Annotated in this window: 91 protein-coding genes and 1 tRNA gene (1 of these 92 running past the window's edge); 36 read left to right on the top strand and 56 right to left on the bottom strand. The window is 65.0% G+C overall.

Annotation, left to right across the window (positions count from 1 at the left end; all coding sequences use genetic code 11):
* A protein-coding gene (locus tag VN706_08815; protein HXT15718.1) for a YIP1 family protein crosses the window boundary here: on the top strand, positions 1–579 show its 3' portion. The gene continues 168 nt to the left of window position 1, outside the view; 579 of the gene's 747 nt are visible here — the last part of the coding sequence; its start codon lies off the left edge, out of view; it ends in the stop codon at positions 577–579.
* A 2-nt stretch (positions 580–581) separates the two neighbouring features.
* Here VN706_08815 and VN706_08810 read toward each other — a convergent pair whose 3' ends face one another.
* The 5 genes from VN706_08810 to VN706_08790 all read right to left on the bottom strand — a co-directional run bounded on the left by VN706_08810 (position 582) and on the right by VN706_08790 (position 7,694).
* The gene (locus VN706_08810; GenBank protein ID HXT15717.1) at positions 582–1,922 is read right to left on the bottom strand and encodes a GGDEF domain-containing protein; all 1,341 of its coding nucleotides are present in this window, start codon (positions 1,920–1,922) and stop codon (positions 582–584) included.
* 214 nt (positions 1,923–2,136) lie between these two features.
* Positions 2,137–4,833 (bottom strand): ABC transporter permease, encoded by a 2,697-nt coding sequence (locus tag VN706_08805; GenBank protein HXT15716.1) that lies wholly within the window; start codon positions 4,831–4,833, stop codon positions 2,137–2,139.
* Positions 4,834–4,870: 37 nt separating this feature from the next.
* On the bottom strand, positions 4,871–5,218 hold the full coding sequence (locus VN706_08800; GenBank protein HXT15715.1) for a PadR family transcriptional regulator: 348 nt from the start codon (positions 5,216–5,218) through the stop codon (positions 4,871–4,873).
* A 106-nt stretch (positions 5,219–5,324) separates the two neighbouring features.
* Positions 5,325–5,843 (bottom strand): c-type cytochrome, encoded by a 519-nt coding sequence (locus VN706_08795; protein ID HXT15714.1) that lies wholly within the window; start codon positions 5,841–5,843, stop codon positions 5,325–5,327.
* A gap of 15 nt (positions 5,844–5,858) precedes the next feature.
* Positions 5,859–7,694: a methanol/ethanol family PQQ-dependent dehydrogenase gene (locus VN706_08790; protein ID HXT15713.1), complete on the bottom strand. Its 1,836-nt coding sequence runs from the start codon at positions 7,692–7,694 to the stop codon at positions 5,859–5,861.
* Positions 7,695–7,925: 231 nt separating this feature from the next.
* Here VN706_08790 and VN706_08785 point away from each other — a divergent pair, with 231 nt between their 5' ends.
* Positions 7,926–11,009 carry a protein kinase gene (locus tag VN706_08785; GenBank protein HXT15712.1) on the top strand — a complete coding sequence of 1,028 codons (3,084 nt, stop codon included), beginning with the start codon at positions 7,926–7,928 and terminating at the stop codon, positions 11,007–11,009.
* A gap of 18 nt (positions 11,010–11,027) precedes the next feature.
* Here VN706_08785 and VN706_08780 read toward each other — a convergent pair whose 3' ends face one another.
* Together VN706_08780 and VN706_08775 are read right to left on the bottom strand one after the other, a co-directional pair.
* Positions 11,028–12,167, bottom strand: coding sequence for a hypothetical protein (locus VN706_08780; GenBank protein ID HXT15711.1), 1,140 nt, complete (start codon positions 12,165–12,167; stop codon positions 11,028–11,030).
* A gap of 179 nt (positions 12,168–12,346) precedes the next feature.
* On the bottom strand, positions 12,347–13,438 hold the full coding sequence (locus VN706_08775) for a zinc-binding dehydrogenase (protein ID HXT15710.1): 1,092 nt from the start codon (positions 13,436–13,438) through the stop codon (positions 12,347–12,349).
* 236 nt (positions 13,439–13,674) lie between these two features.
* Between VN706_08775 and VN706_08770 the strand changes: the two genes are divergently transcribed.
* The 3 genes from VN706_08770 (at position 13,675) to VN706_08760 (ending at position 18,760) form a co-directional block, all read left to right on the top strand.
* Positions 13,675–17,097: a hypothetical protein gene (locus VN706_08770; GenBank protein HXT15709.1), complete on the top strand. Its 3,423-nt coding sequence runs from the start codon at positions 13,675–13,677 to the stop codon at positions 17,095–17,097.
* Between the two features lie 169 nt (positions 17,098–17,266).
* Positions 17,267–18,370, top strand: a complete 1,104-nt coding sequence (locus VN706_08765) for an alkaline phosphatase family protein (protein HXT15708.1) — start codon at positions 17,267–17,269, stop codon at positions 18,368–18,370.
* A gap of 21 nt (positions 18,371–18,391) precedes the next feature.
* Entirely contained in the window at positions 18,392–18,760 is a 369-nt protein-coding gene (locus VN706_08760; GenBank protein ID HXT15707.1) for a DMT family protein, read from the top strand.
* Here the strand turns inward: VN706_08760 and VN706_08755 are convergent.
* Both VN706_08755 and VN706_08750 read right to left on the bottom strand, forming a co-directional pair.
* Positions 18,716–19,954: a cation:dicarboxylase symporter family transporter gene (locus VN706_08755; GenBank protein ID HXT15706.1), complete on the bottom strand. Its 1,239-nt coding sequence runs from the start codon at positions 19,952–19,954 to the stop codon at positions 18,716–18,718. The two genes, VN706_08760 and VN706_08755, sit on opposite strands and share 45 nt — an antisense overlap.
* 58 nt (positions 19,955–20,012) lie before the next feature.
* Positions 20,013–21,014 (bottom strand): M14 family metallopeptidase, encoded by a 1,002-nt coding sequence (locus VN706_08750; GenBank protein HXT15705.1) that lies wholly within the window; start codon positions 21,012–21,014, stop codon positions 20,013–20,015.
* A gap of 74 nt (positions 21,015–21,088) precedes the next feature.
* On the opposite strand from VN706_08750, the gene VN706_08745 reads away from it, so the two are divergent.
* Complete coding sequence (locus VN706_08745) at positions 21,089–21,583, top strand: hypothetical protein (protein HXT15704.1); 495 nt, start codon at positions 21,089–21,091, stop codon at positions 21,581–21,583.
* A gap of 42 nt (positions 21,584–21,625) precedes the next feature.
* A complete protein-coding gene (locus VN706_08740) occupies positions 21,626–22,171 on the top strand; it encodes a hypothetical protein (protein ID HXT15703.1) in 546 nt (181 codons plus the stop codon).
* A 50-nt stretch (positions 22,172–22,221) separates the two neighbouring features.
* On the opposite strand, the gene VN706_08735 is transcribed toward VN706_08740, so the two are convergent.
* Positions 22,222–23,346 (bottom strand): alanine--glyoxylate aminotransferase family protein, encoded by a 1,125-nt coding sequence (locus VN706_08735; GenBank protein ID HXT15702.1) that lies wholly within the window; start codon positions 23,344–23,346, stop codon positions 22,222–22,224.
* A 28-nt stretch (positions 23,347–23,374) separates the two neighbouring features.
* On the bottom strand, positions 23,375–24,943 hold the full coding sequence (locus VN706_08730) for an amidohydrolase family protein (protein ID HXT15701.1): 1,569 nt from the start codon (positions 24,941–24,943) through the stop codon (positions 23,375–23,377).
* Positions 24,944–25,023: 80 nt separating this feature from the next.
* Between VN706_08730 and VN706_08725 the strand changes: the two genes are divergently transcribed.
* Both VN706_08725 and VN706_08720 read left to right on the top strand, forming a co-directional pair.
* Entirely contained in the window at positions 25,024–26,265 is a 1,242-nt protein-coding gene (locus VN706_08725) for an ABC transporter permease (protein ID HXT15700.1), read from the top strand.
* Positions 26,262–27,530 (top strand): ABC transporter permease, encoded by a 1,269-nt coding sequence (locus tag VN706_08720; protein HXT15699.1) that lies wholly within the window; start codon positions 26,262–26,264, stop codon positions 27,528–27,530. The genes VN706_08725 and VN706_08720 overlap by 4 nt, the downstream gene beginning before the upstream one ends.
* 8 nt (positions 27,531–27,538) lie before the next feature.
* Here the strand turns inward: VN706_08720 and VN706_08715 are convergent, their stop codons facing one another.
* From VN706_08715 to VN706_08620, 20 genes are all read right to left on the bottom strand, one after another.
* The gene (locus VN706_08715; protein ID HXT15698.1) at positions 27,539–29,059 is read right to left on the bottom strand and encodes an ATPase, T2SS/T4P/T4SS family; all 1,521 of its coding nucleotides are present in this window, start codon (positions 29,057–29,059) and stop codon (positions 27,539–27,541) included.
* Positions 29,050–30,894, bottom strand: coding sequence for a secretin N-terminal domain-containing protein (locus tag VN706_08710; protein ID HXT15697.1), 1,845 nt, complete (start codon positions 30,892–30,894; stop codon positions 29,050–29,052). Before VN706_08710 ends, VN706_08715 begins: the two co-directional genes overlap by 10 nt.
* A 1-nt stretch (position 30,895) precedes the next feature.
* Positions 30,896–31,414, bottom strand: a complete 519-nt coding sequence (locus VN706_08705) for a hypothetical protein (protein HXT15696.1) — start codon at positions 31,412–31,414, stop codon at positions 30,896–30,898.
* Entirely contained in the window at positions 31,411–32,067 is a 657-nt protein-coding gene (gene gspM, locus VN706_08700; protein ID HXT15695.1) for a type II secretion system protein GspM, read from the bottom strand. Before gspM ends, VN706_08705 begins: the two co-directional genes overlap by 4 nt.
* Positions 32,064–33,506 (bottom strand): PilN domain-containing protein, encoded by a 1,443-nt coding sequence (locus tag VN706_08695; protein ID HXT15694.1) that lies wholly within the window; start codon positions 33,504–33,506, stop codon positions 32,064–32,066. Before VN706_08695 ends, gspM begins: the two co-directional genes overlap by 4 nt.
* Positions 33,500–34,459: a type II secretion system protein GspK gene (locus VN706_08690; GenBank protein HXT15693.1), complete on the bottom strand. Its 960-nt coding sequence runs from the start codon at positions 34,457–34,459 to the stop codon at positions 33,500–33,502. The genes VN706_08695 and VN706_08690 overlap by 7 nt, the downstream gene beginning before the upstream one ends.
* A gap of 8 nt (positions 34,460–34,467) precedes the next feature.
* The gene (locus tag VN706_08685) at positions 34,468–35,148 is read right to left on the bottom strand and encodes a prepilin-type N-terminal cleavage/methylation domain-containing protein (GenBank protein ID HXT15692.1); all 681 of its coding nucleotides are present in this window, start codon (positions 35,146–35,148) and stop codon (positions 34,468–34,470) included.
* Entirely contained in the window at positions 35,145–35,555 is a 411-nt protein-coding gene (locus tag VN706_08680) for a prepilin-type N-terminal cleavage/methylation domain-containing protein (protein HXT15691.1), read from the bottom strand. Before VN706_08680 ends, VN706_08685 begins: the two co-directional genes overlap by 4 nt.
* Positions 35,539–35,994: a prepilin-type N-terminal cleavage/methylation domain-containing protein gene (locus VN706_08675; GenBank protein HXT15690.1), complete on the bottom strand. Its 456-nt coding sequence runs from the start codon at positions 35,992–35,994 to the stop codon at positions 35,539–35,541. The genes VN706_08680 and VN706_08675 overlap by 17 nt, the downstream gene beginning before the upstream one ends.
* Positions 35,991–37,196, bottom strand: coding sequence for a type II secretion system F family protein (locus VN706_08670; GenBank protein ID HXT15689.1), 1,206 nt, complete (start codon positions 37,194–37,196; stop codon positions 35,991–35,993). The genes VN706_08675 and VN706_08670 overlap by 4 nt, the downstream gene beginning before the upstream one ends.
* A 109-nt stretch (positions 37,197–37,305) precedes the next feature.
* Positions 37,306–37,722 carry a type II secretion system major pseudopilin GspG gene (gene gspG / locus VN706_08665; protein HXT15688.1) on the bottom strand — a complete coding sequence of 139 codons (417 nt, stop codon included), beginning with the start codon at positions 37,720–37,722 and terminating at the stop codon, positions 37,306–37,308.
* Between the two features lie 368 nt (positions 37,723–38,090).
* Positions 38,091–40,508 (bottom strand): leishmanolysin-related zinc metalloendopeptidase, encoded by a 2,418-nt coding sequence (locus VN706_08660; protein HXT15687.1) that lies wholly within the window; start codon positions 40,506–40,508, stop codon positions 38,091–38,093.
* 81 nt (positions 40,509–40,589) lie between these two features.
* Positions 40,590–41,159 carry an MOSC domain-containing protein gene (locus tag VN706_08655; GenBank protein HXT15686.1) on the bottom strand — a complete coding sequence of 190 codons (570 nt, stop codon included), beginning with the start codon at positions 41,157–41,159 and terminating at the stop codon, positions 40,590–40,592.
* The gene (locus VN706_08650; GenBank protein HXT15685.1) at positions 41,156–41,872 is read right to left on the bottom strand and encodes a DUF2071 domain-containing protein; all 717 of its coding nucleotides are present in this window, start codon (positions 41,870–41,872) and stop codon (positions 41,156–41,158) included. The genes VN706_08655 and VN706_08650 overlap by 4 nt, the downstream gene beginning before the upstream one ends.
* On the bottom strand, positions 41,869–42,069 hold the full coding sequence (locus VN706_08645) for a DUF3565 domain-containing protein (GenBank protein HXT15684.1): 201 nt from the start codon (positions 42,067–42,069) through the stop codon (positions 41,869–41,871). Before VN706_08645 ends, VN706_08650 begins: the two co-directional genes overlap by 4 nt.
* 25 nt (positions 42,070–42,094) lie before the next feature.
* Positions 42,095–42,622, bottom strand: coding sequence for a hypothetical protein (locus tag VN706_08640; GenBank protein ID HXT15683.1), 528 nt, complete (start codon positions 42,620–42,622; stop codon positions 42,095–42,097).
* A 33-nt stretch (positions 42,623–42,655) separates the two neighbouring features.
* Positions 42,656–45,841: an efflux RND transporter permease subunit gene (locus VN706_08635; protein ID HXT15682.1), complete on the bottom strand. Its 3,186-nt coding sequence runs from the start codon at positions 45,839–45,841 to the stop codon at positions 42,656–42,658.
* Entirely contained in the window at positions 45,838–46,926 is a 1,089-nt protein-coding gene (locus VN706_08630; GenBank protein ID HXT15681.1) for an efflux RND transporter periplasmic adaptor subunit, read from the bottom strand. The genes VN706_08635 and VN706_08630 overlap by 4 nt, the downstream gene beginning before the upstream one ends.
* Positions 46,927–47,042: 116 nt before the next feature.
* The gene (locus tag VN706_08625) at positions 47,043–48,473 is read right to left on the bottom strand and encodes a TolC family protein (protein HXT15680.1); all 1,431 of its coding nucleotides are present in this window, start codon (positions 48,471–48,473) and stop codon (positions 47,043–47,045) included.
* A gap of 29 nt (positions 48,474–48,502) precedes the next feature.
* Positions 48,503–49,780, bottom strand: coding sequence for an efflux RND transporter periplasmic adaptor subunit (locus tag VN706_08620; GenBank protein ID HXT15679.1), 1,278 nt, complete (start codon positions 49,778–49,780; stop codon positions 48,503–48,505).
* Between the two features lie 193 nt (positions 49,781–49,973).
* On the opposite strand from VN706_08620, the gene VN706_08615 reads away from it, so the two are divergent.
* The 3 genes from VN706_08615 to VN706_08605 all read left to right on the top strand — a co-directional run bounded on the left by VN706_08615 (position 49,974) and on the right by VN706_08605 (position 54,861).
* Positions 49,974–52,055, top strand: coding sequence for an FUSC family protein (locus VN706_08615; protein HXT15678.1), 2,082 nt, complete (start codon positions 49,974–49,976; stop codon positions 52,053–52,055).
* A 36-nt stretch (positions 52,056–52,091) separates the two neighbouring features.
* On the top strand, positions 52,092–52,910 hold the full coding sequence (locus VN706_08610; GenBank protein HXT15677.1) for a phosphatase PAP2 family protein: 819 nt from the start codon (positions 52,092–52,094) through the stop codon (positions 52,908–52,910).
* A gap of 100 nt (positions 52,911–53,010) precedes the next feature.
* Entirely contained in the window at positions 53,011–54,861 is a 1,851-nt protein-coding gene (locus tag VN706_08605; GenBank protein HXT15676.1) for a hypothetical protein, read from the top strand.
* On the opposite strand, the gene VN706_08600 is transcribed toward VN706_08605, so the two are convergent.
* Positions 54,858–55,010 carry a hypothetical protein gene (locus VN706_08600; GenBank protein ID HXT15675.1) on the bottom strand — a complete coding sequence of 51 codons (153 nt, stop codon included), beginning with the start codon at positions 55,008–55,010 and terminating at the stop codon, positions 54,858–54,860. The two genes, VN706_08605 and VN706_08600, sit on opposite strands and share 4 nt — an antisense overlap.
* 1,035 nt (positions 55,011–56,045) lie before the next feature.
* On the opposite strand from VN706_08600, the gene VN706_08595 reads away from it, so the two are divergent.
* The 3 genes from VN706_08595 (at position 56,046) to VN706_08585 (ending at position 57,427) form a co-directional block, all read left to right on the top strand.
* Entirely contained in the window at positions 56,046–56,510 is a 465-nt protein-coding gene (locus tag VN706_08595; GenBank protein HXT15674.1) for a hypothetical protein, read from the top strand.
* Positions 56,511–56,854: 344 nt separating this feature from the next.
* Positions 56,855–57,106 (top strand): type II toxin-antitoxin system Phd/YefM family antitoxin, encoded by a 252-nt coding sequence (locus VN706_08590; GenBank protein HXT15673.1) that lies wholly within the window; start codon positions 56,855–56,857, stop codon positions 57,104–57,106.
* Between the two features lie 39 nt (positions 57,107–57,145).
* A complete protein-coding gene (locus VN706_08585; protein HXT15672.1) occupies positions 57,146–57,427 on the top strand; it encodes a type II toxin-antitoxin system RelE/ParE family toxin in 282 nt (93 codons plus the stop codon).
* 184 nt (positions 57,428–57,611) lie between these two features.
* Here the strand turns inward: VN706_08585 and VN706_08580 are convergent.
* The 3 genes from VN706_08580 to VN706_08570 all read right to left on the bottom strand — a co-directional run bounded on the left by VN706_08580 (position 57,612) and on the right by VN706_08570 (position 58,945).
* A tRNA-Cys gene (locus tag VN706_08580) sits at positions 57,612–57,683 on the bottom strand.
* Positions 57,684–57,777: 94 nt separating this feature from the next.
* Positions 57,778–58,251 (bottom strand): hypothetical protein, encoded by a 474-nt coding sequence (locus VN706_08575; GenBank protein HXT15671.1) that lies wholly within the window; start codon positions 58,249–58,251, stop codon positions 57,778–57,780.
* 37 nt (positions 58,252–58,288) lie between these two features.
* Positions 58,289–58,945 (bottom strand): helix-turn-helix transcriptional regulator, encoded by a 657-nt coding sequence (locus tag VN706_08570; protein ID HXT15670.1) that lies wholly within the window; start codon positions 58,943–58,945, stop codon positions 58,289–58,291.
* Positions 58,946–59,147: 202 nt separating this feature from the next.
* Here VN706_08570 and VN706_08565 point away from each other — a divergent pair, with 202 nt between their 5' ends.
* From VN706_08565 to VN706_08555, 3 genes are all read left to right on the top strand, one after another.
* The gene (locus VN706_08565; protein ID HXT15669.1) at positions 59,148–59,879 is read left to right on the top strand and encodes a BTAD domain-containing putative transcriptional regulator; all 732 of its coding nucleotides are present in this window, start codon (positions 59,148–59,150) and stop codon (positions 59,877–59,879) included.
* A 4-nt stretch (positions 59,880–59,883) separates the two neighbouring features.
* Positions 59,884–60,729 carry a phosphatase PAP2 family protein gene (locus tag VN706_08560; GenBank protein ID HXT15668.1) on the top strand — a complete coding sequence of 282 codons (846 nt, stop codon included), beginning with the start codon at positions 59,884–59,886 and terminating at the stop codon, positions 60,727–60,729.
* Positions 60,730–60,792: 63 nt separating this feature from the next.
* Complete coding sequence (locus VN706_08555) at positions 60,793–61,056, top strand: DUF6496 domain-containing protein (protein ID HXT15667.1); 264 nt, start codon at positions 60,793–60,795, stop codon at positions 61,054–61,056.
* An 11-nt stretch (positions 61,057–61,067) separates the two neighbouring features.
* Here VN706_08555 and VN706_08550 read toward each other — a convergent pair whose 3' ends face one another.
* Entirely contained in the window at positions 61,068–61,805 is a 738-nt protein-coding gene (locus VN706_08550) for a hypothetical protein (GenBank protein HXT15666.1), read from the bottom strand.
* A gap of 136 nt (positions 61,806–61,941) precedes the next feature.
* Between VN706_08550 and VN706_08545 the strand changes: the two genes are divergently transcribed.
* Positions 61,942–62,136 carry a hypothetical protein gene (locus VN706_08545; protein ID HXT15665.1) on the top strand — a complete coding sequence of 65 codons (195 nt, stop codon included), beginning with the start codon at positions 61,942–61,944 and terminating at the stop codon, positions 62,134–62,136.
* Between the two features lie 27 nt (positions 62,137–62,163).
* On the opposite strand, the gene VN706_08540 is transcribed toward VN706_08545, so the two are convergent.
* Together VN706_08540 and VN706_08535 are read right to left on the bottom strand one after the other, a co-directional pair.
* Entirely contained in the window at positions 62,164–63,009 is an 846-nt protein-coding gene (locus tag VN706_08540) for an anti-sigma factor (protein HXT15664.1), read from the bottom strand.
* Complete coding sequence (locus tag VN706_08535) at positions 63,006–63,674, bottom strand: sigma-70 family RNA polymerase sigma factor (protein ID HXT15663.1); 669 nt, start codon at positions 63,672–63,674, stop codon at positions 63,006–63,008. Before VN706_08535 ends, VN706_08540 begins: the two co-directional genes overlap by 4 nt.
* Before the next feature lie 113 nt (positions 63,675–63,787).
* Here VN706_08535 and VN706_08530 point away from each other — a divergent pair, with 113 nt between their 5' ends.
* The 5 genes from VN706_08530 to VN706_08510 all read left to right on the top strand — a co-directional run bounded on the left by VN706_08530 (position 63,788) and on the right by VN706_08510 (position 69,140).
* On the top strand, positions 63,788–64,333 hold the full coding sequence (locus VN706_08530) for a DUF4142 domain-containing protein (protein HXT15662.1): 546 nt from the start codon (positions 63,788–63,790) through the stop codon (positions 64,331–64,333).
* A gap of 94 nt (positions 64,334–64,427) precedes the next feature.
* The gene (locus tag VN706_08525) at positions 64,428–65,675 is read left to right on the top strand and encodes an MFS transporter (protein HXT15661.1); all 1,248 of its coding nucleotides are present in this window, start codon (positions 64,428–64,430) and stop codon (positions 65,673–65,675) included.
* A gap of 229 nt (positions 65,676–65,904) precedes the next feature.
* Positions 65,905–68,130 carry a glutamine synthetase III gene (locus VN706_08520; GenBank protein ID HXT15660.1) on the top strand — a complete coding sequence of 742 codons (2,226 nt, stop codon included), beginning with the start codon at positions 65,905–65,907 and terminating at the stop codon, positions 68,128–68,130.
* Positions 68,131–68,132: 2 nt separating this feature from the next.
* Entirely contained in the window at positions 68,133–68,648 is a 516-nt protein-coding gene (locus VN706_08515; GenBank protein ID HXT15659.1) for a GNAT family N-acetyltransferase, read from the top strand.
* Between the two features lie 81 nt (positions 68,649–68,729).
* Positions 68,730–69,140 carry a hypothetical protein gene (locus VN706_08510; protein HXT15658.1) on the top strand — a complete coding sequence of 137 codons (411 nt, stop codon included), beginning with the start codon at positions 68,730–68,732 and terminating at the stop codon, positions 69,138–69,140.
* 260 nt (positions 69,141–69,400) lie between these two features.
* On the opposite strand, the gene VN706_08505 is transcribed toward VN706_08510, so the two are convergent.
* Positions 69,401–71,737 (bottom strand): prolyl oligopeptidase family serine peptidase, encoded by a 2,337-nt coding sequence (locus VN706_08505; protein ID HXT15657.1) that lies wholly within the window; start codon positions 71,735–71,737, stop codon positions 69,401–69,403.
* Between the two features lie 78 nt (positions 71,738–71,815).
* On the opposite strand from VN706_08505, the gene VN706_08500 reads away from it, so the two are divergent.
* Both VN706_08500 and VN706_08495 read left to right on the top strand, forming a co-directional pair.
* On the top strand, positions 71,816–72,820 hold the full coding sequence (locus VN706_08500; GenBank protein HXT15656.1) for a hypothetical protein: 1,005 nt from the start codon (positions 71,816–71,818) through the stop codon (positions 72,818–72,820).
* Between the two features lie 93 nt (positions 72,821–72,913).
* Positions 72,914–75,322, top strand: coding sequence for a DPP IV N-terminal domain-containing protein (locus VN706_08495; GenBank protein HXT15655.1), 2,409 nt, complete (start codon positions 72,914–72,916; stop codon positions 75,320–75,322).
* Between the two features lie 4 nt (positions 75,323–75,326).
* Here VN706_08495 and VN706_08490 read toward each other — a convergent pair whose 3' ends face one another.
* A complete protein-coding gene (locus tag VN706_08490; GenBank protein ID HXT15654.1) occupies positions 75,327–76,652 on the bottom strand; it encodes a carboxypeptidase regulatory-like domain-containing protein in 1,326 nt (441 codons plus the stop codon).
* Between the two features lie 142 nt (positions 76,653–76,794).
* Between VN706_08490 and VN706_08485 the strand changes: the two genes are divergently transcribed.
* Entirely contained in the window at positions 76,795–78,003 is a 1,209-nt protein-coding gene (locus VN706_08485; protein HXT15653.1) for a Xaa-Pro peptidase family protein, read from the top strand.
* A 2-nt stretch (positions 78,004–78,005) separates the two neighbouring features.
* On the opposite strand, the gene VN706_08480 is transcribed toward VN706_08485, so the two are convergent.
* Genes VN706_08480 through VN706_08470 form a run of 3 tightly spaced genes read right to left on the bottom strand, consistent with a single transcriptional unit; the run spans position 78,006 to position 79,456 of the window.
* Positions 78,006–78,647 carry a transglycosylase SLT domain-containing protein gene (locus VN706_08480; protein ID HXT15652.1) on the bottom strand — a complete coding sequence of 214 codons (642 nt, stop codon included), beginning with the start codon at positions 78,645–78,647 and terminating at the stop codon, positions 78,006–78,008.
* A 12-nt stretch (positions 78,648–78,659) separates the two neighbouring features.
* Positions 78,660–78,863, bottom strand: a complete 204-nt coding sequence (locus tag VN706_08475; GenBank protein HXT15651.1) for a DUF350 domain-containing protein — start codon at positions 78,861–78,863, stop codon at positions 78,660–78,662.
* Positions 78,864–78,904: 41 nt separating this feature from the next.
* Positions 78,905–79,456 carry a YaeQ family protein gene (locus tag VN706_08470; protein HXT15650.1) on the bottom strand — a complete coding sequence of 184 codons (552 nt, stop codon included), beginning with the start codon at positions 79,454–79,456 and terminating at the stop codon, positions 78,905–78,907.
* A 71-nt stretch (positions 79,457–79,527) separates the two neighbouring features.
* On the opposite strand from VN706_08470, the gene VN706_08465 reads away from it, so the two are divergent.
* Positions 79,528–80,139: a hypothetical protein gene (locus VN706_08465; protein HXT15649.1), complete on the top strand. Its 612-nt coding sequence runs from the start codon at positions 79,528–79,530 to the stop codon at positions 80,137–80,139.
* Positions 80,136–81,080: a non-homologous end-joining DNA ligase gene (gene ligD / locus VN706_08460; GenBank protein HXT15648.1), complete on the top strand. Its 945-nt coding sequence runs from the start codon at positions 80,136–80,138 to the stop codon at positions 81,078–81,080. The genes VN706_08465 and ligD overlap by 4 nt, the downstream gene beginning before the upstream one ends.
* Before the next feature lie 89 nt (positions 81,081–81,169).
* Here ligD and VN706_08455 read toward each other — a convergent pair whose 3' ends face one another.
* The gene (locus tag VN706_08455) at positions 81,170–84,664 is read right to left on the bottom strand and encodes a PDZ domain-containing protein (protein ID HXT15647.1); all 3,495 of its coding nucleotides are present in this window, start codon (positions 84,662–84,664) and stop codon (positions 81,170–81,172) included.
* 163 nt (positions 84,665–84,827) lie between these two features.
* Here VN706_08455 and VN706_08450 point away from each other — a divergent pair, with 163 nt between their 5' ends.
* From VN706_08450 to VN706_08435, 4 genes are read left to right on the top strand one after another with little or no spacing between them, the layout of a single operon-like run.
* Positions 84,828–85,682, top strand: a complete 855-nt coding sequence (locus VN706_08450; protein ID HXT15646.1) for a class I SAM-dependent methyltransferase — start codon at positions 84,828–84,830, stop codon at positions 85,680–85,682.
* Between the two features lie 2 nt (positions 85,683–85,684).
* Complete coding sequence (locus tag VN706_08445; protein HXT15645.1) at positions 85,685–86,287, top strand: DUF1697 domain-containing protein; 603 nt, start codon at positions 85,685–85,687, stop codon at positions 86,285–86,287.
* A 6-nt stretch (positions 86,288–86,293) separates the two neighbouring features.
* The gene (locus VN706_08440; protein HXT15644.1) at positions 86,294–87,721 is read left to right on the top strand and encodes a peptidase dimerization domain-containing protein; all 1,428 of its coding nucleotides are present in this window, start codon (positions 86,294–86,296) and stop codon (positions 87,719–87,721) included.
* Positions 87,722–87,745: 24 nt separating this feature from the next.
* On the top strand, positions 87,746–88,540 hold the full coding sequence (locus tag VN706_08435; GenBank protein HXT15643.1) for an APH(3') family aminoglycoside O-phosphotransferase: 795 nt from the start codon (positions 87,746–87,748) through the stop codon (positions 88,538–88,540).
* 153 nt (positions 88,541–88,693) lie between these two features.
* Here VN706_08435 and VN706_08430 read toward each other — a convergent pair whose 3' ends face one another.
* From VN706_08430 to VN706_08390, 9 genes are all read right to left on the bottom strand, one after another.
* Complete coding sequence (locus VN706_08430) at positions 88,694–90,034, bottom strand: hypothetical protein (GenBank protein ID HXT15642.1); 1,341 nt, start codon at positions 90,032–90,034, stop codon at positions 88,694–88,696.
* A gap of 82 nt (positions 90,035–90,116) precedes the next feature.
* The gene (locus VN706_08425) at positions 90,117–90,773 is read right to left on the bottom strand and encodes a hypothetical protein (GenBank protein ID HXT15641.1); all 657 of its coding nucleotides are present in this window, start codon (positions 90,771–90,773) and stop codon (positions 90,117–90,119) included.
* A 102-nt stretch (positions 90,774–90,875) separates the two neighbouring features.
* Positions 90,876–92,144, bottom strand: a complete 1,269-nt coding sequence (locus tag VN706_08420; GenBank protein ID HXT15640.1) for a nucleoside permease — start codon at positions 92,142–92,144, stop codon at positions 90,876–90,878.
* Complete coding sequence (locus VN706_08415; protein ID HXT15639.1) at positions 92,141–92,824, bottom strand: DUF1080 domain-containing protein; 684 nt, start codon at positions 92,822–92,824, stop codon at positions 92,141–92,143. The genes VN706_08420 and VN706_08415 overlap by 4 nt, the downstream gene beginning before the upstream one ends.
* Positions 92,812–94,374: a Gfo/Idh/MocA family oxidoreductase gene (locus VN706_08410; GenBank protein HXT15638.1), complete on the bottom strand. Its 1,563-nt coding sequence runs from the start codon at positions 94,372–94,374 to the stop codon at positions 92,812–92,814. The genes VN706_08415 and VN706_08410 overlap by 13 nt, the downstream gene beginning before the upstream one ends.
* A 100-nt stretch (positions 94,375–94,474) precedes the next feature.
* Complete coding sequence (locus tag VN706_08405; protein ID HXT15637.1) at positions 94,475–95,728, bottom strand: Gfo/Idh/MocA family oxidoreductase; 1,254 nt, start codon at positions 95,726–95,728, stop codon at positions 94,475–94,477.
* A gap of 41 nt (positions 95,729–95,769) precedes the next feature.
* Complete coding sequence (locus VN706_08400) at positions 95,770–96,462, bottom strand: gluconate 2-dehydrogenase subunit 3 family protein (GenBank protein HXT15636.1); 693 nt, start codon at positions 96,460–96,462, stop codon at positions 95,770–95,772.
* Positions 96,459–98,141 (bottom strand): GMC family oxidoreductase, encoded by a 1,683-nt coding sequence (locus tag VN706_08395; GenBank protein ID HXT15635.1) that lies wholly within the window; start codon positions 98,139–98,141, stop codon positions 96,459–96,461. The genes VN706_08400 and VN706_08395 overlap by 4 nt, the downstream gene beginning before the upstream one ends.
* Complete coding sequence (locus VN706_08390; protein HXT15634.1) at positions 98,141–98,995, bottom strand: sugar phosphate isomerase/epimerase; 855 nt, start codon at positions 98,993–98,995, stop codon at positions 98,141–98,143. Before VN706_08390 ends, VN706_08395 begins: the two co-directional genes overlap by 1 nt.
* An 83-nt stretch (positions 98,996–99,078) precedes the next feature.
* Here VN706_08390 and VN706_08385 point away from each other — a divergent pair, with 83 nt between their 5' ends.
* Positions 99,079–100,719, top strand: coding sequence for a beta-N-acetylhexosaminidase (locus VN706_08385; GenBank protein HXT15633.1), 1,641 nt, complete (start codon positions 99,079–99,081; stop codon positions 100,717–100,719).
* On the opposite strand, the gene VN706_08380 is transcribed toward VN706_08385, so the two are convergent.
* From VN706_08380 to VN706_08370, 3 genes are all read right to left on the bottom strand, one after another.
* Positions 100,716–102,158, bottom strand: a complete 1,443-nt coding sequence (locus VN706_08380) for an aminopeptidase P N-terminal domain-containing protein (GenBank protein ID HXT15632.1) — start codon at positions 102,156–102,158, stop codon at positions 100,716–100,718. The genes VN706_08385 and VN706_08380 overlap by 4 nt on opposite strands.
* A 126-nt stretch (positions 102,159–102,284) precedes the next feature.
* Positions 102,285–105,119: an insulinase family protein gene (locus tag VN706_08375; protein ID HXT15631.1), complete on the bottom strand. Its 2,835-nt coding sequence runs from the start codon at positions 105,117–105,119 to the stop codon at positions 102,285–102,287.
* Between the two features lie 133 nt (positions 105,120–105,252).
* Entirely contained in the window at positions 105,253–108,114 is a 2,862-nt protein-coding gene (locus VN706_08370; GenBank protein ID HXT15630.1) for an insulinase family protein, read from the bottom strand.
* Between the two features lie 176 nt (positions 108,115–108,290).
* On the opposite strand from VN706_08370, the gene VN706_08365 reads away from it, so the two are divergent.
* Both VN706_08365 and VN706_08360 read left to right on the top strand, forming a co-directional pair.
* The gene (locus VN706_08365; GenBank protein ID HXT15629.1) at positions 108,291–112,931 is read left to right on the top strand and encodes a DNA/RNA non-specific endonuclease; all 4,641 of its coding nucleotides are present in this window, start codon (positions 108,291–108,293) and stop codon (positions 112,929–112,931) included.
* Between the two features lie 144 nt (positions 112,932–113,075).
* Positions 113,076–115,313 (top strand): DPP IV N-terminal domain-containing protein, encoded by a 2,238-nt coding sequence (locus tag VN706_08360; GenBank protein HXT15628.1) that lies wholly within the window; start codon positions 113,076–113,078, stop codon positions 115,311–115,313.
* Positions 115,314–115,343: the final 30 nt, after the last annotated feature.

Raw genomic sequence — 115,343 nt, 5'->3', positions numbered from 1 at the left:
GTCATCACGTTCGCCACATATAGCACGCTGGAGCCGGCGATCACCGCCGACATGCAACGTGTGATGGCCAAGTCGATGGCGCAGAATCCGCAAATGACGCAGGAGATGGCGGACCGCACCATCTCCATGCAGGCGACGTTCGGCCGGTACATCGCGCCGCTGTTCCTCGGAATCCTCATCGCGATCGTCGGGCTCGCGGCGTGGCTGGTGAGCAAGATGTTCAGCGGGCGCGAAGGTGCGGGACAGGCGATCATGATCACGTCGTACGCCTACATGCCCCGTGTTCTCGGCGCGATCGCGACGGGGGTCATGGGGCTGCTGATGGACCCGGCCAAGCTGACCTCGATGACAGTATTCTCATTGGGACCGGCGCACTTTGCCGATTCGACGACGACGTCGCCCCTCGTGATGGCCGTGCTCCAGCGACTCGAGATCCCGCTCCTCTGGGAGACGGTGCTGCTCGCGATCGGCGTCGCTGTTCTTGGAAAGATCTCGCGCGGCAAGGCCACCGCGTTCGGGATTCTGATGTGGGTATTGGGCGGTCTCTGGCAGTTCCGGACCGCATTTCTACAGTCCTAGGCTCAGCGCATCGCCACGAAGCTCGTCCACGGCGGCGTTGCGTTGGAGCGAATGCCCGGCGCCCACATGATCACGCGATTGCGGCCGAGGCGCTTGGCAACGTAGAGCGCCTCGTCGCCGCGCGCGCGAAGTGCGGCACCGACGTGCGCATCCGTCACCTGCTCGCAGGCGATGCCGATGCTCACCGTGATCTTGAGCCGCCCGCGCACCGTGCGGAATGCGTGGTCGCGCACGGTCGTCATCACGCGCTCCGCCACGACGCCGGCCGTCTCGTTGTCCGCGCCGGGCAGCAACACCACGAACTCCTCGCCGCCGACGCGCGCGACGACGTCGCCCGCGCGCGAGGACTGCGACAGCAATTCCGCCAGCTCGCGAAGCACCGCGTCGCCGGCGAGATGGCCCGCGGTGTCATTGATCGCCTTGAAGTGATCGATGTCGATGGCGAGCAGCGCGATCTCGCCGCCGCGCCGCACGGCGACACGGATCGCCTGATGAATGGCGTGCTCCAATCCGCGGCGATTGAGACATCCGGTGAGCGTATCGCTCATCACGAGGTTCGCGAGCTCGGAACGCAGATGGTTGTACGAGCGGCCAAGCAGCGTGATGCCGTCGGGCTCGTGATCGGGCTCTTCGATGAACGTGCGTGAGAAGTCACCCCGCTGCGCGCCGGCGAAGAGGTCGACGAGCACGGTGAGTCGACGTGTCGCGCTGGCCTGAAGCGCCATGCCGTTCAGTGCCACGACGAGGTACAGCGCGAGCAGCCACCCTTCCTCGACCCATGCGACGTTCATCCCGCGCTCCCAGGCGCTGAAGACCAGCGCCGCGTAGCCGATCGTCGATGCCACCACGACCGTCACCGCGGAGGATCGTCCGAAGAACATCTGGGTGAATTGCAACGCGAGCAACGTGAGCAGCAGCGCGCGCGGGTAAAACGCCGGCGACGTGACGAATCCGATCGTCACGAAGATCGCCACGACGTCGATCAACGCGATGCCGACGAGCACTGGTCGCGACACCTGGTGGCGCCGCTCGACGTCGACGGTGATCAACGCGACCACGGCGATGTACGCGGGAACGACGACGAGAATCGGCCACACCGGACCGGCGACGATGTGCGTGACACGCAGCAGCACGCCGACCAGACCAATCGCGACCGCGATCATCAGCCGCCGCGACGACTGCCAGACGATGATCTCCGCGTTGTTCAGCATCCCGACGCGTCGCGCGTACGGCGAACGCCCGATCAGGGCGCCGAGCGACGCGAGTGCGGGATCGGTGAGCGATCGACGCGGCTCCGACGGTGAGTGCGGTTTGGCGGGCGAGGGACTCGGTGGGGGGACCAAACAACTCTCGCGGTGGGTCTGTTGAACCGCATGCAAGACGCGATCCGCCGACGGATACGCACGTCACGATGATGAGCAAACGAATATCACCGCGATCCAATCGGTTCCCGCACGCTCACGTTGTGATTTGAGCCTCGTACACTGCGGCGAATCGCGTCAGTAATCGTGACCGATACCGCAATTCGCATCGATCGTTGCACGTCGCAACGTTCAATCAGTCGGAGCGCAACGCGGTCAAAGGGTCCACTCGCGTCGCGCGACGAGCCGGAATGACGCCGGCGATCGCGCTTACAACTGCGAGCGTGAGCGCGACGGAGACGAAGATGACCGGGTCTCGCGGCGCCACTCCATACAACAACTTCGAAAGGAATCCGGTCAGCACCAGCGTCATCGCGGTGCCGATGGTGACCCCAATCACGGAGATCGCAAGTCCCTGTCGCATCACGAGCCGAACGACGCCCGACGTACGCGCGCCCAACGCGACGCGAATTCCGATTTCCCGCGTACGCTGCGCGACGGCGTATGACATCAACCCATAGAGCCCAACCGCGGCGAGCGACAGCGCGAGCGCGCCGAACACCGCGGCGAACACCGCACCCAAACGCGTGCCGAGCAGCGCGCGGCCGTTCGAGATGTGGTCGTCGAAGCTGCGGACGTCGAACACTGGAAGCTCCGGGTCCAGCGTGGCGAGCGTCGCGCGCACCGCGCTCGTGAGCGACGACGGGTCGACGTTCGTGTGCACGTTGAGCGTGAACTGCGGCCGATACCACTGCGCGTATGGCCGGAAGAAGAAGGGCTTGGGCGCTTCGCCGACGGAGAAGTACTGCACGTCGCCCGAGACACCAACCACCTCGAGCAACGGTCCATCCTTGCGGAAGCGAAACCGCTTTCCGACGGCCGATGCTCCGGGCCACACCCGCGCCGCGAAACGCTTCGTGACGACGGCCACCTTCGGCGCGCCCTCATCATCGTGCGCCGTGAAGCCTCGGCCCTCGAGGATCGGAAGGCTCATCGTCGCGAAGTATTCCGGCGACACGATGTTGTTGAAGCAACCAATTCCGTTCTCGGGGATCTTGGCGCCGCTTGTTTCCGGCTTCACATACTCGATGTCGTTGTTGTAGCCGAATGGCGTGTAGCGCGCGAGCGCGGCGGACCGCACGCCTGGCAGCTGCGCGACGCGGCGAAGCGCCTCGGCCTCGAACTGCTTGCCGCGCAGCGAATCATAGCCGCTTGGCGCCAGCGACACGGTCGCGAGCAGCACGTGGTCCGTGCGATAGCCGACGTTGATGCGCGAGGCGTTCGCCGTGCTGCGGGCGAACAGCGCGGCGCACACGACGATCGCGACGCAAACCGCGATCTGCGCGATGACGAGCACCGCGCGCAAACGCTGATGTCCGTGACCATCTGTGCCGCGTGCGCCGGATTTGAGCACGTCGGCGAGATTCGAGCGGCGCAACGAGAAAACCGGCGCGATCGACGCCGCGACGCCCGTCGCGAGGACCACGAGCATGGTGAACGCGAGCACGTGCGCGTCCAGCGCGACGGTCCAGTGGATTGGCACATCGGCGGCGACGCGAACGCCGACGAGCGCGCGCACGGCGATGCTCGCCAGCGCCACGGCGCCCGCGCCGCCGATGAGCGCGAGCATCACACATTCGATCAACACCCGCCGCGCCAGCCGCCACTGGCTTGCACCGAGCGCGGCACGCACGGCGTGCTCCTTGTAGTGCGCCGTCGCGCGCGCGAGCAGCAGTCCACTGACGTTGGCGCATGCGACGGCCAGCACCAGCATGACGAGCGTCATGAACGCCGCGGCGATCGCCGGCACGTTCGCCGAGACGGTGAAGTTGGGCCGGGTGTGCGTCTCTCGCTCCAACACGATGCCGACGTTGCGATTCACGTCGGGATACTCGCGTTCGAGCGTCTTGGCCTTCGCGCTCACGGCGCGCCGCGCTGTCTCGAGGGAGACGCCGGAGCGCAACGTACCGATGATGTCGAACGAGCTCGCCGCGCGGTCGTGCATCGACGCGCCGTACACCGGCCACGTCTGATTGATCGGCGTGAAGCCGTCGACCCGCAACAACGGGTCGACGCCGTGGAAATCGGGCGGCGTCACACCGATGATCGTGATCGGATGGTTGTTCAGCCGCACCGTGTCGCCGATGACCTGCGTGTCGCCGCCGAAATGCGCTTGCCAGAAATCATATGTCAAAACAATGACAGGATGCGCCAGTTCGCCCTGATCCTCGTCGGCCCGAAAGACGCGTCCGAGCAGCGGCTTCACGCCGAGCATCGCGAAGAAGTTCGCGGTCGTTTCCTCCGTCCAGATTCGCTCGGCGCCTCGCCCACCGGCGAGGTTCATGGTGTTGGTGCTGTAGGCGGAGAGTGCCGAGAAGATCGACGTGTCCGCGCGATAGTCGAGATAGTTGAGGTACGACATCTCGTGCGGTGCCGGGAGCGCCGCATCCGTTTGGCCGAGCAGCACGAGCGCGTTGCCGTTGGGCACTGGAATCGGCCGGAACAGGTACGCGTCGACGATGCTGAAGATCGCCGAGTTGAGTCCGATCCCCAAGGAGAGGGTGAGCGCGACGACGATGACGAAGCCCGGTACGCGCGCGAGCGAGCGCGCGGCGACGCGGATGTCCTGCCACAGGTCGGTGAACAGCTCGACGCGATACGCCTGTGAGCGGTGCCGCTCGTCCATGTCACGCAGCGTGGCGCGGGCACGCTCGACGTCGCCGAATTCGCGCAGGGCGCGCTCGCGTGCGTCGGTGGGAGTGGCCCCGCCGGCGATCAGCTCATCGGTGCGCGCGTCGACGTGAAAGGCGATCTCCGCCTCGACGTCGGCGGGAATGTTCGACTGCCAGAAACGGAGATAGCGGTGCCATTGCGGGAGGTCGGTGCGCGACATGGGATGGCCCTCGCCGTGTTGGGGCACGCAGAAGCGTTCAGGTGGGCTGGGTGGTCGCGTGAATGACTTTCGAGACAGCGACGGCGTAGCGGTCCCACGTCGAGGCGCGCGCGCGCAACTGTTGGCGGCCTTTGGTGGTGAGCGTGTAGTACTTGGCGCGGCGATTGTTTTCGGTCAGACCCCAGTCGGCTTCGATCAAGTCGCGATGCTCCATGCGGTGGAGCGCGGGGTAGAGCGCACTGTCCTCGATCTGCAGGACGTCGTCGGTGGTCTGGCGAATCCATTTCGCGACGCCGAAGCCGTGCATGGCGCCCCAGGAGAGCGCCTTGAGGATCATGACGTCGAGCGTGCCCTGCAGGAGTTCGAGGTCGGACGAAGCGGGCATGGCGGGTACCCTCAAGAAGTGAGGGTAGTATTGACCTCTTCCCCTCAGATGTCAAGGGGAATCGATCGCGGCGGCGCCGGCGGCGCCGGCGGTGCCGCAGGTGCCGTCAGTGCCCCGTGCGCGCGATCGTCTTGCCGGTGAAGTTCTCGGTCGCGACCTCGTGTCCCTTCGAGAGCGTTTGGACGTACGCGACGAGCCGCCAGATCTGGTCGTCGGCGATGCGCCCGCCCCACGCCGGCATACCGTCGGGCCGCCCTTCGTAAATCGACTGGTAGATGTCGCCCGCCGTCCCGCCGAAATGCCAGCGCCCGTCCTGCAAGCTCGGCCCCATCGCGCCGGAGCCGTCGGCGCCGTGGCAGTCGAGACAGTTGTACGAGATGAACAGCTTCGCGCCGTCCGCCGCGCGCGCGGCATTCCCTTCATATGGATTCTTTAATTGCGCCCAGCGTCCCGTGAATGGCAGGCCCGGCTTCATGTGGTCGGGATGCTCAACGAAGTAGGTGGCCTGATTCCCCGGCCCCGCCTGCGTCGGCGTCGGCGCCGCGGGCGCTTGTGTCGCGCTGGTGATGCGCGCCGCAACGAGCCCAAGCCCGATCACGCACGCCGGTACGTATAGAGTTCTCATATGCCGGTCACCGGCTCACAGTGAAAACACAAACAACATCCCGCCCCAACTCGTGTACCGCGCGAGATCCGGCAGCGTCGTCCCGCGCTCGCGCACATCGTAGGGCAAATTCGCCGCCACGTCGCCCGCGATGAGCAGCCCCATGTCGCCGCCGATCCCCGAGTAGATCGCCACGTACTGCTTGCCGTCCGGCCCGGTGTACGTGATCGGCGCGCCGACCACCCCCGAGCCCACCTTGAACTGATAGAGCACCTTGCCGTTCCGCGCATCCACCGCCTTGAACCAGCCGTCGAGCGTGCCGTAGAACACCACGTTGCCCGCCGTCGCCAGCACGCCGCTCCACACGGGATACGGCTCCTGAATGCCCCACACCTTCTTGCCCTGCACCGGATCCCACGCGATGAACTCGCCCTTGTAGCCGCCGGGGCCGCCGGTCTCCGGCGCGTTGCCGCCGATGTACGGCGTCCCCGCGATGTACGTGACTTCGCGCCCCTCGAAATCCATGCAGAGATTGTTCGTCGGCACGTAGAACAACCCCGTCGTTGGCGAGAACGCCGCGGGCTGCTGATTCTTGCCGCCCTCGAGCGACGGACAAATGTCCTTGACGTTTTTCCCCTGCGCCGTGGCCTTGTCCACGTTCACGATCGGCCGCCCCGTCTTGAGATCCACACCTGACGCCCAGTTCATCGGCACGAACGGCTTGGCGCTCAGCACCTCGCCCGTCGCGCGGTCGATCGTGTACGCAAAGCCGTTGCGGTCGAAGTGCTCCAGCACTTTCCGCGTTTGTCCGTTCAGCGGCAGGTCGACGAGAATGTTCTCATTGACGGCGTCGTAGTCCCAGATGTCGTGCGGCGTCGGCTGAAACGCCCAGAGCATCTCGCCGGTATCGGCGTCGCGCGCGATGATCGCCGCGGTCCACTTGTTGTCCCCCGGCCGCTGATTGCCGTTCCACGGGCCAGGGTTTGAAGTTCCGTGATATATGATATTTAACGCCGGATCGTACGAGAGCCAGCCCCACACGGCGCCGCCGCCCACCTTCCACGACTCACCCGGCCAGGACGACACGCCCAGGTTGGCCCCTCTGTCCCGCGGATAGAATGGCTTGAACCTGGCGCAGCACTTCATGTCGGCGTCCGGTCCCACGTTGTAGGCGCGCCACACTTCCTTGCCGCTCGCCAGATCGATGGCCGCGATCCAGCCCCGCACACCCATCTCACCGCCGCTCGAGCCGACGATCACTTTGCCCTTCACGACGATCGGCGCCATCGTGATCGTCTCGCCGCGGTCGAGGTCCGCCATCTTCACGCGCCAGAGCTCCGTGCCCGTCGCGGCATCCACGGCGACGGTGTGACCGTCGAGCAGGTTGTACACGATCTTTCCGTCGGCGTACGACGCGCCGCGATTCACCACGTCGCAGCACGCGACGCCTATCGCCGCCTGCGCATTCTCCGGCCGGTACTTCCACTTGAGCGGAAAGCCGGGCTGCGTCAGATCGATCGCGTACGCCACGTTCGGATACGGCGTGACCACGTACATCGTGTTCCCGACCACGAGCGGCTGCCCCTCGTGCCCGCGCAGCACGCCCGTCGAGAACGTCCACGACACGTGCAGCTTGGCGGCGTTCGCCGGCGTGATCTGTGAGAGATTGCTAAAGCGGCTGCTCGCGTAGTCGCGCGCCGGCAGGCTCCATTCGCCGTCCTTCACACCGTCCGGCGGGGCCACACCGATCTTGGCGCCGGCCACGAACACCGTGTCCCGGGTCCCGCCGTTCGAACCCGAGCTCGACGACGAACGACATCCCGCGACCGCCAGGACGGCGAGGGATCCTCCACAGATCGTTCTACTGCGCATGGACGCTCCGGGCGTGGTGTTCGATGCGGCGTAGCGGCGTAAACGTGCGCAAATGGCGTGCTTGTACGGTTGCGCCCGCCATTCTGGAACTGTCGCGAAACATCCATAGTATCTAGCGCGTCTGGTGTCCGGACTGTCTGTTATTCCCGAATCCCACCTCCAGACGCATCGGTGAGCGCCGTCGGACGTTCAACGCCAGCGCCCATCGCCCAACGCCCATCGCATCGCCGTATGCCTGATATCCGCGACGAGCTCCAGTCATCACTCGGATCCGCCTACACCCTCGAACGCGAGCTCGGCGGCGGCGGCATGTCGCGCGTCTTCGTCGCCGAAGAGACCGCGCTGGGGCGAAAAGTCGTCGTCAAGGTGTTGTCCCCCGAGCTCCTCGCCGGCATCAACATCGATCGATTCCACCGCGAGATCCAGCTCGCCGCACGACTTCAGCAGGCGCAGATCGTTCCGGTGCTCGCCGCCGGCGAATCGCAGGGCGTGCCGTACTACACAATGCCGTTCGTCGAAGGCGAGTCGCTCCGCGCCAAACTCGCGCGCGACGGCAAGCTCCCCGCGGCCGAAGTCGTCAACATTCTGCGCGACGTCACGCGCGCGCTCGCCTACGCGCACGAACACGGCGTCGTGCATCGCGACATCAAGCCCGACAACGTGCTGCTCTCCGGCGGCACGGCGGTCGTCACCGACTTCGGTATTGCCAAGGCGCTGAGCGCCGCGAAGGACGCGCGCTCGACCGACGCCGGCCTCACGCAACTCGGCACGTCGGTCGGCACGCCGACGTACATCTCGCCCGAGCAAGCCGCCGGCGATCCGGACGTCGACGCCCGCTCCGACATCTATTCGCTGGGCTGCATGGCGTACGAGCTGTTGTGCGGCCATGCGCCGTTCCCGGATCGGACGCCGCAGCGCACGCTCGTCGCGCATCTCACCGAAGCACCGAAGCCGATCGGCGAGCTCGTGCCCGATGTGCCGCCCGCGCTCGCGGCGCTCGTCATGCGGATGCTCGAGAAGGAGCCCGCCGCGCGGCCCCAATCCGCGCACGAGATCGGCGCGGCGCTCGACGCCGTGTCGACGGGATCGTTCGCCAGCGCCAGCGGCGGATTCGTCGCCGGCCTCAACGCGAAGTCAGGCATCGCGCTCTACGCCGGCGCCTTCGCGATCGTCGCCGTGCTCGCGAAGGCGGTCGAGATCGCGTTCGGACTTCCGAATTGGGTGTTCGTCGGCGCGATGATCGTGATGCTGCTTGGTCTGCCCGCGGTGATCCTCGCCGCGCTCGGACGCAGCCGATTCGTCACGTGGCCGCGCACGCTGCGCGCAGGGGGGGCCGCGCTCGGCGCGTTCACCGCCGCGGTTATCGCCATCATGATTTTGCGCGTCTTCGGCATTGGGCCGGCGGGATCGCTGCTTGCCGCGGGAACGCTGAAGGGTACGCCGCGCCTGCTCGTCATCGACTTCGACGCCGGCAAGGACTCGTCGCTGTCGCACGTCGTGACCGAAGCGGTGCGCACGAATCTCGGCCAATCGAAGGCAGTCTCGATCATGCCGCCCGCGGCGATCGCCGGCGCGCTCGTGCGCATGCAGCGTCCGCCCGCCACGCCCGTCGATCTCAAGCTCGCGCAGGACATCGCGCAGCGGGAAGGCGCGAAGGCCATCGTCTCCGGCGGCGTGACGCCGCTCGGCAACGGCTATGTCGTCTCGCTGCGATTGGTCTCCACCGACTCGGGTGCCGAGCTCGCGGCGTATCGCGCGACGGTGGATGGGCCGAGCCAGCTGCTCGACGCCATCGACGGACTGACGCGCAAGCTGCGCGGGCGCATCGGCGAATCGCTCAAGTCGGTGCGCGATGCGCCGGCGCTCGACCAGGTCACGACGACGTCGCTCGACGCGCTGCGCAAGTATGCGGAAGCGAACCGTGTGCTCGATTTCACCGGCGACCACACCAAGGCCGCGCAACTGCTGCGTGAATCGGTGGCGCTCGACACGACGTTCGCGATGGCGTATCGGAAGCTCGCGGTGACGCTCAGTCAGCTTGGCATGCCGAAGCCGTCGATCGACAGCGCGATCAATCGCGCCTACGCGAACCGCGGCCGGCTTCCCGAAAAGGAGCGGTACATCACGATCGCGACGTTCTACACGATGAGCGACAGCTTGAGTCGCCCCAAGGCGATCGACGCGTATCAGCACGCGCTGGCGATCGACAGCACGGACGCGATCGCGGTGAACAATCTCGCGGGCCTCTATACCAGCATGCGCCAGCTGTCGCGATCCGAGTCGCTCTATTCGGCGCTCAATCGTTCGCCGCGCGCGTCGCAGACGAGCATGAACTCCGAGCTGAACATCTACGCGCTCGAGGGCAAAATGCCGCAGGTCGATTCGATGTACAAGGAGATGGCGCGGCGTTTCCCGAATTCACAGAACGTGAAATTCCTGCCGCCCGCGTTCATGTACATGCGCGGCCAGGTCGACTCGAGCCAGGCATTCTGGCGGAACTACGTCAGCGACCCCGATCCGATCATCAAGCAAAGCGCGATCGCGAATCTCACGCAGTACACGCTGCTGAACGGACGCATCCACGACGCGTTGAAGCTCAACGACCAGGTGCGAAAATTGAACGTCGCGCGCGGTATTCCGGCCAACCCGCTCGGCGATTCGAGCCTCAGCGCCTACATCGACATCTGGTATCTGCAGGAATTCGACAAGGGCATTCGCGCGCTCGATGCCGCGCAGGTGACGACGCCGTTCAAAACGCTGCGCCTCGATCAGCGCCCGTACTTCGGATTTGCGCAGTACTACGCGTGGGCCGGCCGCCCCGACAAGGCGCGCGCGATGATCGCGCAGTTCGACGCCGACGTGCGCGATCCGCAAGTACGCGCGCGCTACGAGCCGGGACGCCACGCGACCATGGCCGAGATTCTGCTCGCCGAGAAGAAGCCGGTCGAGGCGATTCGCGAGATGTGGAAGTCGGACTCGATGCCGGACGGACCGATTGGCTCCTGCGAACATTGCATGGACGTGAGCCTCGGCCGCGCATTCGATCTGGCGAACATGCCGGATTCGGCGATCGCGCATTGGGAGCGCTACATCAACGAATCGTGGCTGCGCAGCGCGGGCGGCGATGCAACCTATCTTGCCGGCGTGCACAAGCGGCTCGGTGAGTTGTACGAGGCGAAGGGCGATCTCGCCAAGGCGGAATCGCATCTGTCGGCGTTCATCGACATGTGGAAGAACGCCGATCCCGAGCTGCAGCCGAAGGTGGCGGACGCGAAGCGGCGGCTGGCGGCGATTCAGGCGAGGCTGAAGGGGTAGCGCAACGGGTAGGCTCGACTACTCGTCCGCCTGCGCCAGCCGCGCGATGTACTGGCGCTTGAACTCCGTCAGCACGTCGTCGGCGAACAGCTCGTCGGCGATCGACGCGATCTCCTCGGCGTCCTTCCACGCGGTGTGCAGCGCATCGAGCTCGCCGAGCAGCGCGCGGCGCTCGATGTCTTCGTTGGCGGCCATCTCGAGCGCCAGGCGGTCGACCGCGGGCAGCCGAAAGAGCGGCGTTTCTTCATCGCTGCCCGTGCCGCCGCGTCCCCAGAACGATCGATTAGCAAGTTGTAATGCCAGGCGCTCGGAGAACGAGCCGCGCTGCGCGTGCGGCTCTTCTTCCGGCGCGTCGGGATAGCGGCCCCACGACGTACGCATCGCCAGCGAGGCGACGCGCGCGAAGTAGCCTTGCGGATCGCCGGCGTCGTCGAGCTTCGCGATCGCGTGCTGGACTTCGGCCTGGCTGGCGACGCCGAAGTTGAGCGTCGCGAGCATCTTGCCCGCGACGCGCAGCGCGGCCGATTCAGCGAGCGTCGCGACGCCGGTATCGTGCACGAGCTTGAGTTGCCACGGCGCGTCCTTCTCGGGGCGCACGAGCTGCGCTTCTCCGAGATGCGCATAGCGAACGACCACCGGGTTGCCGAATTCGTCGTTCGCGCGGAGCAGGACGCCCTGCTTGCGACGGAAGGTGCGCATGCGGAGCACGGCGTCATCGCTGAAGCCGATGCCGTGGGCGTACCCGACGAGCGCGCCGGCCGATGCGCGCGCGATGAGATGGGCGCCGCGCACGAAGAGACTGCGTGGTTGTTCGGGTTCAGGCTCGAATCGCGCGAGGCGCGTGCCGTAGCGCCACGAGGCGATTTCCGGCAACAGGGCCGGGCCGATGCGCACCAGCTCGAAGTTTCCGCGAAAGCGCGCCAGGCCGATGTTGTCGGTCGACAGTCGCAGCCTGGTCCCGCGGAACAGTCGCTCGCTGTCGTCGATGGCTTCCCAGCGCTCGTCGAGCGGCGTGAGGTTCCAGCGCCCGCACCGCGTGCAGATCACCCACAACCGCCCCTTCTTCGGATCGAACGCCAGCCGCCGGCCGACCGGGAAGGCCGACAGGAAGTGGTTGGCTCCGAGATCGGTGTGGCAGAAGAGGCAGGTGGTGTACACGCGATGGGCGTTGGGCGATGGGCGATGGGCGTTGTCTTTCCTTGAGCGTATGGTCTCACGCGTCGGATGGACAGTGCGGGTGATGTCAGAGGCTTGTAAGCGGCGTCAACCGCCCTTCGCCCATACGCCCATACGCCCATACGCCCATACGCCCATACGCCCATACGCCCATACGCCCGCTAGTTAGGTACAATCACCGCCTTGATCGCCGTCCGATTCTCCACCGCCGCCAGCGCCTCGTCCGCCTGGTCGAGCGTAAAACGCGCCGTCACCATCTCGCGCCACGGCTTCTTGTCGCCGTAGCGCGCCGTCAGCGCCACCGCGCGATGGAAATGATCGTAGCGCGAACCCCAGCAGCCCTTTACCTCGACGTGCTTGCGGTTCAGTTGCCAGTGCGGGTTGATGTCGATCGATCCGTTGTCGGTATACTGGCCGCACACCACCACGCGGCCGCCGTCGCGTACGAGATCGAGCGCCTGCTTCACCGCTTCCGGTGCGCCGCTCGCTTCGATCACCACGTCCGCCCCGCGGCCGCCCGTCACGCCGCGCACACCCTCGACGCGCGCGCTCGGCGGCAGGTCGAGGCCGAGCGTCGCCGTCGCGCCCATGCGTCGCGCGAAGTCGAGCCGCTGGCGCGGTGCACCGATGGCGATGATCTCGCCCGCGCCCGACAGCGACGCGAACGCGACGCACGACTGCCCCACCGGGCCGACGCCAAGCACCGCGACCGATTCGCCGAGCCGGACTTCGGCCATGTCGACGGCGTGAAGCGCGGTCACGAGGCCACAGCCGCCGCCGATGAACGTCTCCGCGTCGAGCTCCTTCGGCAGCTTGATCATCTTCACGCCCGGCTTCATCCAGATCGCCTCGGCCCATCCGCCGAGCAATCCTTCCTTGGCGCTGTAGCTGATGCCGTAGACTTTGCGATGCGGACACTTGGTCGGCTGCCGCGCGACCAGACAGTAATAGCAGTTGTTGCAGGTTTCGTGGACGTCGAGGAACGTGACCGTGTCGCCTTCCTTGATCGTGTTGCCCTCGATGTCCTTGAGCTTTCCGCCCGACGATTCGACGACGCCGACGGAGACGTGTCCCGGAATGATCGGGAATGGAACGTCCAACTTTCCGTGATAGAGATGCACGTCGGTGCCGCACACCTCGGAGAAGGTGGTGCGGAGGAGCGCCGCGCCCGGCTCGAGCGCCGGCGTCGGCAACTGGATCATGCGCAGCGGCTGGTTGGGGCCGGTCATGATGACGGCGTTGTGGGTTTTCATGGGCGTCGGGGCGTCGGGGCGTATGGGCGTCGGGGCGAAAGATCGAACGACCCGAACGACAATGTACGTGACAGCGATGGGTCACACACGGCCCGACGCCTCGACGCCTCGACGCCTCGACGCCTCGACGCCCCGACGCCCCGACGCCCCGACGCCCCGCCAGCACTCGCATCTCGCCCTTCGTAGAGGTAATGTCGTGTGCAGGCCTCTTTGTCCCCCACACAGCAGGATTTGCTATGCAACGATCCCGTTTGATCACCGCCGTCTATGCGGCCGCGAGCGCCCTGGCGCTCGCTTCCTCTGCGTCGGCGCAAATGCTGGATTCCTCAATCATTAGCGCCTTCCGATGGCGCGCCGTCGGCCCCTCGAACTTCATGGGCCGCGTCTCCGACGTGCAGGGCATTCCCGGACCGTCCAAGACGTTGTACGTCGCCGCGGCGGGCGGCGGCATCTGGAAGTCGATGAACAACGGCATCACCTGGAAGCCGATCTTCGACGACCAGGACGTCGCGGCGTTCGGCATGCTCGCCATCGCGCCGAGCGACACGAACATCATCTACGCCGGCACGGGCGAGCCCAACTCGCGCAACACCATCGAGCCAGGCGACGGCATCTACAAGTCGACGGACGGTGGCGCCCACTGGACGCACCTTTCACAACTCCGTCTGTCGCAGCACATCGGCCGCATCGTCGTCGATCCGCGCAACGCCAATACGGTATACGTCGCGGCGCTCGGTCCGGCGTGGAAGTCGGGTGGCGAACGCGGCCTGTACAAGTCCACGGACGGCGGTCAGACGTTCACGCTCATTCTGCCGGGAAAGAACGCGAGTACCGGCGCGATCGACGTGGCTATGGATCCGTCGAACCCCGATGTGCTTTTTGCGTCGATGTGGGAGCGGTATCGCACGCCGTTCTCGCTCAATTCGGGCGGCTCGGGCCAGGGGTCGGGCCTCTTCAAGTCGACCGACGGCGGACGCACGTGGAACGAGATCAAGGGCAACGGCTATCCCGAAGGCCCCAAGGGCCGCATCGGCATCGCGATCTCGCGCAGCAATCCGCAGGTGGTCTATGCGCTGACGGAAGCCGCGTCGATCGCGCCGGGCCCGATGCAATTCCAGCGCAACCCCGCGGCGAACGGCCTCTATCGTTCGGCCGACGGCGGCGCGCACTGGGAGCACATGAACAACATCGACACGCGGCCCTTCTACTACTCGCAGGTGCGCGTCGATCCGAAAAACGAGAACCGCATCTACTTCTCGTCCACGGAATTACAAGTCTCTAATGACGGCGGCAAGACGACGATGAACGCCGCCCAGCAGGTACACGTCGACGATCACGCCATCTGGATCGATCCGAACGATCCCGAGCGCTGGGTCATCGGCATGGACGGCGGCATCGCGATCACGTACGACCGCGGCGGCAACTTCTGGTATCCGCGCAACCTGCCCATCGGCCAGTTCTACGACGTGAGCTTCGACTACGCCGTGCCGTACAACATCTGCTCCGGCGCGCAGGACAACGGCGCGTGGTGCGGACCGAGCCGCCGCCGCAGCACCCCGAGCAACAACACGTACTGGCGCACGATCTCGGGCGGCGACGGTTTCTATACCGCGCAGGATCCGACGGATCCCGACATGGTGTGGGGCGAGTCGCAGAACGCCGGCATTCAACAGACGAATCTCCGCACCGGCGCGCGCGGACGCGTGAACAAGCCGACGTGGAACGAGCGGTACCGCATGTGGGCCGACTCGATCGCCATCCTGCTCGGCAACAACACGGTCGCGTCGGACCGCGCGACGCAGCAGCGCGTCGACGCGTTGCGCGCCAAGCAGCGTCAGGATTCGATCGATCTTCAGATTCGCTACAACTGGGAATCCCCGTACTTCCTGTCGCCGCACAACCCGCAGGTGTTCTACCTCGGCGGCAGCCGAGTGCTGAAGTCGACCAAGCGCGGTGAGGATCTGTATCCGATCTCAGGCGACCTCTCGGTGAAGACCGATCCGGCGCAGGAGCGCGCTCGCGTGGCGCGCCTCGACACGGTGGAGCACTACACCGGCGGCGTCACACTCGACATTACGGGCGCCGAAGCGTACGGCACGGTGGTCGCGCTGCAGGAGTCGCCGATCAAGCCGGGCCTGCTGCTCGCCGGCACCGATGACGGCAACATGTGGATCACGCACAACGACGGCGCGACGTGGGACAACCTCACGCCGAAGCTCGACGCCCTCGGCAAGCCGTGGGATGCGTACATCGTGCGCGTGGAGCCCAGCCACTTCGACACGCTCACGTTCTACGTGGCGGCGGAATCGCACCGCACGAACGACTTCAAGCCGTATCTGTGGGTGACGAACGACGGCGGCCGCACCTTCCAGTCGCTGGTGAACAATCTTCCGTCGTCGAGCCCGCAGGATTATCTGCACGTCATTCGCGAAGACCCGCACAACCGCGACTTGCTGTTCGTCGGCAGCTCGCGCACGGCGTATGTGTCGGTCGATCGCGGCAAGACGTGGAGCCGCTTCTCGTCGAACCTGCCGACGGTGCCGGTGTTCGATCTGCAGATTCATCCGCGCGACCACGAGATCATCGCCGCCACGCACGGCCGCAGCTTGTGGGTGGCCGACATCGCGGCGCTCGAGGAGATGACGCCCAAGGTCGTGGCGCAGAGCACGTATCTCTTCGCGCCGAAGACGGCGTATCAGTGGGGCGAAGGTCCGCAGCTCAACTTGCCGGGCAACGGCTACGGCCAGTCGGACATGACGTACATGAATCCGCCGTATGGCGCGGACATCGTCTATCGTCTCGGCAGCGGCGCGCCGAGCAATGTGACGCTCGTCGTGAGCGATGTGGCGGGTGATACGCTCGCGCGTCTCAACGGCCCGGGTGGCGCGGGTGTGCATCACGTCGATTGGAACTTCCAGGCGATCGCGCGTCGCGTCGCGACCGAATTGTCGCCGTCGCAACGTCGTGACAGTGTGTTGCTGCACGCGCGCGCGCCGCAGGTGCTCGATTCGTTGACGCGTGCCGGCTACGACACCGCGGCAATTCGTCAGGTGCGCGCCGCGGTGAACGCGATGTCGAATCCCCAGGCCGCGGCGAACGCGTTCGCTGGCCGCGGCGGCGGTGGTGGTGGACGTGGCGGCGCCGGTGGCCAGGCGTGCGACCACCCGACGACGCAGTGGGAAACCTTCTGCGCACGGCCGGCTGAAGTAGCGGCGGCTGGGCGGCGTGGTGGCGGTGGCGGACGCGGCGGCGCGGCGTTCTGCGCAGATACGCAGGGTGCGGGTCCGACGGGTGTGGCTGGTGCCGCGGCGCCTGTCGCGCGCGCGGCACGTGGCGGCCGGCGTGGTGCCAACGCCGCGCAGGGCGCGATGGGCGATCAGGCGCTGGATCCGGTCGATCGCATCTGGCAGCTGATCGGCTTGAACAATCCGTGCGCCGGAGGAGGCCGGGGCGGTGGTGGTGGCGGTTTTGGCGGCGCGGGCGGCTCGCTGGCGAACACCGGCGACTATCTCGTCACCATGGTCGTGAACGGCCAGACGTACAAGCAGACGTTCCGGGTCGAGCGGATCAGCGGCGATGCGGACGTCGGTTCCCCGTTCGGCGAGGACGACCACGACGGTGCGGGCCGGTACACGCCGAAAACGCCCAAGACGAAGTAACTGCGAAGTAACAGCGGTAACTGCGAAGTCTCGGACCGGCTGGTAGAATTGAACGGCGGCGCTTCGGCGCCGCCGTTCGCGTATCGGAGACCGAGGGCCCCTCCGTCGGGACGGGGGTCCTTCCCCTTCGCTTCGCCCGGGGTCAGGATGACACATCAAATCATTATCAATGTTTAATTACAAAATTCTTATCGCTGGACTCCTCGGATCATTGATCACGGGCACGGTGGCCGCCCAGGGCCGCCGCGGGCCGCCGCCGATCAAGCACGTCTTCGTGATCGTGCTCGAGAACACCGGCTACGACACCACGTTCAGAGACAGCTCGAACGCGCCGTACCTGGCCGACACTCTGCGCAAGCAGGGTGCGCTCCTGCGCCAGTATCACGGCACGGGGCACGTGAGCCTCGACAACTACATCGCCATGATCAGTGGGCTCGCGCCGACGCGTGAGACGCAGATCGACTGCCCGCGCTTCATCGACTTCGTGGACACCGCCTCGGCGAAAGACGGCCAGCCGGCGGGCTATGGCTGCGTGTATCCTGCACGTATCCAGACCGTGGCCGATCAGCTCGACGCGAAGGGCCTGACCTGGAAAGCGTACATGGAAGACATGGGCGCGACTCCCACGCGCGAGCCGGCGACCTGTGCGCATCCCGTCATCGGCTCGATTGACTCGACCTCGCGCGCGACCGCCCTCGACAATTACGCGACCAAGCATAACCCGTTCGTCTACTTCCACTCGATCATCGACACGCCGCGCTGCCAGCAGAACGTCGGTCCGCTCACCGGATTCGAGCAGGATCTGCAATCGGCCGCGACGACGGCGAACTTCAATTTCATTTCGCCGAGCTTGTGTCACGACGGACACGACCATCCGTGCCGCAATGGAGAGGCGGGCGGCCTCATCTCGGCGGACGAGTTTCTCCGCCACTGGGTGCCGATCATCACCGCGTCGCCGGCATTTCGCGCCGACGGTTTGCTGATCATCACGTTCGACGAAGCGTTGACGATCGACGCGACGGCGTGCTGCCACGAACAACCGGGGCCGAACGTTCTTCGTCCCGGAATCAATGGTCCAGGCGGAGGGCGCATCGGCGCCGTCCTTCTGTCGCGTTACATCAAGCCGGGCACAGTCTCAAAGGTGCCTTACAATCACTACTCGCTGCTGCGCAGCGTCGAAGACATCTTCGGCCTGCCGCACCTGGGCTACGCCTCGCAAAAAGGCTTGTCCGGCTTCGGATCGGACGTCTTCACCCGTCCGCGCGGCAAGTGAGCTCACTGCGCCGGAGAACGCGTGTCGCAGATTCGCACTTTCCTCTCTGTTCCGATCGTTCGCGTGGTCCTCTTGCTCACCGGATCGAACGTCTTCATGACGTTCGCGTGGTACGCGCACCTCAAGAACCTTCACAATCGCCCGTTGATCGTCGCGATTCTCGTGAGCTGGGGCATCGCGTTTCTGGAGTATTGTCTGCAGGTGCCGGCGAATCGTGCCGGGTATGGTGCGCTGTCGCTCGGCCAGCTCAAGATCATTCAGGAAGTCATCACGCTCGCGGTGTTCGTTCCCTTTGCGCTGCTGTACATGAAGCAGCCCATCAAGCTCGACTTTTTGTGGGCGGGCCTATGTATGGCCGGCGCCGTGTTCTTCGTGTTCCGCGGCGGCTGATATCGCCGGATCGCGCGACAGCAGCAGCGTCACCGATACGTCGGACATCACGATCACGAGAGTCTTGAAGATGTCGGGAATGGCGTCGAGCGCGATCAGAATGCCAATGCCCTGCGCGGGCAGTCCGACAGCGGTGAAGTAGGGCGTCGCAATCAGCAGCCCGCCGCTCGGAATTCCCGGAACGCTGAAACTCATCGCGATCGACACGGCGGCGACACCGATCAGCTGCACCGCGCCGAGTGGAACGCCATACAACTTCGAGAGAAACAGGGCGTATACGACCCACGACAATCCGGTGTTCGCGCGCAGCAGCGATACGCTGAGCGGAAGCACGACGCCGGACACCGCGCGCGGAATACCAAGGATTCGCGTACACCCGTCGAGCATGGCGGGGAGCGCGGCGAGTGAGGATCTCGTCGTCACGACGACCACCTGCGCCGGCGCGAGCGCGCGGACGAATCGCGCGAGCGGCGTCTTCGTCATAATGGGAATGACGACGTAAATGATGATTGCGACCGCGCCGAGCAGGACGACGTTGCTCATGAGGTAGAACGCGATCACGTGCGCCGTCGCGTTCCCCAAGTGAATCGCCACGGTCACGGCCAGCGCGAACGCGCCCACCGGTGCGGCGAGCAGAATCCAGCGCACGATCACGCCCGACGCGTCAGCGATCGCGCGAAAGACGTCGGCGACCGGCGCGCGTCTCTGGGAGTCGAGCCGCGAAAGCGCCAAGCCGAAGACGAGTGCGAAGACGATGAGCGGCAGCATCGCGCCGTCCGCCGCGGCTTTGAGAATGTTCGACGGCACCAGCCCCGCGACCCACGCGCCGAACCCGGGCAGCGGCGCGGACGATGCATCACCCGCGCTCGCGCGCAGCGACGCGGCCGATGCTGCGTCGACGTGCAATAACGAGTAGAAGGGCGGCGCCACGAGCAGCCCGAACGCCGCGATCGCGACGAGAAAAATGATGAACGTCACGATCGCGCGCCGGCCGAGCCGGGAGAACATCGCCGCGCCTTCGCGCGACGCGATCGTGGCGACGAGCAACGACACGACCAGCGGCACCACGGTCATTCGCAGCGCGTTCACCCACAGCGTGCCGATTGGCTCGACGGCCGACGCGAACACCCGGCCCGCCGATGAATTCGTCCAGGCGATGCCAAGACCGACGACGAGACCGAGCGTGAGCCCGATCAGCGCGCGACCGGTGGACGATGGCGTCTTGATGCGCGAAGCTCGCGGAGTTTGGACGTTATGCGGCGGTGGGATCGTGCTGCGCGTACGTGCCGACCATCGCCACGGGTTCGCCTTCGCTCATCGCGGGCGATGCGACCACGTACAACACGACGCCGTCGATCGGTGCGCGCAGTTCGGCGATCGACTCGCCGAAATAATCCGTCAGGCGGCCGAGGAGCGCGCCGCTCGTCACGATGTCGTTGGGCCGAACGGCGGGGTACCACAAGCCGGTGCCGGGACTCGTGAGCACTTCCGACGGCTCGATCCACCTGGGCTCGACCATCGCGCGCGCCCCGGCGAGCATGCCGAGGTATCGCATGACGCGAACGGCGCCGCGGACGTTGAGCGCGACCATGTCTTCGGTCGGCACGCCAAGCTCGCCCGCTTCCGTGGTGACCGCGGGTTTGCCGCGGACGTGCGCGGTGTTGGAGCAAAAGAGCGATGCGTCGCGATTCGCGGGTCGTCCGCGATCGACGACGATGTGATCGAGACCGAACGCGAGCGCCATCTCGCGCGCCTTCGTGTCGACCGCGTCATCGAGACCGAGCTTGTTCCAATAGGAGTAGGGCCGCAGGGCTTCGTTGCCGTCGCCGGAATGGATGTCGACGAGATAATCGCACTGGTCGATGACCTGCGTGGTGATCGCGTGGGCGATCCGCTCGGACGACGTTCCGTCGGCGCGGCCGGGAAACACGCGATTGAGATTCTTCCAATCGTGCGGCCCCCGGTAAATGGTGCGGCGCTGAAACGACGGCACGTTGACGATGTGGACGAGAATCAGGGTACCCGTCAATTGGTCGGGCTGAATCTCCGCGCGCACGCGCTGGAGGGCGACGATCGGGGACGGTTCCGAGCCGTGCGTACCGGCGATGAGCGCCAGCGTTGGTCCGGCGCGGACGCCGGTGACGATCGTGACCGGGATGCGCGCGCCTGGATCGCCGGTGTCCGGCACGTCGATGAATCCCGAAACCTTTTCGCCGGCGCGACCGGTGGCGGTGCCAATGGTGAGGACAGTCATGCGCGCCAAACCTTGCGGTTCGGGCGCGCATCGGCAAGGAGGTGTAAGGAACGCACGGGGGCGAAAAAAACTGGTTGCTGAACCGGCGGCGGCGTTGCAGGATTTCCATCATCATGATCGTGCGCCGCTCCATGAAGGACCTACCGCCAGTCGCGCCGCCTTCTGTCGACGCGGCGGCCGGTACGTCTGCTGGTACGTCTGTCGGAACGTCGCCCGACGAAGAAGGCGTGAACGCCGTTCTCGCGGAACAGGCGCGAACGCGCGGGCCGTCCGAATTGTGGATGACCACGATGGGCGGCGGCGTCAACGCCGTGCTGCTCTGGTCGCAGTTTCCGGGTCTGTACTGGCTGGCCGGCGCGTTCACCGCGATGACGGCGTACGGTGTATGGGGCCTGCTGGACCGGTCAATGAGCGTTCTGAAATTACGAAATGCTGACACACGAGCCGAGTTCACTTTTCTCAAGATCATGTCCACGCTGGCCGCGGTGAGCGGTTGGGCCGCGGCGCTGTTCGCCGTCGCCAGCCTCCTGACCACGCTTGTCGGTGGGCTGAGCATGCCGGGCCGCTAGAACCCCGAAAGCCACTCGAGCCGCTACATCCCTGGAGGAATCGTGAAAGTCTTGTCCGTGCTTCTGCTCTCGACGCTGCTCGTCTCGAGCGCGGGGGCCCAGGTGCATCGTTTCAACGGGCACATCGATCTTGGAGGCGCCATGACCGGCGGCGGGGATTTCGCCAACGACGGCGGGTATTTCGCCCGCGCCGGCGTCAACATTCCGGTCGGTCGCGAGGTCGCCTTTTCGCTGGACTTGAGCGGGTTCGATCACGCCCTCTCCAACCACTGTATCCTGACGACGGGTCAGCATTGCTCGCCCGATTTTCCAAACATGGCGGGTGCGACGGCGGGCATGGTCGTCGAGTTGACCGATCCCTTCGCCAACCACCCGATCACCGCCGTCCTTGGCGGAGGACCGTTCCGTCTGTCCAACACGCAGATTCCGGCCAACATGAGCTTTGGCGCGGAAGCGGGGGTGGAAGCGGTCCTGTATCGGCCGGCGCACAAAGCGCTGACGGCGGGCCTGCGCGTGCTCTACGTGTCGCACACCGACTTTGGCGCCTTCTGGGTCGCGCCGATCACGGTCGGGCTGCGCTTCTGGTAGCCGCGTAGCCGGATGGGCCGGCGGGTTGCTGCGCGTGAATTGAGAGAACTCTAAACGCGCACCAGCCGCCGCCGCTCCGCCAGTTCGGCCAACGACATCTCGACGGCGTGGAGGCAGCGCTGGACGCCGTCGACGCTGTGATCGCCCATGTGCCCCACGCGCACCGACGTGTCCTTCAGCTCGCCGTAGCCGCCGCCGATGGTGAAGCCGCGCGCCTTCACCGACTCCGAGAGCTCGGGACCCTTCATTCCGGCCGGCAGCATGATCACGCTGACGGTTGGCGAGCGCGAGTCCTCGGGCGCGAGCACGCGAATGTCGATGTTGCGGCGATCGCGCACCACGCTGACCCACTCGATCGTGGCGTCGCGCATCTGCAGGTGGCGCTCCCAGCGACGCTCGATGCCTTCGCGGCCGATGTCGCCGACCTGCATCTCCAGCGCGTACAGCAGCGACGTCGCCGGCGTACTCGGCGTCTGATTCTTCTCGGCGTATTTGTCGTACTGCAGAACGTCGAAGTAGAAGCCCCGATGGGCCACGCCGCGCGCGCGCTCGATGTAGTCGGTAGACGCGACGGCGAAGGCGAGTCCCGCCGGCAGCGCCATGGCCTTCTGTGACGCCGTGACGAGGAAATCGATCTGCCATGCGTCGAACATCAGCTCCGCGCCGCCCGCGCCGGACACGCTGTCGACGATGGACATCGCGCCGTGCTTGTGGGCGAGCGCCGTCACCGCCTGAACGTCGGTGAGCACGCCCGTCGAGGTTTCGGAGTGCGCGACCGTGACCGCGATGAAGCGGCTTTTCGCGAGCGCCGCTTCGACGGCGTTGAGATCGAACACGCCGCCCCACGGGACGACGACGCGTTCGACGTCGCGCGCGCACGATTCGGCGACCTGCGCGAATCGCTCGGAGAAGCCGCCGTTGACGAGCGAGAGAATCCGGCCTTCGGGGAGATTGCGAATCGCCATCTCCATGAAGCCCGTGGCCGATGCCGCGCCGATGTAGACCGGTCGCGCCGTGAGAAAGATGTCGCGCAAGCCCGCTTCGATGCGCGCGAACATGGCTTCGAAGGCGCGGCCGCGATGTCCCATGATGGGCCGCACCATCTGGGCAAGGAGCGCGGGGCGAATCTCGGTCGGCCCGGGGACGTAGAACGTTCCGAATTCGGCGTCGGTCATTGTCGAAATGTACTCCGCGGAACGGTCTTCAGCGCGTAAGCACTTTGCCCGCCGTCACCCCGTTGTATTTCCCGTCGTCGATCTCGACGGTGCCGTTCACGAGCACGTACTTCATCCCCACGGCGAGCAGGGTCGGCTGCTCGTAGGTCGAGCGGTCGGCGAAGAGGCGCGGATCGAAGGCGATGACGTCGGCCATCATGTTCGGCGCGATCACGCCGCGATCGGCGAGCTGGAGAATCTGCGCCGTGCGAGCGCTGCTGCGGCGCACCGCCTGCTCCAGCGTGAGCACATGTTTTTGCATGACGTACTCGTGAATCAACTTCGGGAACGTGCCGTATTTTCGCGGGTGGCCGTCGCTGCCGTCTGAATCGGTCGTGATGAAGTCCTGGCGCATGAAGTTCTCGATGTCGCGCTCGTTCATGTTGAACGATGCGACGCTGGCGTCACCGGCGACGATGATCTGCATCGCGGCCTCGATCGGCGAGAGATTCCGGCGGCGTGCGACTTCGTCCAGGCGTTTGCCGCGAATCGACGTGTCACCGCCGGTGATGAGCAACGTGTTCGCGCCGCCGCGGCGGCGCATGTTTTCGGTCATCTCGGTCACGAGCCGCGCGTGCGTCGCCGGATCCTTGATGCGCGCCCGCAGCGAATCGCGTCCTCCGATCTCGGCCCAGCGCGGCAGCAACGACGCGCCTACGCTCGTTCCCGACGCCGTATATGGATACTGGCTCGCCGTGACGTCGATGCCGGCCGCGCGCGCGTGTTTGAGCATCGCGATCACCGTGTCGCTCATGCCCCAGACGTCCACGCCCAGCGCCTTGATGTGCGAAATGTGAACGGGCATTCGCGTTTCGCGTCCGATGCGAATGACCTCGTCGACGGCCGCGAGCAGCCCGATCGTGTACGAGCTCTCGTCGCGAATGTGTGAGTCGTAGATGCCGTGCTTCGCCGCCGCCACCGAGGCGAGCGCGATGACCTCGTCGGTCGAGGAATAGCTGCCGGGCGCGTAGTACAAACCCGTGGACATGCCGATGGCGCCGGCGTCCATCGCGCGGCCGACGAGCGTGCGCATCGAGTCGAGCTGCGCGGGCGTTGGCGCGGAGCCCGACATTCCCATCACCGCGCCGCGTACCGAGCCTTGCCCGATGTACACGGCGGCGTTCGTGCCGATGCCGTTCCTGCGCCAGCCCGAGAGCTGCGCGGCGATGTCGATGGGGCCCCCGCCGTCGTTGTTCGTGACGACGGTCGTGACACCCTGCATGAGATATGGCAGATTGGATTTGCGCGCGGAGCTCGAGAGATCGCCGGCCGTATGGGTGTGGGGATCGATGAAGCCCGGCGCGACCACCAATCCTGTTGCATCGATCGTCCGGGCGGCCGTCACGTGCGCTGCCGCCGCGTCCCCGACGAAGGTGATGCGATCCGCACGAACGCCGACGTCGGCGCGCCGTGGCTCGGCGCCGGTGCCGTCGACGAGCGTTCCGCCGCGAATGAGAATGTCGACACGTTGTCCGCTTTGCTGCGCCGCCGCCGGCGCCGGCCCGGCCGCGAGAACCACCGACGCCGTACACACCGCAATGCAAGTGAAAAGTCGCATCCCCAACGATGGCGCGGCTGTGCGTGACACGCGAGGGGCACGCGCTTTTTCCAACCTCCCCGCTCGATCGTCTCCGGTATATGCGCTTCGGTGACGTCGTCCTCACCGCGCTCACCCAGATCCGCGCCAACAAGCTGCGGTCGTTCTTCACGCTGCTCGGTATCATCGTGAGCGTGGCGTTTCTGGTCGCCGTCGTCGCGGTGATTCAGGGCATGAACGCGTACGTGAAAGAAAACATCGCGGACGCCATGATCGGGACGAACACCTTTCAGGTGCGCCGGCTACCGATCAACCTCGGCTTGATCGAGGACGACGACTGGCTGCGCATGCAGCGCCGACCGAAGATCTCCAACGCTGACGCGGACGCCGTGCGCGCGGCGCTGTCAGGCGCGGCGGCGATCTCGGTCCAGTCCGGATTCCCGACACCGCGCAGCGACGTCCTGTACGGCGATCGCACGCTCGGCTCCGTCAACGTGTTCGGTGTGTCGCCCGAGTACCAGCAGGTGCAGGACTATCGCTTTCAGTACGGCGATCCGCTCACCGAAGTCGACGTGCGCGAGCGCCGGCTCGTGGTCGTCGTCGGCGCGGACATTACCGACAAGCTGTTCGATGGCCGCAACCCCGTCGGAAAGCAGATTCACGTGCACGGGTTGCCGATGACGATCATCGGTACCATCGCCGCCAAGGGCCGCGTGCTCGGCCAATCGTTCGACGGCTTCGTGATGCTTCCCATCTCGACGTTCGAGGCGATGTACGGCCGTCGCCAGACGACGACGATCTCGGTGAAGATGTCCGAAGCGAAGGACGTCGCGCCCGCCATGCAGCGTGCCGAAGAGGCAATGCGCGTCGCACACCATCTTCGCCCCGGCGAGTCGAACAATTTCTCGATCGAAACGGCCGACGCGCTCGTCAACTTCTGGAAGCAGCTCACGCGGGTGCTGTTCACGGTCGTTCCGGCAATGGTCGCGATCGGCGTCGTGGTCGGCGGGATCGTGATCATGAACATCATGCTGATGTCGGTGCGCGAACGAACGCACGAGATCGGGCTGCGGAAATCCGTCGGCGCACGACGCACCGACATTCTCCGGCAGTTTCTCGCGGAGTCCGTTGCGCTCGCACTGCTCGGCGGCGCGCTAGGCGCGACGGCAGGTTGGGCGTTTGCCGCACTGATCGCCGTCGCGTCGCCGTTGCCGGCGCGCGTCACCACGTGGTCGATCGTCGTCGCGCTCCTTCTCGGCGCCGGCGTCGGCGTGATCTTCGGCGTTTATCCTGCGTCGCGTGCCGCGCGCCTCGATCCCATCGCCGCCATGCGGGCCGAATGATGCGACGCGCGCGATCGTGGTTGCGCGTCGGCGATCAATTTCGCGAGAACGTCGCAACGGCCATGGCGTCGCTCGCCGCGGCGAAGGGCCGATCGGCGCTGACGGTGCTTGGCGTCGTGCTCGGTGTGGCGACCGTGATGGCCATGGCCACTATCGTCTCGGGCATCCGCGATCAGATCGTATCGACGATCGAGATCGCGGGGCCAACGACGTTTTATGTCGTGAAGGTCTGGTCGCAGACACCGCTCAATCCGCAGGATCTTCCGGCGTGGGTGCGCATTCGCCCTGACCTCGGACCGGACGATGCGGAGCGCATCGCGAAGCTGCCCGAGATCAAGTATGCGGGGATCTGGGCGCAGATTCAGAATCGCACCGAATACAACGGCGTGCGCACCAACCTGGGCGTCATCATGGGCGCGGATTCGCGCTTCACCGAAATTCAGGGCGGCGACCTGACCGACGGCCGGTGGTTCACGCATGCCGAAGAGATCAGTGGTGCGCCGGTGATCGTGATCGCGGTGGACGTGGCGAAGAAGTTATTCGGCGCCATCCAGCCGATCGACAAATGGGTGCGTGTGGGCGGGCGTCCGTTCCATGTGATCGGCATCTATCAGGAAGCGGCGAACATCTTCAATCCGCCGGGCCAGCAGGTGCATTGCATCATCCCGTATCGGACGATGGATCACCAATTCCTCATCGACAAGACGAACGCGTTGTTCGTCCCGGTGAAGCCGCGCCCGGGCGTATCGGTGTCCGCGGCCGAGGAGGCGGTGACGATCTCGATGCGTGAGGCGAGACGCCTTCGGCCGGGCGACCACGACACGTTCGACATGATCACGCAGGATCAGATCCTCGACACGTTCAACAAGATCACGGGCGTCTTCTTTCTCGTGATGATCGTCTTGTCGTCCGTCGCGCTGCTGGTGGGCGGCATCGGCGTGATGGCCGTGATGATGATCAGCGTTACCGACCGTACGCGCGAGATCGGTATCCGAAAAGCCGTCGGCGCGACGCGTCGGGACATTCTTCAGCAATTTCTCATCGAAGCGGCGGCGCTCACCGGGACGGGCGGCATCATCGGTGTGATCGCCGGGCTGCTGCTCGGGCGTCTGGCGAGCACGTTGATGAGCGTGAACGGAACGACGCCGATCGGTCTGACGCTGCTCGCGGTTGCCGTGTCGGTGACCATCGGATTGGTCTTCGGCGTGTTGCCGGCGCGGCGCGCGTCGTTGCTCGATCCGATCGAATCGCTGCGATACGAGTAGCGACGGGGTTACGCCCGCGCCACGCGCATCACTTCGTCGATCGTCGTGATACCGTCGCGCGCCGCGCGAACGCCGTCATCGAGCAGCGTGCGCATGCCCTTGGCGACCGCCATGGAACGCAGCTCTTCCGAGCCGCGCCGCCGCTGCATCTCCAGGCGAAGCTCGGCGTCCATCACCAGCAGCTCGTAGACGCCGGTTCGTCCGCGAAACCCGGTGCCCCGGCATTCGTCGCACCCCACACCCCTCCACACGCGCGTGAGGCCGAGCGCCTCGACGTCGAGGCGGCGGCTGACCGATTTGTCGGGCCGTGTTTCCGTCTTGCAGTTGGGACAGATGACACGCACGAGACGTTGCGCGAGTACGGCGTCCACCGTGCTGGCGACGAGGTACGCGGCGACGTCCAAATCGAGCAGACGCGTGAGCGCGGTCGGTGCGTCGTTGGTGTGCAGCGTCGACAGCACGAGGTGACCGGTCAACGCCGCCTGCGTAGCGATCTGCGCCGTCTCGGCATCGCGGATTTCGCCAACGAGAATGATGTCCGGGTCCTGGCGCAGCAGCGCGCGCAGCGCGCCCGCGAACGTCATTCCAACTTTCTCATTGACCGGGACCTGCGGCACCCCGGTGAGCTCGTACTCCACGGGATCTTCGACGGTGAGGATCTTCTCTCGCCCCGTCTTGATCATCTCGACGGCCGCGTAGAGCGTCGTCGTCTTACCCGATCCCGTCGGCCCGGTGACCAGCACGATGCCGTGCGGGCGAGAGACGACTTCTGTAAACAGCTCGAGCGTGTCGGGCGCCATGCCCAACTCGAGGAGCGAAATGCGTCCGCGCTCCTTGTCGAGCAATCGCAGTACGACGCTCTCGCCGCGCAGCGTGGGAACCGTCGAGACGCGCACGTCCACCTGGCGATTCTGCAGGCGAAGCCGAATGCGTCCGTCCTGCGGTAGTCGTCGCTCGGCGATGTCCAGCTCGGCCATGATCTTGAGGCGGCTGATGATCGCGGCCGTGAGGTGCGGCGGCGGCGACGGTGCGTTCTGGAGCACGCCGTCGATGCGGTAGCGAACGCGCAGTCCGTCCTGGTACGCCTCGAGATGCACGTCGGACGCGCGTGCATCGAGCGCTTCGATCAACAGCAGGTTCACCAGCCGAACGACCGGGGCTTCGTTGGCGAGGTGCAGCAGATCGTCGAGCGGAATTTCGTCGGCGTCGATCGCGCGAATCTCGCCGGTCAGTCCCGCGATGACCCCTTCGGCCGTCGCCGCTTCGGGCGCGTACAGTCGGCGGATTGCGGTGCGCAGATCGTGCTCGTCGTACCGCTCGAGCGAAATCCCGGCGCCGAAGAGCAGGCGCAAGTCGTCGAGTGCAAGTGCGTCGACGCGATCGAGCCACGTGCCGACGGCGAGTACGTCGCCATCGAGGCGCAGCGGAAGCACACCGTGCTGTTCGAGCCAGTCGGCCGAGAGCGCGGTGGTGAGCCGCTCGACCTCGAGCAGTTCCGTGGACGGGTGCCGCGTGTCGCTTACCGCCATACTTCAGGCTTGGCGTCGGGAAGTTCGGGCGGGCGCCGGACCGGCGGCGTCATGTTGTTTTTCTTCGTCGTGTCCGGCTTGGCCTTGAGCGTGTCGGTCGCCGGGATGATGTGGGGGCCGACGTTCACATCCTTGAGCAGTTCGCTGCCGCCGCGCACTGCGTCGCGGAGCTTGTCGATGTCGTCGTCGCTCGAGATGATGTGCGGCGTGAGGAACAGGAACAGCTCGCTCGTCTCGTCGTTCCGCGTGTAGTTGCCGAACAGGAGCGGGCCGATGAGCGGAATGCGGCTGAGGATGGGAATCCCGGAGACGTCGGTGGAATGCGTGTTGTCGGCGAGGCCGCCAATGACCGTCGTCTGGCCGTCGCGAATGAAGACTTGTGTGGTCGCTTCGCGCTTGTTGATGACCGGCGCGTCGAACTGGACCTCGTTGCTCGCGCTGTTGTCCTGCTGCGACACCTGGAGATTTACATAGCCGTCGGGATTGATCGTCGGCGTGATCGTCAGCACCGTGCCGACGTCGATGTACTGCACGGTCTGCACGCGGCCGGTTGGATCGTTCGGCACGGTCTGCGACACCTGCACGAATGGGCGCGACGAGCCGACGTTCAGCGTCGCCTGGCGATTGTTCTGCGCGATGATGACCGGCAGCGACAGGACGCGAACGTTGCCACGCTCCTGCAACGCGGCGATCGCGACGTTGTAATTGATCGTGCCGTGGCCGCCCGTGAGTTGCAGAATGAAGTCGCGGGCGCTGGCTTGCGTCGGCGCGCTGGAGGAATCGAACGCGACCTTCGATCCGTTCGTTTTCCTCAAGCCTCCGGAGACGCCGATGTCGAGATCGTGCGTGCGCTGCACCTCCGCGATCGTGACTTCGATCAACACCTGCAGCGGACGCAAGTCGACGCCCTGAATGATCGCCTGAATGAGCTGCCAGTCGGAGTCGGTGGCGCGAACGAGGAGCGAGTTGCTCGACTCTTCCGCGATGATACGAATGTCGCCCGACTGGCTGGACAGCGCACCGGACGCTTGCGCGAACGCGTTCACGAGTGCGTTCTGAATTTGCGCGTTCGGATTGTTGCCGTTGATCCCGTTGTTTCCGTTGTTTCCGTTACCGAGACCTCCGCCATTACCCACGATGCCGCCACGCGCACCGCGGCCGACATTTCCCTGAATGGCCGGTGGGATGACGTTGATGTTGCCGGGCGTCGTGATGGTCGTGAAGCCGCCGTTCCCGTTCGGAAATGCCGCGCGCGTCGGAAACGTCGTCGAGGCGCCGATGAACAAACTCGTCAACACCGGTGCGAGCTGCACCGCGCTGGCGTGATGCAGCCGATACGTGAACAACCGCACCGCCTGCTGCTGATTCTGTGCCGCCAACTGCTGCGCGAACAACTCCTGCGCCGTCGGTCCGCGCTGCACCGGCTGCGGCGTCGGACCGGCGATCTGAATCAGCGTCGGCGATTGCGTGAACTTGAGGTTGTGGGCTTCGGCGAGACTGTGCAGCACGACCGCCATGCTGTCGCGCGACACCGGCTGCCCCATGTGCACGGTCACGCGTTCCGACGGAATGTTCGTCAGGATCACGTTGAGGTTCCCCGCCGCCGCCAGCGCGTTCAGCACGACTTTGAGATCCTGCTCCTCGAAGTCGAGCATGACGCCGGTCGGCGCTTGCCGTTTCGTCGTGTCCTGCTTCGCCGGCGTCTGCAATCGTTGCTTGTTGCCTGGCGCGCCCGACGTACCGCGGCTCGGCGGCGCGCCGCGCTGCGCGCCGGCGCCGTGCACGACGGCTCCGGCGAGCACGCCGGCAATGAGTGTTCTGTGAAGTGTCCGCATGTCAGGTCCCTGGCTTGGTCACGGTGAGCTCGGCGCGCGTGCCGGTGCTGCTCAACAGCACGACCTTGCCGCGCGAGATTCCCTTCACCACCCACTCGCCAATCTTGTCGCCCACGACGACCAGCTTGGGGGATTCAGTTCCGAGTTGCAGTGTTGCGAAGTTGCGTCCGTCGTTGCCGACCGCCGTGCCGAGCACGAACGGCTTCGCCGGCTCGGCGGCCACCTTGTCGTCCTCGGTCGACTCGCCCGGCATGCGATACGGCGTGTCGGGCGCCGAGCGATCCGACGCGAACAAGTCGTTGTCGACGGCGGCCTGAATGTCAGCGGGCGGCGGCGAGGGCATGTGATGCAGCGACCCCTGCGCCGTTACGCTCGCCAGCGTCGCGGCCGGAATCTCGGGCAAGGGCGGCGTGCGTACCGCCTGCACGACTTCCCACAAGAGCGCCGCGGAAGTCGCAACGACGGCGACGAACGCGATGCGCATCGCCGGCGTGCGCGTGAGATCTCGCACGCTCGTCATGGTGTGTCTCCATTCGACGCGCGAGCCGCGGGCGCGACCGGAGTGGCCGCCGCTGGTGATGTGCCACCGGACGGCGACGAAGATTCGCCGACGGCAAATCCGGAGATCGTCGCGACGATCGACAGTGTCTCGGCGCCTTTCTCATCCGCGCGCGCATTGTGCGAGATGTCGAGCCGGTCGACGCGCACGAGCTTGGTGCCGCGCTCGAGCGCCTGGAGAAACGCCATCGTGCCGTTCAGATCCGACTCGGCCCGAATCTCGATGCGCAGCGTTCGCAACCCGTCGGTCGCCGGCAGCGCGGGACGTGTTCCCGCATCCTGCAACCACACGCGTGATTCGCGCGCAACGTCGCCGACATACGCGGCCAGCTCCGCGCTCGCCATGACGTCGTCGCGTCCCTCGAACAGTCGCGGGCGCACGGAGCGCATCGCGGAGTCGGCGGCGTGCTGCAATTGAGGATTCTGATGCGCCGACGCCACGGCAGCCCGCTCGCGAGCCAGTGCCGCGCGCTCGCTCTCGAGTTGATCGCGCAGATCGCCGACGGCGCTTTGATACGGCCGCACCCCCCAGATGAAGAGCAATCCGGGAAGAAGAACCAGCCCGCCGAGTGTAATGGCTCGGCGGTCGCGGACGCTCATCGTGCTCCACTTCATGGCGTTCTCCGCGACGTAGGGCCGTTCGCGGCGGCCGCGGTCACGGGCCCGGTAGCCGGCGGAGCGATGCGCCCCGCGATCGTGAATCGATCGAGCGTCGTGCCGTCTTCCTGCTGGTCGCGTCGCACCGGCGCCGCCGACTTCACGTCGACGAACACCTTCGACTGCTGCAGCGCGTCGAAGACGCGGGCCGCATGCTCGGCCAAGCCGTCGACGATTAGAGAATCCTGACGGGCGCGAATTGCGGTGAGATACGCCTCGTCCGGCATCGCCTCGCTCAGCGTGGCGATGATGCGCGACCAATGCGGGCTCGCGCGCTCGATTGCATCGAGCGTTGTGACGTGTCGCGACGTGACGTCGACGTTCGAGCGGCCCATGAGCGTCGACGACAATTGCGGCCGCAGTCGCGCGCGTTCGTCACGGACGACCTGCAGCTGATGACGCAGGCCCCACAGGTGAATACCGGCGGCCGCGACGACGAGAACGGCCGCCGCGGCCCACAACGACAATGTCGTGTGCTGCGCGCGTTGACGCTCGACGGCGACCGCGTCGATGCTTCGAAGCGTCGGACCGACCTCGCTTCCCGCAAAGTGCGCGGCGAGGAGTGCGACGTCGCCCGCGCTTCGCACAAACTCGCCCGATGGCGACATCAACGTGATGCTCGATCCGGCGAGTGCCGCGCTCAGCGCCTTCCGCGGTGCATCCTCACCGATGATGCCCACTTTATTTGATGATCCGAGCAGCTCGGCGATCATCGCGGCGTCGGCCGTTCCGCCGCGGAATCGGCGAACCGCGGTGAGTCGGCCGCTCTCGAGCTGAAGCAGATCTGTGCGATCCGCCGTCGCGATCAACGCCGCTCCTGATTGGCGCGCAAAGGCCGGCCAGAGCGAAAGCGCCGCGGCGGCCCACGCACTTTCGGCAGGCGCGATACTCTCGACCGTCCATCCGGCCTGTTGCGCGACCGCGCGAATCGTGGCGATGAGTCGCGCGTTCGCGGCCGCGGCGATCACCGGTGTCGGCGCGCCGCGCGTGCGCTTGCCGGCGACCGTCGCACCGACCACCTGCGCGGCGCGTGCATTCACGAAGTAGCGCGCCGCGTGGCGCGACAGCGCTTGATGCAGATCGTCGTCGTTGAGGGGCGGCAGCTCGAGCCGCCGCACTTCGGTGAGCGGCGGCAGCAGCACGATCGACAATGTGCGACTCGTGCCGTTGGTGTCGCCGATCGCGCGCGCGAGATCGCCAAGCGCCGAGGCAAGCGACGACCAACTACTTCCGTCCGCCGGCGGCGGCTCGAGCGTTGCGCGCCACGCCCGATCGGCGTCGCCGCGCAGGCGGATATCGACCGCGCACAGCGCCGTCGGCGAGAGCGCGATTCCCGTGCGCACTCGTTTCCTCGCGGCGCCCGGAGGCACGCTCACCGTCGCGTCCCGCGTCACCATGATTTGTAGGAAATGGTGGCGCTGTTGTTCAGGCGACGTATGTCGGCGATGAGACGCGTGGGCTGCGATTGCGGGCCGGTGCGCGCGAGGATCGTGAGCTCGATCATGTCGGTTTGTGTCGTCGCTCGCGTATTGAGCTGCGCGGCAGATCGCGCCCGTGCGGCGATCTGTGCCACGCCGCCGCGTCCGACCTGGGGGAGCACGTCGTTGATGTTATTGATGCGCCTGCCCTGCGAGCGCATTTGCAGGATGGTATTGAGAATGGCGTCCGTCATGCCCGGCAGCACGCGCAATACCGCCGCGGGTGCCGTGTTGATGTTGACGAGACCGGTGCCGCGCGTCGTGAAGTAGGGGCTGGCCTCGGCGTAGATCTCGGGAGTCATGCCCATCACGTCGCGCAGCTCTTCGACTTCGCGAAACGGCGAGTTCGTCGGCAGCGACAACATCTCCGCCTTGATGTACGCGTCGCGCTCGGCACCATTCGGCCGAGGAATGCTGTCGGCGTCACGCCAATCCATGATCGATTGGGCGAGCTGCGTCGATTTTTGATAATCCTTCAGCAGATAGCTGAAGAACGTTTGGAAGTCATTCTCGGTGAGCTGATTGATGTTGAGCTGTTCGCCCAGGTCGTGCGCCTGTACCTCGACGTCGATACTGTCGACTTGTATCGTACCCGTATAGATCGAGTCGATGTCGAGCCACGGGTCGAATGACCGCAGGCGCTGCGCATTGCTTCCACTCGGCGCGACCCGAAGCGCGTAGTCGAGCTTCGCCTCGATCAAGGCGAGCGCGCCGGTTGCCAATGCGCGCTGCACGCCCCGCTCGGAGACGAGAATGCCCACCGTGCGCCGTTCGTGCGCTTCGATGCTGAATTGCAGCGCGACCGTGGCGATCGCGACGACCATCCACAGCGCGGCGAGCAATGCGACGCCGCGACGATTGGAAGGTGCCATGCGCGAGATCATCGGGCCCGCCCGTTGATCGTCACCACGTTGCTGGGGATCGGGAAGATCATCGGCACTTCGAGAATCGCCGGCAACGGTCCATGCGGTCCGTGCAGGAACGTAAGTCGCACCGCGAGGGGTGAGCTGAGCGTGGCCGCCTGCGTGGAGTGAAACCAGCGATTCGTTCGGCTGTCGAGATACTCGACGTTGAGCGTATCGATCGTCGAATCGAGCATCTTGCGCACGAGCGGCTGCTGCGCGTTCGGCTGATACTCGATCGTCAGTCCTTTCTCCGGCGTCGCGTCGTCGGCATCGATGTACATGCGCATGCGCACGCTGCCAACGCCCGCGGGATTCGGCGCCGTCGTCGTAAACGTGATCTCGTCGCCCGCCGCCTGCGCCTGCGTCACGTTGACGAGGCTGCCGCCGGTGCTCGACATCGACATGCCGCCGCCGCGCAGTCCCCGCGGACCACCGCCCTGCTGGATCTGCACCGTCCCGGCATACATCCACGATTCGACGATGTCGCGCAGTGCGCTCGAACGCTCGAGCGCCACGGACGCGGTCTCGATCGTACGACGATGATCGATCACCGACCCGAACGCGCCGGCCCCCGCCGCGGCCATCATCCCGGTGATCGCAAGCCCGATCACGAGCTCCATGAGCGTCATGCCGCGGCGCGGTCGAGCGGCTTTCATCGGCGGCTCACCACGGGCGGTATGCGATACTGATACGATTTGAGCGTGTACTCACCGCCGGGCCACGTGACGATCACGCGAACGTCGTAGACACCCGCCTGATCGGCGAACGGCGTCGACGTCGTCTTCCACGCATACTCGTCGAGCGGCTTCGCGAACTTGCCGCTTTGCACGGAATCCGGAAGCGATTGCAGCTCGCGATCCGTGAGCAAATTCAAAAACTCGAGGCGCGACGTCGCGAGCGCTTCAGCCTCGATCGCTCGCTTCGAGCGCGCCGCCGTTCGCATGTCGCCCCCGACCGCCTCGAGCGCGCTGACCGCGGTCATGCCGACGATGGCGACCGCGACGACCGCTTCCATGAGTGAGAATCCGGCGCGCACGCGACGCTTGCTAGAGCGAATCCGCACGCGCGACTCCGCTCCAGGGGTCCACGCGCACGGTGCGCATTCCCGCGCCGCGTACGATCACGGTGTCGGCGAAGGCCGCGCCGGCCGGCCGAAATACGTAATGCAGCCGCGGCTGGTCCGTCACGAGTGTTGCCGACATGCCGATGTCGAGCACGCCGGTCGCCAACGTGCCCACGCCATAGGCGCCCGACGTATCCAGTTGATACTTGAGCGTCGTTGGATCGAGCCGCAGCGTTACCGTTGCGTTGTAGTCGATCGCGGCCTTGCGCGCATCACGCAACAAACCCACAACGGCGTCGGCGCCGGTTTTCGGGCGTTCATCCACGAGCCGCGCGAACGCCGGCGCGGCGAGCGTGGCGGCGATGCTCATCACGAGCAGCACCATCGTCAGCTCCCAGAGCGTGAACCCGCTCCGCCGCGCGCACCGCGAATGGCTCATTTGAACGAGTTCGCGTTGATGCCGTAGATCGCCTGCAGCAACGACAGCGCGACGAAAGCGACAATGGCGCCAAACATCACGATCATCGCCGGCTCGGCGAACGTTGCGAGGCGCTGCGTGGCTCGTTCGGTACGCTCCTCGAAGATGTCCGCCGCCTTCATCAGGAATTCGCGCAATTGCCCGGCGTCTTCGCCGACGCCGACGAGCTGCGCGAGCATCGGCGGAAACAGCCGACTGTCGCCGAGCGCGCCGCGAAGCGAGCTGCCTTCGCGCACACGCGTGCGAATGCGCAGCGTGTCGTCGCGCGCGACCGGATCGCCGATCGATTCGATGGTGTCATCTAGCGCGGTGAGCAGCGGCGCGCCCCCGCCAAGCAGTACGCCGACGAGCCGCGCGAATCGGCCGGCCAGCGCATAGCGTCGCAACGTGGCGACGCCGGGAAGCGCGAGCAGCACGTTCGACCACACACGCCGGCCGTCTTCCGTGTTCGCGACCCAGGCCGCAAAGGCGGCAATGGCGAGGGGCACGAGAAAGAGGAACGGCCATCCGCGATGCAGCGCCGAGGACAGCGCGAGCAGCGTGGCGGTGGATCGTGGCAGCTTGGCGCCGCTGCCCTCGAGCAGCGTAACGAAGCGCGGCAGCACGAAAAACAGGAGCACCGTCACCGCGATCGAGCCGGCGGTGGCCAGCAACAGCGGATAGATCGCCGCCGACAACACTTTTCCGCGAAGCTGCTCGTCGCGCTCGAGCTGTTGCGACAGCCGAGCGAACGCGGCATCGAGGTCGCCGCTCTTTTCGCCGGCGCGCACCAGTCCCACGTAAAGCGGCGAGAACAACGAGCGGTGCTCAGCCAGCGCCACCGAGAGCGGATCGCCGCGTTCGACGCGTTCGCGCACGGCTTGCAGTGCATCGCGCACGTCGCCGGTCGCGACGCCGGACGCCGCGTTGAGCGCGTGGGCGAGCGGCATGCCGACCGGAAGCAGCGCGGCAAGCGCGCGCGTCACCTCGAGCACCTCGCGGCGGCGGCCGATGCGAAACCCGCTGCGCTTGCCCGCGTTCGCCGTCGCGGATTCGGCGACGTCGACCACGAACAGGCCGCGCTCCTCCAGCGTGCGCGTCAGCGCGCCGGTGCTGGCCGCCTGCGCGTGCCCACGCGTGCGCTTTCCCGTTCCGTCGACTGCTTGGTAGGCGTAGGTGGGCATTAGAGATTGCTAAAGGAAGGAGATCCTTCGCTGCGCTCAGGATGACAACAGGTGACTGCGCTCAGGATGACAACGGGTGACTGCCCTCAGAATGACAACGGACGCTTAGTCACTTCCAGCTCGTGATGTCCGCATCCTCGCCGTCGCCGCCCGGCTTGCCGTCCAAGCCATACGACAGGAGGTCGTAGCCGTTCACGTTCTGCTGCCCGGGAAAGAGGTAGATGTAGGCCCGGTTCCAGGGATCGGCCGGCACCGGCTTTCGCAGGTAGGGTCCGCGCCAGTTCTCCGGGGGATCGATCGTCGGCTTCTCCCAGAGGGAGTTGAGGCCTTGCTCCGTGCTCGGATAGTGCCCGTTGTCCAGACGATACGCGTCGAGCGCCGCGCTGAGCATCTCGATCTGCGACTTCGCCGTGGCATCCTTCGCCGCGCCGACGTGTTGGAAAATGTTTGGCGCGACGAGTGTGGCCAGGATCGCGATCACCACGATCACGACCAGGATCTCGATGAGCGTGAAGCCGGAACGCATCGAACGTATCGAACGTATCGAACGCATCGGGCGGCGAAGCGCGACGCGCCGCCCGCGCGCGGAAAGGAAAGGCATCGTCTGTCGGGAGAACGTGAGACTACGAAGCGTTGGACACCCGGGACCCGGAAACAGTTTTCCCGCAGAGAGTTAGGCGACCCGTTCACCACAACGTTAAGACGCGGGCGTTGGTGTCGTTAGATGGTTATGCCCATCTTCATCCCATCCTAACGAAGGGACACGCGTCTACTTGGACACCCGCGACAACGGATGGTTGCTTGGAACGGCCGCCCCGACCCCTGCCTTTGGACTACGGGCAGGGGGAGCGCTTCGTTTTGGCGCTTCCGGGGTGGCGCCGTGGCTTCGGCGAGTTACCGAATGCGCGTCACGCGACCGAAGGAATCGATCGTCGACTGCTTGCCCCGGAACCCGTCGTTCATCACCGAGACGGTGGCGGCCCCGGGCGCCAGGGTCGACTGAATCGACAGCGTGAGACTCAGCGGGTCGGCCGCCGCCATGTTCACCGAGTACCCAAGATCCTGCAGCGACCCGATCGTGACGACGCTCAGCGGATTGGTGCCGCTGTTCAGGAAGCCGGTCATCAACTCGTTGCGCAGCACGCTCTCGCGCCAGTGCGCATTGATCGTCCCCGACCCACCCGTGTTCTCGACGGGCACCTTCTGACCCAGCGTGTACGTCGCGCCGCCGACCTGGTTGAACGCCGCAACGGCCGCGGTTCCGCTGAAATACGTGTCGTTGACCACGCTCGACGTCGACTGATTCTGCAGCAGGCCGAGCGTCGTCCACATCGTGCCGATGCCAAGCACGTGGCCCATCTCGTGGAGTATCACCGCGTTGAGCGTGCCGTTCGCCTCGAGCGTCGCCATGTCGGCCACGTCAAAGCTCATGTTGCCGAGTACGGGCAATCCGCCGGTGCGTCGAAAGCACCATCCCGCGGAGCCAAGAATGGATCCCGCGCCATCGATTGGCTCGATGCCGGCGAAGATCATCACGTCGTCGATGGTCATGTTCGTCAAACTCGGCGTCCCGGTATCGCACGCGCCTTCGCTGATGTTCACCGGCACGTCGGGCAGCTTCGCGGTAATGATCGAACGCCACCGCGCCGCCGCGTTGACGAACGCGGCGCGCTGCGACGCCGTCATCGAGGTGCGATAACACAGTGTGATCGTGAACCCCGCCGCATTCGGCGGCTCACACGCCGCGGCGTTCAACTGCACCGCGCTGACGCCTGGCGTGCTCGCCGTGAGTGTGTTGAGCGTCGCGGTGGAGGCAAGAATCCACGCGCCGGGCGCCGCGACGCCCGATGTGTTTGTCTTCACGGTCGCCGAGGTCGAGCCACCGATCGTTCCGCCGTCCGACGCGGTGAACGTGATGGTAACGCCGGAAACGGGATTGCCGGCCGCATCGCGCGCGACGATGGACGGTGCATTCGGCACTGCGGTCCCCGCGGTTGCAGCCTGGTTCGCGCCCGCGCTCACGAACAGCGCACTCACCGCCGCGGGCGTCGTGGACGTCGCGGTGGCGGTGAACGTCACCGGCGATACGTTCGCGACCGTGGCCGTCAGCGTGTTCGTTCCCGCGGCGGAACCGAGCGTCCATCGGCCGACAGTCGCGACACCACTTGCATCCGTCGTCGTCGTCCCACCGGTCACCGAACCGCCGCCACTCGCGACGGCGAACGTCACCACCGCACCCGCGGCGGCGTTTCCCAACGCATCGGTGACCTTGACCGACGGCGCCGTCGCTACCGCGCTACCCGCCGCCGCTGTCTGATTGTTTCCCGCATTGATCTTCACACTACTCGGCGCACCACCAGTGGCGCTCGCGGTGAATGTCACCGACACGGCGCCGACACTGGCGATGAGCGATTTCGTACCGACCGTCGTGCCGAGCGTCCATCGGCCGGCGAACGCGATACCACTCGCGTTCGTTGTCGCCGTCGGGAATTGAATGCTGCCGTCACCGACGGGCGTGAACGTGACCGTCGCATTGCTCACCGGATTCGTGAACGCGTCGGTGACCAAGACCTGCGGCGCCGTCGCAAGTGCTGCGCCGGCCACGGCGCTCTGCTTGTCGCCGCCCGCCACGAGGACGTTGGCGGGCGCGCCGGCTACGGCGGTCGCCGAATACGTCAACGGCGCCAGACTGCCGGCGACCACGGTCAACTGCTGCGTCGACGATGCGATCTTGCCGAGCGTCCAGGTCGTCGCTGCAACACCGTCGTTGCCGGTGGTGACGGTCGTCGACGCGACGCTGCCGCCGCCCGACGCGATGGTGAACGTCACACCTTGATTCGCCACCGGCGAATTGAGTCGATCGACGACACGAACGCCGACGGGCTGAACGAGCGTCGTGTTGACGGCGCCGAGTTGTGCGTCGCCACCAAGCTTCTGGAGTGCGGTGGGAATTTGCGCGACGGTCACCGTGATGGTTGCCGTCGCCTTTCCAGATGTCGCCGTCACCGTCGCGGTTCCGTTCGCGGCGGCGGCGATCGTCGCCGTGCCGGCCGTACCCGTCACCAGCACGTTCGCCGCGCTTGCGGTCCACGTAATCGGCGCAGTGGCCATTGGCTGGCCATGCTGATCGTTGACGACCGCGGTCACGGTCTGCGTGGCGCCGATTGCATCGAGCGAAATGGCCGAGGCCGACAGCGTGAGCGTCGTGGCGACCGGCGGAGCAACTGAAGAATCAGAACACGCCGCGGCAAGGCCGAGCAATGCGGCCGCGGCGACAGTAAATGCACGTGCAGAAATTGCGAGCTTCGTCATGTAACTGAGACGCGCGCGCGGGCTGCGCCGCAACGCGTTTCTGCTCGCGTTTTGCGGGTGTTATGAGAGATGTCTGAGAGCTTACACGACGTCGAGTGGGCGATGCGGCTCGGCAGGAAGCTCGACGCGAATCGGATCGCCGCGGTGGATCTCTCCGTCGCGAACGACGACGCTCATGACGCCAGTTTTGCGGGTGATTCGGCCTGCTTCATCGCGCCCGATGACGGCGGAAAGCAAGCCCGACTGAAAGCGATCGATTTGTACGCACGGATTCCGGAGTCCTGTAAGCTCCACGATCGCCTCGGCTCCCATACAGAGGCGCGTTCCCTTCGGCAGTTCGAGAAGAGCGATGCCGCGCGTCGTGACATTTTCGCCCAACTCGCCGGGCGCAATGGAGAAACCGGCCTCGTGCAATTCATCCAGCAATTCCGAATGAATGAGATGGACCTGCCGCAAGTTCGGCTGGTTCGGATCGCGCGCGACGCGCGAGCGATGTTTCACCGTCACACCGCGATGCGCGTCGCCTTCAACGCCTTCCCCACGGATCAGCCGAATCGACGCGCACGGTTGTTTGCTGAATGAGTGCGCATCGCTGCGACTGACGGCGACGACCGTTCCCGAATACGGCGTCTCCTCTCGCGTTTCGTTCATGCGATTCGCGTTGGGAATGAGAGTGTGACCGCGGAACCGTTCGCGAACATGGCGTTGTGCGGACGATCGAACAGTACGTTGGCGAAAACATTACCGAACACCATCGCGCGGTCGCCGCTCAACTCGGCATCGGCGCACCGCTGCACCATCCAGGGCGCATGGCCGACATGGTACTCGATGGTCGAGCCGTCGCGCTGCGCGGTGTATCCCCAATGGCGCGTCGTCATGAATTCTTCGTCCGAGCCCGCCCGCGCGATTTGCGCGGTGGTCGACGGCCGCACGCGAAGTACGCCGTCTCGCGCGCGATATCGCCAGCCGTAGGTCGCGCCGTCGGCGCGAACGTCGCTGCTCATCTCCGCGCGCGCATACGGTTCGTTGTAGAGCATTTTCGCGGCACCCGCGATGAGCGGCGACGACACGAGCTCGCGGATGAACGTCACCCCGTGGCGCGTTTCGCCGGCCACCTCGCGCCGAACATAGAAGCGCAAGTTCACTTCAGTGAATTCGGCGTGCAGGGGAATCGGCACCCCGAGCGCACGCATTCGTTGAAAGAGAAACCCGACGACGCTGACGTAGGCGCCGCCCTCCCACAGATCGAGCTCCGTGCCGCGCGGGACGTACGGCTCGAGCACCAACGGATCGACCCGGTAGTTGAGCAGCGCGAGATGACGCCATTCGGCCGTCAGAAAGACGCGCGGCGACCGCGCTGTCACGGCGCGCGTCCTTCGTCCACGCACTTCACACAGGAGAGCGGTCGGCCAATCCAGCTCGCGCGCCCTTCGGGCGTAATGACCCAGGGCCGCTGCTGCCAGGGCGGATCATGTCGAACGTGCTGCGTGTGACCGCACTCGAGGTCGGCGACCCAATGCTGCTCGTCGTCGGTGTGAAACCCGACAATGCGTCGTGACATGCCAGGGCGATCGGCGAGCATTGGCTTATCTCCGCACCAGCAGCCCGGCCCAGTAGCGGCCCATCTGCCCGCGCTCGCCGCCGCCGATGACGTCGGCGCCGCGACGGCGCACGTCCTCCGATGAGATATCTCTAATGAATGCATCGAGCGACCGCACGGGGCCGAAGTGGTCGAACACATAGCCGAACGCGTCACGATACCACGCCAGCATGAAGCGCAGCTCGTCATCGGCGCGGCCGGCCGCCAGATCCGCATCCAACTGTCCCATGAGCTCGCGCACTTCGGTTTCCGGAAGCTCGGTGATGCCCGTGTCCACCGGCAGCGCGCCGAACGAAGCCCAGGCGACGAACACCGCGCGCTTCAACGCTTCGAGCGCGATGGCCGGGTCCGCGCTGTCACGAGCCAATTCTACATATGAGCGGAAGATCGCCGGATACTCCGCGTACATCCCGGAGCGCGTGATCTGCGCGTCGCGTTCGTCGATGGTGCCCGAGGCGCCGACGATGCTTGCGAGCACCGCCGATTCCCAATGCGCAAGCGCGGAAAGATTCATTCGGCTGTCACGCCCATCGCCCGACGCCCAGCGCTAATCCGCGGCGTCTCCGCTGGACTTCACCGCCGCCGCGGGTTGCGTCGCCATCACGCCGGCCGGCGCAGGAACGCCGTCACCCGGCTTCCGCTTGCTGAAGCCGCTGATCCACTTGCTCGCGCGATGACTCGCCGTATCCATATAGGTGTAGACGACCGGCGTCACGAACAGCGTGATGAACTGCGAGAACGCGAGACCGCCGACGACGGCGACGCCAAGCGGACGGCGCGACTCGGAGCCGGCGCCCTGCGACACGGCGATCGGGATCGTGCCCATGAGCGCGGCCATCGTCGTCATCATGATCGGACGGAAGCGGATGAGACACGAGTGCACGATCGCTTCGGCCGGCGTGCGGCCTTCGCTCCGTTCCGCCTCGAGCGCGAAGTCGATCATCATGATCGCGTTCTTCTTCACGAGGCCCACGAGCAGGATGATGCCGACGAACGCGTACACGCTGAGATCGATCTTGAAGATCATGAGCGTGAGCAGCGCGCCGAACGCGGCGAACGGCAGGCCCGAGAGAATCGTGATCGGATGAATGAAACTCTCATAGAGAATGCCGAGCACGACGTAGATCACGAAGATCGCGATGCCGAGCAGCGCGAGCATGCCCGCCTGCGTCGACTGGAAGGCTTGCGCGGTACCACTGAAGCCGGTGCTGATCGACGACGGCAGAAGCTTGTCGGCGAGCTTCTGCACTTCCGTCGTCGCCTCACCGAGCGCGACGCCGGGCCGCAGATTGAACGAGAGCGTCACCGACGGCAGCTGGCCCGAGTGATTCACGCTCAGCGCGCCCGCGCTCTGCGTGATCGACGCCACGGCGTTCAGCGGCACGAGCGTCCCGGTCTTGGAGCGTATGTACAACATGCTCATCGCCGACAGATCGAGCTGATACTGCGGCTCGAGTTCCATCACCACCCAGTACTCGTCGTCGGGCGTGTAGATCGTCGACACCTGCCGCGAACCGTACGCGTCGTACAACGCCGTTTCGATCTGCGTCGCGTCCACGCCTAGCGAGGCCGCGCGCTCGCGGTCGATCGACACACTCGCCTGCGGATTGCCCAGCTGAAGATCGCTGGTCACGTCCTGCAGGAGCGGCGACTTGCGCGCTTCGGTCACGAGCTGCTCCGCGGCCGGATACAGCGCGTTGATGTCAGAACCCTGCATCGTGAACTGATACAAGCTCTTCGACACACGGCCGCCGATCTGAATCGGCGGCGGATTCTGGAGGTACACGACGATCCCAGGAATCTTCGCGAGCTTCGGCCGCAGCTCCTTGATCATCTCGTCGACGCTCAACCGCTCGTCGCGGGGGCGAAGGCCGATCAGCAGGCGACCCTGATTCGTGCCGGAGATCGTCGAGCTGCCGCCGACCGCCGAGTAAAAGCCCGCGATGTTCGTATCCGCGGCGAGAATGGCGTTCACTTGCTTCTGATGCATCACCATGTCGTCGAACGACGTGCCCTGCGCGGTCTCCGTCGTCACGAAGAGCTGACCCGTGTCCTGGCTGGGAATGAAGCCCTTCGGAATGAGCATGAACAACACGACCGTGCCCGCGAGAATGCCGACCGAGAACACCATCGTGGTCACGCGGTGGAGCATCACCCACTCGAGCGCACCCTTGTATTTGCCAAGGATCCACTCGTATCCCGCCTCGGTAACCTGATAGGCCTTGTTGTGTTTCTCGTCGTGCGCGTGCGGCCTCAGGAAGCGGCTCGACAGCATCGGCGTCAGCGTCAGCGACACGAATCCCGACACCAGGATCGACACCGCGATCGTGACGGCGAACTCGTGGAACAGCCGGCCGACGATGCCGCCCAGGAACAGAATGGGAATAAAGACCGCGGTCAGCGACACGGTCATTGAGAGGATCGTAAACCCGACCTCGGCCGCGCCGTCCACCGCCGCTTTCATCGGCGGTTTTCCCATCTCCATGTGGCGCACGATGTTCTCGAGCATCACGATCGCGTCGTCGACCACGAAGCCCACGGCGAGCGTCAGCGCCATCAGCGACAGGTTGTCGAGCGAATAGTCGAGTATGTACATCACGGCGAACGTGCCGATCACCGAGATCGGCAGCGCGAGGCTCGGTATGAGCGTCGCCGAGACGTTGCGCAGGAACAGGAAGATCACCGCGATGACGAGGAACAGCGTCAACACGAGCGTGAACTTCACGTCGCTCACCGACTCGCGAATCGTCGCCGAGCGGTCGTACATGAGCGTCATGTTCACGCTGGCGGGAATCTGCTTCTGCAGCTGATTCATCGTCGCCTTCACGGCGTCGGCGACGGCCACGGTGTTCGTGCCGGGCTGGCGCTGAATGGCGAGAATGACGCCGCGCGTGAAGTGACTCTTTTCCGCGAACCAGGCGATCGACTTGTTGTTCTGGACGTCGTCGAGCACCAGCCCGAGCTCGCCCAGGTGCACCGGTGCGCCGTTGCGGTACGCGACCACCAGGCGCGCGAAGCTCGCCGCGTTGTCGAGCTGCCCGTTCGCCTGCACGGTGTAGGTCTTGTTCGGGCCGTTCAAGACGCCCGTCGGCAGGTTCACGTTCTGACTGTTGATCGCGTCGGCGACTTCATCGATGCCGATCTGCCGGCTGGCGAGCGTATTGGGATCGACCTGAACGCGCACCGCGTACTTCGCCGACCCGTACACGTTCACCTGCGCGACACCCGGGATCATCGAGATGCGTTGCGCCATGAACGATTCGGCGTACTTGTCCAGCGTCGAGATCGGCATCAGGTCGGACGTGAATCCGTAAAACACGATCGGCTGATCGGCCGGATTCACCTTCTGATACGACGGCGGAATGATGCCCGGCGGCAGGTTCTTGAGCGTCTTGGCGATCATCGCCTGAACGTCCTGCGCCGCGGCGTCGATGCTCCGGTCGAGCGTGAACTGAATCGTGATCGAACACGAGCCGAGCGTCGACGTCGACGTCATGTTGTCGATGCCGGCGATGGTCGAGAACTGTTTCTCGAGCGGCGTCGCCACGGCGGACGCCATCGTCTCCGGGCTGGCACCCGGCAGGCTCGCGTTGACGGTGATGGTCGGGTAATCCACCGTCGGCAGATCGCTCACCGGCAATCGTCGGTACGCGGTAATGCCGAAGAACAGAATGCCCGCCATCACGAGCACCGTCGTGACGGGCCGCCGAATGAACAGCTCGGAGAAATTCATCGCACCGCCCCCGCCTGCGTGGTGGCCGTCGGCGCGTTCTTCACATCCACGCGCGCGTTTGGCGTCAACCGCGATTGCCCGTCGACGACCACTTCCTCGCCGGCGTCGAGTCCCTTGTCGATCGTCGTCATCTGACCCACCGCTCGACCCACGGTGATCTGTCGAAGCTTCGCGACGTTGTCATTGCCGACGACGAACACGTAATTGCCTTCCTGTCCGGACTGCACCGCACGCGTTGGCACGGCGACCGCCCCCGCCTGTACGTCGAGCTCCGCCGCGACGCGCACGTATTCGCCTGGCCACAAGCTGTTGGTCTGATTCTGAAATCGGGCCTTGGCGGTGACGGTTCCCGTGAGCGAATCCACCGCATTGTCGAGAAACGCCAGCGTGCCCGCTTCGTTGACCTTGCCGCTGTCCGCCGTGACGACGCGCACGGTGACGGTGCCGCTCTGCATGCGGCGCTGCAGCGCGGGAAAGTCGTGCTGCACGACGGGAAAGCGGACGAGGATCGGGTGCAGTGTGTTGATGACCACGAGTGGATCGGCGCCGGGTCGAACGAGATTGCCCTGCCGCACCAGCAGCCGGCCGGTGCGCCCGGCGATCGGCGCGCGAATCGTCGTGTAGTTCAGATTGAGTTTCGCATTGTCGACGGCCGCACGGCTGGCCTGCAATGTGGCCTGCGCGGCGGCGGCGGCGGACGCCGCCTGATCGGCCTGCGACTTCGTGACGTAATCCTTTTCGACGAGTGCCTTGTATCGGTCGGCGTCGCGCTGCGCGTTGGCGGCGGTGGCCTCGTCGCGCGCCGCGGCGGCTTCCGCCTGTCGAAGCGCGGCCTCGAACGGACGCGGGTCGATCTTGAACAACAGCTGCCCGGCCTGCACGTCGTCGCCTTCGTTGAACGCGACCGTCTCGAGCGTGCCGCCGACCTGCGCTTGCACGGCCACGGTCTGCAGCGGCTCGACGACGCCGTTCGCCTGGACGTCGAGCGGCGCGGCGATCTTCGCCGCGGCCGCAAGCTCCACGGGCACCGGCGGCGTTTTTTGCGGCGCGGGTTTGGCGCAGGCGGCGAGCGCGATGCCTGTCATTCCGAGCGACGCGAGGAATCTGGCGTCGCGGTGGAGTGACTGGCCAATCCGACCGGACGGCAGATTCCTCGCTGCCGCTCGGAATGACAGTCTATTAATCATTGAATCAATATTCATCATTTGTTATCCGGTCTCACGTCCGGCGCCGGCGTCAGCGTCGGGAAGATCGGCTCCCCCCGCGCATCCAGCACGCCGACGTCGTGCGCCAGTTGCGCGAGGGCGCTCCGCCACTGCCACCGCGCGTCGATCTCCTGCGCCTTGGCGCTGGCCAGCGCCGATTGCGCCACGAGCAGGTCGACGATCGTGCCGACGCCCTCACGATAGCGCTCGCGCGCCACCACTTCGGACTGCGTCGCGCTCGCGAGCAGGTCGCGCGACGTGCGCACGCGGTTCGTCGCCGTCTTCAACAGATAGTACGCCGTGAAGACCTGCTGAATGATCTGCGCCTTCGTCGCCTCGGTGCGCGCGATCGCCGCCTGATACTGCTCCGAGGCCGCGCCCACGTCGAACTGATTCGAGAATCCCGAGAACACGGGCACCGCAACGCCGAGGTTCACGGTATACGTGTTTCCTGAAAAGGTAGAAACGTTCGAACCGTTGCGAGCGCCCGTCGCGCCGACGGTCAGCGCCGGCAGATAGCCGGAGCGCGCAACGCGAATCTCCGAGCTCGCCGCGGCCGCCTGCGCGCGCGCCGACGCCAGCTCCGGCCGGGTCCGCACCGCCCGCTCGACGAGCGAGTCCACCGACTCCGTGACGAAGTACACCGAGTCCGCCGCGCGAAATTCCGGAACGTCGAACGCGCTGTTCGCCGGAATGCCCATCGCGACCGCGAGCGAACCGCGCGTCACCTGCATCTGGCCCTCGAGCGTCTCGAGCTCGAGCTCGGCCTGCGACCTGGCCGTTTGCGCCTGCAGCACGTCGGCGATCGTCGCGAGGCCGACCCGATGACGCTCGTTCGCGGCATCCAACGCGCGCGTCGCCAGATCCAGCGACGACTGCTGCGCATCGCGCTGCGCGCGCGTCGAGAGATAGGTGAACGCGGCCGACTCGACGAGCAGAATCGTGCTCTCCACCGTCGCGTTGTGCGTGAGATCGGCGGCCACCGCCGTCTGCCGCGCGACGTCGATCGAACCGTTGCGCCCGCCGAAGTCGAGCACCGTGTACGCGAGCGTCAGCGACGGGCCGTAAACGGTGCGCTCCACCGGCGCGCGACCCGCGGCCGCAACCGACAAGGCACGCGTGCTGGTGACGCCCGCGGTGAGCGACGGATAGATGCGCCCTTCGCTCGATCCGTACACATCCGCGGCTGCGCGCGCCTGCGCGTAGGAAAGTCGCGTCGCGGGGCTGTTGCGCAGCGCGACGTCGACGACTTCCGCCAGCGTGTACTGGTGCGCACCGGAGGTTACGGGCGAGTTCGACGCCGCACGGTCATGCTGCGCTTCGGCCTGAACCGAGGCTGGCGGCGTCCACGTCGCACTGGGAGCCGCCGGAACGGGCGCGACTCCGTCGATCTTCGGCGCCGACGTCCTGCACGCGGCGCCCATCATACAGAGAACTGTTACAACTGCCAGAGCCTTCACGGTTTCGTAGCCTGTCCTGCCTGTGCGGGCGCGCCCGCTTGCTTGGTGGGGGTCGCCGTATTCGTTGCACCGCGCCGCATGTTCGACGCGATCTGCAATCGCGGCGGGACAGCCGGCCGGCTGGTGATGATCGAGCCGAGCAGCACGACCTTGTCGCCTTCTTTGACGCCGTCGATGACCTGGGCGACGCGAAGATCGGTGGGACCGATCTTCACGAGACGCATCTCGAACGAGCCGTCGGGCAGCTGCACCACGACGTACCGTCCGGGCAGCCCCGTCGTTCCCTCCGTCGACACGAGATCGCGGCGCAGCGTGTTGATCAGCGTGTCCACCGAAATGCCGAACATGCGCGCGACGGGCGCGAGCTCGTTCGTCGGACGAATGGCGTCGATTGGAATCTGCACCACGTTCGACAGGTCTGCCGCCTTGATGGTGACTTCGCCGTTCATTCCGGGCATTAATAATCCTTCACGGTTGTCGATCGTGACCTGCACCGGGAAGAACGTGACGCCCTGTGTCACGACCGCTTGCGGCTCGATCTTCTCGATGACGCCGCTGAACGTGCGATCGGTAAAAGCGTCGACCGCGACCGTGGCGGATTCACCCACGCGAATGTTCGCCATCTCGACTTCGTCGATCGTCACGCGCATACGGACGCGACTGAGATCGGCGAGCGTCAGGAGCGTGGTGCCGTTCGCCTGGCCCGTTGCGGGCGTCACGATCGTTCCTTGCGTCACGCCGCGCGAGATCACGGTGCCGCTGATCGGCGCCTCGATCGTCGCGTCCTCGAGCGCCTGGCGCGCCAGATCCAACGCCGCCCGCTTGTTGATCATGTCCGATTGCGCCGCCGTCACCGCCGACTTCGTGCTGTCGTGCTGCGCCGCCGTGATGACATGATGCGAGAACAACGTGTCCTTGCGCGCCTGGTCGCGCAGCACCGTCTGGAGCGAGGTGCGCGACACGACGTCGTCCGCCACCGCCTGGTCGTAGTTGTTTTGCACGGTGCGCGGGTCGATCACCGCGAGCACCTGGTGCGCCTTGACCACGCTGCCGACGTCGACCGGAAGCTTGATGATCGCGCCACCGGCTTTGGACTTGATGTCCACGGGGTCGATTGGCTCGACGGTACCCGTGGCTTGCACCCGGACGGCGATGTCGCCGCGCGAAACAGTAGTCGTGGGAAGCGTGACTGATTCAGACTTCTGCTTCTCGCAGGCACCGAGCGAAACGAACGCGACGGTGGCCAGCAACAGAAGGAGCGGACGAGCAGACATGTCGTGGGCGGGAGATAGGAAACTGCCGGCCGAAAGCTACCGACCGGCATCATGGTCGATCATGATCGAACAAAAGCGGCGCCCTGCCCCGAGCTGGGGGGGCGCCGGTACCTTCCATACTCATTGGAATACGCGAGATATCACATGATCGTTGGAGGGCGAAGCACTGACGCTGCCGAATGCTAACGGCTTAGTGCGCCGCACCTTACACGATGCTCGGTCGGCATCCACGGTCGCCGACGCCAAGCCGGCGTATGCGGCTGGTTTTCGCGCCGCGCTCGCCACGGTCCTGCCCCTGCTCGCCGCGCCATACCTGCCGCCCGGCGCCGGTACCTGGATGAGCCTCGCCGGTCTCAACGGCGCGATCATGGACCGCGGCGGCCCGTACCGCCTTCGCGCCCGCATCCTCACCGCTCTCGCGATCGCCAGCGCCGCCGCCGTCGTGCCGGGCAGCCTGCTCGGCGGCCACGTCGTCGCGGCAACCGTTGCGACCTTCGTGATCGCCATGCTGTGCGGCCTCGCACGCGCGTGGCCGGATTTTGGACCAGGTTTTGGCGTCACCATCCTCGTCACCTTCGCCATCGCGCTCGCGATTCCCGCCGCCACCGTCGAGGCCGCGTTCGTTCGCGGAGGCTACATCGTCGCGGGCGGTCTGTGGGCGATGGTGCTCTCCACGGTACTGTGGCCGCTGCGGCCATACCGCCCGGTCCGCCTGCGCGTGGCCGAATGCTACCGCGCGGTCGCACGCCTGGCGACGGCGCAGGCCGACGACCTCGCCGCGGCAGGTCCGGTCAATCCCGCCGATTTAACAGGCGAGCTCGTCGCGGTGCGAACAGCCATTGAAAGCGCGCGCACCACGATCGCGCTCTCACGCCGCGCGCGCGCGACCGAAACCGGCCGCGGCGAACGCTTGCTCGTTTTGCACGAGATCGCCGACCAGTCGTTCGTGCATCTGATCGCGCTGCTCGAGGAAACGGCTGCCCTGTCGCAGGCACATGCCGCCGTTCTCAACGTCGTGCTCCCGGAACAACTCCGCGACATTGCCGCGACACTCGAGGCCATCGCCGCCGGCATCGAGTCGGAGACCGGCATTCCACGCATTCACGTCGCGTGGAATGTGGACGTCCTTCGCGCCTCGGCGCCGGGTGTGGCCGATCTGCTCGCGCGGATGGCCGACTATGCGAACACCGCGGCAGCCGTCGTTGCATCGCTCAACACGGGGCATCCGGTGCGCGGAGACGCGGAGCACATCGACATCGGCGAGCCCGAGCCCCCGCCGGTTTTGTTCTCGCCGAGCGCGATTGTTCGTCCCGACTCGAGCGTGCTGCATCACGCGCTGCGCATCGCGATCGTCACCACCGCCGCCGTCTTGCTGAGCACCGCACTGCACCTCAATCACGGCTACTGGGTCACGCTCACGGCGGTCGTCATTCTGCAGCCCTTCGCGGCGGCGACGCGCCAGAAAGCATTGCAGCGTATCGTCGGCACGGTGCTGGGAGCGATGTTCGTCGCGGGGCTCACCGCCGTGTTTCACGGCGACGCCGTGGTTCTGGTCGTCATCGCCGTGTTCACCATGCTGTGCGTCGCGCTGCTGCCGCTCAACTACGGCGCCTACGCGGTGTTCGGCACGCCGGCGTTCGTGCTGCTCGCCGAAACGAGTGCCGGCGACTGGCATCTGGCGGGACTGCGCATCGTGAACACGCTCATCGGCGGTGCATTGGCGCTGATTGGCGCGACCGTGTTGTGGCCGGGCGAGGAGCGGCAGCGCCTTCCCGAATTCGCGGCCGCGTCGCTGCGCGCGACGAAGGAGTTGTTCGATGGCGCCATCGTGCTCCTCGGTGATCCGCGCGCCGACATCGGACGCTTGCGCGATGCCCGCCGCCGCCTGGCCCTCGCCGCATCGAACGCCGAAGAATCATTTCAGCGATTACTGAGCGAGCATCGCGGACCGCCCGAACATCTCGAGGCGATCATGACGGTGCTCGTGTACACGCGACGCCTTGCTGCCTCGAGTGCGGCACTGGCGCTGGTCGGCAACGCCACCAACGCAACGCCGGCCGACCCGCCGCTCGAGCCGTTCGCGCGGACGGTGGACGCGGTGTTCGCCGATCTCGCCGACGCGGTGGCGAGCGGCCGCGCACCGGCACCATTTCCGCCGGTCGGCAGCGTGCCGCTACCGGATGCCAAACGCTCACCAATCGTTTACCAACGGCTGGTGCGTCTCGCGCGACAGCTCAAACTCATGCATGACGCTGTGGAACGGTGGGTCGCGTGATTCGCCACGGCGAGCATTTTGCTTGGCTCGCCGGGCGTGATCAAAACGAACAGAACCATCTGCCTCGGCCTGCTGCTGGCCGTCGCGCCCGCATTGTCATTGGCGGCGCAAGACCGTAGGGATTCGGTCGACAAGACTTTCTTTACGCGACGCGATCTGTACTACACGGCTGGTGCGGTCGCAGGCACCGTGATCATCGCGCAATACGACACGAAGATCGCGCGCTGGTTTCAGTCGCCTCAGGTGCAGGACGGCCAATCGCGCCACGATCTCGTCAACGCGTTGACCCACGTCAACGAAACGCCGCTCACGATCGCGTCGATCCTCACCTACGGCGTTGGTCGACTGGCAGGCTCGAGCATGCTGTCGGACGTCGGCGCGCATTGGTTCGAGGCGATGGCGACGACGGACGTGACGAGCGAGCTCATTCGCGGACCGATCGGCCGCGCGCGGCCGCGCGTCGTTTCCGATAGCAGCGCGTCGACATTCAAGGCGGGCTCCGGCTTCACGAGCTTCGATCATCGCTCCTTTCCTTCGCTCCATTCCGCCGCGGCGTACGCAACGGCCGCGGCGCTGACCGCCGAGATCGGCGAGCGGAATCACAAGGCGATGTGGATCGCCGGACCGATACTGTATACGGCCGCCGCCGTCCCCGGACTGACGCGCATGTACCTCGATCAACACTGGGCCAGCGACATCGCGGCCGGCGCGTTCGTGGGCATTCTGTTCGGGAACAAGATCGTGCACTACGCGCACAGTCACCGGCGAAATCGCATCGACCGCTTCCTGCTCGGAACCAACGTCATGCCGCTCGGCGGCGGGCGCTACGCGGTCACGTCGTCGTTCACGCCGTAGCAGCCATTGCAGCCGTAGCCGTCGTGGCTGCGTGCACGTGATAGGGCGCGCCGATCAGCCCGCATAGGTTTCTGTAACTTCAGATCGGCGGACGGACGACATGAACTCGGGAGCCGACGCGAACGCCGCTTCGGCGGACAACCGCGTCGCGGACGATTATCGCGCGCGCGCCGCGGCGCATCGCGAGGTCGTGGCACGCGTCGGTCACACCGTGGCCTGGACGGGACGCGTCCGACTTCTCGTGTTCGTCGCGGGAGTGTTGGTCGTCGGTACATTCGTGTCGCGCGGTACACGCGGGCCGGCCACGATCGCGGCCATTCTTTCGTTGTCCCTCTTCGCGTGGCTCGTCGCCCGCCATCGGCGATTCACCGCAACCGTTCGCCAGCATGAGGCACTCGCGCGCGCATGCGACACCGGCGCGGCCCGCGTCACGCGCGATTGGCCGAGCCTTCCTCCGGCCGCGTCGTTCAGCGCACCGCCGAATCACGCATTCGCCGCCGATTTGAATTTGTTCGGCGATGTGTCGCTCGCGCGGTTGCTCGGACCCGTGAGCAGCGTCGCGGGACGTCCCGTGTTGCTCGAGTGGCTGCTCGCCGAATCACCGTTGCTCGTTCCCGAGCTTCGCCGGCGCCAGCAAGCAGTCGCCGAGCTTGCGCCGCGCACGGATTGGCGAGAGCGGCTCGGCGTGATCGGCGCGCGCGCCGGGCACGACAACGCGTCGATCGAATCGTTTCTCGCATGGGCCGAATCGGACGACGTGCATTTGCCCGCCGGTCACGCGTGGACCGCGCGCGTGCTCGCCGTCGTCACCGTGATTGCGCTGTTCGTCACGTTCGTGCAACCACCGTTGTGGGTCGTGCTCGCCCTGTTGTGCGTGATCAACGTGTCGCTCATCGCGAAAAATCGCGCCGGCATCGAGCGCGGCCTGCACGCCGCGTCGGCGCGCGGGTTCAGTCTCGATAACATCGCCGCGATGTTCGCGCATGCGCGGTCCGCCGAGCTCGAGGCGCCGCTCTTAAAGGAGTTGGAGTCGCGCATCGAGCCTCCGAACGCGTCGGCGTTCGCGCGCCTTGCGCGGATCGCGCATTGGGGCGAGCTGCGATTCTCCCCGATGGCGCACGCTATTCTCCAGATGCTCGTGCTCTGGGATATTCACGTGGTGCGCGCGCTCGACGACTGGCGTACCGCGCACGGCCGTTCGGTGCGGGCATGGCTGCGTGCGCTCGGCGAGCTCGAGGCGTGTAGCGCGCTCGCCGCGCTCGCGCACGACAATCCAGCGTGGCCGATGCCGATCTTCGCCGACGAAGAGTCGACGTCGATCGAAGCGACGGCGCTCGGGCATCCCCTGCTGCCGTCGACGACGCGCGTCGCGAACGACCTCACCGTGGGCCCGCGCGACACATTCGTGCTCATCACGGGCTCGAACATGGCGGGCAAGAGCACGCTGCTCCGCTCGATCGGCCTGAACGCCGTGCTCGCGCAAGTCGGCGCGCCGGTGTGTGCGACGACGCTGCGCATGTCCCGCGTGAAATTGCGAACGAGCATTCACATTCGGGACGCGCTCGAGGCGGGACTCTCACTCTTCATGGCCGAGGTGCTCCGCCTCAAGAGCATTGTCGACGCCGCGAGCTCCGGCGACGGGCCGATGCTCCTCTACCTCGCGGACGAGATGCTGCACGGCACCAACACCGAGGAGCGGCGCCTCGCGGTCGTCGCGGTCGTCAGTCATCTGCTGCGCGCCGGCGCGATCGGCGCGATCGCGACGCACGACACGGGATTGGCCGACGAGCCCGCGCTCGCCACGCATGCGCGGCCGATCTACTTCGTCGAACAGTTCAGAGAGACGCCGACGGGTCCGGAGATGTGGTTCGACTATCGCCTTCGTCCAGGGCTCGCGACGTCGCGCAACGCGCTCAAGCTCATCGCGCTCGTGGGACTCACGGACAACTAATCCGCGCGGGGCGCCAGCATCGGATCGGCCGCGCTGGCGCGGCGCACCGGTCCGAATACCGCGAGCAGTGATGCCAGGGCGAGAATCGGCAGCATGACGAGAAACACGGCGAGGTCCGCGCTGGTGATGCCGTAGAGCGTGTGCGACAATCAGCGCCGCCACGATCGACGCCGCGAGTCCGATCGCGAGACCGCCGAACGTCGCCGCCGCGCTGCCGCGCAGCACGAACGCAATCAACCGCCCCGCTTCGGCGCCCAACGCCACGCGAAGGCCAAGCTCGCGCGTGCGTTGCGCGACATTGTAGATCGGCAGCGATGGATCGAGCTGGGTTACCGCCGCCGGTGACGCGGCCGCGAGCCGTGTCGGATCACCGCTCGCGACACGAACCACGACCGTGAGCGTCGTGGTTCCCTTCTGCGCCAGCGGCCGATAGCACTGCGGTTCGGGCGCGTCGAGGATATCGCCCTGCTTCACGTCGCGCATCACGCCGACGATGATCGCACGGTCGTTACCGTTCTGAATTATGTGCCCAAGCGCACCGCCCGTTGGCCAGAATCGCGACGAACGGGTCGTTGATCACGATCGCCGGCGGCGCGTGTAAATCGCGTTTCGGAATTTGCGGCCCACGACCACCCACGAGAGCGAATCGCGCAGATCGCGTGCAGACCGAGATGGATGGAGCATGGGAAACACACCTCGCGACCGCGCGTGCATCTCTCTCGTGCGCGGTCTTACGGACCCGCGAACCCGTCGCATGACAGCAGAAAGTCGCTCGGCGAAAGGGGCCGTTGACTAGGAAAGTTCGCTGTCGATTTCTTTGACTCGGTCAAATGGACGCCCGATGTGGCGACTTCGCGCGAACACTGCCTGCGTCGATCGCGACGGCGTCGCCTTGCTGCATCGGCGCGACGGGTTCGGTCGCCCGGAATTCGACCGAGGGGGATACAGACGTAGCGTCACGATCGTCCTCGAACCCGTGTTCGACCACAGCTGCCGATTAACCCAAGCGTCCCGCTTCTGCGGGTCATCCGCAATCGCGCGCTCGATCGTAAGACTCTCACGGTATTCGCGAGCCGCTGCGGCCATCGTCCACGTCGCCGTGAGTCCCAACGATTCGATCTCCTGCCGGATGTGAGCAAGATCCGTTCGGAAAAACTCCTTGCGGTGATTCACCTTGTTGACCTGTGCCAGTACGTCGGCGCGTCAAGGATCAGGCGCGACACCAGGCCGCTCTGGCGCAGCTCCGCACCGACGCGCAGCGCGCACTTCAGTCGTTGTTCACGACGCTCGAAAGCGCGGGCCTCGTCCTTTCGACGCGGTCCGGTGAGGCCATCCACCGCGTTGCCGGTGAAGCGTACGACTGCGTCGCCGGCGGCGGCATCACGTTTCACACGGACCAGCTCAATCCGTCCCTCGAAAGCGGCATCGCGTTCTTCATCTACGACGATGATAGCGTCGCGATCGTCGGCGGTCACGTGGCCTCGCTCGTTCCTCGTCCGCGTCCGATGGTACCGCTCGTGTCGCGCCGTGAGGCGTTGGGATCCGCTGCGTTGCGCCGCGCGCTGACCGAGGTCGCCGATGATCTCGTTCGGACCTCGCGGGAGGCCATGGAGAGCTTTCTCGCGCTGCTGCCACCGGCGGGCACCTGAAAGGGCCGGTCCGCCATCGGCACGGCTCCTCGGGGCACTTGCACAATTTGTACGATTCGTGCAAACTGTACGGAGCGCTGCTGGTCGCGAGATGCGGCTCGGCGATCGGGAAGATCGTTGGATCGGCGAACGCTGGCATGCCCAGCGAACTCGTGGAGGGAATCTCTGCGGGGCCTCAGGCCGGCGGGATGCCGCCCTGAGGTGAATGAACCGGGACACCGTCCCGGGCGCAGTCCAGAGGACCTGGAGCGCGTGCACCAACGAGGAGTGCGCCCACGACCTGGCCGTTCCTCCGCGTCGCGGCTCGTCGCTCGTCGATCGACCCGCAAGGAGTGTCCTGCAGTATGACTCGTGTACCGGCAAGTGAAGCTCGGGGGAAGTTCGCGGAGCTCGTCAACGAGGTCGCATACCGCCATCAGCGTGTGATCCTGCATCGCCACGGCAAGGACGTGGTGGCGATGATCCCGGTCGAAGACCTGGAGCTGCTTGAGGAACTCGAGGATCGCATCGATGTTGCCGCCGCGAAGAAGGCACGCGCGGAGAAGGGCCCACGCGTCGCGTGGGGCAAGGCGAAGGCGGAGTTGGGACTGAAGTAACGACGATGCGTCGCGGCCTCCCGGGGATTGGGAGACCCAATGGCGTTCAAGATCGAACTCGCGCCCGCGGCTTTTCGGGCGCTCAAGAAGCTGGACAGCGATACCGCACAGCGCATTGCTGATGCGATTAACGAGCTCGCCGCCGACCCGCGCCCTGCGGGGACAAAGAAACTGAGCGGCGAGGACGACCTCTACCGCATTCGTGTCGGCGACTACCGCATCGTTTACGAGATCGCGAACAAGCGGCTCGAGGTGTTGGTCGTGACCATCGGCCATCGCCGCGACGTGTACCGCAGCCTGCGGCGCCGCCCGCGCGGTTGAGGGCCCAACAGATCACCGTCACGGCGGAGGCTCTCGGGGGCGGCACTCCGGGCTCCTTGCGTCGAAACGTGCGCCGCGCCGCGCACTTTGGTCCACCGGTTGGTCCAAACGGCAAACGGCTCCCGCCGAAGCGAGAGCCGTTTGAACGTCATAAGTGATGTTGTGTGAGTGAGTAACGCTACAGAGGTGCGGGCCGGAATCGAACCGGCGAATAGCGGTTTTGCAGACCGCTGCCTTACCACTTGGCTACCGCACCAGGCGACTGTGCCGCTTCGCAAAGTAAGCGACCGCGCGCGGGGAAGCGAGCATCGGCTGGCCCACACCACCTGCACTACCTCCCAGCCGGCCGGTCATCGCTGCACCTGCAACGTCACGGCGCCGTTCGTGAACAGGTCCGCCGAAAGCACCAGCCGCTGCTCGCCGCTGCCGTCGTCGATCGAGACGGCCGCCGTGTTCGGCGGAATGCTCCCGTCGTCATTCGCGAAGAGCACCAAGTAGCTCGCGCCCTTGGGATTGAGCGTCGCGCGAATCGCGCGCTTCGACGCCGTCAGCGTGTACCGCTGAAGCACCCACGTCCCATCCACCGCCAGCGATACGACGTCGCCATCGACCTGCCCCGCGTCCCAAACATAGATGACGACATTCGGAGAGCGCACGCGCAAGCTGCCCTGCATCTCGACCGGGCGCCCCGCAAAGCTCTCGGGCAACGGCGACATTGGCGAGTCGACGTCGTTCGACTCGGCATCGGTGAAACCGGATCCGCATCCCGCCACGGACACGAACAGCGCCGCACTCGCGAGCGATCGCGCCAGCAACTTCGGCATGAGATCCTCCTCGGCAAGCATCACCATGGGTCCACCCTCAGACAGCGCGAATGTCACGGACTTCGGTTGGAATGCGCTCGGCCGTCACGGCCGGGCTGGACGTCGGCGTCGCCATCCGCGCCGCGATGATCGCCGCGGCGCCCGCTCGGCTCCGCACGCCCAGCTTCACGAACACGCGCTCGGTGTGATGCCGCGCCGTGTGGGTGCTGATCCCGAGCCAGTGCGCGATCTCCTTCGTCGCCATCCCACGAGCAATGAGTCGAGCGACGTCGAGCTCGCGCGCCGTGAGGCCGCAAATCGATGGCGTGTCCGTCGTCGCGGGGCCCATGTCGGGCCGCAGCACCACGACCGCGGTGGTGTCGCCGCCGGCGGGCCGGGCAAGATGCACCGCAAGCAACATCGCCGGGGCGACCAATGGCACCTCGCGCACGAGCGCGAACTGTCCGATGTGGAGCAACGACGACTTCCGAGCCAACTCTTCGCCGACCGCGCGATCCGCCCGGTCGCCGATCGCGGCTCCGTCGCGTCCGCGCCGCAGGAGCTCGGCCGCCGAACGAGAGGTGTACGTGCGGCGTCCGTCGCCGGCGTAGCACAGGAAGGGGACGCTGAACGCGTCGAGGGTACGAAGCCAGGTGTGCGCCGGCTCGGAATGTTCGGCGCGCGCGTTCAACAGGACTGAGGATGTGGTCTGCATGGTGACTCGCTCCGCGATGTTGCGAATCAGTATGCGGTTGGCTCGTCCCCCGGCCGTTGCTGCGCCGTCCCGCGTGCGTCCCGCGTGCGTTCCGCATGCCGTCCGCGCGCGCGTGCTTCCCCCGCTTCGTGAGGTGCCCTAACTTGCCGGACGTCCGTACGCCCCGACGCCTCGACGCCCATACGCCCCGACGCCCGCTCTTGTGATTCGCTTGCACGTGCTCGGAGCGCTGCGCATCGAGGGTGACGGCGCCACGGATCCCGCGGAGCTGCTCGCGCAGCCCAAGGCCGTGGCGCTGCTCGCGTATCTCGCGCTGGCCCGTCCGCACGGATTCCATCAACGCGACCGAATCGTTGGCCTGTTCTGGCCGGAGTTCGACCAGGAGCACGCGCGTGCGGCGCTACGCAAGCTGCTGCACCGGCTGCGGCAAACGATCGGCGATGACTTGATCGACGCGCGCGGCACCGAATCGATCTCCGTGCGCCAGACCTCGTTCTGGTGCGATGCGCTCGCGTTCGAGCGCGCCATCGAAGCTGACCGTCTGCGCGAAGCGCTCGACTATTTCCGCGGCGATCTGATGCCCGGGTTTTTCATTCCCGGTGCAGGCGAATTCGACCACTGGCTCGACGAAGAACGCGCGTATTATCGCGAGCGCGCGGTCAACGTCGCGTGGGAGCTCGTCGAGCGGTACGCCGCCGACTCGCAGCTGACGAACGCGTCACAGCTCGCACGCGTCGTCGCGCGACTCGCCCCAACCGACGAACGTATGCTGCGCCGCGTGATGACGATGGTCTGGCGGCTGGGCGATCGCGCCGGCGCCATGGACGTCTACACTCGCTTTGCCGAGCGCCTGTGGCGGGATCTCGAGACGCGGCCGTCGCCCGAGACGACCCGTTTGGTGGAACAGATCCAGAGCGGTCGGCCCGCCTCTTGAATTGGTGGCCCCCGTGGCCAGCTCGTACGAGAACGACCGGCGCGTTCCGGAAACATCCCCGTCCCAGACCCGCGGCAGAACTCGCCTCGTTTGGGACCTGATTTTCGGCTGGCTTCGAATCATCCGGAAGTACGTCAAGAACGCGTACGCGGTGTTCGGCATCTTCCTGTTGTCCGGTGCCGCGGTGGCGCTCGTGTTCACCTGGGCCTTCTCCGAGATCGCCGAGAAGGTGCGTTCGGGAAGCACACAGGGTTTCGACGACACGATCATGCGGTGGATCGCGCAGCATCAGTATCACGGGCTGCAGATGGCGATGCTCGAGATCACGTCGCTCGGAACGGGGACCGTCGTCGCGATGATCGTCTTCGTCGCCGGCTTGTTCCTCTGGCTGAACCAGCACAAGCACTCGGCCATTCTGCTGGTCGTCGCGACGATCGGCGGCCTGGTGCTCAATCAATTGCTCAAGATCGGCTTCAACCGGCCGCGTCCGCAGATCTTCACGTGGGGCACGTACGCGGTGAGCTCGTCGTTCCCGTCGGGCCACGCGATGAGCTCGATCATCGTGTACGGAACCGTGGCGTATCTCGCGGCGCGGTTGCAGCGCAACCTGGCCTCGCGCATCGCGACGATGACGCTCGCGGGAATCATCATCGTCGCCATCTGCGCCAGCCGGCTCTACCTCGGTGTTCACTATCCATCGGACATCGCGGCCGGGCTCATCATCGGGCTCGCATGGGCGGGATTCTGTATGGCCGTGCTGGAAGCCGCGCAACTGTACGCCAAGCGTAATGCGCCGCAGATGCTGAAAGATGAAGCGCCTGCCGCGCGCGGGGCCTCTCCTTCGACATAGTCGACTCCGCTGGAACGCGTCTTGAACGCGGCACAGTCCCGATTCAATTCACGAGGAGCCGTCATGGCGTCGAGAAAGAAGTCGGGTGGGCGGAAGAAATACGGCAAGGCCGCGGGCAAGAGCGTGAAGAGCGCCATGCATCGGCGCAAGAAAGGCACGCTGAAGCGCGGCAAGAGCGGCCACGGCGGCAAGGTGAAGAGCCGCAAGCAGGCGATCGCGATCGGATTGTCCGAAGCGCGCAAGAAAGGCGCGAAAGTTCCCCGGAAGAAGAGCTCGCGCAAGAAGAGCTCGCGGAAGAAGAGCTCGCGCAAGAAGAGCCGTCGTTAGCCGCGAGCAATTCACCGATGCGACGTGACCCCGACCTGCCGGCAGTATTCCAGGACGGGGCACGTCGAGCATTTCGGCAGCGCACCCGTGCAGACATGTTTGCCAAACGGCACGAGCAAGCGGTTGATCTCGATCCAGTATCGCTTCGGCAGAGTTTTCTGAAGCGCGAGCATCGTCCGCTCGGGTGAGCGCGCCTGCACGACGCCCCACCGATTGGTGACGCGATGGACGTGAATGTCCACGCTGATCCCCGACGTGCCGCACGCGACGCCCAGCGCCAGGTTCGCGCACTTGGGTCCGACGCCCTTGAATGAGGTGAGCACTTGGGCGTCGCACGGCAGCTTGCCTCCGAATTCATCTACCGTGCGCCGCGCGATCGCACGAATCGTTTGCGCCTTGCCGTAGTGGAACGCACTCGCGCGAATCAGCTTGTCGATCTGCGCGACTGAGAGCTTGGCAACCGCCGCCGGCGTCGCGGCGTGCGCGAACAGATTCAGCGCGACCGGAAGCGACACTTCATCGAGCGTGCGAATCGAGATCACACACGCCACGAGCTGCTCGAACACCGACCGGTGCCCGCGCTCGGCAAGCTCGAACATGGCCGCGTCGGCCAGGCCGCTTCGCTCGATGGTGTCGCGAATGAGGCGCAGCACCACGCCGAACCTGAAGGGCTTTTTGTGCTGGTGTTGCCGATCAGGCCGCGGTGGCGTGTTGCGCTGGTTGCGCGTGTGGCGCTTGTCGGGTTGCATGCGCTCGTGCGAGAAGGCCGGGCAGCGCCGTTAAGACGCGCTCGTTCCCTTCACGCAGAAGTGCGGCCAGAATGTGTTTGCAGATCCGCTCTCGCCAGAGGTGATCGCCGCAGTCACAGCGGGGATGCGAGGCGGTGTGAAGGTCGACCCAATGGTCCTGCGCGCCGCCGGTGATGCGGTACCGGCCAGCGCCGACGCGCTCACCGTGGAGTCCAAGGCTCCGCTCCAACCGGTCGAGATCGACGCCGCCCGCGGCGTCGAAGTCGATCATGACTTCGATGTGCATACTGCTCCCAATCCAAGGCGGTTAATTCGCAGACTGGAAAGTTAATACACGCGCGGAGCGGGGGAGTTTCGATTACCGGCTCTCGAGCGCCATCACCATCGCGCCGGTCGGCTGGGGCATTCCCCCGGCAGGCTCTTCCGTCACCGCGAGCATCTTGAGCTGATCCGGCGCCAACGGATACGTCGCCCGCAACATCGCGTCGCCATTCGTCGGCGCGAACGTCCCGGCGCTGATCTTCTGCGTCGGCGTCACCAGCCAAAGCTGATAGGTTCGACCGGGTTTGAGCGCCGGCATGTTGTGCGCAACCAGCGTCCACGTGTTGCGCGCGTGATCCCAGAACATGTGCGCGAGCGGCGCCTTCGTTCCATTCGACGTGAGCGTCATCATCGCCACGTCGCGGCCCGTGAGTCCCGCGATCAAGCTGTCGCGCGACATCACGGCCACGCGGAGCGAGTCCGCCGCCGTCCGCGCGCGCTGCCCCCTGGCGATTTCCGCCGTGAGCGCATCCCGCACGTTTTCGCGGTCACGAATCGTCGCCGCGAGAATCGCGGCGCTTACCACAAGGAGAATGCTCGCCGCCGCGGCCAGCCATTCGGCGCGACGCCACGCCAGCGCGCTGATGCGCCGCTTGGCGACCGGGCTTTCCATCGAAACAGCGAGATCAGCGTCCGGCCGATCGGCCGAGGCGCGCGCCATCAAGCGGGCACGAATGCGGTCGCGGCCGCCGTTCGTATCCGTAGCCGGCGCGACATACGCCAGCAACGACGCCGTCTCCCGCAGCGACGACAGTTCCCTCCGGCAGATCGCGCAGCCGTCGACGTGCGCGAGCACCGCCTCGCGCTCCGATACGGCGAGCGCGTCGAGTGCCGCCGCATCGAGCGCGGCAAAGGCCTCATCGTGGCTCAGCTCATGGCTCATCGCGCCTCTCCGGCCACGCCGCCGATCGCATCGTCGCGAAGCACGGCCAGTCGTTCTCGCAGCTTCATCATCGCCAATCGCATTCGCGTTTTCACGGTGCCCAACGGTTGGCCGGTGCGTTCCGCGATCTCCGACTGGCTCAACCCTCCGAAATATCCCAACTCCAACGCTTCGCGCTGCTCGCGCGGCAGCTCGGCGAGCGCCGCGACGACCAACGTGCGCCGTTCGTTTTGCTCCACGTCGCGCGCCGGATCGTTCGGGGCGGCGAGAAAGTCTGAATCACCCGAAGCCGCGTGCCGCTCCGCTCCGTGAACGTCGATCGCATCCTCGCGCAATCGCCGGGTGGCCCGCAACCGATCCAGCGCGCGACTCCGCGCGATCGTCAACAACCACGTCGCCACCGACCCACGCTCTGCCGTGAATCGATTCGCCTGCCGCCACGCCTGCCAGAATGTTTCTTCGATCACGTCTTCCACGTCGTCCGCCGACTTCAACATCCGCGCGGCGAGCGCGCTGACGACCGGATGCCATCGATCGTAGAATTCGCCTAACGCGCGTTCGTCGCCCGCCTGCATGCGCCGCACCAGTTCCAGATCAGCCTCCTTCCCCCTCGACGGCTGGTCGGCCGGCGCGGTCGCGGTGGTGGGCAAAGAGTCGCTCGCCATCGTTGGGGGGTACGGCTGGGGGCGTGAAGGCGGATTCATTCAGGCGCGAATGTACTGCCACCGTCCAAAACTGGTTAGACGTCCATACGTTTCGACTTCGGGAGGATCGGTTGATGACGCGCATGTCAAACTCTGTCCGTCGTGCGGCGGCTGCCGCTCTCATCGTCGGCGCCGCGGGATGCGCGTCGCTCTGGCATCGCGGACCGGAGGTGCCGAGCGATGCGAACATCGCGGCGATCATTCTCGCGGCAAACAACACGGACATCAGCTACGCGCGACTCGCGCCGGGCCGAGCGCAATCCCAGACCATCAAGGATTTCGCGGCGAGCATGCTCGCCGATCACACGCACGTCAATCAAGTGCTGATGGACGTGCTGAACCGAATCAACCTCACGCCGGAAGACAACACGACGAGCCTCGACTTCCGCGATGAGTCGACCACGAAACGCGATCTCATGCGCGATCTCGCGGGCCATGCGTTCGATTCGACGTACATCGCGAACGAAGTCGACTATCACACCAAGCTGCTGGCGTCGATCGATCGCGTCCTGCTGCCGAATGCGCGCAATGCGGAGCTCAAGCGGACGATCGCCGGCATCCGGCCCGCCGTCGCGGGACATCTCGCGCACGCGCAGCAGGTTCAGCGAAGTTTGAAATAGGGGTGGCCCGCGCGCGTTGCGCGCGGAGGGGATGGCCGCCCACTGCGCGTGCGAAGCACGCGGCCGAATTACATCCCTTGCTACTTTTGAGCAGGTGCCCGCCCACGATCCGTACGCGTCCCTTCGCATCACGAACTACCGCCGGTTCATCGTCTCACTGCTGACGATGACCGTCTCCACGCAGATTCAAGCCGTCGTCGTCGCGTGGCAGATCTACGACATCACGCGCGACCCGCTGTCACTCGGCCTCATGGGCTTGGTCGAAGCGTTTCCCTACATCGGCCTGGCGCTCTACGCCGGCCACGTTGCCGACCGGCGCAACCGGCATCGCATCGCGATCGCGTCGCTGTGCCTGCTCTTTCTCTGCTCGCTCGCGTTTCTCACCTTCAATCTCATCCCGGGATTCCTGCATCGCTTCGGCGCGCTGCCGTTCTACGTCGTGATCTTCGTCAGCGGCGTCGCGCGTAGCTTCGCGCAGCCATCACGCCAGGCACTTGGCGCCGAGCTGATCGACCGGTCTCTGTACGCGAACGCCGTGGCGTGGCGGAGCTCGACCTGGCAATTCGCCGCCGTCGTTGGGCCGGCGCTTGGCGGATTGATCTATGGATTCGCATCACCGCGCGTCGCGTACGTCGCCGACGCGATCATGATGGCCATTGCGGTCATCACGTTCTGGACGATCGCGTACACGCCGACACCGCGCGTGGCGCACCACGAGCCGATTCGAGAAAGCCTGCAGTCGGGCCTCCGGTTCGTCTTTCGAGAATCCGTGCTTCTCTCAGCACTCACGCTCGATTTGTTCTCCGTTCTGCTCGGCGGTGCCGAGGCGTTGCTGCCGGTCTTCGCCGATCAGATTCTGCACGTCGGACCCCAGGGGCTCGGCATTTTGCGCGCGGCACCCGCGGCCGGCGCGGTGGTCGCGTCAGTGTATCTCGCGCATCGGCCGCCGTTCAAACGCGCGGGCAAGACGCTGCTCTACGCCGTCGCGACGTTCGCGATGTGTATCATCGTCTTCGGCACGTCGCGCAGCTTCGTGCTGTCGACCCTCGTGCTCGCGATCAGCGGCATCGCCGACAACGTCAGTGTGTTGATTCGCTCGACGCTGCTCCAGTCGCTCACCCCGGCGCACCTGTTCGGACGCGTCTCGTCGGTGAATTCGATCTTCGTGGGATCGTCGAACGAGCTCGGCGCGTTCGAATCGGGCGTCATGGCCAAGCTCATCGGCACCGTTCCATCGGTTTTGCTCGGTGGCGCCGCGTCGCTCGGCGTGGTGCTGACGATCGCTGCGCTGGTGCCCAGGCTCAGGCGATTGGGGCGGATCGACGAGTTGGTTCCGCAGTAGGAGATGGGCGGTGGGCGGTGGGCGTTGGCTTGGCCTCTAAAATGCGGCGGTCCAAGGGGTTGGGTGCATCGTTCATTGCTGCCGCTCGAACAGTTGATCGCCTCATCGTCGCCACTGACAGCGTTGAAAATTGCAAAGCGTCGACCAAAGTTTGCATTTTCTGCACTTTTCGGAGTACATTTTGCACTCCTGCCCAGTCCTTCTTCTTCTTTGCTGAGGCCCGAACGCAATGGCTGCGTCCACCGTCCTATCGCCGCGGAAAGCGGTCGTCCACGACATCACCGAGCGCGAAGCGAAGTCGCCCGCCGCGCTCGAAGAACATGGCCCCAACGCGCGTACATCGGAGTACTTCGGCGCAAATACCTTTGGCGTTCGCCAGATGCGCGACAAGCTGCCGCGCGACACCTACGCCAAGCTCCTCGACGCCGTGCGTCATGGGAAGAAACTCAACGTCGACGTTGCGCCGCGTGTCGCGCAGGCAATCAAGGAATGGGCGCTGTCGAACGGCGCCACGCACTTCACGCACTGGTTTCAGCCGCAAACCGGCCTGACCGCCGAGAAGCACGACGCGTTTCTGTCGTTCGATGACGGGCAGCCGCTCGAGGCGTTCGGCGCGGCCCAGCTGATTCAGTCGGAGCCCGATGCATCGTCGTTCCCGTCGGGCGGATTGCGCGCGACGTGGGAAGCGCGCGGCTACACCGCGTGGAACCCGGCCAGCCCCGTGTTCATCTCAGAGATGGGCGGCGTGAAGACGCTGTACATCCCGTCGGTGTTCATCGGCTATAACGGCGAAGCGCTCGACGAGATGACGCCGCTCCTGCGCAGCTCCGACGTGCTCAGCGCTCGATCGATCGAGCTGCTCGAGGTCCTGGGCGACAAGGGCGTATATCGCGTGTACACCACGATGGGCCCCGAGCAGGAGTACTTCCTCATCGATCGCGCGCACTTCGCGCTGCGCCCCGATCTCGTCATGGCCGGCCGCACGCTCATCGGCGCGCCGCCGCCGCGCGGCCAGCAGCTCGAGGATCACTACTTCGGCGGCATTCCGGAGCGCATCCAGGCATGTATTGCAGATGTTGAATATGAACTCTATAAACTGAGCGTTCCGATCATCACGCGGCACAACGAAGTGGCGCCGAGCCAGTTCGAGATGGCGCCGCGGTTCGAGGAGACGGACGTCGCCGTCGATCACAACCAGCTCGTGATGGCGACGCTGCGCCGCGTCGCGCTGCGCCACGGGCTGCAAGCCATCCTGCACGAGAAGCCGTTCGCCGGGATCAACGGATCGGGCAAACACTGCAACTGGTCGATGTCGATCGCGGCGGACAATCCCGAGATCGACGGCTACAACCTGCTCAAGCCGGGGCAGACGCCGCACCAGAACATTCGGTTCCTCGTGTTCCTGGCGGCGGTGCTCCGCGGCGTGCACAAACACGCCGGTCTCCTGCGCGCGGGCATCGGCACGTCGGGAAATGAACATCGCCTGGGCGCGAACGAGGCGCCGCCGGCGATCATCTCCGTGTTCATGGGTAACACGCTGACGAAAGTCATCGATTCGATCGCCAACGGCAAAACCGTCGGCTCGGCCGAGCAACAGATGATCAAGCTCGGCGTGGCGCGCTTGCCGGAGATCGAGAAGGACAACACGGATCGCAACCGGACGTCGCCGTTTGCGTTCACGGGGAACAAGTTCGAGTTCCGCGCCGTCGGTTCGTCGCAATCCATCGCATTTCCAATCGTGCTGCTCAACGCGGCGGTGGCCGAAGCGATCGGCGAGATCACGGCCTCGCTGCGCGCGGAGTTGAAGAAGACGAAGAAGGTGCACGAGGCGGTGCTCAAGGTCGTGCGGCCGATCTTCAAGGAAACGTCCCCCATTCGCTTCGAGGGCAACAACTACTCCGACGAGTGGGTGAAGGAGGCCGCGAAGCGCGGTTTGCCGAATCTTCGCCGGGCGCCCGAAGCGCTCGCGCAGATGATGACGAAACAGTCGCGCAAACTGCTCACGTCGCTCAACATCTTCGCCGACGAAGAGCTGACCTCGCGCTATCACGTGCGGCTCGAGCGCTACACCAAGGACATGCTGATCGAGCTGCACACCATTCGCGAGATGGTGGACACGCAGGTGCTCCCGGCAGCGTTCTCGTACATGGGACAACTGGCCGAGTCGGCGGCACAGGCGAAGTCGGCGGGCATCAAGGTGATTCCGCAGATCGAGACCGCGAACAAGCTTGGCAGCGCGGCCGCCGAGCTGCAGAAGCATCGCACCGCGCTCGGAAAAGCGATCGACAAGGCCGAGTCGATGCACGACGAGCTCGAGGCGCAGGCGCAGTTCCTCACGACGACCGGCGCCGACACGATGGCGAATGTGCGGAGCTGCTGCGACGCGCTGGAGCTCATGGTCAGCGACGAGTGCTGGCCACTGCCCAAGTACCGCGAGATGTTGTTCCCGGTGTGACCGTGATCGAAACTCCCGCAATGGCGATCGGCATCCGTGACGCGACGGATGCCGATTTGCATTCGATTGTCGATATCGTGAATCGTGAGATTCGCGAATCCGCGTTTGTCTGGAGCGACGTCGAGAATACGCTCGAAACGCGTGGTGAATGGTTCGCGAGACATCGCGAGCTTGGGCAGCCCGTCATCGTCGCATGCGACGATGCCGACACGGTGGTTGGTTGGGCGTCGCTCTCGACCTTCCGCCCGGCGAATGGCTACCGATTCACGTGCGAGGTCAGCGTTTACGTGGCGCGTGAAGCGCATCGCCGCGGCATCGCTTCGCGGCTCGTCGGGCGGCTGCACGACTGCGCTCGCGACATGGGTCTCAAGGCGCTCGTCGCGGTGATTGACTCGGAGAACGCGGCCAGCATTCGTCTGTTCGCATCGCGCGGCTACGTCGAGGTGGGACGAATGAACGACATTGGACGGAAATTCGATCGCTGGCGGAGCGAGGTGTTCCTGCTCAAACAGCTGTGAGCGAACGGAACCGGACGCGCATCACACTGCTCTGGCCGGCGACTTGCGCTGCGGTACCTTCGTAATCGAACTGGAGCGGACATGAAGCTCGGGATGTTGGCGGCGCTGGCCCTGATGGTCGCGTCGAGCGCCGGCGCGCAGGCGCCGTGTCTCACGACGAAGGCCGTGGTGGACAGCGCGCATGAAGACGCGCTGCTCGTGTTGACGAGCGATCGCCCCGTCGTGGTCGATCTGCGGAAGGAGCAGCACATCGCGGACAACGGAACTCGTTCGCCGGTCAGCGTCGTGAACGATCGCTGGGTGTGCGCGCAGATGGCGGGAGCGTTTGGTCGTTCGATCGCGCCTGGGGTGCGGTTCGCGGTGCTCAGAGTTGGACCGCTGTATTACGCGCGCGATCCGGATCAGCACATGGCGACGGGGGTGTTCACCGATAGCACGTTCAAGGTGCTTATGCGTCTTGGGGCGGCGAGTTATGAGGCGAACAAGCCGTGACCTGACCACGGACGAGTTCGGACGTCCACGGACAGGCACGGAGACGGCGGAAACTGCAGTCAACTGCCGTTGAAAGATTTTGGAAAACACCCTCAGGACATGTCGCTTCGCGAAGCGTCCTGAGGGTGTTCTTCAAAGTTTCCTAAAAAACGTTCGTCCACCGCGGTTCACGCCGTCTCCCCGCCTGTTCGCAGTTGTCCGAACTTCGTCCGTGCTAAGTCTTCGAGCCCTCTTCGATCGCGGTACCGCTACGGCTACCGCTACGGCTGCGGCATCGCCTCGCCCGCGAGCTGCGGCCCGGTGCCGGTCTCGACCGACTTGAGCACGTCGCGCCACGCGAACTTCTTCCCGCTGCCGCGCACGTAGTAATCCATCCAGCTCATCTCGGCCACGGCCTTGAGATACTGATTGCGAGGATCAGGTATTCCATGGGTATTACCCGGGTATACCCAGAACTCGTTCGGCACGCCGAGCTTGGAGAGCGCCATGTGCATCTCTTCGCTCTGTGGGCGCGGCACGCGCGGATCGCCCTCCACGACGTGAATGAAGATCGGCGTCTTCGCATTCTTCACCGTCGCGATCGGCGACTGTTTCCACCAATTCTCTAATTGGCCGGGCTCCCAGTACATCTTGTCGCCAAGATACCACTGGCGCAGCCGCTGCGTGTCGCTCTGCGACCACATCGAGATCCAGTTTGCCACGCCGGCGCCGGAGCTGATCGCCTTGAAGCGATTGGTGTGCGTCTCGATCCAGTTGGAGTAATGGCCGCCCGCGCTCCATCCGAGCACGCCCATCTGCGTCGAATCGACGAGCCCCTGCGAGATCAACAGGTCCACGCCCGTCATGATGTCCTGATAGCCCTTCGTGAAGTAATCGCCGAACGTCTCGGTCTTGAACTTGTCGCCGTACTGCGTCGACGCGCGGTAGTTCGGCATCAGCACCACGTAACCGGCGCCGGCGTACACCTGCGAGCCGTAGCCGCCGTTGAAGCTCAACATGTCGGCCGCCGCCGGACCGCCGTGAATCGCCACGATCAGTGGATACTTCTTGCCCGGCTGATATCCGACCGGCTTGAGCAGCACGCCGCTGACGGTCGTCCCGTCCTTCGACTTCCACGAGATCTCTTCTTCATCGCCGAGTGCGACCTGTTGCTTCACCCACGCGTTGGGATCGGTGAGCTGCACCCACTTTGCGCGGTCGTTGACGTCGCGCATCGACGCCACCGTGTATGTCGCGGGAGGATTCTTCGGATCCGCGAACGTGATGAGATAGCGATGCGCCTCGTCATCGCGCGCCACCGAGATCGTGCCCTTCACATCCGTGATCTGCTTGGCCACGCCGGACGTCGTCGAGACGGCAAAGAACTGCGTCGTCGCGTGAATGCCCGTGCCGAAGTAGATCGTGTCGCCCTTCTCCGACCAGAAGGCCGTCTCCGCGCCATCGGCCGCCGCGCCGCCGCGGCCGCCAACACGGACGTCCACGTCGATGTTCTCGCCGAGTTTTTTCAACGGCGCGTTCGGCTGATCGACCGGGCGCACGTAGATCTTTTCGTCGTGCATGAACTTGAAATCATCGGGCGCCGCGAACGCGATCATCTTGCTGTCCGGCGAGAAACTCAGCGCGCTCTCGCCGATGATGTCGTTCTTGGTGAGGCGTTCGATGTTGCCGCTGCCCGTGTTCAGGAGATACAGATCGGCGTAATCGTTCTGCTCGAGAATGCCGCGCTCGTAACGGCTCGGCGACTGGCCGTGGAAACCGATCCACTTTCCGTCGGGCGACACGCTGAAGTCGCTGACGCTGTAGCTCGAGTCGCTCGTCAAGCGATGCTCCTGCCGCGCGGCGATGTCGAATGACCAGAGGCTCGCGACGGATGCCGCCGGATTGCGCGGCTTGACCGTGAACTGTTTTTCCGTACGTGTGCGATCGTCGCGGTCAATGCTGTCGGCCGACACGAAATAGATTCGTTTGCCGTCGGGCGAGAACTGCCAAGCGCCCACGCCCGTCGCGTGACGGGTGAGTTGCGTCGCATGCGGCGCATCGCTCGTGAAGAGATCGGAGACGTTGATCGTATACAGCTGATCGTCGCCCGCGCGGCCTGACGTATAGACGATCGTGCGGCCGTCCTTCGCGAACGAGAAATTCGAAACACCTTCACGCGCGTCGCTCACGCGCTTCGCTTCGCCACCGTCGAGGCGCAGCACGTAGATCTGATTGCGCGCGCCGCCCGCGGCCGCGGCACCACGTCCGCCACCACCGCCCGCGGCGGTCGTCGCGTCGCGATCCGACAGGAACGCGATGAAGCTGCCGTCGCGCGACCACTTGGGACTCGTCTCGTTCTTGTCCTTCGTGAACGTCAACTGGCGCGTGCTCGGGAGGCCGCGATCGGTCGACACAAGGTAGAGGTCGCTCTGTCGGCGTACAGTCGCCCAATCGGGCGTGCTGAGCACGTACACCATCTGTCGACCATCGGGACTCAAATCCTGACCATTCGCCTGACGCATGTTCTGCACGTCGAGGAATGTCATCGGGCGCTGGCTCTGCGCGCCGGCGGCCAAAGGAGCGGCGATCGCGGCCAGAAGAAGTACACGTCGTGTCACAGGGATCCTCCGGAAGAGTGCGAATAACATGTTACTATGCACACGTCTGCGCTACGGTCTCTACTACTGTCGCCCCTGATGGCAAACGCCGTTTTTTCGTGTCCAAAGTGCGGCAAGATCCTGGGCGACATCCCTCCACAGGGCCTGTTGACCGCCGTCTGTGCCGACTGCCGGCTGAAATACCAAGTCGTGCGCGGACGAGTCACCGCGGCCGAGGCGACCGTCAGCGTCATTCGCCGAGCGGCCGGGTATTCGGCGGCGGTGAGCGAATGGTCGTACATGATCCGGCTGTCGTTGACGAGCGGGCGCATCGAGGTCCTCGAATTCACGCTCATCGAGCCCGACACCTTCGCCGCCCAGGCCGGCGACATCGTCTCGGCGATCTATCTCATGCGGGCTGACGACCGCGAGAGTCTGTTGTCGGTACACAACGGAACGCTCGGCGAGCGGATCGTCATCGCGCGTCCCGGCGAAAAGGCGACGAGGAAGGCCTGGCTGTTCGCGGGCGGTGTTGGGATTGCCGCCTTTGCGATCTTCGGCGGACTCGCGGGCGGCTTGCTGGGCATTGGAGTGGGCGCGTTCGCCTTCGTCGGCGCGGGCGTGACGCTCGGCCACAAGTTCATGCCGAGCGTCAACGTCTCGGACGATGAACGCGCACGACTGACGGCGGTCCAACAGATGCTCGCGGAAAAGCTCGAGCTGGAAGAGTCTCTCGCGCGCATCGGACAGGGCATGGACTCGCGCGCCGAGTTGCGGGCGAAGTTGGTGTCCTTGCGTACGAAGATGCAGCGCCTCGGTCTCGAGGTTTACGCGCCGCGCATTGCGTCGATGACGGCCGGCATCGCCGCGATCGACCAACAACTCGAGCTCGAGGCTCGGCTCCGCGATGCGTACGAGCGCAGCATTGCGATGCTCGAGATCGAGCTCGAGGCCGGCGCCGCCGTCGACGCGATGGAAGGAATGGACGCGCCGCACATCGCGGCCACCTTCGCCGAGATGCGCGAACTCGAGGAGCAGCAGAAAGAGCTCACGCAACAGATCACGGCGAACGCCGAAGTCGAAGGCCTGCTGCGTGGTAGCTGACCTGGACGCTGTCCACGGTATTGCGCGGCCGACATCCCGCGCGCATTGTCCCACCCGCTTGTTCATTCCCTCCAATCGAGCGACGGACGACCGATGCGTACACTCATACTCACTCCGATCGCGGCGATCGTCGTGGCGTCTGCCGCTCCGACATTGCTCGCGGCGCAAGGGACGGCCGCGGACTACACGCGTGCCGAACGTCTCAACGCGCGCTTTCAGGGACTCGCGCTGCACGTGCCGGAGCGCGCCACGTGGATCGGCAATACGGATCACTTCTGGTACCGGCGTTCCGTGCAGGGCGGCAACGAATTCGTCGTCGTCGATGCCGCGACGAAAGAGAAGCATCCGGCCTTCGACCACGCGAAGCTGGCGGCCGCGCTCGACAGCGCCGCGCAAACACACTTTACCGCGACGACGCTGCCGTTCCTCGACATCGCGCTGGCTGACGACGAACACGCAGTGCAGTTCGTCGCGGCGGGATTCAACTGGCGTTGTACACTGACGGAGTATTCGTGTCTCCGGCTCACCGCCGCGACGACCGGCGGACGTGGCGGCCGAGGTGGTCCGAGCGTGGATGACAATGGGGACGTCGTTCCATTCGAGGGGCCGTGGGACGAGAATGACGGTCTCGGCGCGGAAGTCTTGCAGCAGCGCGCGGAACAGTTCGGCGGCGCGCAGCGAGCTGACAGTGTATCGCGCCGCTCACCCGACGGTGCACACGAAGCGTTCATTCAGAATTACAACGTCTATGTTCGCGATCCCGGTGCTCGCGCTGGAACGGCGATGACGACGGACGGATCGGAAGGGAGCGCGTACACGCTGCAATCGATCGCGTGGTCGCCGGACTCGCGGAAGATCGCGGTGTATCGCGTCACGCCGGGCTATCGCCGCATCGTGCGATACGTCGAATCGTCGCCGACCGACCAGTTGCAGCCGAAATACATGGAGCGCGTGTACGCCAAGCCCGGCGACGTTTTGGATTTGCGCGAGCCGGTGCTCATCGACGTCGCGAACGCGACCGCGACACACGTCGATCACTCGGCGTTTCCGAACGCGTATCAGTTGTCGCCATTCGTGTGGCGCAAGGACGGCCACGCATTCACGTTCGAGTACAATCAGCGCGGGCATCAGGTCTATCGCGTGATCGAAGTCGACGCGGCGACGGCCGCGCCGCGCGTCGCGATCGACGAAGAGTCGAAGACGTTCATCAACTATCGGCGCGCGAACGGCGGCCTGTCGGACTCTGGCCGCCAATTCCGCTACGACGTCGCCGACGGAAAGGAAATCGTCTGGATGTCCGAGCGCGACGGCTGGAGCCATCTCTACCTCTACGACGGTGCGACCGGCAGAGTGAAGAATCAGATCACGAAGGGGCAGTGGGTCGTGCGCGCCGTCGATCGCGTCGACGAGGTGAAGCGCCAGATCTGGTTCGAGGCGAGCGGAATGAATTCCAAACAGGATCCCTATTTCACGCAGTTTTATCGCATCAACTTCGACGGCACAGGCCTCACGCCGCTGACCGACGCTGACGGCAATCACACCGTCGCATGGTCGGCGGACAGCACGTACTATCTCGACACGTACTCGCGCGTCGATCTCGCGCCGGTGCTCACGCTCCACTCGACAGCCAACCCGCGAGCGACGACCGAGATCGAACGCGGCGACATTGCCGCGTTGAGCGCCGCCGGTTGGACGCCCCCGGACGTGTTCGTCGCGAAGGGCCGCGACGGCACCACCGACATCTGGGGCGTGATCTTCAAGCCCACCAACTTCGATGCGTCGAAGAAGTATCCGGTGATCGAGAACATCTACGCGGGACCGCAGGGCTCGTTCGTGCCGAAGAGCTTCAGCGTCAACAACGGCATGCGCAATCTCGCGGAGCTGGGTTTCATCGTCGTGCAGATCGACGGCATGGGAACGAACAACCGATCGAAGGCGTTCCACGACGTCGCGTGGCACGATCTCGGTGACGCCGGCTTTCCGGATCGCATTCTGTGGCACAAGGCTGTCGCGGCGAAGTTTCCGTGGTACGACATCTCACGCGTCGGCGTGTACGGCACGTCAGCGGGCGGCCAGAACTCGCTCGGTGCGCTGCTCTTTCATCCGGAGTTTTACAAGGCCGCCGTGTCGGCGGCGGGATGTCATGACAACCGAATGGACAAGATCTGGTGGAACGAGCAGTGGATGGGATGGCCGATCGGTTCACAGTACGCGGCTTCGTCCAACGTGGACAACGCGTCGAAGTTGCAGGGCGACTTGATGCTCATCGTCGGAGAGCTCGACACGAACGTCGATCCCTCATCGACCATGCAAGTCGTGAATGCCCTGATCAAAGCCAACAAGGTTTTCGACCTGCTCGTCATTCCGGGCGCTGATCACACCAGTGGCGGCCCGTACGGCGAGCGTAAGCGCAACGACTTCTTCGTCCATCATTTGCTTGGCGTGGAACCACCGGAGCGCAACGCCGCGCAGGCCGTGCAGGCGGGACGCAGCGGACGGTAACGACTCAGCGCGTCCAGATCACGAGGCTGCCGCAGCCGCCCAGCGGAGTTTGAAACTGCGGCGGCGCATTGGCGCCGACGTACAACTCAATGCCGGAGACCTCGCGAGGCTGGACGAAGTCATCCAGCTCGTCGACGCTGAGCGCGTGGATTTGTCTTCCATCGATGAACAGGGCCGGGACGCACAGATCCTGAACTCCGCGCACGAGAATGCTCGTCGAGTCGTTATCGGAGCGATCGATGTGGACGCCGCCGATGGCGACGAGGAGGTCCGAAAGCCGGAGCGGGTTTCGCCGCGCGATGTCCTCGCGTGTCAGATACTTCCCAAGCCCGCTTCGCCGCCGCTTTTCGAACGCCGCGATCTCACGATCGAACACATGCGTGGCGTTCACTTTCACGGTGTCGAGCACCGCCTTCATCGTCGACAGCGCGATGCGCATCGGCGCCATCTCGCCGACGACGTCGACCGCGCGGCGCTCGGGATAGTACCCGATGGCTCGTACTTCGACGAAGTGTGTACCGAGCGGTGCGTCGGCGATCGTCCACACGCCGGCGTCATTCGCTTTGGCCGGCGCCGCGCCTTTGATGCTCACCTGCGCTCCGGACAGCGGCTTGGCGTCGGCGGCGGTGACGACAACACCGGACACACGCCCCGTTCCAGCGGCCGAGCCCAAGTAAAGGTTGCGCTCCGCGAACCCTTCGCGGGGAACGAAGAAGTCGATGCGATCCGTGCTGTCGGCTTCATGATTCGCGGCGAGCGCGATCGTTCCACCCGACGGCACGTTGCACAGCGCGAACCAGCCGTTGTCGCCCGTCGTTGCAACGAGCCGCGGCATGCGGCGTACGACGCCTTGCGTCGTGAAGGCTAGTTCGAGCCATTCCCCGACGACGTTCGCTTTCGCCACGGGATTGAGCGTTCGAGCGTCGCGTACGACCCCGACGACCACACCACTGGAGTCCCTCAACGCATTGCGACAAATAGCGCGACCCAGTCGCAGCGGGCCCGGAATCGCGAGATCGGCGTGGACATCGCTTCGCCCGGAAACAAGAACCTCACGGGCCGCGGCATCGACGCCCAGCGAGTCGAGCCTTGGATGAAAGAAACCGAGTGTGTATCGGCCACTCGGCACCTCGCTGAATGCAAAACGCCCGAGCGAGTCCGATGCGGTGGAGCGCGCAAAGCGCGATGCATCTTCGGCGGACACGAGTTGCACGATCGCGCCGGCGAGCGGCCCGCGTGCGATGCTGTCCCGCACCACGCCGCTGACGTTGGCCTGGGCGCGGACGCCGTGCGCGACCGCCAACAGAAAAAGCCACGATATCCGTTGCATGGTCGAGAGCTTACGTCCGGTGCAAGAGAGCGTATTATCTGGGAACTGCTCGCGTTTCTCAATAGACCATCGAATTCGGAGATTTGAAATGGACAGGCGTGGCTTTGTCGGTCGTAGCGCGGGAATTGTCGCTGGGGCGAGCATGGGACCGATACTGACGGGCGCGCCACTCGACGCACAGCAGCCCGGCCCACTCGCCGGACTCCGGCCGCTGCCACCCGTCGCTCCGATCGGCGACGACGAACGCCGGAACCGAATCGAGAAGGCTCGACGGCTGATGGCCGACAACAAGATCGACGCCATCTTTCTCGAGGGTGGCACCAGCATGTTCTACTTCACCGGCGTGCATTGGGGAAACAGCGAACGCACGTTCGGCGTCGTCATTCCCGCGCGCGGCGAGCTCGCGTGGGTCACACCGGCGTTCGAGGAGCAACGGGCGCGCGAATTGATCAAATTCTCTAATGACGTACGCACGTGGCAGGAGGACGAGAGCCCATATCGCGTGATCGCGGGCATTCTTCGCGATCGTGGCGCCGGGTCAGGCCGCATCGGCATGGAGGAGCGCGTCCGCTTCTTCATCTACGACGGCGTGCGGCAGGAGCTCCCCAATGCGCAGTTCGTGAGCGCGACCCCGGTCACCGCGGGTTGCCGAATGTACAAATCGTCGAATGAGATTGCGCTGATGCAGCGCGCGAACGACATCACGCTGCGCGCGATCGGTGTCTCGTTCCAGATGCTCAAGGCGGGTATGACCAATCAGGAGCTCGGCGCCATCGTCGCGGACGCGACGAAGCGATTGGGCGGCAACGCCGACGGCGCGCTCGTCATCTTCGGCAAGTACACCGCATTCCCTCACGGCAGCATTCAGCCGCAGAAACTGCGCGACGGCGACGTGGTGCTCGTCGACGCGGGATGCACGGTGGACGGCTACACCTCCGACATCACGCGCACGACCGTGTTCGGGAAACCGACGCAGCGCCAGCGCGACGTGTGGGACATCGAGAAGCGTGCGCAGAGCGCGGCGTTCGCCGCGGCGCAGATCGGCGCGACGTGTGAGTCAGTGGATGCCGCAGCGCGAAGGGTCATCACCACAGCAGGCTTCGGACCGGATTACAAGGTTCCGGGTTTGCCGCATCGCACCGGTCACGGCATTGGACTCGACGGCCACGAATGGACGAACTTCGTGCGCGGCAACACGACCAGGATCGAGCCCGGCATGTGCTTCAGCGACGAACCGACCATCGCGATCTACGGCGAGTTTGGTATTCGGCTGGAGGACTGTCTGCACATCACGCCGAACGGACCGAAGATGTTCACGCCGCAGAGTCCGAGCATCGAGCATCCGGTGTAGTACTACGGCGCGATCGCCGCGCTCGACAAGGCGCTGTACGTCGAATCGATCCGCCGCACGTACCCGAGCGTTTCGATGTACCGCCAGCGCTGCACGCTCGGGGCGATCTGCTCGACGCTCGACCACGACGGTGTGCCGAGCCGATTCTTGGCGACGCCGAACGCGCGATTGATCGTGCCTTCACCGGCATTGTAGCTGGCGAACATGAATCGATGGCGTTCGCCGTCGTCTGAGACGTTTTTCTGCCACAGGTCCCACAAATAACGGTCGTGCATGATGCCGGCCGCGATGTTCCATTCGGGCTGATCAATGGTGCCGAACTCCGGACGATGCGACGCGATCTCCTGGTAGGTCGACGGCATGAGCTGCATGACGCCGCGCGCGCCGACCCAGCTCTTCGCCGTCGCCTTCAACCCGCTTTCGGCGAACCCCTGCGCCTTGAAGTACCGCCAATCGAACGCCGGGCCGAAGAAACGCTTCGTGTACTTGCGAAAAGTCTGGTCGTAGCGGCCGCTGATCTTCCGCTCGGCACGTGCGTTCGCGGCCCGCTCGAGCGCGGACTTGGCCGTACGCGCAGGCGGCTGCTGCGCCGGCGCGATATGCGCGGCGAACAGCAGTACAAGGAGACTCCACGCTCTACGCATGCGACTGCTCACTCACCCAATCGCGCGGCCGATGATGAGCGCGATCGAGATGAACAGCGCGGCGATGAATATCGCAACCGCGATGTTCCCGCGCTTGAGCTCCGCCGGAAAGTCGACCTGCGGCGTGAGAAAGTCGATGACGCGATAACTGATGAACATCAGCACGACGCCGAGCGCGGCGTAGATCAGATTCAAACCGAGAATCGAAAGTTGCACGGAAGGGTTTGTCTCCGCGGGTGGGGTGGCGGGATACCGCTCTATGAACGACGCTCGGCGACCTCGACAGGTTTCAGCGCCGTCTCGAGCGTCTCGCCGGCGACGGTGAGGTACAGGTGTCCGTCGGTCACCGCCAGCTCGAAGGTCGTGCGGCGATCCAGCCGCTCGACGAACGCGGCGATGAACGCCGGGTCGAATGCGTAGACCTCGAGTGCTTCGACGCGGTGAATGCGCTCGCCGGCGAGCTGGCGAACGAGATTCGACGGATCCTTGAACGTGTACACGACGACGCGCGGCGATGCCTTGCTGGCTTTATGCAACCGCTCGGCGTCCGGCGTGCCGACTTCGATCCAGACGCGCAGCGCCCCGGTGAGATCGCGCACCTCGACCGCGGGCACGTCGGGCTCCGCGAGTCCCTTGGTGAACGCAATGCCCTCCGCGTACTCGAGGCAGTACGCCAGCACACGCGTCGCGAGATACTCTTCCGTCTCCGACGGCTGCCGAGCGGCGCGGACGGACAGCGATTCGTAGACGGCGCGGTCGACGTTGGAGAGCTGCACGTCGAAATTGTAGATGGTCGCCGTCAGCGCCACGGGTGCGAGCTCGACGGTGGCATTCGTTTCGCAATCATCACTGATACTCGCGAGTCGAGCACGGCTTTTCAATGAATCAGGTCTTTTTGCTTTCGCCGGCCCGATGTGACGGCAAGCGCGCGCAGGTGTTGCTCAATCCCGCGGCGACGTTTGCGTTGGCGGCTCGGCTGCGGTCGAATGAAGGCGCCGCGTTGGGTGAAGTGTTCAGTTTTTTGAGCGGGCTCTATTTTCGTGGCAAGCTTGCGTACGGGTTGGCGTTCGGCCGGCGCTCGCGCCGGCAGCCGGCGACGTTCGTGATCACGACGGACAGAGGATTGATGTTGCCTGACGCGGCCGTGTGTCATGAGGATATTGTAAAGTTCGCCCGTGTGGACATCGCGGCGGGCGACCGCCGGTATCTCGATCCGCTCGAGCGTGACGTGGAGTCGCTCGCCTCGAGCATCGGCGCAAGGACGCAGGTCGTGCTCCTTGGCAGCATCGCCACGGGCAAGTATGTCGACACGTTGGTCGCGGCGTTCGGCAAACGATTGGTGTTTCCCAGCGAGTTCGTTGGCCGCGGCGACATGAGCCGCGGTGGCTTGCTGCTTCGTCGCGTGCGGGAAGGATGCGAGCTGGAGTACGAACCGGTTGTCGGCGCCGTGCGCCACGGCAAGCGCCCGCCGAAGCTGGAGCGCATTCGGTGAGCGCGCGGGCCGCACGCGGTGCGTTTCTGATTCCACGCGATGAGAACGACGTCGAGCTGAACGTGGAGGGAAAACGCGTCAAGCTCACGAATCTCGACAAGATCTTCTGGCCTGAAGGGCCGATCACGAAGCGCCACCTGTTGCAATACTACGCGACGATGTCGCCGCTTCTGCTGCCGCATCTCCGCGATCGCGCGATGGTGATGAAGCGCTACCCGAACGGCGCGCGCGGCAAGTGCTTTTTCATGAAGCGCGCCCCGTCGCCGCGGCCGGACTGGATCGAGACGTGCGCGATCGAGCATGCATCGGGCAGCGTGATCGATTTCCCGATGGTGCAGGATCTCGCCTCATTGCTCTGGGTCGTGAACCTCGGCTGCATCGACCTGAATCAGTGGTACGCGCGCTGCGACGACGTGGATCGGCCCGACTATGTGCACTTCGATCTCGATCCCGTCGTCGGCGCGACGTTCACCAAGGTGCTCGAAGCGGCCGTCGTCGTGCGCGATGCGCTCGAGGCACTCGGCATGAAGCCGCTCGTGAAGACGACTGGATCGTCCGGCGTGCACATCTACGTGCCGATCGTGCGCGGGCCGGTGCAGAAGCAGGTGTGGACGTTCGCGAAGGCGCTGGCGCAGCATCTCGCCGAGGAGCATCCGAAGTTATTGACCGCCGAGTATATTATTGCGAAGCGGCCGCGCGGCCGCGTGTTGGTCGATTACAACCAGAACGCCTGGGGCCGCACGCTGGCGTCGATCTATTCGCCAAGGCCGAAAAAGAATGCGCCGGTGTCGACGCCCGTGACGTGGGACGAGATCGACGCCGGCTTCGCGATTGACGATTTTCGAATAGACAACGTGCCGGCGCGCGCGGCGAAGCTCGGCGATTTGTGGAAGCCGTTGCTTGCGGCAAAGGGCCGGTTCAAGCTCGACAAGCTGCTGTGAGAACGCTGTGAGAAAATGGAACAGAAAAAGGGAAGCGGTGCAGTCACGCACCGCTTCCCTTTTTTCGTTCGGCACCGGCGCTGCCTGGTTTAGAGCGGCGGCTTCACACGCTTGCCCCACGTCGGCGACGGCGGCTCCTTCGTCGCCCGCTCGACCGGATGCGCCTGCAACTCCTTCATCGCCTCGGCGACCGCCGCCTCGAGCTGCGGATCGTGTCCGGCGATGACCTCCTTCGGCGTGTTCTCGACATCGATGTCAGGCGCGACGCCTTCGTTCTCGACCGCCCACTTGCCGTCGCGCGCGAAGAAGCCGCCGCGCGGTGCGATCGCGGAACCGCCGTCGACGAACGGCGGTGTGTCGGCGGTGTGCACGAGACCACCCCACGTCCGCTTGCCGACGAGCTCACCGATCTTGCGATAGCGGAACATGTACGGCATGAGATCGCCGCCCGATCCCGCCATTTCGTTGATGATCATCACCTTCGGTCCCCAGATCCCGGCCGCGGGACTCGTGAACGGCATGCGATCGCCGGCGACGTTGTTGAAGTAGCCGTCGAAGTCGCGCTGCAGCACGTCGATGATGTAGTCGGCCGCCTGGCCACCGCCGTTGAACCGCTCGTCGATCACCGCACCCTTCTTGTCCTGTTGCGCGAAGTAGTAGCGGTTGAAGCTCGTGTAGCCCGGCTGGCCGGTGTTCGGCAGATACACGTACGCGATCTGTCCGTGCGAGAGCGAATCGACCTTGCGGCGATTGGCTTCGATCCACGCGCGCGTGCGCAGACCCTGCTCGTTCGCGACGGGCACCACCGTCACATGCCGCGCGCCGTCCATCGTCGGAGTGGCGTTCACGATCAGCGACGTCTGCTTGTTCGCCGTGCCGTCCAACAGCCGGTAGATGTTATCCGGCGCCTTCAGATCCTGGCCGTTGATCGCCAGGATGTAGTCGCCGACGTGCACGTCCACGCCCGGCGCGGCGAGCGGCGCCTGGAGGTCCGTGTTCCACTCTTCGTTGTCGTAGATTTTAGTAATCTTGTAACGGCCGTTCTCGACCGCGAAGTCGGCGCCGAGCAGCCCGCCTGGCGCGATGTCCGTGGTGCCGGGAATGTCGCCGCCGCGTACGTACGAGTGCCCGATCGACACCTCGGCACCCATCATGTCGATGAGATAATTCAAATCGGCGCGATGATTCACGAACGGCAAGAATTGGCTGTACATCTGACGGATCTTCGGCCAGTCGGCGCCGTGCTCGTTCGGCACGTACAGATAATCGCGCTGGTTGCGCCACGCTTCGTCGAAGATCTGCTTGAACTCGGCCTTGGGATCGACGTAGGCGCGAAGGTCGGCGTTGAGACGTCCCTGGCCGGCTTGCGGCGCCGCACGATCCGCGTCGACGAGGAACAGCGCCGCGCCGCCAGCACCGCCGGCTGCCGCACCGCCACGACCACGACCACCCCCGGCGCCGCCGGCGTTGCCGCGATACACGAGCTTGTGGCCGTCGAGGCTGACGTCATACGCGCCGGCGACGCCGGTGATGAACGGAATGTCGCGCCTGTCGCGCAGCGAATAGCGGTGCAGCGTGCCGCTCCCCGCGCCGCCGCGGCCACCACTGCCGGCCGCGGCCTCGAGGTAGTACACCATGCCCGAGGCGCCCGATTTCAAGTCCGAGTATTGACGTTCTGGAACGCCTGGCACGGCGAGAATGCGATTCGGCAGACCGTCGAAATCGATTGTGATGCTGGGCGCAGGGCGCTGGGCGCTGGGTGTTGGGCGAGGCGCCTCAGATGTATCGGCGTTTGCCGCACCGCGGCCGCCGCCCGACACCCGACGCCCATCGCCCATCGCGTTCACACCTTCATCGTCGCTCTCGGGCAGGAACGGCGACGGATCGTTCTTGCGCAGCACCGCCGCATACAGGCCATAGGTCTCGGTGTGATCGTAGTTCGACATGTCGAGCCACTGGGACTTGAGACCCATGTCGGTGGACGCGAGGAACCACAGGTACTTGCCGCTCGCATCCCAGGCCGGCGAGACCGCGTCGGCGAGGCCGTCGGTCACCTGCTTCGAGACTCCCGTCTCGACGTTCACGACTTCGATCGCGTGATACAGCGAGTTGAGATGCTTCGAGTAGGCGATCCATTTGCCGTCCGGCGACCACACCGGATTCATCGTGCGCGTCGGCACCATCCACGGGTCGCTGCCCACGACTTTCGCCTGACCCGACGCCACGTCGACGACCCACAGCTTGAGATCGGCGCTCGTGAACATGATACGCTTGCCGTCAGGCGACCAACCGGGCGTATAGAAGTGACCCGTCGTCGGAATCTTGATCTCGCGGGCCGGCGTCAGCCCGTCCTGCGCCTCGATGTACAGCGCGTACTCGCCCGACTTGTCGCTGAAGTACGAGATCATCTTTCCATCCGGCGACCACGCCGGATCGTGCTCGGCGGATGCGCTCGAGTTCGAAATGCCGCGCACGTCGCCCTTGTCGGCGGGAATCGTGAACAGCTCGCCGCGCGCTTCGACGGCGACGCGCTTGCCCGTGGGCGAGAGCGCGATGTTGGTCATGTTCCCGGTGACGTCGCGCCACTGCGCCATCATCCACGGAAAGTCGCCGGCGGCGGTGATGCTCACTTTCTGATCGTGTCCGGACTTGGGGTCCATCAGATGGATGTCGCCCGCCTGCTCGTACACGATCGCGCTGCCGTCCGACGCCGCGTCGAGCGTCTTCACGTCGAAATCCGAGAAGTGCGTGAGCTGCGTGAGCTTCTTCGACGAGACGTTGAAGCTCCACACATTCGCGACGCCGTCGCGGTCGGAGATGAAGTCTACGACGTCGTTGCCGACCCACACGGGGTCCATGTTCTTCGACTCGGCGGTCTTCGCGTCGAAGTGCGATGAGCCGCGCGGCGCACCCGCCTGCGCGACCACGAGATCGTTGCCGCTCGCGGTGCTTGGCGTCGTCTCCAGATCGTACGTCTTGAGATCGACGATCCAGATCGGACGATTCTGACCGCCGCGATAGTTGCGTCGCTCTTCATCCCACGAGTTGTTCATGCGATACGCCACGTGGCGTCCGTCGGGCGAGATCTTGCCCTGATACGCGCGCGGCAGCGCCATCGGCGTCTCGACGCCGCCTTCGACCGGCACCGTCCAGAAGCGCGGTGCCGCTGTCGGCGCCCACGTCGCGCGGGCCGAGTTGAAGACGATGTTCTTTCCGTCCGGGGTCCAGCCTTGCACTTGGTCAGCGCCGGGGTGCCACGTCAGGCGCTTCGGCTCGCCGCCTTCGGCGGGGACGACGTACACGTCGACGTTGCCGCCGTACGAGGCGCTGAATGCGATCAGCTTGCCGTCAGGCGAGAACTTGGGGTTTTCGGTCGTGCCCGCGAACGTCGTGATGCGACGAGCCAACCCGCCACTGCGATCGACCGTCCAGATGTTGTTCGCGTATGCGAACGCGATCTGCGTCTTGCTGACGGTCGGCGAACGGAGCATGCGCGTCTGCGCATGGAGCGGTTGGATGAGAGGCACCGCCAACACGAGTGCGGCGAGTGAAGTGCTTAGAGTGATCGTGCGATGTCGTGACATCGGAAGACCCGGGTATGGAGGGGGAGGCTGTACGGGCGCCGTGAATCGGCAACGGCATGCCCAGCTATGAAAATGGGCATGGGACGCGGTTCGGCTAGGGGCCCCGGTCGGCCGATCGGCGCGGCGGCATTGACGAGACTGGCATGGCAGGCGTAAATGTGCCATGAGCCAGATCGAGCACATCTCCGACACGGCGCGTTGGGTCGCCGTGTATCGAGCCATGGAGACGGCGCGGCGCGACGCGATCTTCCGCGATCCGTTCGCCGAACGTTTGGCAGGCGAGAAGGGCTACGCGATCGTCGACGCGATGCCGAAAGGCCGCCGCTTCGCGTGGCCGATGATCGTGCGAACGGCGGTATTCGATGAGATCATTCTCGATCGCGTTCGGAACGGCGGGGTCGACCTGGTGCTCAATCTCGCCGCGGGACTCGATGCGCGTCCGTGGCGCATGCCGCTTCCCGAAACGTTGCGATGGGTCGACGTCGACATGCCCGGCATTCTCGACTACAAGACGGAGATGCTCGCGCGGGAGAAGACGGTTTGTCGCTACGACGCTGTGCGCCTCGATCTCACCGATATCCCGAAGCGACAGGCGCTATTCGCGCAACTCGGCGCGGAGTCCCGTCGTGCGCTTGTCGTGTCCGAGGGACTGCTGATCTACCTCGAGCCGGATCAGGTGGCGACGCTGGCGGACGATCTACACGCGCAACCAGGCTTCCGCTGGTGGTTGCACGATCTCGCGAGCCCGCAGCTGCTCAAGATGATGGGCAACATGTGGGGCAAGAGCGTGGATGAAGGGAATGCGCAGTTCAAGTTTGCGCCCGCGGAAAGCACCAAGTTCTTCGAACCGCACGGCTGGCGTGAGCTCGCGTACCGGCCGACGTTCGAGGAAGGGATCCGTCTGAAGCGCGTCATGCGTGGCGCCTGGTTCTATCGGCTGCTCGGAAAGTTGGCGCCGAAGCAGCGTCGCGAGGAATTCAAGCGCTTCTCGGGCAACGTGCTGCTCGAGCGCGTCTGACGATGCCGCGGCGAAAAGCCGGCGCGGCGTCAGGTGTCTATGTCGCCCTGCTGCGCGCGGTCAACGTCGGCGGCAATAACATGGTGTCGATGAAGGCGCTGGCGTCGAGTTTCCAGAAGGCCGGTTTTCGCGACGTCGCCACATACATCAACAGCGGCAACGTCATGTTTCGCTCGGCGGAGCACGACAGCCGCGCGATTGAGTCGGTCGTCGACAGTTTGCTCTCCCGCAATCATGGCATCGAGACGAAGTGCATCGTGCGCAGCGCGGACGAGATCGCGGGGTTGGTCAGGACGATGAACACGACGTGGAAGATGGATGAGGCTTGGCGGTACCACGTCTTGTTTCTGCGCCACACGATCGATTCGAAAGCCGTGCTCCGCGACTTCGACGCTGATTCGGATCTGGAGCGCGTCACGTACTGCCCCGGGACGCTGTTGTGGTCTGTCAAAGTCGACGGCGTCGAGCGGAGCGCGATTACGAAGCTGCTGGGCCGGCGCGTCTCTCACGATATGACTGCCCGCAACGTCAACACGACGAGAAGGATTTTCGAGCTCATGCAAGCCATGCAGGGCATGAGCGATCGTCCCACCACGTCAGCCTGAATTCTCATGCATCGCTTTGTTATCGTCGCCGCCGTGCTGTCCGTCGCATCCGTTGCGCGCGCGCAGGAAACGCCCACCGAGCGGGATGCTGCGCGCGGTGTCGTTCGCAAGCTCGACTCGCTCGAGCGCTCGCTCGACCTCACTGCGCTCGCCGCGAAGCTCACGGGGCCGAATCCGGCGCGCGATCAGGTCGTCGCACGCGCGAAGGAGCTGATGGACACCGATTTGCTGGCGATGGGCGACGACATCACGCGTCACCCCGAGATCGGCTTCGAGGAGAAGCGCTCGGTCCAGATTCTGACCGACTATCTGAAGAAGCACGACTTCACCGTGCAGATGGGAACGCCCGGGCTGCCGACCGCATTCGTCGCACGCTACACGAAGAGCAGTGGATCGCCGCACCTCGGCGTCATCGTGGAATACGACGCGCTGCGTGGAACGAAGGGCGCGTTTCACGGCGATCAGCACAGCACGCAGGGGCCGATCGGACTCGCCGCCGCGATCGCGATGGCCGAGTATCTGTCGCGGACGAAGACGCCGGGAACCGTGACCGTGTTCGGCACGCCGGGCGAAGAGATGATGCCGCCCAATGCCAAAACGGTGATGTACGAGTCCAAGGTGTTCGACGGTGTGGACGTGCTCGTGCGAAGCCACTCGACCAGCGCCACGAGTCGCCCCGCCGCGGGATTCGGCACGTGCTGCATGAACATCGACGGCGTGAAGTACACGTTCAGCGGCGCGCCGGCGCATCAGCTCACGGCGTGGAATGGCCGCAACGCGCTGACGGCGGTGATTCACCTCTTCGAGAACATCGACGCGATGCGCAGCAACATGCGGCCCGAGGCGCGCATTCAGGGCGTCATCACCGAGGGCGGCGCGGCACCGAACGTCGTTCCGGATCGCACGCAGGCCGATTTCTACATTCGCTATCCCGACGAGGTGTACCTCGCGCAGCTCACCGAGATGGTGGACAATGCCGCGCGCGCCGCGGCGTTGGCGACGGGGACGAAGGTGCAGATCGATCACTACGGAAGGAATCGCGACGGCGTCGGCGTTGGATCGCTCAACGAAGTAGCGTTCGCGTATCTCAAGAAGTACGGCGGACAGAACCCGCTGCCCGAACCGGGCAAGCCGCAGGGTTATGAGGAGACCGGCAGCGTGTCGAGCGCAATTCCGGGCATCGGCTTCAGCGCAAAAACGTCAAACGCGCCGAATCACACGTACGAGATGGAGCAGGACGCGCTCGGGCCCGTCGGCCATCAGGGTTTCATCACCGACGCGCAAGCGATGACGGCGCTGCTTTTCGATTTCGCCACGCGGCCCGACTATCGCGCCACGGTGAAGCGTGAGTTCGACATGATTCGCGGGCTGCACGACGAATACGTCGGCGATCTCGCGAAGGTGTACGTCGAGCCGAAGGTCGTGACGCCGTGAGCGTGTGAGGCGCGGCGCAAGCTGATGCAACATCTGCCGAGTGCGCTGCGGGAGAGACTGAACGACTATTCGTTCGAGCGCGTGGTGCTGGGCGAGTCAGGAGCGACTGTCGTTCGCTGCACTGCGGCGTCGCGCGAGACGCTGTATCTCAAATCTGCGCCGCTCGATTCTGGTGTCGAGCTAGAGCAGGAAGCCGCGCGGATGCGATGGATGGCTGCGCGCGGCCTGCCGGTGCCACAGGTCGAGAACTACACATGCGCCGATGACGTCGAGTATCTCCTCACGTCCGCGGTGCGAGGCACGGCGGCGTCAGACACGCACTGGTCGTCGCACGCCGCCGCCGTTGTCGGCGCCCTCGGAAAGTTTCTTGCGCGGCTGCATCGCACGGGCATCGACGACTGTCCCTTCGATCATCGCGCCGCGCGCGAGATCGAGCGAGCGTGGGTGCGCGTGCTGCGCGGGCACGTCGACGCGGACGATTTCGACGAGGAGCGTCGCGGGCGCTCGCCCACCGATCTCTTTGACGAGTTGTGTGCGCGCGTGCCGGATCACGAGGATGTCGTGTTCACCCACGGCGACTTCTGCCCACCGAACATCATTCTCGATCGCGATCGGCCCGGCGACGTGCGTGTGACGGGACTGATCGACTGTGGCCGCGCCGGCATTGCGGACCGGCATCAGGACCTGGCGCTCGGCATGCGGAGCATCGCGTACAACTTCGGTCGCGAATGGGTGACGCCGTTTCTGGAGGCGTACGGCATGCCGGCGCCGGTGCAGGCGAAAGTCGAATTCTATTTGTTGCTCGACGAGTTTTTTTGACGGAGTGTCATCCCGAGCGACTCTGAGCGCAGCGAAGGCGAGTCGAGGGTCCCCCGTCCTGACGGAGGACTCGCATGCAGCGCTCCGCTGAGAAGGGGATCCCTCGACTTCGGCGCCGCGCGCCTCCGCTCCGGATGACGAGCCGCTCGACGCCTACTTCTTCACCGGCGGCGGCGACGTCAGCGAGCTGGGAAAGTTCGCTTGCGACGCCGTCGGGGCCGGATTATCGGCCAATCCACGCGACACGAGCTGCGCCGCGAGCACCGTTTGAATGACGCTCGTGATGTTGTTGGTCGTCGTCTCGGGCGCGCCGGTTTCGCCGCCGCTCGCGATCGTGACGAGCTTTGCCGCGGACAACGCGTCGGCAATCACCGGTGCGATCTGAGGCAGCATTTCGATCTGGCGATACCGGAAGTACGACTCGCCGCCGGCCTGGATCGCCTGATTCACCTTCTGAATGCTCTCGGCCGTGGCTTCCGCGATCTTGCGAATGCGGATCGCTTCGGCGTCGGCGGCGGCTTCGGCCTCGAGACGCACCTTCGCCGCATCCGCGCGCGCTTGCGCGATCTGCGTCGCGTCCAGCTCGGCCACGCGTTGAACGCCGGCGGCTTCCTGACGTTTGGCCTCCGCCTGCGCGATCAGCGCCGCGTTCGACGCCTTCGTCTGCTCGAGCTCACGCTGCTTGTCCGAGATCGCGCGCTCGGCCTCGAGCTGTGCTTCCTTGGCGCGGCGCGACTGGTTCGCGGACACGATGTCGGCGTTCGCCTGGGCTTCGGCGGCCGACTGGCGGCGGCGCGCTTCGGCGACTTCAGATTGCACAACTTTGATATTCAAGGAATTGAATATCAGACCAAGGTCGGTGAGCTCGCGCGAACACGCTTTGCGGATGATGACGGCGAGCGGATCGTCCTCGTCCTCCAGCGCGTGGCCTTCGGTTCCCGTAAGGGCCATCGGTGTCGGCTTCGTGACCGCGGTACCCGGTGTCCCCGCCGTGAGAGCGCGCACCGGTGGCGCCGACTTGGCCGAGAACAGCTGGTCGTGCGTGAGCAGGTTCATGGCGCGGCGGCCCGAGCTGGACAACAAATCGGTCAGAGTGCTCAGCTGGTCCGCGTCTCTCTTCGAGAAGAAGCGGTTGGCCGCGGTCTTGATCAACGCATCGGTATCGCCGACGGAGACGATGGCGCTCGCGAGCACGCGCACCTTGATCGGGCGCGGCGTCCCGCTCTCGTCGACGTCCGCCGTTTGGTCGGTGATGTCGAGATCGATGTTGATGACTTTGCTCGAGATCGTCGTTCCTGTCGTGAGCAGCGGGATTTCCTTCGATTTGCCAGGCCCGCGATAGATGACGGTGCCGCCCGCGAGCCAGCTCACGAGCCGGATGGTGCCCGCCTCGACGTTGCGCAAGAAGCTCGCGACGATAATCGGGATCACCACGACGACGAAGCCGATGGCGACCGCGATTACGAGACCACTAGAAAGAAACCCACCGAACATATGGAGCTCCTGAAAAATTGCGTGTAACGCCTAGATGCCGAATTCCGAGCGGAGGTGCGAAGCGCCGGAGTGAGGAACCATGTCAAAGAACAGTCACCGTGCAGCGATTCTGCGCGGAGTTCACATCGTCGATCCGCACGCGCTGTCCCGCACGCACGCGGACTCCGAGGTCGCGGTCGCCTGATTTCAAGGTCGCGAGGATCTGGACGATCTGGCCGTCCACCTCGACAGAGACGATTCCCTGACCATTGGCGTCAAAGGATGTGACCGCCGTAGCTTCATCGGTGACGGCGCTCTCGAGCGTCAGCGCCGGCGTCGACGCGAACCGCATTGCGAAATTCCACAGCGGCGTAACGATGGCGCGCTCGAACACGACGGCGCCGACAATGGCGGCGGCAAGTTGCAGCGGTCCGCTCAGGAACGAGCTCGTCGCTTCGCCGACTGCGCCGAACCCGAGCGCGAGACTGAAGAGAAAGCGCGGCGAACTGATCGTCCAGAAGGCTCTCGACGCAAAGCGGCCGCCGCCGGCAACGGGCCGTGCGTGCCCGACGTGCCCCGCATGAGCGGCGTGGCCCGCGTGTCCCGCGTGGCCGCCGTGGCCGCCGTGGCCGCCGTGGCCGCCGTGAGTGGCGTGCCCAGAATGCGACGACCCTCCGTGGCCGTGCATTCCAAGGCCGCTGAGTGCCATGACGGCGAGGCCGCCGGCACCTAGCAACAAGCCCGAAATGTAGAGGTCCATCGGAGGGTCAGAGGGTTTAGTGAGCTACAACTTGTGCAAATCATAACGGACACGCGAGCCTGGAAGTTCCAGCGCGCTCCCAACCTGAAGCAACTTCTCCACTTACGCTGGTGCGCCGGCGGTCGCGTCTGGAACCGTCCCGTCGGCGTGCACCTTTGACGGGCGGAAGACCAGCGCGAACACCACGGCGATTGCCAGCGCGCCCGCGGCCGGCACGAGCCAGATTGCATGCCAGTCATGCTGCACCGCTCCGCCGGCGACCGGAGTCGCATATCGATTCGCCACCGCACCCGACACCGACGCGCCAACGAAATAGCCCAGACCGTTGGTCACGAAGTTGATGAGGCCCTGCGCCGCCGCGCGAATCTTTGGGCCGGCGCGCTGATCGGTGTAGATCTGCCCACCGACGAAGAAGAAGTCGTAGCACACACCATGGAGCAGAATGCCGGCGTAGAGCATCCACATGCCGACGCCCGGCGTGCCATTAGCAAACGCTAAATAACGCAGGGCCCACGCGACCATGCCCAGCAGCATGATGCCCTTGATGCCGAGCCGGCGCAGCATCCACGGCAACAGCAGCATGAAGCCGACTTCCGACATCTGGCCGTATGTCTGTATGAACGCCGGCTCGGGCGCCTTGATCTCGTTGAGAAAGAGATTCGTGAACGTGTAGTAGAACTGCAACGGGATGCAGAGCAGGAACGAGCCGATCACGAAGATGAGAAAGTCCGGACTCTTGAGCAGCTTGAGTGAATCCAGGCCGAGCGCATCGCGGGCACTGAACCGCGAACCGGCTGCCTTGGGCGGCGTGTGCGGCAGCATCAACGCATAGGCGGCCATGACGACCGACGCACCCGCGGCAATGCGCAGCGGTATCACCTGCGCGTCGGCGTGCAGGAACTTGCCGACGAGAATACCGGCGGCGATCCACCCCAGGCTCCCCAGCACGCGAATGATCGGGAAATCGCTCGTCGAATCGCTCACGTGGTGGAACGAGATCGAGTTCGTGAGCGACAGCGTCGGCATGTAGCACAACGCGTAGAGAATGAGCAGCGGATAAAACGTCGCGAACCGCGTCTGCATCGACACCAGATAGATCAGCACCGCGCCGATCAAATGCAGCAACGCGAGCAGCTTCTCGCTCGCGAAGAACCGGTCCGCCACCATGCCGACGAAAAACGGCGACACCAGCGCCGCGATCGCCGTCGCTCCGTACGTCGTACCGATCTGTTGATCCGTGAAGTGCAGCGTCTGGCCGAGGTACGTGCCCATCGTGACGAACCACACGCCCCAGATGAAGTACTGGAGAAACATCATCGCGGAAAGACGCATGCGGGCCCCGCCCGCTGGCGCACTCGCGTAACTGCTCATGGAAGCTCCCGAATGCGAATGTTGCGAAGGGACAAACCACCGGGATGATCGCCCTGAATGGCGATGTACCCGCGCTTCGCCATTCCATAATTCGGATACGCGTGGAACTTGCTCGCCGCTACCTTCCGCGTCCACTCAGGACTCCACAGCTCGTACTCGACCACTTTCTTGCCGTTGAGCCAATGCTCGACGTGCGCGCCGTTCACAATGATACGCGTCGTGTTCCACCTGTCGGCCGTCGGTATCTTGCCGCTCGACGGCGGATAGAGCGCATAATCGGCCGCGGTCCATCGATCCGGCGACTTGTTGTCCTCCGCGCCGATATTATCCTCGAGCTGATACTCCGGCGCGCTCCAGTAGATGTGATCGTACTCCGTCGTGCCGCGATAGAAGATGCCGCTGTTTCCTCCCGGTGAGATCTTCCAATCCAACGCGAGCTCGAAGTTGCCATACTGCTTCTTCGTCATGAGCTCGCCGGCGCCGCGCTGCTTCGAGATGATGTTGTTCGTCACGGTCCATCCGCGCGGTACCGTTTCGCTTTCGTATCCCCGCCACGCGTCGAGATTGTCCAGGATTTCCCAGCCGTTGGTAGTCGACACCATGGGCGACGGCGCGGGATTGTGCGCGCACGCCGCGACGAAAACCGCGGCGGCCACCAACCCGATTCTCAAAGGGCCCATCCCGCGCGATACTCGCGTGTGAGATACTGGTTGGCATCCGGCGCGTTGGTGAACTGCATGTTCTCGGCGTCGTAGAGCACCTTGCGGCCCTGGCCCGCACGCAGCGCGGCGACGCCGAGCACCATTGTCTCGTTGAGCTGAGCACCGTACTCGAACGGCGAGCTCGCCTTTGTCTCGCCCTTGCACGCGCGAACCCAGTTCATCTGATGCGACTCGGTGATGCGCTCGATCGTCTTCGGCACCGCTTCGCCCGCCTTCGCGACGGATTCCGGATAGAGCCGCGGATTGTCGCCGTACGTCTCGTGGACGAGCACACCCTTGTCGCCGATGAAGATGCCGCCGCCTTCGCTCACCAGAGTGACGTCGTCGGGCAGCTTGTCGGGACGCGGCGGATAGAGTCCGCCATCATACCAGAACAGCTTCACCGGCGGGCGCTTGCCGTTCGCCGGATATTGATAGTGTACCGTCGACGCCATCGGATACGACACCGGCTTCTGCGTGCCGCGCGTGCCCGGCGGAGCGCCGGCGGGCGGCGGCACCGGCGTCGTGCCCCACAACGTCGACGTGGCTTCGATGCTCGTCGGCTGCGTGAGCTCGAGCGACCAGTACGCCTGATCGATGAGATGCGCGCCCATGTCGCCGAGCGCGCCGACGCCAAAGTCGACCCAACCGCGCCACGTGAACGGGTGATAGACCGGATGGTACGGAATGTCCTCGGCGACGGGACCGAGGTAGAGATCCCAGCGCAGATCCTTCGGCAGTGTCGTGTTCGCGGTAGACATCGACGCGGCGAGCGCATTGCGCACCGCATTGACGTTGCCCGCGGCGAGCGTCGGCGTCGTGCCCGGCGCGGGCGCTGCGGGACGCGGCAGTCCCTGCGCCCAGAAGCGCGCGGGGCGATCGGTGAAGATGTGTACTTCCCGAACGGGACCGATCACACCGGCGCGAATCCACTCGACGACGCGTCGCGTGCCGTCGCCCGAGTGGCCCTGGTTGCCCATCTGGGTGACGACTTTCGTCTCGCGCGCGACCTTGGCCATGAGGCGTGATTCGTACACCGACCACGTGAGCGGCTTCTGGCAGTAGACGTGTTTGCCCGCACGCATCGCATGGATGGCGACGGTCGCGTGATTGTGGTCGGGCGTCGCGACGATCACCGCATCGAGATCCGCCTGCTTCGCGAGCATCTCGTGGAAGTCCGTATATTTAGTAGCTTTTTGATACTTATCTCGGAACGCCAGCGTTTCGGCGGACGGCGGACGATCCGGACGGTCGCCGCCCATGACGTTCCGTTCCATGAAAACCGGATCGACGTCGCAGAACGCGACGAGATTTTCGCTCGCGACGGAGCGCGCGTTACCGCTTCCCTGCCCGCCGACGCCGCACACCGCGATGTTGAGCAGCGAGCTGGGAGCGGTGTAGCCTTTGCCGCCGAGGACGTGGCGCGGGACGATCATCGGCGCGTGGCCGGCGAGCATGGCGCCCAGGCCAAGCTTGCCGGCATCGGTGACGAACTCGCGGCGAGAGATGTCGGACTTGTTATCGGACATTTAGAGTCTCCTCATATTGTCATCCTGACGGCGTAGCCGTGAAGGCCCCCCCTTTCACTCCGAGCGCTCCGTGGAAAGGGGTCCTTCGTCGCTTCGCTCCTCAGGATGACACTTTTGTTGGCTTCCACTCCCCCTTTGCCACCGCCGGGACGAACTTCTCGATCCCGCGCGGCGGATACACCAGCGTCCTGCCCTGCTCGGCGCTCTGATACGCCGTCATCAACAACTTCACAACGTCCAGTCCATCGTCGAACGTCAGCCTCGGCTCTTCCTTGCCAAGGAACACGCGAACGAAATGCCGATCTTCGGCTTCGTAGCCGTACGCGGCCGCTTCATTCGCGACCACGGGCATCAATCCCACCTCGGCGTTCTGCTTCTCGACGAGATCTTCGCCCGCCTTGCCGGGCACTTCGCGCGAGAAGAAGAGTTTGAGCCCACTGTCGAGCGTATTCCACGACATCGAGTATTCGGGGCCGAGCAATTCGGCGGACAATCTGAGCCCGGCGCCGACGAAGCTCCACGACGTCGATGCTTCGCCGATCACGGTGTGGCCGTCGTCCGTCTCGAACTCCACGGTGAGACTCGCGAAATCCTCGGCTGGACTGTCAGCGTAGTTCACGTCGCGGCCGAATCGCTTCGCGAGTTGCTTCGTGTAGTGTGGGCGCGACCACTTGAGGCTCGCGATGTGCGCGGTGACGCGAGTGGGCTTCACTGACGCGAGTGGCGCGCCGGGCTTCGTGAGCAGATGCCGAATGACGAGCGCCGAGTGGCACATCATGTCGTTGAGCACGCCGCCGCCTTGCAGCTCGCCGCGCCAGAACCACGGCATGTGCGGTCCGCTGTGCTCTTCGGCCGCGCGCGCGAGATATGGACGGCCCGTGGTGGCTGCACCGCGCGCCCAGATCAACGCGTGACCCGTTTCGACCTGCGGCGCGAACACCTGATTCTCGAGGTAGCCGGTGGCCAAACCGACGCGCTTCACCAGGTCGTTCACGCGCTTTGCTTCGGCGACGTTGCGCGCCAGCGGCTTCTCGCACGCGATGCCTCGCAACTCTCCCTTACCGCGCTCGATGGCATCGACGATTTCTTCGACGTTCTCGATGCGTGCGTGATTCGGGCCGGTCAGCCAGATGGCGTCGACCGTCGGGTCGGCGACCATGTCGGCGATGCACGAGACCGGTGCCGCTTCGCCGACATCCAGTGCGCGCGCGTACTCGGCCGCCGACGCGCAGTTCTTCTTGTTCGGGCTAAAGACACCACGAATGTCGGCATCGCGCACCGCACGGAAGGCCTGCATGTGAAAGCGTGCGTTGAATCCGCTGCCGATGAAACCGATACCGAGTCTTCTTGTCATCCTCGCGAGCGGAGCGAGTCGAGGATCTGCTCTTCCATTTGTCATTTCTCCTGTGGACTAACGCGCGTCTGCATGAGGTCATAGCTCACGCCGAGCTTTTCGAGCGCGGCCGGCGGACATCCATCGTAGTGAGGATTGAACACATTCCCGATGTACTTGACGTCCTGCCAGCCCATCGAGCTGGAAAAGAAGCCTGACGCCGTGCGATCGCGAAGGTGGTTGAAGAACGCCACACCGTAGCGCATGGCGGGCGTCGCTTTCTGGGGATAGGCGATGTCGTCCAGTATCTGTCGGCGCTGGCCGTCGTTCGCCTGGATGAACGTCTTGCCGAAGCGCTTGATCGATTCGGTGTCGATCCACGCCAAGCCGCCGTGCATTTGCACCTGCTCGTTGACGTTCGCGTCTTTTTCGGAGAGCAGGAAATCGATGTACTCGGGGACTTTGGCGTCGGTCGCGCTGCCGGACCGTTCATCACGCGGGATGATGTAGTCGACGAGCACGCGCAACGTCTTCCATTCGTGTTCGGTGAAGAATCGCGGCGCGCGGGGCGCCCCCACGACGGCCGTCGTCGCCGGATTGTGCGACGTCGCCGGCGGATTGACGGGGGTTTGTGTTTGCGGAACTTGTCCCACGGCTGCTGCGACCGGGACTGTCCCAAGAATGGCGAGCACGCGACGCCGTGAAATCGGTTTGTCGTCACGCCCATCGCCCATCGCCGATCGCCGATCACTCATAACGCCCCCGCCTTGCGCTGCTGCGCGATGAACTCGCTCGTGCGCCAGGACAGCGCGAGAATCGTCCACGTGGGATTCTTGTCCGCCTGCGACACGAACGGGCTGCCGTCCGCGACGAACAGGTTTTTCACGTCGTGCGCCTGGCAATTCCCGTTGACGACCGATCGTGTCGGATCACTACCCATGCGTGCGCCGCCGAGCTCGTGAATGATCGTGCCGCCCGCCGCGAGGCCGTAGCCTTGCTCGCGCGTCGGCATGGAACCGTTCGGCGTACCGCCCATCGCGACGATCAGCGCGCGGAAGGTTTCCTGCATGTGCTTCGCCTGATTGTATTCGTGTTCGCTGAACTTCCAGTGGAAGCGCAGCACGGGAATGCCGAAACGGTCAACGGTCGTGGGATCGAGCTCGCAGTACGAGTCCTCGTTCGGAATCATCTCGCCGCGTCCGTCGAAGCCGACCGACGCGCCGTAATACTTGCGATAGTCGGCCTTGAGCTGCTTGCCGTAGCCGCCGCCGTTCATTCGCTGAATGCCGCCGCCGAACCCGGAGCTCGGCTGACCGGGGCCGCCCCACACTTCGATGTGGTAGCCGCGCGGGAAATCGAGCTTCTTGTTGTCCAGCCACCAGGGCATGTAGACGTGCATGCCGCCCACGCCGTCGTGATTGTGCGGCACGTGGTCGAGCATCGCGGGAATGTGTCCCGACACGCTCGCGCCCGTCGTATCGGTGAGATACTTGCCGACGATGCCACTCGAGTTCGCCAGTCCGTTTGGAAACGCCGATGATTTAGAGTTCAATAACAAGCGCGCCGTTTCCATGGCGCTGGCCGCGAGCACGACGACGCGCGCGCGTACGTGCTCGTCCATCCCCGAGTTCTTGTCGATGTACGACACGCCGTTCGCGAGTCCGTCGTTGCCGAGCGTGACTTCGCGAGCCATCGCGTTCGTGATCAATTCCAATTTGCCCGTCGCGAGCGCCGGCGCGATCAGCACGTCGGGGCTCGAGAAATTCGACTTCGACTGACACCCGCGATTGCACTGCCCGCAGTAGTGACAGGCCTGGCGGCCGGGCAGCGGCTTCGTGATGATCGAAAGCCGCGCGGGAATGCACGTGACGTTCAGACTGTCCGCCGCCTTTTTCACGAGCAGCTCGTGGCACCGCGGTTTCGGCGGCGGCATGAAGATGCCGTCCGGATGGTTGCGCAGCCCTTCGTTCGATCCGTAGAGGCCGATCAGGCGGTCGACGTTGTCGTAGTACGGCTTGACGTCCTCGTAGGCGATCGGCCAGTCGTCGCCGAGTCCGTCGACGCTCTTGCCGCGAAAATCGTCGGGCCCGAAGCGAAGCGAGATGCGCCCCCAGTGATTGGTGCGGCCGCCGAGCATGCGGGCACGCCACCAGCTGAACTGCGTGCCGGGGGCGCGGGTATACGGCTCGCCGTCGATCTCCCAACCGCCGTCGCACGCGTCGAACTCGCCGAAGGGGCGGCCGTGGATCGCCGCGCCACGGTGCGGGGTCGCGTAACTCGGGACCATCATCGCACTGTCTTTCGAGGCGAACCATTTGTGGCCGGCCTCGAGCATGACGACGCGCGCGCCCGCCTTGGTGAGCACGTAGGCGGCCATGCCGCCGCCCGCGCCCGAGCCGATGATCGCCACGTCGTAGATCGGTCGCTGTTGCATTAGAATTCTATATTTCTGAGATAGTCATAGCTGTGCCGGGCGAACGCCGGCGGATCGGCCGCGCTGTCCGACTCCACGAAGTAATGCTCGATTCCTTTCGCATGCGCGAGGATCGGCGCGAATTCGATCGTGCCCCTGCCGACGTCGGTTTGCGACGCGTCGGTAAACGGCGGCGCGCCATCCTTGAGGTGGAGCATCCGGAAACGCCCGGGATAGCGACCGAGGAGCGTGACAGGATCGCCCCCGCCGCTGACCGCCCAATAGCAGTCCAACTCGTACGAGACGAGCGCCGGATCGGTCTCCTGCATCAGGATGTCGATCGGCACCACATCGCCCGCCTTCGCGATGACGTCCGTATGATTGTGAAACGCCAGCCGAAAGCCGGCCGCTTTGGCTTTCGTCGCCGTGTCGTTGAACTGCACCGCGACGTGCTTCCAATCATCGACGGTGACATGATTGCCGCGCGGCAGCGATCGCAGCGTCAGCCACTCGACGCCGAGTGTGTGCGCATCGCCAAAGGTTTTCTCGGGTTGCGATTGAATCGCTTCGACGGTGACATGCGTCGACGGCGCGGTGAGGCCGTTCTGCCGCAGCATGTCGCGCGCTTCCGCCGCGGTGTGCCTGTAGCTATCCGCGAATTCAACTTCCTTGTAACCAATCTTGGCTATGGCCTCGAGCACACCGGCGAGATCAGCGCTCGCCTGACGGCGGACGGTATATAACTGAATGCCGATCCGGCCAAGCTTTTCGGTCGGCACGACGCTCGCCAGGAGCGATTCTGGGCCGCCCGTCGTTGCCAGCGCCGCCGCGGCCGCGCCAAGTGTGCGAAGAAACGTTCGTCGGTCGTGAGCCATCGATCAGCCGGTTGAGACGCGAGTAACATGACGCGCGGCGGGGCCTTCGGCAATCGACGGCCGGCGCATTAGCTTCTCGCCTCATGCGAGATCGCGTTCGGGCATTTTTCTGCGCCGGGTTGCTGATCGGCGCTATCGCGTCCTCGGCCCGTGCACAGGCCGGCGATGCGGGCACCGCCATCATTCCGCGGCCCGTTTCGCTGACGCGGCACTCCGGCGCATTCACCCTCTCCGCCCACACGACAATTTGGACCGACCGCGGCGACTCCGCGGTCGCCGAGCATTTCGCTCGCACCGTCGAGACGGCCAGCGGGCTCGTGCTTCGGGTTCGCGTCGGCACCGCGGCGTCGGGCGAGCGCATCGTCTTCGCGCGAACGGCGCGCCGGGACACCACGCTTGGAGCGGAGGGGTATCGACTCGATGTCCGTCCGGGCCTCGTCCGCATCGATGCGCCGACGGCCGCCGGAGCATTCTACGCCACGCAAACACTCCGGCAGCTGCTCCCCGCCGATATCTACCGCTCGGCGCCGGTCGCGGGCGTCCCGTGGACGATACCAGCAGTGTCGATCGCCGATCGCCCACGCTTCGCCTGGCGTGGAATGCATCTCGACGTGGCGCGGCACTTCATGCCAAAGGAGTTCGTGAAGAAGTACATCGACCTCCTGGCGCTTCATAAGATGAACCGCTTCCACTGGCATCTCACCGATGATCAGGGTTGGCGCATCGAGATCAAGAAGTATCCGCTACTCACGAGCGTAGGGGCGTGGCGCGACAGCACGATCGCCGGGCATCAACCCTCCGACACGACGAACGCGATGTTCGATCATCGTCGTTACGGGGGCTATTACACGCAGAATGACGTTCGCGAGATCGTCGCCTATGCTGCCGAGCGATTCGTCACGATCGTGCCCGAGATCGAGATGCCGGGCCACTCGCAGGCGGCGATTGCCGCGTACCCCATGCTCGGCAACAGCGGCGGCGCCGTTCGGCCGTGGACGATGTGGGGCGTGAGCCACGACATCCTGAATCCATCGGACAGCACCATTCGGTTCATGCAGGACGTGCTGGCCGAGGTGATGGCGCTGTTTCCCGGGGCGTACATCCATGTCGGTGGCGACGAGGCATCGAAGGATCAGTGGAAATCCAGCCCGCGCGCTCAGGCACGCATCAAAGAATTAGACTTAAAGAACGAGAATGAGCTCCAGAGCTGGTTCATTCGGCAGATGGATACCTTCCTGGCCGCGCACGGCCGCCGCATGATCGGATGGGATGAGATTCTGGAGGGTGGTTTGGCACCCAACGCCGTCGTCATGTCCTGGCGTGGTACCGCCGGCGGCATCGCCGCCGCGCAGCAAGGCCACGACGTCGTGATGGCGCCCGGGCAATACACGTACTTCGATCACTATCAGGCGCGCCCGGATTCCGAGCCGCTCGCCATCGGCGGATTTCTGCCGCTCGACTCCGTCTATGCGTACGAGCCGCTTCCCGTGGGACTCACGCCCGAGCAGGCATCACACGTCCTTGGTGCGCAGGGTCAGGTGTGGACGGAATACATCCAGGGGCCGAAGAACGCGGAGTACATGGCATTCCCGCGCGCGTGCGCGCTCGCCGAAGCGTTGTGGACTCCCGTGGCGCGGCGCGATCTCGACAGTTTTCACGCGCGACTGCCGGCGCATCTCGCTCGCCTCGAGATTCTTGACGTGAACTACCGGCCGTACCCTTAAGGAATCGTGCGCGCGCGTTTTTTCATCAACGCTTCGATCTCGGCGATCTCGCGTGGTGCGTTGGTGATGCGCTCGAGACCCGTTGGCGTGATGACGTAGTCGTCTTCGATGCGGACGCCGGTGTTTTCATACTTGGCGACCATCGGACGCACCTTGGCGATGAACGCGCGATTCTTCGGCGTATCCGGCAGAGCCTCGAGCATGCGCGAGCTGACGTAGATGCCGGGCTCGATCGTGAAGACGTCGCCTGGTTCGTACACACGATCGCCGAAATAGAATTGCGCGGGATCGTGCACGGCCAGTCCAAGCCCGTGACTGATGCCGTGGATCATCCAGAAGTTCGATTGCTTGCACGACTGCGGCTGCGTCGTGCAGTTCGCGGTGTACGGCGGATCGTACGTGGCGTCGACGCTCTCGATGAGACCGAGTGCCGCGAGGCCGCGCGCGCGTACGGCGACCGATGAATCCTGGGCGGCCGACGCCAGTTTCCCGGGCTTCGAGTTGCGCTCGGCCGCGGCCTGCGCGTCGCGCACGATCTGGTAAATGGCGCGCTGCTCGGGCGTGAAGGTTCCACTGATCGGCAGCGTGCGCGTGATGTCCGCCGCGTAACCTTCGTACTCAGCCGCGGCGTCGATCACGACCAGATCACCAGGCTTCGTCGGCGCGCGATCCTTCATGTAGTGCAGTTGCGTTCCGTTCACGCCTGAACCGACGATCGAGCCATATGCCGGCCGCGTTGCGCCGAGCTTGAGGAACGTGTACTCGAGCACGGCTTGCAATTCGTACTCGTGCTGCGGCACCGGCGCGGTCATCGCCGCGCGATGCCCCTCGCTGCTGATCTCGGCAGCGCGCTTGAGCAGTGCGATCTCGGCGGCGCTCTTCTTCGCGCGCATCTGATCGACGTACGGATGCGCGTTCTTCACCGAAAGTCCCGCGTGCCGCGCGACGAGATACCGCATGAAGATCTTGCCGCGCGTCAACGAGTCGGGAACGGCGAAGTCGGCGTCCTCGAAATCGTCGAGCGTGTAGAACGGATAGCCGGCGGCGGCGAGTGAATCGGCGTAGCCTTGCAGTACCGTGAACGATCGGGCGCCGACGTTGTGCGTGCGGCGGACCGTGGCGGAGTCGGGCCGCCAGCCATAATAGAACGCGCGCCGCGGATCGGCCGGTGTGATGAACAGCGTCGACGACGGTTTCCCACGACGCACGACCATGACGAGCGCGGCGTCGGGATCGTCGTAATTCGTGAGGTAGTGAAACGCCGGCAACTGGAAGAACGTGCCGAAATCGTTGACCGGCGTTCGTCCGCCGAAGGCGACGACGACTCCGCTATCGACGCGTTTGGCGAGCGAATCGCGGCGCGCGGCGAACTCGCTTTCCGGAACTTGAGCGGCAACAGCTGACGCCGCGAATGAAAGAAGAACAACGAACCGTTGCATCGTCATCTGGGAAGTCCCGGTTTTGCGTCGCGAGGGGTCTCGCCAATTCTGAATCGTCGTTGAGCAAAAAGCAAAGAGGGCGCGGAGCAATGCTCCGCGCCCTCGGATACGTTCCACCGCGACACGTTACGGCGTCGGTTTGGTCTCCGGCACCAGCACCACGCGAACGTAGTTTTTCATGTTGAAGAACGTCGCCGCCGCGCGCTGAATGTCGGCCGCGGTGAGGTTCTTGATATTGGCCTCATACGTCGCGAGCGCCTTGGCCACGTCTTCACCGTTCTGATCGCGGGCCGAGATCGACGACACCCAGTAGGCGTTCTGCTTGAGCTCGACCTCGTGCGCGCGGATCATTTGCTCCTTCACCTTGTCGACGTCCGTCTGCGACGGTCCGTGCTTCTGGATCGAATCGACGACGGTGAACAGCGCTTTGGTGAGCGGCTCGACGTTTTCAGGCGACGAGCTGAACATGGCGACAATGTTGTACTGCGGCACCGGCACCTTGTTGCTCGACGACACGATGTTCGGCGAGTAGGTGCCGCTCATCTGCTCGCGCAGCACCTCGATGAGCTTCATGCGCACGACGTCGGTGAGCGCCTGCAGATCGAAGCGCTCCTTGTCGGTGAATTGGATCGGACCCGTGAACGCCACGTACGTGAGCGACTTGGGCTCGGTGCCTTTGCGCACGGTTTTCTCGACGACGCCCGTCGGCGGCCGAATGCCCACGTCCTTCCACGTTTCCTTGCGGTTCGTGCTGGGCAACGTCGCCAGGTATTGCGTGACGAGCGGCTTGAGCGCCGTGGTGTCCACGTTGCCGACGAAGAGGAACGTGAAACCGCTGGCGTCGGCGAACCGGTCGCGGAAGATCGAGTAGGCGCGCTGGGGATTCACTTCGGCAAGCGTCTGCGCGTTGAGCAGCTTGGCGCGCGGATGGTTGTTCTGCATCGTCACCTGGAAGGTGTCTGAGAACGCCACTTCCGGGCTGGCGCTGCGGTTCGCGAAGATCGCGCTGAGCTGATTGAGCATCGCCGTGGTCGCGGCGGTGTCCAGGCGCGGCGCCGTGAACTGGAGATACGCGAGCTGCATGAGCGTTTCCAGATCCTTCGGCGACGCGGTGCCGTTGAAGCCTTCCGTCGCACCGGCGATCATGGGCTGCAGGGAGACGGATTTTCCCGCGAGCTTCTTCTGCAGATCGACGCGGCTGAACGAGCCGACGCCGCTCGCGAACATGAGCTGCGACGCCATGCTTGCCGACATGAGGTCGGCGTCCGGCACCAGCGACGAGCCGCCGGGGCTGTACGCCGTGAAGCGGATTTCATCCGCCTTGAAATCGGTCGGCTTGATGAGGACGCGGGCGCCGTTCGACAGCGTCCACTCGGTGATGCCCACGTCCTTGTCGAGTTTCGTCGAGACGATCTTGCCCGGCGCCGGCAGCTTCGCGACGAGTGGGGCGCTTGAGACGTTCTCGGTATACGCGACGATCGGCGTCTTGCTGGCGCGCTCGATCACCGCCAACAGCTCCGCCTGCGTCGGCACCTTGATACCGTCCTTTTGCGGTGCCTCGGCGATCACGACGCGGTTTTCGTCGGTGATCCACTTGCTGGCCAGCCCGTTCACGTCCTGCAGGCTGATCGTCGGGAGCAGCTGCTGCACCATGGCGTATTCCGCCTCGATGCCCGGCACCGGCTCCTGCTCCAGGAAGTAGGAGACGTACTCGCTGACGATCTGCGCCGACTGCGTCTTGTCTCGCTCGGAGTACGCACGCTCGTAGTTGCGCAGCATGTTCTGCTTGGCGCGGTCGAGCTCCGACTTCAAGAAGCCGTACTGGTCGACGCGGCGTGTTTCCGTCACGAGCGCATCGGCGGCCTTGAGGATGTCATTGTTCTTCGTGAGCGCGTTCAGGTCGAACACGTCGAGCCCGCGGACGAACGACCCTTCGCCGCCGAATGCCTGCGCGAACGGCGCGTCGGGCTTCTGTGACAGTTCGCTAAAGCGCGAATTCAGCATCGACGAGAAGAGGCGGCTCATCAACATGCGGCGGTAGTCGCCGACGGTTCTCGTTTCCTGCTTCGACAACTTGAAGATGAGCTCGACGCTCGTATTCGTCGCTTCCTTGTCGGTCGCGATCGTGACGAGGGGCTCCTTGTTCGCGGGGACGTCGAAGCTGGGTCGCGTGCGCGGATTCTTCGCCGCCGGAATATCGCTGAAATGCTTCTTGATCAGCGCTTCCATCTGCGCGGGATCGAAGTCGCCGACGGCGATCACCGCCTGCTGATCCGGACGATACCAGTCGTTGTAGAAGCGGCGCAGCAGCGCCGGCGTCGACGACATGATGCTTTCCTGCGTCCCGACGACCCAGCGATCCGCGTAGCGCGACCCACGGAACAGCACGGGCCAGAACTGCTGGCGCATGCGGTCGAACGCTCCCTTGCCGAGCCGCCATTCTTCGACGACGACGCCGCGCTCGTTGGCGACCTCGGTCGAGTCGAACAGTTGCCCGTGCGCCCAGTCCTCGAGCACGGTCACGCCTTGTTCGAGAATGCGCATCGTGTCGGTGGGCACCTGCAGCATGTACACCGTTTCGTCGAAGCTGGTATACGCGTTCAAATCGGCGCCGAAGCGAACGCCGATCGACTGCAGATAGTTCACCAGCTCATTCTTCTTGAAGTGCGTCGTTCCGTTGAAGCCCATGTGTTCGATCACGTGCGCCATGCCGCGCTGATCGTCGTCCTCGACGATCGAGCCGGCATTCACCGCCAGCCGCAGCTCAGCCCGCTTCGCCGGATACGAGTTGGCGCGGATGAAGTAGTGCATGCCGTTCGGCAACACTCCCGCGCGAGTCTTGGGATCGATCGTGAGCGTATTGTCATACGCGGGAGCCGACTTGCCGGCTTGCTGCTGGGCGAGCAGCGGGGTCGCCTGGAGCGTGACGACCGCTGCCAGCGATAGAACTTTAACGCGCATACTATGAACACCTGGGTGGGAAAGACCGTCCATTCTTCACCTTTACACGCGAAAACGCAAAGGGGAGCATGGACGCAGAATGGGGGATGCGGCCTCGCATCCCCCATTGAGTACGATGGCGCCCGCAAAAGGTTTACGGCGTCGTTTTCCCGTTCTCTGGGAGCAGAACGAATCGGGCGTAATTCGACGTGTCGAAATACTTCCGCGCCGCGTTCTGGATCGTCGCCGGCGTGATGTCACGAATCATCTGATCGTAGGGTGCAAGGAGCAGCGACAGGTCCTCACCCGCCTGCTGCCACGCCATGATGTTGCCCAGCCAGTATGCGTTCTGCTTGAGATCCACCTCGCGGCTTCGAACGAACGCTTCCTTGACCTTGTTCACGTCGGCCTGCGACGGCGGCGCGCTCTTCAACGAATCGATCAGCGCGAGGACGCTCTTCGTCAGCTTGTCGACGTTTTCGGGGGACGAATTGAACTGAATCTGTATGTCGTACCGCGGCTGCGGCACGCGAGTGCACCCGCCACCCGCGCTCGGCGAATAGGTGCCGCCGAGTTGCTCGCGCAACGTTTCGTTGAGCTTGATCTGGAACAGCTCCATCAACGCGCGGAGCTCGAGACGCGACTTCGGGTTGTAGTCACACGTTCCCGTAAAGTGGAACACCGTGTTCGCCTTCGGTTCGACGCCTTTGCGCACCACTTTTTCGACGACGCCCTTGGGCGGCCCGCCGCCCACGTCGCGGAAGCTTTCCTTGCGACCGATCGACGGCAGCGACGCGACGTAACGTTCGACGAGCGGCTCGAGCGCCGTCGTGTCCACGTTCCCCACGAAGACGAAGGTGAAATCGCTGGCGTCGGCGAAGCGGTCCTTGTAAAACGCTAACGCTTTCTGCGGATCTACCTCGGCGAAGGTGGCCTTGGTGATCGGCCGATCGCGATAGCTATGACTCGCCATCGTCCAGCTGACCGTATCGGCAAAGACCTGGTCGGGATCGGAGCCGCGATTCTCGAGGAACGGCGTCACCTGGTTCTTGAACGCCTGATAGGCCGCGAGGTCGAGCCGCGGCGCCGTGAAGTCCAGATACATGAGCTGGAACATCGTCTCGAGATCTTTCGGTGACGCGCGTCCGCTCAACCCTTCGCTCGTTTCGCTGATCGCCGCGCCGGCCGTGGCCACCTTGCCGGCGAGCTTTTTCTGTAAATCGACGCGACTGAAGTTTCCAAGTCCGCTGAGCGCCACGATGTTCGACGCCAGCTCCGCGGACATGTACGTGCTGTCCGGCGCGAGCGAAGTGCCGCCGACGCTATAGGCGCCCATCAATACTTCGTCCGCCTTGAAGTCCGTCGGCTTGACGAGCACGCGCGCGCCGTTCGAGAGCGTCCATTCCGTGATGCCGACCGCGGGCAATTGGCGGCGTGAAACGATCGTGCCCGGCACGGGCGGTTTCGCGACGAGCGCTTCGTTGGACAGAGTTTCCGTGTACGCCGTCACCTTCGTCTTCGACGCACGATCGAAGACCGCGAGCAGGTCCGCGCGCGTCGGAATCTTCACACTGTCCTTCACCGGCGACTCGGCGAGAATCACGCGGTTCGAGTCGCTGATCCATTTGCTCGCGAGCTTGTTCACGTCGGCGAGCGAGATCGTCGGCACGAGCTCCTGCACGAGCTTGTACTCGTACTCGATGCCGGGAATCGGTTCCTGTTCGAGGTAATTGCTCACGAGCTCCTGCACGAACGCGGCGGATTGTGTCTTGTCGCGTTCGGCGTAGGCGCGTTCGTAGCCGCGAACGAGATTCTCTTTGGCGCGATCGAGCTCCGACTGGAGGAAGCCGAATTCGTCGACCTGCTTCGCCTCGGTCAGCAGCGCCTCGAGTCCCTGCGGAATCGCTCCGTCTTTCACGCTCGCGGCGAGCGTGAATGCGTCCGTCGAGCGGCCGATGAAATTGCCCTTCGATACGCCGGCGTCGAGGAACGGCGCGTTCGGCTTTTGCGCGAGCTCGTCGAGGCGGTTGTTGAACATCGACATGTACAACCGTTCCATCAGATCGCGGCGGTAGTCGCCGACGGTCTTCGTCTTTTCGACCGGCATCTTGAAGATGAGATCGACGTCCGATCCCGTGGCTTCCTTGTCGGACGCGATCGCGATCAGCGGCTCGGTATTTCCGGGAACCGACGGCGAGATGCGCTTCGGCGCGTTCACCGGCTTGGGAATTCCGCCGAAGTGCTTTTTGATCTGCGCTTCGATCACGGCGGGATCGAAGTCACCGACCGCGATCACCGCTTCGAGGTCGGGGCGATACCATGCGTTGTAAAACGAACGGAGGCGTGCCGGGGTCGCGCTCATGATGCTCGCTTCGTTGCCGATCGGCAGGCGATCGGCGTACTTCGAGCCCTTGAGCACGATCGGCAGCCACTGATGCAGCATGCGGTCGCCGGCGCCCTTGCCCAGGCGCCATTCTTCGCGCACGACGCCGCGCTCGTTCGCGACTTCCGTCGAATCGAACGTCTGCCCGTGCGCCCAATCTTCGAGAATCGTGAACGCCTGCTCGACGATGCGTGCCGTGTCGGTGGGGATTGGCAGGATGTACACCGTCTCATCAAATCCTGTTGATGCGTTCAAATCCGCACCGAATCGCACGCCGATCGACTGCAGATACTTGATCAGATCGTTCTTCGCGAAATGCGTGGTGCCGTTGAAGGCGGTGTGCTCCGCGAAATGCGCGAGGCCGAGCTGATTCTCGTTCTCGAGAATCGAGCCGGCATTGACGACGAGCCGCAGCTCGGCGCGCTTTTCCGGCTTCTTGTTCTGACGGATGTAGTAGCGAAGCCCGTTCGGCAGCGTCCCAATGCGGACCCTTGGATCCGTCGGAAGCGGTGTGCTGAGCGCGGGCGCGGTTGCCGCCGTAGCGGTCGTCTTGGACGGGCTCGAAGAGCGCTGCGCGGCCAGGGGCGCGCTCGAGGCGAGCGCGGCAATCAGGAATGTGAGATGTCGGCGCATATTGGGCGATTCGTTACGAAAACAATAGCGCGCCGGTGCGGAAACCGCGCCGACGCGCGTGTAAATCATTATACTTCCGCGCCGCACGAATGCTCCCGATGCCGGGCACGATCGGCGCCGCGGCTCCCCGCTCGCGACTCTCTCCGCGAGTCACTCCCATCCCACCGCCCAATTCGATGCGCTCTCATCACGCACGCAGTGTGTTCACGGCTGTGCTCGGGCTCGCCATTCTCTCGTGCACCGACTCGCCCACGCAACCTCGGTCGGTGTTCAGCCCGTCGAACGGTGCCAGTCGTAACGTCACGGCGACCGCGGGACCAATCGTCATCAGCCAGGTCTATGGCGGCGGCGGCAACAGCGGGGCGACGATCAAGAACGACTTCATCGAGTTGTTCAATCCGGGAACGAGCGACGTCGTCGTCACCGGATGGAGCGTGCAGTACAACTCCGCGACCAGCACCACGCAAGCGTGGCAGGCGACGAATCTGACGGGCACCATTCCCGCCGGCGGCTACTACCTCGTGCAAGAATCACAGGGTGCCGGCGGAACGACTTCGCTGACGCCGGACGCCAGTGGCCCCATTCAGATGAGCGCAACCGCGGGCCGAGTCGTGTTGCGTCAGAGCACGACGCTGCTGACCACGGCGCAGACGTGTCCGACTGATGTCGCCGATGTCATCGACGTCGTCGGGTTCGGTTCGACCCTCTGCTCAGCGCCGTTCAACACCGCGGGGCTCTCGAACACGACCGCGGCGGTGCGAGGCGGGAATGGTTGCACCTATACCGGGTCGCCATCCGCAGACTTCACCGCGCTCGCGCCCAATCCGCGCAACTCAGCGAGCACGCATGTCACGTGCGGCGGCTCCGGCCCGACAGTCACGAGCGTGACGATCACGCTCAACGGTTCGACGGCGATGCTCTCCGGTTCATCGTCGCCTGTGACGGCGCACGCGTTCAATGGAACGCAGGACGTGACGGCGCAGGCCAGCATCACGTGGGCGTCCACGAACAACACCGTCGCCAACTTCGCCACAACGACGGGTGCGTCAAACACGGTCAGCGCGCTCACCGCCGGCACGGCGACGATCAGCGCGTCCGTCGGCGCGATTCACAGCAACACGATCGACCTCACGGTCACCGCGGCGCAGGACCGCTCGAACACCGTGGTGATCAGTCAGATCTACGGCGGCGGTGGCAACACCGGCGCGCCGTACAAGAATGATTTCATCGAGCTGTTCAACACGACGAGCGCTCCGATCGACGTGACCGGATGGAGCGTCCAGTACTCCTCGTCCGGGAACGCGTCGTGGTCCACCACGCCGCTCACCGGTGTGATTCCGCCGCGCACCTACTACCTCGTGCAGGAAGCCGCCGGCAACAGCACCACCGCCGCCGATCTTCCGACGCCCGACATCATCGCGGGCACCGGCACCACCCTTTCGATGAGCGGCACGAACGGCAAAGTCGTTCTCTCGCAGACAACGACGCCGATGAACACGGCATGCCCCTCCGGCGTGCTGGTGGTCGACTTCGTGCCCTACGGCAGCGGATCCACCTGCGCGAATGCGACGCCGAACGTCTCGAACTCGACGTCCGCCATGCGTCTGAACGGTGGCTGTCTCAACACGCAGAACCCGGCGGCAGACTTCACGATCGTTCCCGTGAGCCCGCGCAACAGCACGAGCTCACGTCAGACGTGTGCCGTCGGCGCGTTCGATCACGTCACGGTGTCGGGCAACGGCTCAGTGCTCGCCGGCTCGACGACGCAACTCTCCGCAAAGGCGTTCGACGTCAACGGCGACGTCATTGCGCCGACGACGTTCACGTGGACGACGAATGACGCGTCGATCGCCACCGTCAACGCGACGGGTCTCGTCACCGGCGTCACTGCGGGCGGCACGCCGGCCACCATCAGCGCGGCGGCAACCGTCGCGGGCGTGTCTAAGACAGGCACACTCGACGTCGCCGTGAACAACCCCGGCGGCATCAACTGGCTCGACGTCAGCTACTCCGCCGACAGCATGCCGGCTGGCTTCCAGGCGCAGATCTTCCTCACCGCGCGAGAACAAAGCGGCGGCACGATCATCCCCGCGACGTTCGTCGTCACTACGATCGACGATCCCGTGATTGCCACCGGCATCGCCACGGGGAGCGGACCGGTGGTTCAGGGCGTCGCGGCGCCGACAGTGCCAGGCACCCGACCGCGCCTCAAGATCACGGCGACACCGGTCGGCGGCGGTACGCCATACGTCTTTACCACAGGAACCTCGACGTCGATACCGATCGAAGTCGGCACCGCCGCGTCGCCGAGCATCTACGCGAAAAACGACGAATTCGGTGATCCGACGCCTGCGAGCGCCGGTAACCCGAACGACTTTCTCATTCAGCGCTCGCAGTACGTGTTGTCGTACAACACCTCGCACGGTACGCCGAACTGGGTGTCGTACGAGCTCGATCACCGTCAGCGTCCCGGCTCGGTCGATCGCTGCAACTGCTTCACGGCTGAGCCGTTGCTGCCGGCGAACAAACAGATCTTCACCACCGACTACACCGGCGGCGGCTACGATCGCGGCCACATGACGCGCTCGGCCGATCGCACGGCGGCGCAGATCGACAACGCCGAGACGTTCATTCTTTCGAACGTCGTGCCACAGACAGCGGAGTTGAACGAAGCCACCTGGGCACACTTCGAGAACATCCTTGGCGACTCGGCGGATGCGGGGCGCGCGGTGTACATCATCACCGGTCCACTCTATAGCCGCACGCATGGCCTCGCCTTCCTTCGCGATTCAGGCAAGGTCGCGATTCCCGACAGCACGTGGAAAGTCGCGCTCGTCGGCCCGATGAACGGCGTGCCGTTCACGCTCTCGAGCATCCAGACCTGGGATGATCTCGCGGGTGTGTCCGTCGTCGCGGTGAACATGCCGAACACGCACACGATCGCGAACCTCACGCAACCGGACCTGAACGACTGGAAGAACTACGTCACGACGGTGCACAGCATCGAAGCGGCGACGGGCTTCAACTTCCTCTCGGCGCTGCCGGCGAATTTCCAGTTCGCGCTCGAAGCCGGCGATCACGCGCCGGTGCCATCATTCGCGATGACGGGCGTCGCGAACGAAGGCAGCCCCCTCACGTTCGATGCGTCGGCGACCACCGATCCCGACCTAGGTCGCACCGACATGGAGCGCACCGAAGCGCTCTCGTACTCCTGGCACTTCAGTGACGGGAGCGTCGCGAGCGGCAAAGTCGTGACGAAGACGTTCGCCGATAACGGTCCGTTCACGGCATCGCTCACGGTCACGGATGCATACGGCTGGGAGCGCACGACGATGCAAACGGTGACCGTCGCCAATGTCGCGCCGAGCGCGACATTCATCATGCCGTCTCCCGCGCCGGTGCTCGAAGGCGCGATGTTCACGCTCTCGATGACCGGCGCTACCGATGCCTCGATGGTCGACGCGGCCGCGCTGACGTTCGCGTTCGATTGTGGCACCGGCACCTATGGAGCCGCGACGTCGAGCGCCTCGGTGAACTGCGTGGTGCAGGACAACGGCGCGTCGACGGTGCGCGCGAAGGTGATCGACAAGGACGGCGCGTTCACCGAGTACACCGGCTCGTTCACAACCACGAACGTAGCGCCCACCGCCACGTTCGCCGTTCCGAACGCGCCTGCCGAGGGATCGCCGTTCACGATTGCGTTGAACAATGCGGCGGATCCGTCGCCCGTCGATGCCGCGCATCTCAGTTTCGCGTTCGACTGCGGCAAGGGGTACGGTACCGCGAGCGCCAATGCGAGCGCGTCGTGCATCGTCGACGACAATGGCGACGCCATCGTGCATGGCAAAGTCATGGACAAGGACGGTGGCGTGACGGAATACGCTGCGACGGTGCATGTCGTCAACGCGCCGCCGACGGCCGTCTTCACGGCCCCGGCGACGGTGAACGAAGGCGCCGCGATCGCGTTGAGCGTGGGCAACGTCACCGATCCGTCGACCGCTGACGCGGAAGCAGGCTTCACGTTCGCGTTCGACTGCGGTACTGGATTTGGCGCGGCGTCCTCGAACGCGAGCACGACATGCTCGACGACAGACAACGGCCCGCGCACGGTGCGCGCGCAGGTCACGGACAAGGACGGCGGCTCGACGATCTACACCGCGACGGTGCAGGTGCTCAACGTCGCGCCGACGGTCACGTTCACGACGCTCACCGGCGCGACGACCTTGACGGTGCAGTCGGGAGATCCGGTCGCCGCGACGGGCACCTTCACCGATCCGGGTCCGGATTCGCCGTGGCACGCATCGGTGAATTGGGGCGACGGTACGAGCAATCAACCGATTCCTTCGTCGTTCACCGTCTCGGGCGCGAAGATGCTCGCCGGAACGACCTACATGACCGCGGGCAGCTACGCGTCGGTGCTCAGCGTCACGGACAAGGATGGCGGCATCGGGACGGCGACGATCAACGTCACGGTCACGCGCCGCAACATCCGCGGCGAGGCGATTCCGGACAAGATCAAGCTCGACGATCGTGGCAATGACAATGTCGACATCGTGCTGTACAGCGACGTCATCGCGCACATGTCGGACATCGACGCGGCCTCGGTGCGCATTGGCACTGTGGGACTCGCCACGAACGGGGACGGCAGTCTGCATTACAACGTCGAAGGCAACAGCGGCAAGGTGAAGCTCACCTTCGATCGTCAGGCGCTCATCGGGGCCGGCTTGATCACCTCGACGACCACGACCCTCGACGTGATGGCGAATCTCGGCAGCGGGCTGCAGCTCGTGTCGCACGTGCCGGTGAGCACAAAGTAATTACGCCATCGAAGCTGCCCCGAACGGGCCGCCGGCGTCGCGCCGGCGGCCCGTTTTGCGTCTGACAGGGCGCAGCCGCGGCGGTTGCCGGGCTTCGGGCGACGACCCAAGTTTCGAGTCGCCCTCCGCTCTCACGAGGATTTGATGCAACGTCGCTTTTTCGCGATCGCCGCTGCGGCTGCTTCCGCCGCGGCCACGATCGCTCCCGCCCTCTCGGCCCAACGCACCGTCACGAGCGCCGACTACGCGCGCGCCGAACGTTGGATGAGCTACAACGTAAATCCGCTGATCACCGGCGGCGTCATTCGGCCGAATTGGCTGCCCGACGATCGCCTGTGGTTTCGCAACACCACCTCGACGGGCAATGAGCTCGTGCTGCTCGAGCCGGCGACGGCGCTGCGCAAGCGCTGCGACAACGTTCCGGATCGCTGCGGCCTGCCCGCTGATTCCGGCAATGCCTTCGGTGGACGCGGCGGCCGCGGCGGAGGTCGTGGTGGCCGGGGCGGAGCCGCTGCCCGCGCGCCCGAGACGATGTCGCCGGATGGCCGATACGGCGCGTTCATCCGGAATTGGAATCTGTGGGTACACGACACCCAGACTGGCCAGGACACGCAGCTCACGCGCGACGGCGTGACCGATTTCGGCTACGCGACCGACAACGCGGGCTGGACGAGCAGCGATCGCGCGTTGCTCGTATGGTCGGCTGACTCGAAGAAGATCGCGACGTTCCAGCAGGATCAACGGAACGTCGGCGAGATGTATCTCGTTCGCACGCAGGTTGGACACCCGACGCTGAGCGCGTGGAAGTATCCGCTGCCCGGCGACAGCGTGGTGACGATGATTCAGCGCGTGATCATCGATTTGAGCGGCGGCGCGTCGGCGGCGCGCACCATTCGCCTCCAGATGCCGCCCGACGAGCATCGCTCCACGCTGTGCGACCACATCGCGTGTCGCGGCGGCGATTGGACGGACGTCGAGTGGTATCCCGATGGGTCGAAGCTCGCGTTCGTGTCGACGTCGCGCGATCACAAGCGTGAAGTGCTCCGCGTCGCCGACGCCGGAACCGGCGCCGTGCGCGACGTGTTACAGGAAACCGTTGCCACGCAGTACGAGTCGGGCAACGGCCGCGCGAACTGGCAGATCCTGCCCGCTTCGAACGAAGTAATCTGGTTCTCTGAACGCGACAACTGGGGCCAGCTGTATCTCTACGATCTGACGACGGGCAAACTGAAGCGGCAGATCACGACGGGCGAAGGAAACGTCACGCAGCTGCTTCGAATCGACGACAAGAATCGCACGCTCTACTTCCAGGGCGTCGGCAAGGAGCCGGGTCACGATCCCTATTTCCGTCATTTTTATAAAATTGGAATGGACGGGAACGGATTGACACTGCTGACGCCGGAAAATGCCGACCACGACGTGTCGCTCTCGCCAAGTGGCAAGTTTTTTGTCGACAACTACTCGACGCCGAACGTTCCGCCGACGTCCGTGCTGCGTGACGCGAACGGCAAGTTGATCGCGATGCTCGGCAAGGTCGACATTTCGCGCCTCACCGCGGAAGGCTGGAAGCCGCCGATGCCGATCACCGTCAAGGCGCGCGACGGCAAGACGGATCTCTATGGCTTGATGTACACGCCGACGACGCTCGATTCGACGAAGAAATATCCGATCGTCAATCACATCTACCCCGGACCGCAGACCGGCTCCGTTGGCGGCCGCTCATTCAACGCCGCGCGCGGCGATGCGCAGTCGCTGGCGGACCTTGGCTTCGTCGTCGTGGAGATCGACGGCATGGGCACGCCGTGGCGCTCGAAGGCGTTCCACGATGCGTATTACGGGAACATGGGCGACAACACGCTGCCCGATCAGATCGCGGGCATGCGCGAGCTCGCGCGTCGCTACAAGTGGATCGACATCGACCGCGCCGGGATTTACGGACACTCGGGCGGCGGCTTCGCCACCGCCGACGCGATGTTCCGGTATCCGGACTTCTTCAAGGTCGGCATTTCCGAATCCGGCAACCACGACAACCGCGAGTACGAAGACGACTGGGGCGAACGCTATGAGGGTTTGCTCAAGGCCGGCAACTACGACGATCAGGCGAATCAGAATCTGGCGAAGAACCTGAAGGGCAAGCTGCTTCTGGCGCATGGGACCATGGACAACAACGTACCGCCGTACAACACGTTCCTCGTCGTCGACGCGCTCATCAAGGCGAACAAGGATTTCGATCTCCTCATGCTGCCGAATCAGCCGCACGGCTACGGCGCGGAGTCGAACTACATGACGCGCCGCCGCTGGGACTACTTCGTCAAGAATCTTCTCGGCGTGCAGCCGCCCAAGGAGTATGAGGTGGGTCCCAAGGCGCGCGTGACTCCGTAACGCGAAGGACGAAGGGCGAAGGGCGAAGGG

Source organism: Gemmatimonadaceae bacterium (genome assembly GCA_035606695.1).
Taxonomy (GTDB): domain Bacteria; phylum Gemmatimonadota; class Gemmatimonadetes; order Gemmatimonadales; family Gemmatimonadaceae; genus JAQBQB01.
Note: the sequence above shows the minus strand (reverse complement) of the source record. Positions and strands in the feature narration are given on the sequence as shown.

Bases quoted from the DNA above. Each gene is read 5' to 3' on its own strand.
- VN706_08805 (HXT15716.1), bottom strand. From the start codon at position 4,833: ATGTCGCGCACCGACCTCCCGCAATGGCACCGCTATCTCCGTTTCTGG.
- VN706_08800 (HXT15715.1), bottom strand. From the start codon at position 5,218: ATGCCCGCTTCGTCCGACCTCGAACTCCTGCAGGGCACGCTCGACGTC.
- VN706_08795 (HXT15714.1), bottom strand. From the start codon at position 5,843: ATGAGAACTCTATACGTACCGGCGTGCGTGATCGGGCTTGGGCTCGTT.
- VN706_08790 (HXT15713.1), bottom strand. From the start codon at position 7,694: ATGCGCAGTAGAACGATCTGTGGAGGATCCCTCGCCGTCCTGGCGGTC.
- VN706_08785 (HXT15712.1), top strand. From the start codon at position 7,926: ATGCCTGATATCCGCGACGAGCTCCAGTCATCACTCGGATCCGCCTAC.
- VN706_08775 (HXT15710.1), bottom strand. From the start codon at position 13,438: ATGAAAACCCACAACGCCGTCATCATGACCGGCCCCAACCAGCCGCTG.
- VN706_08770 (HXT15709.1), top strand. From the start codon at position 13,675: ATGCAACGATCCCGTTTGATCACCGCCGTCTATGCGGCCGCGAGCGCC.
- VN706_08765 (HXT15708.1), top strand. From the start codon at position 17,267: ATGTTTAATTACAAAATTCTTATCGCTGGACTCCTCGGATCATTGATC.
- VN706_08750 (HXT15705.1), bottom strand. From the start codon at position 21,014: ATGACTGTCCTCACCATTGGCACCGCCACCGGTCGCGCCGGCGAAAAG.
- VN706_08735 (HXT15702.1), bottom strand. From the start codon at position 23,346: ATGACCGACGCCGAATTCGGAACGTTCTACGTCCCCGGGCCGACCGAG.
- VN706_08730 (HXT15701.1), bottom strand. From the start codon at position 24,943: ATGCGACTTTTCACTTGCATTGCGGTGTGTACGGCGTCGGTGGTTCTC.
- VN706_08725 (HXT15700.1), top strand. From the start codon at position 25,024: ATGCGCTTCGGTGACGTCGTCCTCACCGCGCTCACCCAGATCCGCGCC.
- VN706_08720 (HXT15699.1), top strand. From the start codon at position 26,262: ATGATGCGACGCGCGCGATCGTGGTTGCGCGTCGGCGATCAATTTCGC.
- VN706_08715 (HXT15698.1), bottom strand. From the start codon at position 29,059: ATGGCGGTAAGCGACACGCGGCACCCGTCCACGGAACTGCTCGAGGTC.
- VN706_08710 (HXT15697.1), bottom strand. From the start codon at position 30,894: ATGCGGACACTTCACAGAACACTCATTGCCGGCGTGCTCGCCGGAGCC.
- VN706_08705 (HXT15696.1), bottom strand. From the start codon at position 31,414: ATGACGAGCGTGCGAGATCTCACGCGCACGCCGGCGATGCGCATCGCG.
- gspM (HXT15695.1), bottom strand. From the start codon at position 32,067: ATGAAGTGGAGCACGATGAGCGTCCGCGACCGCCGAGCCATTACACTC.
- VN706_08695 (HXT15694.1), bottom strand. From the start codon at position 33,506: ATGGTGACGCGGGACGCGACGGTGAGCGTGCCTCCGGGCGCCGCGAGG.
- VN706_08690 (HXT15693.1), bottom strand. From the start codon at position 34,459: ATGGCACCTTCCAATCGTCGCGGCGTCGCATTGCTCGCCGCGCTGTGG.
- VN706_08685 (HXT15692.1), bottom strand. From the start codon at position 35,148: ATGAAAGCCGCTCGACCGCGCCGCGGCATGACGCTCATGGAGCTCGTG.
- VN706_08675 (HXT15690.1), bottom strand. From the start codon at position 35,994: ATGAGCCATTCGCGGTGCGCGCGGCGGAGCGGGTTCACGCTCTGGGAG.
- VN706_08670 (HXT15689.1), bottom strand. From the start codon at position 37,196: ATGCCCACCTACGCCTACCAAGCAGTCGACGGAACGGGAAAGCGCACG.
- gspG (HXT15688.1), bottom strand. From the start codon at position 37,722: ATGCGTTCCGGCTTCACGCTCATCGAGATCCTGGTCGTGATCGTGGTG.
- VN706_08660 (HXT15687.1), bottom strand. From the start codon at position 40,508: ATGACGAAGCTCGCAATTTCTGCACGTGCATTTACTGTCGCCGCGGCC.
- VN706_08655 (HXT15686.1), bottom strand. From the start codon at position 41,159: ATGAACGAAACGCGAGAGGAGACGCCGTATTCGGGAACGGTCGTCGCC.
- VN706_08645 (HXT15684.1), bottom strand. From the start codon at position 42,069: ATGTCACGACGCATTGTCGGGTTTCACACCGACGACGAGCAGCATTGG.
- VN706_08640 (HXT15683.1), bottom strand. From the start codon at position 42,622: ATGAATCTTTCCGCGCTTGCGCATTGGGAATCGGCGGTGCTCGCAAGC.
- VN706_08635 (HXT15682.1), bottom strand. From the start codon at position 45,841: ATGAATTTCTCCGAGCTGTTCATTCGGCGGCCCGTCACGACGGTGCTC.
- VN706_08630 (HXT15681.1), bottom strand. From the start codon at position 46,926: ATGACAGGCATCGCGCTCGCCGCCTGCGCCAAACCCGCGCCGCAAAAA.
- VN706_08625 (HXT15680.1), bottom strand. From the start codon at position 48,473: ATGATGGGCGCCGCGTGCAGGACGTCGGCGCCGAAGATCGACGGAGTC.
- VN706_08620 (HXT15679.1), bottom strand. From the start codon at position 49,780: ATGTCTGCTCGTCCGCTCCTTCTGTTGCTGGCCACCGTCGCGTTCGTT.
- VN706_08605 (HXT15676.1), top strand. From the start codon at position 53,011: ATGAACTCGGGAGCCGACGCGAACGCCGCTTCGGCGGACAACCGCGTC.
- VN706_08590 (HXT15673.1), top strand. From the start codon at position 56,855: ATGACTCGTGTACCGGCAAGTGAAGCTCGGGGGAAGTTCGCGGAGCTC.
- VN706_08585 (HXT15672.1), top strand. From the start codon at position 57,146: ATGGCGTTCAAGATCGAACTCGCGCCCGCGGCTTTTCGGGCGCTCAAG.
- VN706_08575 (HXT15671.1), bottom strand. From the start codon at position 58,251: ATGCCGAAGTTGCTGGCGCGATCGCTCGCGAGTGCGGCGCTGTTCGTG.
- VN706_08570 (HXT15670.1), bottom strand. From the start codon at position 58,945: ATGCAGACCACATCCTCAGTCCTGTTGAACGCGCGCGCCGAACATTCC.
- VN706_08555 (HXT15667.1), top strand. From the start codon at position 60,793: ATGGCGTCGAGAAAGAAGTCGGGTGGGCGGAAGAAATACGGCAAGGCC.
- VN706_08550 (HXT15666.1), bottom strand. From the start codon at position 61,805: ATGCAACCCGACAAGCGCCACACGCGCAACCAGCGCAACACGCCACCG.
- VN706_08540 (HXT15664.1), bottom strand. From the start codon at position 63,009: ATGAGCCATGAGCTGAGCCACGATGAGGCCTTTGCCGCGCTCGATGCG.
- VN706_08535 (HXT15663.1), bottom strand. From the start codon at position 63,674: ATGGCGAGCGACTCTTTGCCCACCACCGCGACCGCGCCGGCCGACCAG.
- VN706_08530 (HXT15662.1), top strand. From the start codon at position 63,788: ATGACGCGCATGTCAAACTCTGTCCGTCGTGCGGCGGCTGCCGCTCTC.
- VN706_08520 (HXT15660.1), top strand. From the start codon at position 65,905: ATGGCTGCGTCCACCGTCCTATCGCCGCGGAAAGCGGTCGTCCACGAC.
- VN706_08510 (HXT15658.1), top strand. From the start codon at position 68,730: ATGAAGCTCGGGATGTTGGCGGCGCTGGCCCTGATGGTCGCGTCGAGC.
- VN706_08500 (HXT15656.1), top strand. From the start codon at position 71,816: ATGGCAAACGCCGTTTTTTCGTGTCCAAAGTGCGGCAAGATCCTGGGC.
- VN706_08495 (HXT15655.1), top strand. From the start codon at position 72,914: ATGCGTACACTCATACTCACTCCGATCGCGGCGATCGTCGTGGCGTCT.
- VN706_08490 (HXT15654.1), bottom strand. From the start codon at position 76,652: ATGCAACGGATATCGTGGCTTTTTCTGTTGGCGGTCGCGCACGGCGTC.
- VN706_08485 (HXT15653.1), top strand. From the start codon at position 76,795: ATGGGACCGATACTGACGGGCGCGCCACTCGACGCACAGCAGCCCGGC.
- VN706_08480 (HXT15652.1), bottom strand. From the start codon at position 78,647: ATGCGTAGAGCGTGGAGTCTCCTTGTACTGCTGTTCGCCGCGCATATC.
- VN706_08465 (HXT15649.1), top strand. From the start codon at position 79,528: ATGAATCAGGTCTTTTTGCTTTCGCCGGCCCGATGTGACGGCAAGCGC.
- VN706_08455 (HXT15647.1), bottom strand. From the start codon at position 84,664: ATGTCACGACATCGCACGATCACTCTAAGCACTTCACTCGCCGCACTC.
- VN706_08450 (HXT15646.1), top strand. From the start codon at position 84,828: ATGAGCCAGATCGAGCACATCTCCGACACGGCGCGTTGGGTCGCCGTG.
- VN706_08445 (HXT15645.1), top strand. From the start codon at position 85,685: ATGCCGCGGCGAAAAGCCGGCGCGGCGTCAGGTGTCTATGTCGCCCTG.
- VN706_08440 (HXT15644.1), top strand. From the start codon at position 86,294: ATGCATCGCTTTGTTATCGTCGCCGCCGTGCTGTCCGTCGCATCCGTT.
- VN706_08435 (HXT15643.1), top strand. From the start codon at position 87,746: ATGCAACATCTGCCGAGTGCGCTGCGGGAGAGACTGAACGACTATTCG.
- VN706_08430 (HXT15642.1), bottom strand. From the start codon at position 90,034: ATGTTCGGTGGGTTTCTTTCTAGTGGTCTCGTAATCGCGGTCGCCATC.
- VN706_08425 (HXT15641.1), bottom strand. From the start codon at position 90,773: ATGGACCTCTACATTTCGGGCTTGTTGCTAGGTGCCGGCGGCCTCGCC.
- VN706_08420 (HXT15640.1), bottom strand. From the start codon at position 92,144: ATGAGCAGTTACGCGAGTGCGCCAGCGGGCGGGGCCCGCATGCGTCTT.
- VN706_08415 (HXT15639.1), bottom strand. From the start codon at position 92,824: ATGGGCCCTTTGAGAATCGGGTTGGTGGCCGCCGCGGTTTTCGTCGCG.
- VN706_08410 (HXT15638.1), bottom strand. From the start codon at position 94,374: ATGTCCGATAACAAGTCCGACATCTCTCGCCGCGAGTTCGTCACCGAT.
- VN706_08405 (HXT15637.1), bottom strand. From the start codon at position 95,728: ATGACAAGAAGACTCGGTATCGGTTTCATCGGCAGCGGATTCAACGCA.
- VN706_08400 (HXT15636.1), bottom strand. From the start codon at position 96,462: ATGAGTGATCGGCGATCGGCGATGGGCGATGGGCGTGACGACAAACCG.
- VN706_08395 (HXT15635.1), bottom strand. From the start codon at position 98,141: ATGCAACAGCGACCGATCTACGACGTGGCGATCATCGGCTCGGGCGCG.
- VN706_08390 (HXT15634.1), bottom strand. From the start codon at position 98,995: ATGGCTCACGACCGACGAACGTTTCTTCGCACACTTGGCGCGGCCGCG.
- VN706_08385 (HXT15633.1), top strand. From the start codon at position 99,079: ATGCGAGATCGCGTTCGGGCATTTTTCTGCGCCGGGTTGCTGATCGGC.
- VN706_08380 (HXT15632.1), bottom strand. From the start codon at position 102,158: ATGCAACGGTTCGTTGTTCTTCTTTCATTCGCGGCGTCAGCTGTTGCC.
- VN706_08375 (HXT15631.1), bottom strand. From the start codon at position 105,119: ATGCGCGTTAAAGTTCTATCGCTGGCAGCGGTCGTCACGCTCCAGGCG.
- VN706_08370 (HXT15630.1), bottom strand. From the start codon at position 108,114: ATGCGCCGACATCTCACATTCCTGATTGCCGCGCTCGCCTCGAGCGCG.
- VN706_08365 (HXT15629.1), top strand. From the start codon at position 108,291: ATGCGCTCTCATCACGCACGCAGTGTGTTCACGGCTGTGCTCGGGCTC.
- VN706_08360 (HXT15628.1), top strand. From the start codon at position 113,076: ATGCAACGTCGCTTTTTCGCGATCGCCGCTGCGGCTGCTTCCGCCGCG.